The organism is Isoptericola sp. 178, assembly GCF_030586525.1.
Taxonomy (GTDB): domain Bacteria; phylum Actinomycetota; class Actinomycetes; order Actinomycetales; family Cellulomonadaceae; genus Isoptericola; species Isoptericola sediminis.
In genome coordinates this window covers 169,913-285,255 of the sequence record NZ_JAUQYN010000002.1, presented here as the reverse complement: position 1 = coordinate 285,255, position 115,343 = coordinate 169,913, and the positions used below count along the sequence as shown (strand labels likewise).

Sequence of the window (115,343 nt, the reverse complement as noted above, 5' to 3'; positions counted from 1 at the left end):
TCCACGCTCATGCACCTGCTGGCCGGCCTCGACAGCGCCACGAGCGGCCAGGCGTTCCTCGGGACGACGGACGTGACCGCCCTGGCAGACAAGGCCCTGACGAGGCTGCGACGGGACCGCGTCGGGTTCGTCTTCCAGCAGTTCAACCTGCTGCCGATGTTCACCGCCGAGCAGAACATCACCCTCCCGGTCGAGCTCGCCGGCGGCACCGTCGACCGCGCCTGGTTCGACACGCTGGTGACCACGCTCGGGCTGTCCGAGCGGCTCACCCACCGCCCGAGCGAGCTCTCCGGAGGCCAGCAGCAGCGCGTCGCCATCGCCCGGGCGCTCATCGCCCAGCCGGAGGTCGTGTTCGCCGACGAGCCCACCGGCAACCTGGACTCCCGCAGCGGCGTGGAGGTCCTGAGCTTCCTGCGCCGCAGCGTCCGCGAGCTGGGCCGCACGATCATCATGGTCACCCACGACCCGACGGCCGCGGCGTACGCGGACAGGGTGGTCCTCATCGCCGACGGCCGGATCGCCGGGGAGATCTCCGACCCCACGCCGGAGGCCGTGCTGGCCGGGTTGGACGCGTTGCGCTCCCTCGAGACCCCCGTGTCCGACGACGTCACGCCGGCAGGTGCCTGATGCTGCGGATCACCCTGGCCCAGATGCGCCGCAGCGCCGGCCGGCTCGCCGCCGCGGGCGTCGCGATCGTCATCGGGACGGCCTTCGTCGCGGCCACGCTGCTGGCCTCCGGCGTCATCACCCGCATGACGTACGACTCCGTCGCCGCGCAGTACGGCGACGCCGACCTCGTGGTCGGCGCCACGCAGGACGCCCCGCTCGACGTCGACGCGCTGGCCGCGACCGACGGCGTCGCGGCCGTCGCTCCGGTGACGGCCATCTACGCCGAGCTGACCGACGGGGCCCGCTCGGTCTACCAGAGCGTCGTCCCCACGGCGGACGACCGGCTCATGCCCCTCGAGGTGACCGCGGGCGCGATGCCGTCCGCCGCCGGCGAGATCGCGCTGCCGGCCGACGTCGCCGACCGGCTCGGCGTCACGCTCGGGGACACCGTCGACGTCGGGCGCGACGTCGTCGGCGACGACGGCTCGTGGCAACAGGTCACCGAGACGCCGGCCGTCGTCGGGCTGCTGGACGACCCGTTCGGGGCGTACGCGCAGACCGGTGGTGCCGCCGTCGTCGACGCCGCGACCTACACGACGTGGCAGACCGAGGCCCGGGGCGAGCCGGTCGCCGTCACCGAGGCCGCCGTCGTCGTGGCGGACGGCACGGACGTCACCGCGGCGCAGTCCGCGCTCGCCGGGACGGTCGGTGGAGCCACGAGCACGGACAGCGCACCGTGGGTGGTCACCACCGACGAGCGCGCGGCCGAGTCCGCCGCCGAGCTCACCGGCGGTCAGGACCTGATGTTCCTCGTGTTCGTGCTCACCTTCGCCGCGATCGCGCTGGTGGTGGCCGGGCTGGTCATCACCAACACCTTCCAGGTGCTCGTGGCCCAGCGGGCCCGCACGCTGGCGCTGCTGCGCTGCGTCGGGGCGGACAAGGCCCAGGTGGGTCGCAGCGTGCTCACCGAGGCGGCGATCCTCGGCCTGGTCGCCTCGGTGGCCGGCGTGCTGCTCGGCACGGCGCTCGGGCAGGCGGCTCTGTGGGTCGCCCACGCCATGGACGTCCCCTTGCCGCTGCCGGGCGCCGTCGCGCTCACCTGGCAGGTCATCGTGGTCCCGGTACTGGTCGGCACCGTCGTCACGGTCGGCGCCGCTCTGGTCCCCGCCCGGGTGGCGACCCGGGTGGCACCGCTGGCCGCGCTGCGTCCGGCCGACTCCCCCACGACCTCGCGTCGCGCCGGGAAGGTCCGCCTGGTGCTGTCGCTGCTGACCGCGGCGGTCGGCTTCGGGCTGCTCGCGGCGGGCGCCGCGCTGGGCACGGTCTGGCAGGAGCCGACGCTCGGCCTGCTGGCCGGGATCGCCGGCGGTGCGCTGTCGTTCGTCGGGGTGGCCGTCGGGGCCGTCTTCTGGCTGCCGAGGGTCGCCGCGGCGGCGGGACGGCTCGTCGCCGCCTCGGGCCCGACGGCGCGGCTCGCGGCCGCGAACACGCTGCGCAACCCGCGGCGCACGGCGACCACCAGCACCGCGCTGCTCATCGGCGTCACCCTGGTGGCGATGATGACCACCGGGGCCGCGAGCGCCCGGACGTCGCTGACGGCGGCGCTGGACGAGCAGTTCCCGGTGGACGTGATGGTGACCTCGACCGCCTCCGACGCCGACGGCGAGCAGGAAGCCCTGTCGGGCGAGCTGCGGGCCGACGTGGCCGCCGTGGACGGCGTGCGTGCGACCACCGACGTCTCGGAGATCCTCGTACGGGCGACGTCCGGCGCCGGGTCGGCGGCGACCTGGCTGCCACTCACCGCCATCGACCCGGCAGGCGGCGCGGAGGTGTTGAACGCCCCGGACGTCCTGGCGGACCTCGAGCCGGGCACGGTGCTCCTCGGTGAGGTCCAGGCGCAGGACCTGGCGCTGGGCACCGGGGACTCCGTCGAGCTGACGGACACCGACGGCGCGGTGACCGTCACCGTGGCGGTCGGTGCCTCCGGCTACACGAGCTACCTGACGACCGACGACCTGGCGGCACTGTCCACGGACGCGCCCGTGACGGGGATGTACCTGGCGCTGGGCGACGACGTGGACGCCGCGTCCGCCGTCGGCGCGATCCAGGACGTCGTGGCGGACTCGGGCGAGTCGGCCCAGGTCACCGGCGTCGCGTCCCAACGCGCCCTGTTCGACCGAGTGATCGACACGATGCTGGGCATCGTCGTCGGACTGCTCGCGGTCGCCGTGGTCATCGCCCTGATCGGGGTGGCGAACACGCTGTCGCTGTCGGTCATCGAACGGCGCCGCGAGTCGGCGACGCTGCGGGCGATCGGGCTGTCGAAGGCGCAGCTGCGCGGCATGCTCGCGATCGAGGGCCTGCTCATCGCGGGTGTCGGCGCGGTGCTCGGCGTCGTGCTGGGCCTGGTGTACGGCTGGGCGGGTGCCGGGGCCGCGCTCGGGATCATGGGTGACGTGACCCTGAGCGTCCCGTGGCTCGAGATCGCCCTGGTGCTGGTCGTCGCGCTCGTGGCCGGCCTGGTCGCCTCGGTGGCGCCCGCCCGCACGGCGCTGAAGGCCTCACCGGTGGAGGCGCTCGCCACGGAGTGACGTCCGCCGGAGCCGCGGTCGTCCACAGGGTGTGGACGACCGCGGCGTGGGTGGTGGCGGGGATGACACCGTCGTGCACATGCCCGTCCGCCTCACGCTGCACCCCGACGAGGACGTCGAGCTGCCCGAGGGCGCGCGGCTCGGTGACCTGCGCGCCCCGCTCGCCGACCTCGTCCGGAGACCCGAGCTGCTGCGCGCCGAGCTGATCGCCGACGACCGGCCCGTCGGTGACGACGCCCGCGTGGGCCGCCGTCCGCTGCTGCCGGGGGCGGTGCTCTCCGTGGCCGGCCCGTGCGGCGGGAGGCTGCCGGCGGCCGACGTCGCCGCGCTGCGCAGCCGGTGGTTCCTGACCGCGGCGTCGGGTCTGAGCGCCGGGGAGCCGCGGGTGCTCGCCGTCGGGGCACCGCTGACGCTCGGTCAGCGCGATGCGCGGGTCCGCGTGACCGTGGACACCCGGGACCGGGTGCGGGTGCGCCGGCTGCCGCGACGGGCCGCCCCGCACCGTGTCCCCCGCCCGGTGACCCGGGGGCCCTGGTGGCGGCAGCCCGTCGCCCTGGCCCCGCCCGCCGGGCGCACCCGGCGGCTCGGGCCCTGGCCGCGCCGCTGGCGACCGGGCACGGAGCTCCACCTGGACGGATCACGCTACGCGCTGCACGCCTCGGGTGACGTCGACGTCTGGCTCGGTCCCGCCGCGGCCGCGACCGACCGTCCGGCCGGTGCCGGGCCGGCGATGCTGATCACCGGGCTGGTGCCCGTGCTGGGCTCCGTGGTTCTCGCCGTCACCCTGCGCCAGCCGCTGTACGCCCTGTTCTCCCTGGTGGCGGTGATCGCCCTGGCACCCCAGGTCGTCGCGGCCGTGCGCCGACGGCGACGGGGCGCTGCGGACCCGGTCCCGCTCACGCCGCCCCCGGTGGGCGCGGACCCGGGCCGCACCGGCGCACGGACGGCCGCGGCCCACCAGGCGTCCGACGGTGCATGGCTGCGCGTCCGGCGTGCGCACGCCGCCGCCCGGTCGGCCGCCGGCACGGCCCCGACCGCGCCGACCCTGCAGACGCTGCTGCCCGACGGCGCCCTCAGCGTGCGCGGTCCGGCAGCGCCCGTGCGCAGCGTCAGCCGGGCGGTGGTGGTCGATCTGGCCGCCGCCGGGGCCGCCGTGCAGGTCCTCGGGGACGGACGGGACGCCTGGCGCTGGTGCCGGTGGATCTCGCCCGGCGACGACGGACCGGACTCGAGCGGGCCGTCCCGTGTCCTGGTCCTCGACTCCCCCCGGCCGGAGGACCTCGCCGCGGCGGACCGCGCGGTGCGCCGCGGTGACGTCGTCGTCCTCTGCCTGCCCGACGACGGGAGGGATCCGGCACCGCGGGAGCCCGCCTGGTGCCGCACCAGATGGGACGTCACCCCCGACGGCCGCGTGCTGCGCACCGCTCCGGACGGTACGGACACCGTCGTGGCCGCCACGGGAGTCACCGTCGCGTGGGCCGAGCGGACGGCCCGCCGCCTGGCCGGGCTGCGTGCGCTGGGTCGCGACCCGGCACGGCTCGGTGAGGACACCACCCCCGACCGGAGCGACGGCCGCTCCGATCCCACCGACCCACGCATCCCGGCGACCGTCGCGCTGCGCGACCTGCTGGACGGATCCGACCCCGCCGCGCGCTGGGCCCGCGCGCGAGGGTGGACGATCCCGCTCGGACGCGGCGCCGACGGGACCCCGGTCGTCCTGGACCTCGTGGCGGACGGTCCGCACCTGCTCGTGGCCGGCACCACCGGCGCCGGCAAGTCGGAGCTGCTGCAGTCGCTGGTGCTCGCCCTGGCCGCGACCCGCTCCCCCGCCGACCTGTCCCTCGCGCTCGTCGACTTCAAGGGCGGCGCCTCCTTCGGTCGCTGCGCCGACCTGCCGCACGTGGTCGGGCAGGTGACCGACCTCGAACCGGGGCTGGCCGGTCGGGCCCTGACGGGACTGCGCGCCGAGCTGCGTCGCCGTGAACGCCTGCTCGCCGACCACGGCGTCGCGACGTCGGATGACCTGCCCGCCGGGACCTTGCCCCGGCTGGTCGTCGTCATCGACGAGTTCCGCGCCCTGGCCGACGACCTGCCGGAGTTCCTGCCCGGCCTGCTGCGGATCGCCGCGCAGGGGCGTTCGCTCGGTGTCCACCTCGTGCTGGCCACCCAGCGCCCGGCCGGTGCCGTCAGCGCCGACCTGCGGGCCAACGTCACCACCCGGATCGCCCTGCGCGTCGTGGACGTCGCGGACTCCCGCGACGTCGTCGAGCACCCGGCGGCTGCGGCCATCCGGGTCGGCGACCCCGGCCGGGCCGTCCTGCGCATCGGCTCCGCGCCGCCGCTCGCGGTGCAGTGCGCCCACGCCGGGGCGCGGGGCAACGGCACCGCCGGGTCCGTGCGACGGGTTCCGTCCGGGTGGACGGCGGGGAGCCACGACAGCCCGTCCGTCCGGGCGGACCGGCCCGCCGACGACGGTGACCCCGTGGCGGACCTCGTGGCGGCCCTGCGCCGCGCCGCCCACGGGCTCGGGCACCGGCCGGGCCCCGCCCCGTGGCTGCCGCCGCTGCCGGACCAGGTGGGTGCCGACGACGTCGGGCCCGGTGACGAGGACCCGCCGCCCGGCCCGGACCGGCTGCCACTGGCGCTCGCCGACGACCCGGACGGGCAACGTCGTCGGCTCGCGTGCTGGCGGCCGCACGACGGCCACCTCGCCGTGCTGGGTGCGGCACGCTCGGGACGGACCACCGTCCTGGCCACCCTGGCGCGCGCGGCACTGGCAGGCGGGTGGTCCGTGCACGTCCTCGCGCCGGACGCGGCCCACCGGGCCTTCACGCCGTTCGCCGACCATCCGGGCTTCGGCACCCTGGCCGGCGCCGACGACCCGCGCCGGGCGCGCCGGCTCCTGCGGCTGCTCGCGGCCGCTCCCGACCGGGCCGACGGGTCGCGCACGCTGGTCCTCGTCGACGACGCCCCCGGGCTGCGCGCCGCGCTGGCGACCTCCGACCCCTGGGACCCGCTGGTGACGGCGCTGGCCGCGGGACGGGCGGCCTTCGCGGTGACGGCGGACTCCGCGACGGTGGGCGGCCTCGCGGCGCGTGTCGGCCCGCGGGTGGTGATGCTGGGGAACGACCCGCACACGGCGGTGATGCTCGGGGTGCCGCAGCCGTTCGCCGGTGCGGGCGGGCCGCCCGGCCGCGCCGTCCTGCTGGGGAACCACGAACCACAGCTGTGCCAGGTGCTGCTCCCGGGCCACTCCCCGGCGGCGGCACTCCCCGCACCGTCGGGAGGGGAGCGGACGCCCCGGGTGCTGCCGCTGCCCACGGAGGTCGCCGCGGCGGAGCTCGACCTGGCACGGCGGGACCGCCGAGCGACCGGTACGGCCGTCCTGGTCGGGCTGGGCGGCGACGCCGCGGAACCCGTCGCCCTGGACGTGGGCGCGGGCGCGCTGGTGGTCGGACCGCGCGGCGCCGGCCGCAGCACGGTGCTGTGCACGGTCGCCCGCGCGCTCGCCGCCTCGGGGCGGCTCGCCGGCGTCGTCTCCCGGGACCCGGCGGTGCGCGCGGCGGCGGGCGAGGCGCCCACGGCGGGCCGCACCTCGGTGGGTGTGCGAGAGCTGGTGGGGTCCCTCACCGCGCCAGGGGGAACCCTCGTCGTCGACGACCTCGACGTCGTGACCCAGTCCTGCCCGGTCGAGGTCGACCGCCTGGCCGCGCTCGTCGACGACGGACTGACGGTCGTCGCCTCGGCGACGACACAGGGCGCGGTGATGGCCCACCGCGGCGTGCTGGCCGAGCTGCGTGGCCGGCGGACCGGGGTGGTCCTGGCACCGGGCGAACGCGGTGCGGACGAGGTGCTGGGCACCGTGGTGTCGGAGGTCGCCGACCCCGGTCCGCCGCGCCCCGGACGGGGTGCCCTGGTGCAGGCCGGGCACGCGGTCTGCGTCCAGGTGGTGAGGATCGACGCGCAGCCCGACGGCTCAGCCGAGCGTGTGCTCGACGACCCCCCGCGTCATGAGACAGACCAGGACGACCGCAGCCAGCAGGAGCATCATCGCCCCGCCGAGCGTCGCGGCGACGGACCCGCTGGTGAGCAGCGCGATGCCGAGCAGGCCCTGGAAGATCTGCCAGCCGGCGACGGGCGAGCGGCCGGCACGGCGTCCCTGCCAGAGCGCACGCGAGGCCCAGGCCAGGAACCAGGCCAGCGCGAGGAAGAACGCCACCGCGAAGAGGCTGATCCCGAGGCTGACGGACCGACCTCGCACGAGGTCGACGACCATCGCGCCGGCGAAGACCACCATGGCCAGGACCTCGAGGCCGACCACGCCGACGACGGCGACCAGGGCCCGCGGAGGACGTGAGGAGGGACCGGCGTCAGCCGGGTCGGAGGGGGCGTCGGAGGCGGGCATCGTGGCGATGATAAGGCTGACCAGGCCCGTTGTGCAGTGTGATGAAACCCTCAGGGTTCACGCCGGAGAAATCTTTGCGTAACCCCTTGTGCGGCGGTTCACGAGGTGTGAGTCTTGTTGGCAGATTCCGAACCCCCCTGGACGACACCGGACCCGGACGGGCAGCCGTCGGCATGCGCCGGGACGGGCGCCCGCGGCAGGGGACGAGCACTGAGGAGATGACATGGACTGGCGCCACCAGGCGGCCTGCCTCGACGAGGACCCCGAACTCTTCTTCCCGATCGGCAACACCGGCCCCGCGCTCATGCAGATCGAGGAGGCCAAGGCGGTCTGCCGTCGTTGCGACGTCGTGGACACCTGCCTGAAGTGGGCCATGGAGTCCGGTCAGGACGCCGGTGTCTGGGGCGGCATGAGCGAGGACGAGCGCCGTGCCCTGAAGCGCCGCACGGCGCGCGCCCGCCGCGCCGGCTGAGCACGTCGCACCGCCAGGAGGGCCCCCTCACCACGGGTGAGGGGGCCTTCGTGCATGTCCGCCACCGCGGCGGCGTCCCGCCGACGGCGGACCCGATGGGTCAGCGGTGGGACTCCTCCCGCAGCACGATGTCGAGCACGACCTCGGTCCCGCCGTCGTCCCGCGGCCGCCAGTCGATCGTGCCCCGCAGCTCGTTGGTGACCAGGGTCCTGACGATCTGGGAACCCAGCCCGCTGCGCGAGGAGCGGCCGAGCTGGTCGATCCCGCCCTGCATCCCCACCCCGTCGTCGGCGACGACCACGCTCAGCGTGGCACCGTCGCGCCGGACGTCGATCCACACCGTGCCGGACTCGCGGTCGGGGAAGGCGTGCTCGACCGCGTTCGTCACGAGCTCGGTGAGCACCAGCGCCAGCGGCGTGGCGTCCTGGGCCGGGATCATGCCGAAGGACCCCTGCTGGGCGGTGTGCACGGAGGTGTGGGTCGAGGCGACGTCCGCCGCCATGCGCAGCGCGCGCTTGAGCATGTCGTCCAGACCGACCTGCTCGTCGAGGTTCTGCGACAACGACTCGTGCACCAGGGAGATCGTCGCGACACGTCGCATCGCCTCCTCCAGGGCCGCCCGCGCCTCGGGGACGTCCATCCGGCGGGCCTGCAGCCGCAGCAACGCCGCCACGGTGGCGAGGTTGTTCTTCACCCGGTGGTGGATCTCGCGGATCGTGGCGTCCTTGGTCATGAGCTCGCGCTCACGGCGCCGCAGCTCGGAGACGTCGCGGCAGAGCAGGACCGCCCCGATGCGCTGGCCGTGGTCGGTCAGCGGCAACGCCCGCAAGGACAGGGCGACGCGTCCCGCCTCGATGTCGGTCCGCCAGGGGGCGCGGCCCATCACCACCAGGGGCAGGGACTCGTCGACGGTGTTCTGCTGCTCGACGATCCCGGCGGTGACCTCGATGAGCGACTGGCCCACGAGGGGCCCGATGACGCCGAGGCGGTGGAAGCAGGAGAGCGCGTTGGGGCTGGCGTACAGCACCTCGCCCTCGGAGTTGAGCCGGATCAGGCCGTCCCCGACGCGCGGCGCACCGCGGCGCGGGCCGGTGGCGGCGTTGCGCGAGGGGTACTCGCCACGCCCGATCATGGCCAGCAGGTCGTCGGCCGACTCGACGTAGTTGAGCTCCAGCCGGCTCGGGGTGCGCCCCGAGCCGAGGTTGGTCTGGCGGGCGACGACCGCGACGGCCCGGCCGTCGTGGACGACGGGGACCGCCTCCTCCCGCACGGCGTAGGCACCGAACCAGCGCGGCTCGCGCGACCGTTGCGCCCGAGCCTCCGTCATCGCGGCGACGAGCTGCGCCGTCTGGCCGTCCGGGGCGAAGGAACCCACGACGTCGTCGTAGTGGACGGTGGCGCCGGTGCTCGGGCGGCACTGCGCCACGGCGACGAAACGCCCGTCGCGGGTGGGCAGCCACAGGACCAGGTCCGCGAAGGCCAGGTCGGAGACGATCTGCCAGTCCCCCACGAGCAGGTGGAGCCACTCGCCGTCACCCTCGTGGAGGTCGGCGTGCTCGGCGATCAGGTCACTCATGGCGGACACGCCCACCACCCTACGGGCACGCACCGGCCCGGGCGGCGCCGGTAGGGTGTGGACGTGCACCTGACGGTGGAGCTGACCTACGCGGCGGACACGCCTGCCGTGGCCGCCGCGCTGAGCGACCCGGAGTTCCTGCGCTGGCGGTCCCAGGACCGTGGCGCCGCGGCCGCGACGGTGGTCGACCTGTCCGGTTCGCACCATGCCGGGTTCACCCTCTCCCTGCGTCGCACGGTGCCCACCGACGTGATCCCCTCCCAGCTCCGTCACGTCGTCGGCGACCAGCTGGAGATCCGGCAGGCCGAGGCGTGGGAGGCCCCCGTGGACGGCCGGTACGTCGGGACGGTGGTGGTCGAGATCACGGGCGCACCGGTCCGGCTGACCGGCACGCTGCTGCTCGCCCCGACCGAGGACGGCGGGACCCGGCACGTCGTCGAAGGCGAGGTGCACGCCTCGGTCCCGCTGTTCGCCGCGGCCGTCGAGGAGGCTGCCGCGAGTGCCGTGCGGCGGGCCCTGGAGGCCGAGGCCCAGGCCGCTCGGGACTGGCTGGCCCGGGGCTGACCGCCCCCGGGGTCGCCCGACCGCCACCACTGCACCGCCCACGGCGTGGGATGACGCGTCACACTTTCATAACGGGAGCGCTCCCACACCATCTCTGACCTGCAGAGACGCGTGGACGACACGTCACCGTCCGACAACGTCCGCCCTGGCGGCTTGACGCGGAGGCGCTTGTGACGGAAGCATCACTCTTGGTCGTGGAAGCGCTACCATCCTCAGCAAGGTGGTCGCGCTCCCAAAGCGTCCGACACCGATCGAACCAGACAAGGGAGTCACCGTGCTCAGCAGCACCCGCCCCCGCCGGACTCGCCGCCTCGCTGCGGCCACCGCCGGCATCGCGTCCCTCGGCCTCCTCCTCGGCGCCTGCTCGGGCGACACCGAGGAGAGCACCTCCGAGGAGGGCAGCGGCGAGACCGACGAGGAGATCACCCTCACCGTCGCCACCTTCAACAACTTCGGGTACACCGACGAGCTGCTCGCGCAGTACACGGAGGAGCACCCGAACGTCACCGTCCAGCACACGACGGCGGCGGAGGCCGCGGACGCGCGCACCAACCTGTCGACCAAGCTCGCCGCCGGTGGCGAGGGTCTGGCCGACATCGAGGCCGTCGAGGTCGACTGGCTCTCGGAGTTCATGCAGTACCCGGACCTCTTCGCCGAGATGCCGGCCATCGACGGTCGCTGGGTGGACTGGAAGGTCGAGCAGGCCACCACGCCCGACGGCAAGCTCATCGGCTACGGCACCGACATCGGCCCGGAGGCCATCTGCTACCGCTCCGACCTGATGGAGGCCGCCGGCCTCCCCTCGGACCGCGAGGAGTTCGCCGAGTGGCTCGGCGGCGACAGCGCGACCTGGGAGAGCTACTTCGACGCCGGCAAGGAGTACCAGGAGGCCACGGGCAACGCGTGGTTCGACGGTGCCGTCGCCACCTACCAGGGCATGATCAACCAGGTCGAGGCCGCCTACGAGGACCCGGAGACCGGGGAGCCCAAGGACATCGCCTCCAACACCGAGGTGAAGGACCTGTACGACCAGGTCCTCGCGGCCTCGGTCGACGACAAGCTGTCCGCCGGTCTGGAGCAGTGGGGCGACGACTGGTCGGCCGGCTTCCAGAACGACGCCTTCGCCACCATGCTCTGCCCGTCCTGGATGACCGGTCCGATCGAGCAGAACGCCGGCAACGTCGAGGGCTGGGACATCGCTGACGTCTTCCCGGGCGGCGGCGGCAACTGGGGCGGCTCGTTCCTGACCGTGCCCGCCTCCGGCGAGAACGTCGAGGCCGCTCAGGAGCTCGCCGCGTGGCTGACCTCGCCCGAGGTCCAGACGCAGGCCTTCACCGAGGCCGGCACCTTCCCCTCGCAGGTCGAGGCGCAGGAGTCCGAGGAGGTCCAGACCTTCGTCAACGACTTCATGAGCGAGGCCCCGGCCGGCGAGATCTTCACCTCGCGGGCGCAGGCCATCGACGGTGCCGTGTACAAGGGGCCGAACTACTTCTCCATCCACCAGGAGGTCCAGAACGGTCTCAGCCGTGTCGACCTGAACGGTGAGGACCCGGAGAAGTCGTGGGAGACCACGGTCGCCTCCGTGAACGAGCTGGGTCTCTGATCCGACCCGCCGGAGGGTGACGGGCCCGCCCGTCACCCTCCCTCACCACCCTGTCGGGCCGGTCGCCGACCCCGGCGACCGGCCCGACACGTGTCCGCACCCACCGGAGAGACGTACAGGAATCACCTCATGGCCCTCATGTCCCCCACCAGGCCAGCGCACTCGCGCGGCAACCCCGACCGCCCGTCGCGGCGCATCGGGTTCTCCCAGCGGCTCGGCCGACTGGACGTCAAGGTCTCCCCCTACCTGTACATCTCGCCGTTCTTCCTGCTCTTCGCCGTCGTCGGGCTGTTCCCGCTGGGCTACACCGCCGTGGTGTCGGTCTACGAGTGGAACCTCCTCGGCGGCCAGGGCGACTTCGTCGGCATGCAGAACTACGTCGACGTGCTGCAGCAGCCGACCTTCTGGAAGTCCGTCGGGAACACCTTCTCGATCTTCCTGCTCTCCTCGGTCCCGCAGGTCATCATGGCGATCACCATCGCCGCCCTGCTCGACCAGAACCTGCGCGCGGCGACCTTCTGGCGCATGGGCGTGCTCGTGCCGTTCATCGTCGCCCCCGTCGCGATCTCGATGATCTTCGGCCGCCTCTTCGCCGACCAGTACGGCTTCATCAACGAGCTGATCGGGCTCGTCGGACTCGAGCCGATCGCCTGGCACGGTGACCGGCTGGCCAGCCACGTCGCGATCGCGACGATGGTCAACTACCGCTGGACCGGCTACAACACCCTCATCTTCCTGGCCGCGATGCAGGCCGTGCCCCGCGACCTGTACGAGGCGGCCGTCATCGACGGCGCCGGCCGCGTCCGCCAGTTCTTCTCGGTCACGGTCCCGCAGATCCGCGCCACCATCATCTTCGTGGTCATCACCTCGACCGTCGGCGGCATGCAGATCTTCGACGAGGTCCGCATGTACGACGCCGGTGGTCTCGGCGGCCCCAACCGTGACTGGATGACCACGGTCGTGTACCTCTACGACGTCGCGTGGGGCAACCAGAAGAACTTCGGCCGCGCCGCCGCGGTCGCCTGGCTGCTGTTCCTCCTCATCGTCATGATCGGCATGGTCAACTTCCTGGTGACGCAGCGGATCTCCACCGCCGGGCCGAAGCAGTCGAAGGTGAGCCGCAAGCACACCAAGCGCCTGCTCGCCGAGGCACGGGCCGCCGGTGCACCGGGCGGCGTCCGGATGCCGCCCACCCCGCCGGGGGCACCGGCCGGGTCCGGTATCCCCTCGCCACCGCCGACCCCACCCGCACGACCGTCCACCGGCTCGCCCACCACGAACTCCGGGGAGGACCTCCGATGAGCTCCGTCGCCGTCACCGCACAGACCGCCGGTCCGGGCGCCGCGCGCGCCGCCGCCAAGCGCCGCCGCCGGGTGCCGCTCGGAGGGTCCACCCGGCGCGCAGGTCGCCTGACCTACTTCCTGCTGGGCGCGGTCCTGCTGATCTCGATCTTCCCGCTGTACTACACGCTCCTGCTGGGCTCGTCCGACTCGGTCTCGATCGCGCAGAACCCGATCCCGCAGTGGCTGCCGGACTCCAGCCTCTTCGCGCAGTTCCAGACGGTCATCGCCTCCGACAGCATCAACTTCTGGAAGGCGCTGTGGAACTCCACGCTGATCGGCGTCTTCTCGTCGCTGTCGGTGGTGTTCTTCTCGACCCTCGCCGGCTACTCGTTCGCGAAGCTCAACTTCCGCGGTCGGGGTCCGCTGCTCGTCTTCGTCATCGCCACCATGGCGGTGCCGGTCCAGCTCGGCATCATCCCGCTGTACATCCTCATGAGCGAGATCGGCTGGTACGGCAAGGTGCAGGCGGTCATCGTCCCGGGTCTGGTCACGGCGTTCGGCGTCTTCTGGATGACCCAGTACCTCTCGGAGGCGCTGCCGTACGAGCTCATCGAGGCCGCCCGCGTGGACGGCGCGTCGATGTTCCGGACCTTCTGGTCGGTGGCGATGCCGGCGGCCCTGCCCGCGGCGGCGATGCTCGGGCTCTTCCAGTTCGTCCAGCAGTGGACCAACTACTTCTGGCCGTCGATCATCCTCACCTCGCAGAACCCGACGCTGCCGCTCGTGGTCCAGTCGCTGCGGGACAACTACTTCGTCGACTACTCGCTGGTGATGGGTGGCGTGTTCCTCGTGACCCTGCCGCTGCTGGTGATGTTCTTCTTCGTCGGGCGCCAGCTCGTCGCCGGGATCATGGCCGGCGCGGTGAAGGGCTGACGCGGGACCTGCCGTTCCACATCTGGGGTGCCCGGACGGACCACCGTCCGGGCACCTCACCACTCCACACGGAAGCACTGCTGACATGACTCTCACCGCACCGGGCACTGGCGCCCGGCTCGCCGCCCCCGGGACGACCGTCCCCTTCGTCCCGTCGACGCCACTGACCGGGACGACGCCCCACAGCAGCGGACGCGTGACGTTCCCCGAGGGCTTCCTGTGGGGCACGGCCACCGCCGCCTACCAGATCGAGGGCGCCGGCGCCGAGGACGGGCGCGGCGAGTCCATCTGGGACGTCTTCTGCCGCATCCCGGGCGCCGTGGTCCACGGTGACGACGGCATGGTGGCCTGCGACCACTACCACCGCTACCGCGAGGACGTCGCGCTGATGTCCCGCCTCCACCTCGGCGCCTACCGGTTCTCCACCTCGTGGGCCCGCGTGATGCCCGACGGCCGGACGGTCAACCCGAAGGGTCTGGACTTCTACTCCCGCCTCGTCGACGAGCTGCTCGAGGCCGACATCCTGCCGTGGCTGACGCTGTACCACTGGGACCTGCCGCAGGCGTTGGAGGAGGCCGGCGGCTGGCCCGCCCGTGACACCGCCTACCGGTTCGCGGACTACGCCGTCACCATGCACGAGGCCCTGGGCGACCGCGTGACCACGTGGGCGACCCTCAACGAGCCGTACTGCTCGGCGTTCCTCGGCTACACCGCCGGTGTGCACGCCCCGGGCCGGACCTCGCCGGAGCTCGGCCTCGCGGCGGCCCACCACCTCATGCTGGGTCACGGCCTGGCCGTCGACGCGCTCCGGGCGCGCGACCCCGAGGCCACGCTGGGACTGACGCTGAACTGCACGGTCTCGGACCCCGTCGACCCGACGAACCCGGCGGACGTCGACGCGGCACGGCGTGACGACGCCATGTTCAACCGGGTCTTCCTCGACCCGATCTTCCGCGGCGCCTACCCGCAGGACCTCCTGGACGACGTCGCGCACCTGAACTTCGCCGACCACGTCCGTCCCGGGGACCTCGAGGTGATCTCGACACCGATCGACGCGCTCGGGGTGAACTACTACCACGGCGGCGCGATCGCCGCGACGCCGCAGTCCGGGGAGCGCCCCGACGGGACCGCCGGCCCCGAGGGAGAGCGACCGGCCGACCCGTCGGCACCGGCCCGCGATCTCCGCTCGCCGAACCCGGTCCCGGAGGGCGTCCACGCGCACAGCCGCGGCCTGGCCCTGACCGACATGGGCTGGGAGGTGCAGCCGGAGGGCCTCACGCGCCTGCTCACCCGCCTGCAGCAGGACTACACGGGCCCGCGCGGCACGTCGCTGGTCATCACCGAGAACGGCGCGGCCTTCCCCGACGTCGTCGAGGCGGACGGCAGCATCGACGACCAGGACCGGCTGGACTACATCGACCGGCACCTGCGCGCCGTCAGGGACGCCATGGACGCCGGCGCCGACGTCCGGGGCTACTTCGCCTGGTCGCTCATGGACAACTTCGAGTGGGCGCTCGGGTACACCAAGCGGTTCGGCATCACGCGGGTGGACTACGCGACGCAGGAGCGTACCGTGAAGGCCTCGGGTCACTGGTACGCGGGGGTCGCCCGCGACAACGCCGTCCCGGCACGGGACTGAGCGGAAGGTAATCTCCGACCGTGGTCACGAAGCACATCGCACCGACGCTCGACGACGTCGCGCGCACCGCAGGGGTCTCCCGCTCGACCGCGTCGCGGGCGATCAACGGCGGCGACCGGGTGTCGCCGGAGGCGCAGCAGGCCGTGGACGCCGCGATCGTCCGGCTGGGCTACGCGCCCAACCGCGCCGCCCGGTCGCTCGTGACCCGGCGGACCGACTCGATCGCCCTGGTGGTCCCGGAGCCCGACGCCCGGATCCTCACCGACCCCTTCCTCGCGGGCGTCGTCCGCGGTGTGAGCGAGGGGCTCGGCGGGACGGACCTGCAGCTCGTGCTGCTCCTGGCCCGCCAGGGCGAACGGCCCGGCCACATCGCCCGCTACCTGACCAGCGGGCACGTGGACGGCGTCATCGTCGCCTCGCACCACAAGGACGACCGGATCGAGCAGGAGCTGCGCGGCGGCGCGCTGCCGGCCGTCTTCGTCGGCCGCCCCTTCGACTCCGCGGGCCTGCACTACGTCGACGTCGACAACCGGGCGGGAGCCCGCGTGGCGACGCAGCGGCTCGTCGACCGCGGCTGCCGCCGGATCGCGACCTTGACGGGTCCGCAGGACATGACCGCCACGCTCGACCGGTTCGACGGGTGGCGGCAGACGATGACGCGCGCCGGGCTGTCCACGGATGCCGTCGCCGAGGGCGACTTCACGGTCGAGGGCGGGACCGCCGCGATGGAGCGGGTCCTGGCCGAGCACCCGGACGTCGACGGCGTCTTCGCGGCGTCGGACCTGATGGCCACCGGTGCGCTCCACGTGCTGCACGCCCACGGCAAGCGGGTGCCCGAGGACGTGGCGGTGGTCGGTTTCGACGCGCTGGGGGCCGAGCGCACGACCCCGCGGCTGACCACGGTGCTCCAGCCGGTGGTCGAGATGGTCGCGGCGGCCACGTCGTCGCTGCTCGACATGCTGGGCGGGGAGGACGTCCACCCCGAACCGCGGATCTTCATCCCGCGGCTCATCGAGGGCGAGTCCGCGTAGCCCTCCGCCGCGGTGCACGCCCCGGCTCAGTCGGCCGGGGCGTGCGCCGCGATCCAGTCGTCCAGGACCTGCCACTGGTCGAACAGCCAGGCCTCGCGGGCGGCGACGTCCCGCGGCACGGCACCGGGCGGGTGCAGCCACGCCCGCATCGTGACCGTCTTGTCCATCGGCAGCTCGCGCCACACGTCCCGCACGTCGACCAGCCGGTCCAGACCGGTGTGCGCCACCACCAGCACGGCAGCCTCGGGTGCGCCCTCCAGCGCCGCGTCGAATCCCCCGACGTGCGGCGCCATCACCTCGTGCATCGCCTCCGCCCGGCGGGCGAGGTCCTCGTGCCCCGACCGGCGCAGCGCCTCGATCCGTGCCGCGCGGCGCCGCGGCGTGACGTTCCCGCCCTCCGGGAACAGCACGAGGGCGTCGGCGGCCGTCAGCCCGGCGGCGATGCGGTGCACGGTCTCGCGGGCGCCGGGGCGACCCGCGGGACGCCGCGAGGCGGGCGTCACGAACGCGGCGGGCAGCCGGTTCATGAGGACGTCGATCGCCGGGTCCCACTGCATCGTGTCCTTGAGCACGATGGCGGGGGCGCGTCCGGACAGCCCGAGCAGCCGGTCGACGATGATGAACGAGTCCCCCGGGCCGGCGTGCCTGCTCAGCACCACGAGAGGCGCCTCCGGCAACGACAGCGCGTCCGGCACGTCCAGCTCGATGCGCAGACGCAGGGTCCAGCGCACCTGCCAGAAGAACAGGGCCAGCATCCCGCGGGCCAGCCGGACGTGCGCACGCCGGTACCACGGCCGGTCGGCGAACAGGCCGCACCCCGCGGCGAGCCACAGCCCGAACATCGCCAGCAGGGCCGTCGCGTCCCACACGATGTAGAACGCGGTCATCCACAGCAGCCGCAGCACCCGCAGTCCGCCGGGCACGACCCAGGTGAGCACGCCGCCGACCAGCACGGCGAACATCAGGGTGGTCGGGACCATGACGACGGCGAGGGCCACGACCAGCGGCGCGAGGACGACCCGGCGGACCCACCGCGGCGGCAGCATGCTCAGACCTGTTCCGCGAGGTAGGTCCGGGTCCGCTCGTAGGAGCGCTCGATCCGGTGACGGGTCGCGTCGAGCCGCTTGTACGCCCGGACCTTCTCGTCACCGGGCAGCGAGCCGCCGGAGGGCAGGACGTGCACGGTGACGTCCGCGGGGACGTCGGCGAGCTCGCGGTGGAACCGGTGCCGGCGCGAGATCTCGAAGGCGACCTTCGCCACGTCGGACGGGCTGCGCGGGGCCGACAACGGCTCCTCGATGCGCCCGACCTGGAGCACGTACACGGTGGTGGCCCCCCGGCGCACGGCCTCGCCGAGAGGGATCGAGTTGACCAGGCCGCCGTCGACGAAGTGCTCCCCGTCGATGACGGTGGGCGGCATCGCCCCGGGCACCGAGGCCGAGGCCAGCACGGCCTCGACCAGCGGGCCGGTGTCGAACCAGTGCTCCGACGCCCGTTCGATGCTGGCCGCGGCGACGACGAGGGGCACCTCCAGGTCGGCGAACGTCCGGCGCTCCCCCACGGCCTCCTCGATGAGCGCGCGAAGCTTGGCCGGGTCGTACACGTGGACCCGGGAGCGGGCCAGGTGCCGGACCTGGCGGTACCAGGGCTCGGCGTAGACCGAGGCGGCCGTGGGCGACGCCCAGGCCTGCAGCAGGCGGTCGACGACCCCGAGGGTCGGGTCGGCGGCGACCGCGGCGCCGTTGATGGCCCCGACGGACGTCCCCACGATCAGGTCCGGGTGGACGTCCGCCTCGAAGAGCGCCTGCAGCATCCCGACCTGCACGGCACCGCGGACGCCTCCGCCGCCCAGCACGAACGCAGTCGTCACGTCCGCCATGCTGCCACGGCGGACGAGGACCGGCCGGGAGATCGGTCCGGTCACGGTCGTCCGTCCCCGACGTGGAGGGCGCGCAGCGCCCGGGAACGGGACCGTGGCCGGATCGATCTCCCGGCCGGGCGGGCCTCAGGCGCGCAGGTGCCCGTACCGGTGCTTCGTCCGGCTGACGGCCTGCTCGCGCAGGAACGGCAGGAGCTCGCGCCGCCCGGCGGCGAGCACCGGCTGGTCGAGCACGGTGACCTCGCCGACGCGCTCGACGGCGGCAGCACGCAGCCCCGGCGCCTCACCGACGACGCGGATCCGACCGGTGACCCGGCCCTCGGCGACGGCGGCGGCGAAGTCCTCGTGCGAGACCGGGGTCTCGTGCGGCACGCCCCAGCCCGCGTCGGACGCGGGGACGACGACGGCCCGCACCCCGGCCCGGCGGGCACCGGCGAGCACGCGACGCACCTCGACCGGCAGGGCGCCGTCACCGACGCGCACCGTGACCTCGGGGACCGGGCGGTAGCGGAAGCTGTTCTCCTCCACCGACAGACCGGTCGGGTCGTGCGCGACCCCGAACTCGGCGTCCCACGCGGCGGCGTCGGAGGCCTCGGCCCAGGCGAGCCAGGCCTCCGGGTCCGACGCGCGCGAGGGCACGTCGGCGCCGTCGCTCCAGCGGCCGAGCTGGGCGACGTAGTTCGGACCGCCCGCCTTGGCCCCCGGGCCCACGACGGAGCCCTTCCAGCCGCCGAACGACTGCCGCTGCACGATCGCGCCGGTGATGTGCCGGTTGACGTAGGCGTTGCCGACCTCGACGCGGTCCAGCCACGTCGCGATCTCGTCGGAGTCGAGGGAGTGGATGCCGCCGGTCAGGCCGAACGACACGGCGTTCTGCAGCTCGACGGCCTCCTCGAGCGTGGCGGCACGCATGATGCCGAGCACCGGGCCGAAGACCTCGGTGAGGTGGAAGAACGACCCGGGGGCCACGCCGTCGCGCAGCCCGGGCGACCACAGCCGGTCCGGGTCGATCCCCGCGGCGTCGGCGACGTCGTCGAGCCGCCGGGGCTCGACCAGCCAGGACTCACCGGGCTCCAGCGATGTCAGCGCCCGGTGCAGCTTGCCGGCGGCCGGCTCGGTCAGCGGGCCCATCACCGTCGACAGCGATGTGGCGGGTCCGACGGCGAGCGACCGCACGGCGTCGACGAGCTGTCGCCGGAACCTCTCCCCCGTCACGGTGGACTCGTCGCCGACGGACCCCACGAGGATCACCAGCGACGACGCCGAGCACTTCTGGCCGGCGTGGCCGAACGCGCTGCGCACGACGTCGGCCACCGCGAGGTCGAGGTCGGCGGAGGGCGTGACGATCAGCGCGTTCTTGCCCGAGGTCTCCGCGAGCACGGGACGGTCCGGGTTCCACCGGGCGAACATCTGGGCCGTCTCCAGCGCGCCCGTCAGCACCACCCGGGACACGTCGGGGTGGGTCACCAGGTGCTTGCCGGCCTCGCCGTCGGGCACCCGCAGGAACTGCACGGCGTCGCGGGCGACGTCGGCCTGCAGCCCGAGCTCGGGTGCGAGGGCCTCCAGGGCGTCCTGGACCGCCTCGACGGCGAGCTCGTAGCAGCGCGGTGTCGGGGGCGCCGGCTTGGCGAGCACGGTCGACCCCGCCGCGAGCGCCGCCAGCACGCCGCCGATGGGGATCGCCACCGGGAAGTTCCACGGCGGCGTGACGAGCGTGACGCCGTCCGGGGCGAAGTCCGCGCCGTCGACGGTGTCGAGCGCCTCGGCGGCCGCCGCGTAGTAGGCGGCGAAGTCGATGCCCTCGGTGACCTCGGGGTCGGTCTCGGCGACGGTCTTGCCGGCCTCGTGCACGGCGGCGGCCACGAGGTCTCCGCGCCGCGCCTCCAGCCGGCGGGCGGCCTCGCGCAGCACGCGGGCGCGGCCGCCGGGCGGGACGGCCGCCCACTGCTCGCGGACCTCGACGGCGCGGGCGACGGCCTCGTCGATCCGGCCGGTGTCGGTCGTCTCGGGGGTCCGCACGGGCACGAAACCGCTGTCGGGGCCGACCAGGCGGGCGGCCCACTCGCGGTGCGCCGCCACGGCAGGGTCGGTGTCGACGGCGTTGTGGAAACCGGTCGGCGATCCCGGTCGGTCGGGCGACCCGCTCCGCGGCCGGGTCCGCGGCCCGTTCTCCGACCCCGCGGTCGTACCGTCCGCGTCGCCGTCGTACCCGGCGGGTCCGTCCGCGGCACCGGAGGTACGACCGCGCGGCGGCGTGGCGGGCGTGTCGAAGCGGGAGGTGCGACGCGGGACGACGGCGTCCGGGTCCGGACGCAGCCCGTCGGTCACCGACGCGCGGAACGCGATCTCCTGCCGCTCCATCGGGGTGCCGCGCACGCCGGGCTCGTCGGACGCCGGGGCGAAGGCCGCGTGCACGAAGTTCTGCTCGGCGGCGTTCTCCTCGAGGCGGCGCACGAGGTAGGAGATGGCCACGTCGAAGTCCTCGTCGCGCACCGCGGGGGTGTACAGCACGACCTGGCCGCCGTCCCGGGCGACCTCGGCCCGCACCAGACGCGCCTCGATCGGGGCCATCCCCTGCAGCATCTCGATGTCGAGCCCGGCGCTGACGTCGCGCGCACGGCCGAGGAGGATCGCCAGGGCGACGTGGAACAGGTTGTGGGAGGCGACGCCGAGGCGGACGGCGGCGGTCCGCTCCGGGGTCAGGTGCGCGTCCAGGATGCGCACGTAGTTGGCGTCGACCTCGGCCTTGGTGTCGTACGTCGCCGGCGCCCAGTCGTGCAGCTCGGCCTCGACGTGCTCCATCGCGAGGTTCGCGCCCTTGACCAGACGCACCTTGACCGGGGCGCCGCCCGCGTCGACCCGCTGCTGGGCCCACGCGGTGAGCTCGTCCAGCGCCCCGAGGGCGTCGGGGAGGTACGCCTGCAGCACGATGCCGGCCGACAGGCCACGCAGCTCGGGGTGGTCCAGGACGTCCCGGAACACGGCCGTGGTCAGCGCGAGGTCCTTGTACTCCTCCATGTCGAGGTTGATGAAGACCCCGTGGTCGCGGGCCGCGCGGTACAGCGGCAGCAGGTGCTCGACCACGCGCTCGCGCGAGCCGTCGAGGTCCCAGGTGACGAGCTGGGCGGCCACGGAGGAGACCTTGACCGACACGTAGTCGACGTCGGGGCGCTGCACGAGCGCGACGGTGCGCTCGAGCCGGGCCGCTGCCTCCTCGTCGCCGAGCACGGCCTCGCCGAGCAGGTTGACGTTGAGGGTGTAGCCCTCGGACCGGGTCCGGGCGAGGTGCTTGCCCAGCCCGCGGCCCGCGTCGGCGACGAGGTGGCCCACGAGCTGGCGCAGCCGCACGCGGGCGGCCGGGACGACGACGGACGGCAGGACGGGGGCGACGGCGGCCCCGACCCGGAAGAGGGTGCGGTCGACGGGCGACAGGAACGACGCGGCGCCGGCGTCCCGACCGAGGCGGGAGAGCGCCTTGGCGGCGACCCGGACATCCTGGGGCCGGGCGACGTCGTCGACGAACCCGACGGCGAGGTCGAGGCCCGCGGGGTTGGCGACCAGGGCGCCGAGGCGCTCGGCGGTCGCGCGCGTGCGGCGGTCCGCGCGGGTGACGACACCGTCGGTCCGCGTGGCCGCGTCGATCCAGGTGTGGGCGAGGGCGACGGCGTCCTCGACCAGGTCGGCCGGGCTCACGGTCGCCTCGGGGCGGGCGCCGGGGTGGCCGGTTCCGCGATCGGTGGCATGGGTGCTCATGGCACCAGGGTGCGCCCGATCACAGCGTCCCGTCTTGTACAGAACGGGTCGCACGGAGCGCACTTTGCGACAACCCGACAGCACGCAGGCCGTCACCAGGACCGCCCGTGGCCTGCGGGGTACGGTACCGGGACGGCCCACGACCCGGGCCGGTGACCATCCCGGGGCACCGCCGGGAGGCCCCTCCGACGCCTCCGAGGAGGAACCGCGTGACGACGACGTCGACCCGTCCGGAATCCGTGGGCGAGGCATCGCCCCTGGCGACGGCCCGGTCCCAGCTCGCGACCGCCGTCGCGCACCTGGACTACGACGACGGGCTGCACCAGATGCTGGCCACGCCGCGCCGCGAGATCCAGGTCGCGGTCCCGCTGCACCGGGACGACGGCTCGCGGGTGCTCCTGGAGGGCTACCGGGTCCAGCACAACGTCTCGCGCGGGCCGGGCAAGGGCGGGCTGCGGTTCCACCCGAGCGTGCACATCGACGAGGTGCGCGCCCTGGCGATGTGGATGACGTGGAAGTGCGGCATCGTCGACCTGCCGTTCGGAGGTGCCAAGGGGGGCGTGGGCATGGACCCCGCCGACTTCACCCCCGGCGAGCTGGAGCGTGTCACCCGCCGGTACACCTCGGAGATCATGCCGCTGATCGGCCCCGACACGGACATCATGGCCCCCGACATGGGCACCGACGAACGCACCATGGCATGGGTCATGGACACCTACTCCGTCAACCGGGGGTACACGATCCCGGCGGTGGTCACCGGCAAGCCGCTGGCCATCGGCGGTTCGCTGGGCCGTGGCACGGCGACCAGCGCCGGCATCGTGCACGTCACGGCGGCCGCGCTCAAGGAGGCCGAGGCCCGGATGGACGACGTGCGCGTCGCGATCCAGGGCTTCGGCAAGGTGGGCGGGAACGCCGCGCAGATCTTCGCCGAGCGCGGGGCACGGGTGGTCGCCGTCAGCGACCGGTACGGCGGGGTGCGGGCCGACGACGGGCTGGACGTGGCCCGGCTGGCCGAGCACGTCACCGAGACCGGCAGCGTCGTCGGGTTCGACGACGCCGAGGCGATCTCCAACGCCGAGCTCATCGGCCTCGACGTGGACGTCCTCGTGCCCGCCGCCGTCGAGGGCGTGCTGACCGCCGAGTCGGCGCGCACGGTGCGTGCCCGCTGGGTGGTCGAGGGCGCGAACGGGCCGACCACGACGGCCGGTGACGCCGTGCTCGCCGAGCGCGGGGTGACCGTCGTCCCGGACGTGCTCGCCAACGCCGGCGGTGTCGTCGTCTCCTACTTCGAGTGGGTGCAGGCGAACCAGACGTACTGGTGGTCGGCGCACGAGATCGCCGAGAAGCTGGCGCGGCGCATGGCCTCGGCCTACGGCGACGTCTCGGCCCTGGCCCGGCGCGACGGCATCTCCCTGCGGGACGCGGCGACGGTGATCGGCGTGCGGCGCACCGCCGAGGCGCACGAGATCCGGGGGCTCTACCCCTGAGACCCGCGGGGGACCCGACGGCGGCGCTCGCCGACCGGCTGCGGGACGCCGGGTGCGTCTTCGCCGAGGACGAGGCCGCGGTGCTGCTGCGCGCCGCCCCCGCCGGGTCGGCGCGGCTGGAGCAGCTCGTGGCGCGCCGCACCGCCGGTGAGCCCCTGGAGCACGTGCTCGGCGAGGTGGAGCTCGCCGGCAGGACGTGGACGGTGGGACCAGGCGTCTTCGTGCCCCGCCGTCGCAGCGAGGCGCTGGTCGAGGCAGCGCTGGACCGCCGGCCCGGGTCGGTGGACCCGACGGTCGTCGACCTGTGCTGCGGCTGCGGCGCGCTCGGCGGCGCCGTGCTCGAGGGGTTGACCGCGGCCGGTGCGCGCCCCGCGCTGCACGCCGTCGACGTCGACCCCGTGGCGGTCGGCTACGCCCGCCGCAACCTCGAGCCGCTCGGCGCCGCCGTGGCGACCGGCGACCTGTTCGACCCGCTCCCGCGCAGCCTGCGGGGCCGCGTCGACCTGCTCCTGTGCCACGCCCCGTACGTGCCCACCGCCGCCCTCGCCACCATGCCGCCGGAGGCGCGGGACCACGAGCCACCGACGGCGCTCGACGGCGGCGCCGACGGCCTCGACGTGCTGCGGCGGGTGCTGGGGCAGGCCCCGCGGTGGCTGGCACCGCGCGGCGTGCTGCTGTTCGAGATCGCGGCGCGGCAGTGGCCGGCAGCGCGGGGGACCGTCGTCGCCGCGGGGCTGAGGGCCGAGCGGGTATGGGACGAGGACCGGGACGCTACCGTGGTGGTCGCTAGGCGCGAGCGCGGCGACGGCGGACCAGGGTGACCACGACCGGGCCGACCACGGCCACGGCGGCGGCGACGCCGGCCGCGACCGCCACCGTCTGGTCGGTCAGCGGCCCCGTCGTCCGCCCGACGGCGATCCAGGCGAGACCCCAGCCGATCGCGAGGCCGACGGGGACGACCACGGCCGGACGGACGGCGCCGTACCGGGCGACCGCGAGCGCCAGCACGGCGCCCACCGCCACGAGCGCGACACCCCACCCGGTGGCGCCCAGGCCCAGCTCGCCGACGTCCGCCGCCTTCAGGGCCGCGGCGGTGTTGGCCAGCGTCGCCACGGAGACCCAGCCGAGGTAGAGGCCGACGGTGACGTCGGTGACGACGGCGTCGAGCACGCGGGGGGCGGGGGTCCGCACGAGACGCACGAGCACCAGGGACAGCACGGCGACGAGACCGGCGATGACGGCGACGCTGGCCCACAGCCAGCCGGCCTGCACGACGCCGATCCAGGCGGCGTTGAGCAGCATGGAGACGAGGATCCACCACGCCACGGACCGCAGACGGGGGTCGGCCGCGCGACCGGGCAGCGCCTGGACGACGGCGAACAGCACCAGACCGGTGTAGATCACCGACCAGATCGAGAACGCCGGGGTGTCGGGCGCCAGGACCGTCGCGTCGGCGGACAGCGCACCGTCCGCCGCCTCCTGGATCGGCTGGCCGCCGAACGCGCCGGAGCCGACGGCGGCACCGAGGATGGCGAGGAGCGCGCCGACGGCGACCACGACCTGCCGGACGCGGTCCCGGGCGGTGGCGGGGCGCTGGGGTGTGTCCTGAAGCGTCGTCATGCCCTCAGCATGCCAAACCTCAGCATGCTGAGCATCTCGACCGGCCTGCCGGCGCTACGCCCGGGTGCGGGGCTGCCGGTCGACCCACGCGGCCAGCGGCACCCGCGGCCCGGTGTAGAACGGGACCTCCTCGCGCACGTGGAGCCGCGCCTCGGTGGCCCGCAGGTCCCGCATCAGGTCGACGATGCGGTCCAGGGCGTCCGCCTCGAACGGCAGCAGCCACTCGTAGTCGCTCAGCGCGAACGTGCTCATCGTGTTGGCCCGCACGTCCTTGTACCCCGCGGCGGCGATGCCGTGGTCGCGCAGCATCGTGCGGCGCTCGGCCTCCGGGAGCAGGTACCACTCGTAGGACCGCACGAACGGGTACACGCACAGGTAGTCGCGCGGGGCCTCACCGGCCAGGAAGGCCGGGACGTGCCCCTTGTTGAACTCCGCGGCCCGGTGCAGGGCCACCACGGACCACACCGGCGTCAGCACGGCACCCAGGCGCGAGGCGCGCAGCCGCTGGTAGGCGCCCTGGACCGACTCGACCGTGGGGCCGTGCACCCAGACCATGAGGTCCGCGTCCGCACGCAGCCCGGCGACGTCGTAGACGCCGCGCACGACGACGTCACCGTCGGCGCGGGAGGGGTCACGGTCGGCCTCGCCAGCGCCGCCCCACAGGGCGTCCTCGGCCTCGGCGGCGAGCGCGGCACGCTCGGCGTCGTCCGCCGGCACCGGCCCCGCGAGCGAGAACACCGAGATCATCGCGTAGCGGATGGACTCGTTGATCGCGGCGGTGTCGACGGCCTCGCCCGTGTCGGCGTGGATGTGCTGGTCGCTCACGGATGCTCCTCCAGGATCGCTCGGTCGCTCAGCGGTTGACGTCGCGCGAGCACAGCGCCGGGACGCCGCTGGGCTCACCGTCGCGGCGCAGGCAGCAGTCGACCTCGCAGACGGACCGGAACGGGGGCAGCGTCCCGACGGTCGCCTCGTCGACGTCCTCGCCGCGGGCCTTGGCCGCCCGCTCGAGCAGCAGGTCCACCAGCCCGGCCACGAAGGCGGGCCGCGTCCCCACGGTGCCGGCGCGCACGGCCGTCATCCCGAGCTCGGTGGCGGTCTCCATCGCCTCGGTGTCGAGGTCGTAGGCGACCTCCATGTGGTCCGAGATGAAGCCGATCGGCGCCATGACGACGTCGCGCAGGCCCTCGCCGGCACGCTCGGTCAGCAGGTCGTTGACGTCCGGCTCGAGCCACGGCTGGGTCGGCGGGCCGGACCGCGAGCAGTAGGCCAGCTCCCACGAGACCTCGTGGCCGCGCGCCTCGGCGACCCGGGCGGCGATGACGGCGGCGACGTCCAGGTGCTGGGTGGAGTAGGTGGCCTGCGAGATGCGGGACGCCGCCTCCATCGTGTCCGGGATGGAGTGCGTGACGAACACGAGCTTCGCGTCCGCGGGCGAGCCGCCCTTCTCCTCCAGCGCGGCGTAGCCGTCGAGGACGGCCTCGACGTTGGCCTGCACGAAGCCGGGGTGGTTGAAGTACGACCGGATCTTGTCGAACTGGACGCCCGTCGACCCGTTCTCGTCGAGCTGACCGCGCTGCTGCAGCGTCACGGCCAGGTCCTCGCGGTACTGCCGGCAGCCGGAGTAGCTCGAGTAGGCCGAGGTGACGAGCGCGACCGCGCGCTCGGCACCGAGCGCCTCGAGCTCGGTGACGGCGTCGTCGGTGTACGGCTCCCAGTTGCGGTTGCCCCAGACGACCGGCAGCTCGATCCCGCGCGCGGCCAGCTCGGCCTCGATCGCGGCCTTGAGCGCGAGGTTCTGGTCGTTGATCGGGCTCTTGCCGCCGAACGCGTAGTAGTGCTCGCCGACCTCCTCCAGCCGGGAGTCGGGGATCCCCTTGCCCGCGGTGACGTTGCGGAGGAACGGGACGACGTCCTCCGGCTTGTTCGGGCCGCCGAAGGAGAACAGCAGCAGCGCGTCGTACGGGGTGGGATCGGCCGTCGGCCGGGGGGTCGTCGACATGGTCCCATCATCCACCGAGCCCAGGGGTGCTCCGGACCGGCTCGCCGCCGCCCCGCCGTGACATTGAACGGACAGGACGTCATCTTCGACCCCGCGCCGACCCGGACGTGCGCGGGTACTCTCGACGGACCCGGTCCGGACCGTGAGCGAGGAGGCCCCGTGACGAGCACCCGCACCGCCTCCGCGCCGGGCCGGACGGGACCCGCGCGACCCCCCGCCACGGTGGGCCAGGTGCGCACCACCGTGCAGGCGGAGGAGCTCGCCGCCCGCCTCCAGCACCCCGACCGCACCTGGCCCGTCGTGGTCGTCTCCACCCCGCAGGACCGGGGCCGCCCCTTCGTCGACGCGGACCGCGTGCTCGACGACGTCCAGGGCCTGGCCGAGGTCGTCGTGATCCACGCGGGCGACCCGTCGTGGGCCTTCTCGCACGGCATGCCGGACGCCACCCAGGTCTACGGCGGCGCCTCCCGGGTCTACCCGGTGGGCGTCGGCTGGGTGCACGACGTCGCCCGCTCGCCGCTGTGGATCGCGTACGACGCCGCCGAGGGCACGCGGGTGCACGACCGGCTCGTGCAGGACGCCCTGACGGCGGCCACGCGCGCCGGCCTCGTCACCGTGAGCCTGCTGCCGACCGCTCCCGCCGCGACCAGCGGCACGGTGCTCGGTCTCGTCGGCACGCGCGCCCTGGTGCAGACCGCCGACGGCGCGACGGCGCAGGTGGCCCAGGAGCTGACGCTGCCCGTCGTGCCGATCGACCGCCTCCTGGCGCCGGGCATGGCGGTGCACGGCGTGCTGGACGCCGGGACGCGGCGTCTGGACGTGCGCGGCATGCTGCCCGACCCCGTCGCCCAGACCTCGCGCGTGCTGGCCGCCTACCCGGCCGGCGCCGTCGTGCCGGCGCAGGTGCACCGCGTGGAGGCCGACGAGGTCACCCTCGCCCTCGCACCGGCGGTGGCCGTGCGCGTGCACCGCGAGCACGCCAGCCGGGGCGACGACGACCTGCGCGACCTCTTCACCGTGGGCGAGGTGGTCGCGGCCCGCATGCAGCCACCCCGCCCCGTACCCGGTCCTGCCGGCGGCCACCGGCAGCCGGCGCTGCGTCTCGACGACGTCGACGACACCGCCGGCGTGCTGCCCGCGATCAGCCTGCTCGACGGCGGACCGCCCTGGCTCCCGGCGCCGACCGTGCCCCCGGACGAGGATCTCGGCCCGGAGCCGACGACGGTCCCCGAGCCGCCCCCTGCTGCCCGCCCGACGCCCGGCCCCGGCCCGCGCCGCGCCGTGCCGCCACCGGGGCGGTCCTCCGCGCCGGTGCCCGCCGCCTCGACGTCCTGCCCGGACGACAGCACCGAGGTGGACGCCTCCCCGCCCGGCGAGCGCAAGGCCCTGGTCCGGCAGCTCGAGCGGTCCGTGCACGAGTACCGTGCCCGGGCGCACCTCGCCGAGCGGGAGAACGTCGAGCTGCGCGCCGCGGTCAGGACGCTCGAGGTCGAGGTCGCGGGCCTGCGCGACCTGGCGCGCGAGCAGCGGGACCACCTCGACCGGATGCACCGCGACGCCGAGCGGTACAAGGCGCGGATCCGGTCCGCGCGCAAGCAACGTGCCGGGGAACCGGCCACCGCGGCGGTACCCGACCGGCTCTTCACGGACCCGGAGGACCAGCTCCGCCACGACGTCTACCGCGCCTGGGCCGAGCTGATCGGGCCCGACGAGAAGGTCGACCACCCGTTGCCCGACTACGACGTCGGTCCCCGGTTCTGCGACTCGCTCGCGGGACCGGGGCGTGGCTTCGAGGACCGTGTGCACCGGGCGATCGTCATGGTGCTGACCGGCCGGGCCCACGACGTCGCGGGCTACGAGCTGCACCGCCTGCGACGCGGGGACGGTGGCAGCGACCCGTACCGGGTCCGCGAGTCGGACGGCGCCCAGGCGATGCGCCTGTCGTTGCAGGTCAGCGCACCCCAGGCGCGCCGGCTGCACTACTGGCAGCTGCCCGGCGGCGGGGTCGAGCTGTCCCGGGTCGTGCTGCACGACGACGTCGCGCCCTGATCCCGGATCGTTCGCTCACGGCGAACATCCGACGCTGGCACTCTCGGGTCGAGAGTGCTAATTCTGAGGGTGTAGCCAGGTGACGCCGGACGGACCGGCGCACCCGTCGCGGATCGAGGTCGCGGGTGCGGCCTCGCCGAGGAGGTGATGCGCGATGGCTACGTACTGGGACCCGTTCCAGGAGATGGACCGGCTCTTCGGCTCCTTCCCCCTCACGGCGCGGAACGTCTCGGCCATGCCGATGGACCTGTTCCGCGAGGACGACCACTTCGTCCTGGCCGCCGACCTGCCCGGGATCGACCCCGGCAGCATCGACGTCTCGGTCGAGGACCGCACGCTGACCGTCCGGGCCGAGCGGACCGGACGCTCCGGCGAGGGCCAGTGGCTGCTCCGCGAGCGCCCGGCCGGCACCGTGGCACGTCAGATCACGCTCGGGCGCGGGCTGGCGCTCGACCACATCTCGGCCTCCTACGCCGACGGCGTGCTGACGCTGACCATCCCGGTCGCCGAGGAGGCCAAGCCGCGGCGCATCGAGGTGTCGCACCGCTCCGAACCCCACACCATCGAGGCCGGCGGCTGATCGTCGCGCCAGGCCGCGGGCGGCGGTCGCCGGGACGCGGCGTCCCGGCGACCGCCGCCGTCACGTCCGGACCGACGACCCGCCGGAGCGCCACGCGGTCACCTGCAGCAGGTTCGTGACGGAGGCCGCGACCTCGGACAGCCTCGTCGCCGTCCGCGGGATCAGGTGCTCCAGGTCGACGGGACCGGGAGCGACCGAGAAGGCCGCCGCGATCCCGGCGGCCCGGGTCTGCTCGGCCGGCAGCAGCACCTGACCCGCGACGACGACCACGGGCGGGCGGGCCGGGGACACGGCGGCCAGGCGCGCCACGCCGTCGGCCACCTTGCCGCGCACGGACTGGGAGTCGAACGAGCCCTCCCCGGTGATCACGAGCGCGGCGTCGGACAGCGCGGCCGGCAGGCCCACCGCCTCGGCGACGAGCAGCGCCCCCGGCTCCAGCGCGGCGCCCAGGACGGCGGCCAGCCCCGCCGGGACGCCCCCGGCGGCCCCGGCCCCGGGCAGCTCGTGGACGCGGACGGCGGTCTCCCGCTCGAGGAGGTTCGCCCACCGGGTCAGCGCCTCGTCGAGGAAGGCCACCTCACCCGGGCCCGCCCCCTTCTGCGGGGCGAAGACCGCCGCGGCACCGTGCTCGCCCAGCAGCGGGTTCGTGACGTCCACGGCCAGCCGCCAGCGCACCTCGCGGGCGCGCGGGTGCAGCCCGGACAGGTCGATCGCGGCCGCCCGGGCCAGGCCCTCGCCGCCGTCGGGGACCACCCGCCCCTCGCCGTCGAGCAGCCGGGCGCCCAGCCCGGTCAGGATCCCGGCGCCGCCGTCGGTCGAGGCGGAACCACCCAGGCACACGAGCACCTCGTGCACCCCGGCGTCCAGGACGGCCGCGGCGACGTCACCCGTCCCGCGCGTGCTCGCGTGCAGGGGCTGGAGCGGCTCGTCGCTCACCCGGGGCAGCCCGCTGGCCTCGGCCAGCTCGACCACCCCGATCAGCCCGTCCGGGGAGACGGTCCACCGCGCCACGGTGGGGCGACCGATCGCGTCGACGGTCTCCACCGTGCGCACGGCCGACTGCCAGGAGGCCACGAGGGCGTCCAGCGTGCCCTCCCCGCCGTCGGCCATGGCGAGCGAGGTCACCCTGGCTTCCGGAGCGGCGGCCAGCACGCCGTCTCGCAGGGCGACGGCGACCTCGGTGGCGTCCAGCGTCCCCTTGAACGCGTCGGGCGCCAGCACCACGTGCGGTCGCTCGGCGGGAGGGAGCGGGTCGGCGGGTGTCGACGGTGTCACCCGGCGAGAATATCGACCCTGGTCAACCGTGAGGGGTCCAGTCGGGGATGTCGGCCTGCGCGGTCCGCAGCTTCGTCAGCAACCGCACGAGCTCGGCCTGCTCCTCGGCGTCCAGGGCACCTCCGACGTACTGGTCCATCGCCCGCACGTGCCGCGCACCCACCCGGCGCTGCAGCCGGCGGCCCGCGTCCGTGAGCCCGACCAGCGTCCCGCGCGCGTCGTCCTCGGGCACCGACCGGCACAGCAGCCCCCGGGCCTCGAGCCGCTCGACCATCCGCGACAGGGACGACTGGGCCAGCAGCACGTTCTCGTTGAGCTGCCGCAGGCGCATCGTGCCGTCGTCCGAGCGGGACAGGGTGAACAGGACGTCGTACTCGCGCAGCGAGAGCTCGACCCAGACCTCGTCGGCCTGGAACCGCCGCATCAGGGTGACCTGGGCGCGGAACAGCGCCTCCCAGGTCTCCGCCGCCCGCCGGGCCGACCCGGGCACCGCGTGCGTCGTCATCGTGTCCGACCTCCAGTCCCGGCGCCGGGGCCGGTTCGCGTCCTCACCGCCCCAGTCTGCGCTCACGGCGGGAGAAGTCGCGCAGCGCACGCAGGAAATCCACCCGGCGGAAGTCGGGCCAGTAGGCCTCGCAGAACGACAGCTCGCTGTGCGCGCTCTGCCACATGAGGAAACCGCCGACGCGCAGCTCGCCCGAGGTGCGGATGACGAGCTCGGGGTCGGGCTGGCCCTTGGTGTACAGGTGGGCGGCGATGTCCTCGACGTCGAGCCGCTCGGCCAGCTCGGCCAGGGTCGTGCCGCGTTCCTGCTCGAGCCGCAGGTAGGACCGGACGGCGTCGGCGATCTCGTGGCGGCCCCCGTACCCGACGGCGACGTTGACGTGCAGCCCCTCGACGTCGGCGGTCGCCGCGGCGGCCGCGCGCAGGGTGCGCACGAGACGTTCGGGCAGCAGGTCGAGCCGGCCCACGATGCGCAGCCGCCACCGCCCGGTCTCGGCCAGGTCGCGCACGGCGTCGGAGATGATGTCCAGCAGGTCGGCCAGCTCGCCCTCGGACCGGGCCAGGTTGTCGGTGGACAGCATCCAGAGGGTGACGACCTCGATGCCGAGCTCCTCGGCCCAGCCCAGGAACTCGGCGATCTTGTCGGCGCCGCGCCGGTGCCCGGTGGCCGCGGTCTCCCCGAAGGACTTCGCCCACCGGCGGTTGCCGTCGAGGATGACGCCGACGTGCCGCGGCATCTGCGCGGGCGGCAGCGACGCCGAGAGCCGACGCTCGTACAGCCGGTACAGCGGATGGGGCAGACGCACGCAGATCCTCACGGGTGCTCGGGGGTGGACGAACCGGGACAACGGTACCGCCGCCGGACGTCGCCGGAAGCAACGGATCGAGGCGGGCGGGAAGCACGCGCGGAGTCGTCGCACGATCTTCACAGACTCCCGGTCGGGATCATGGCGGAGCACCCCTACGCTGGCGTAACCTACGGAACCGTAGGTTGTCGTCCCAGCAAGGAGGACTCGTGACCGGATCCGCCCCGCACGAGCGGCGCATCACCGTCCCGGACCCCGCCGACGTCGGGTCAGCGGCCAAGGGCGCCGCGCACGACGCGCGTCAGACCGTCTCCGACGTCGTGCAGACCGTCGCGACCGGTGCCACCACCCAGGCGCGCCGTCTCAAGCCGAAGCTGCGGGGCTGGATCCATGCCGTCACCGCCCCGTTCGCGCTGGCCGCCAGCATCGTGCTGGTCGTGCTGGCCGAGCCCGTGGCGGGCAAGGTCGCCGCGGCGGTCTTCGGCCTGAGCGCCCTGCTGCTGTTCGGCACCAGCGCGGTCTACCACCGGGGCAACTGGTCACCGCCGGTCGAGGCGGCGCTGCGCCGGATGGACCACGCGAACATCTTCCTCATCATCGCGGGCACCTACACCCCGCTCGCGGTCGCCCTCCTGGACCCGCGCGACGCCACCGTCCTGCTCACCATCGTGTGGAGCGGCGCCATCGCCGGCCTCCTGACCCGGGTGCTGTGGATGAACTCGCCCCGCTGGCTCTACGTGCCGGTCTACGTCGCGCTGGGCTGGGTGGCGGTCGCCTACCTCGGCCAGTTCGGCGCCGCGGGCGGGCCGGCCGTCGTCTGGCTGGTCGCCGGCGGGGGTCTGGCCTACACGCTCGGGGCGGTCGTCTACGGCACGAAGTTCCCCGACCCGTCGCCGCGCTGGTTCGGGTTCCACGAGATCTTCCACGTGCTGACGGTGGTCGGGTTCACCTGCCACACCGTGGCGATCTTCCTCGCCTCGCTCGCCGTCTGAGACGACTCACCCCTCCCGCGAGGACCCGCGGTCCTCGCGGGGGACGACGGTGTAGCGCCGGTTCGCCAGCGAGGGGTTGGCCGCACGGGCCTTCGCCAGCTCGTCGGCGTCGAGGTCCACGGTGCGCAGCTGCGGCGTCTCGTCCAGCTCGAGCCCGACGACGCCGTCCGGGCCGACGAGGACCGACCGCCCCGTGACCCCCTTGCCCGCCATGCCGACCCCGATCGCGACGACCGTGTTCTCGATCGCGCGGGCGGTGAGCAGCGTGCGCCAGTGCTCGGCCTTCAGCGGTCCGGCCACCCAGGCGGCGGGCACCACGAGCACGTCGGCACCGGCGTCGACCACCCGGCGCGCGGACTCGGGGAACCGCAGGTCGTAGCAGGTGATGGCGCCGAAGGTCAGGTCGCCGAGGCGGATCGTCAACGGCTCGGCGTCCACGGGCCCCGGCTGCAGCCGGTCCGACTCGCGGGTGCCGAACGCGTCGTACAGGTGCACCTTGCGGTACACCCCCACCAGCTCGCCGGCACCGTCGACGGCGACGAGTGCGTTGACACCCTTGCGGGGTCCGCCGTCCGGCGCGGGGTCGTCACCCGGCAGCGTCGTCCCGGCGATCACGGCCACCCCGGTCTCCGCAGCCCGCCGGCGCAGGAGCGTCACGTACGGACCGTCCAGCTCCTCGGCGTGCTCGATGCCCACCCCGGACCGGTGGTAGCCGGAGGAGTACTCGGGCAGCAGGAGCAGGTCGGCGTCGACCTTCGCGGCCTGCGCGAAGGCGTCGGCCACGAGGTAGCGGTTGGCCTCGTGGTCGTCGGCGACCGTGACCTGCGCGACCGTGACGCGGACCGTCATCGCGGCTCCCGGCCGCCGTCCGGCGACCCGCTCGTCCCCGGCTCGCCGGGGTCGTCGTCCCGCTGCCCGGGCGCGGGTCCGACGTCGGGCGAGGTGGGGGTGACCGCGGACGACCCGCCGTCGTCCACCGCGCCACGACGGATGCCGATGCTGCGTCGCTCCGGGACCTCGATGCCGTGGTCGCGCGCGTACGTGTCCGCCTTGCGCAGGTGCCGGCTCAACGAGAGGAAGAGCAGGACGGCGGCGACGGCGACCGCGAAGGTCGCCAGGAACCCCTCCAGCCCGGGGGTCACCTCCCAGTCCTCCAGCACCCGGGCCGTCGGGCTCGGGGACGGGCCCGGGGTGACGTCGGCCAGGACGATGGTCATCAGGCTCGTCGTCATGCGGACTCCTCGCGCAGGCCGGCGAACAGGTCGGTCTCCGGCAGCTCGGTGGGCACCCGGGAGTCGGCGAGCTCGAACTCCTCGGTGGGCCACACGTCCGCCTCGATGTCCCGCGGCACCGCGAAGAAGAAGCCGTCGGGGTCGATCTGCGAGGCGTGCGCGGTGAGCGCGGCGTCACGCCGGGCGAAGTACGGGGCGACCTCGATGCGCGTGGTCACCTCCCGCTCCGGGATCTCGCGGGCGGCCCGGGACTCGATCCAGTCGCCGAACGGCGACTCCAGCCCGGCGCCCTCCATCGCCTCGTGCACGGCACGCAGACGGTCCAGGGAGAACCCGTGGTTGTAGTAGAGCTTGGCGGGCGCCCAGGCCTCGGCACCGCCCTCGACCGCGTACCGGTCGGCGTCACCGGCGGCGCGGTAGGCCTCGACCGACACCTCGTGGCACTTGATGTGGTCCGGGTGCGGGTAGCCACCCGAGGGGTCGTAGGTCGTCATCACGTGCGGCCGGAACTCGCGCACGAGCTCCACCAGCGGTGCCGCCGCCTCCTCGAGCGGGACCAGGGCGAAGCAGCCCTCGGGCAGCGGGGGCCTCGGGTCGCCCTCGGGCAGGCCGGAGTCGACGAACCCCAGCCAGTGCTGCCGGACGCCGAGCGCCTCGGCGGCGGCCGCCATCTCCAGCCGGCGCACGGCGAGGCGACCCTCGACGGAATCGAACTCGTGCCCCTCGGGAGCCTCGAAGGAGGGGTTCAGCACGTCGCCGCGCTCACCGCCGGTGCAGGTGACGATCAGCACCTCGACACCCTCGGCGGCGTAGCGGGCCGTGGTCGCGGCCCCCTTGCTCGACTCGTCGTCAGGGTGCGCGTGCACCGCCATCAGGCGCAGTGGCTCGCCGGTCAAGAGTCCTCCCAGGGTGGTGCGGGGCGTCCGCGGTCGTCAGGGACAATGGTGGCATGAGCGAGCCGCAGCAACCTGCCGTCCCCACCGACCGGTACGGGTCGGCGCGCCCGGCCGGCGTCCCGGCACCCCGTGGCGGCGCCCTCGGTCGTGGCGCCCGGGTCGCGATCGCGGTGGCCCTCGCGGCGGCGGTGGCCCTGACGGCCTGGTTCGCGATGCTGCAGCAGCGCAGCGACCCGGTCGCCCACGACGTCGTCGGGTTCGACGTGCTCGGACCCGAGGAGGTCGCCGTCACCTTCCAGGTGCACATGCCCGTCGGGACCACCGCGACCTGCACCGTGGAGGCCCTGGCACCCAGCTACGCCCAGGTCGGCACGCTCGACGTCCCGGTCGGCCCGGCGGAGACCCGGACCAGCGCGTACGAGGTCACCGTGGGCACCTTCCAGGAGGCGACGTCCGCCGTGGTCGCGGGGTGCACGGCGACCGGCGGCTGAACCCTCCGGGGCCGCGTCGCGCCACCCGCCGGACGCCGACGTCCGGTATCCTGGACGTTTCACACGAAGTCCAGCACGAGCCGACGCGCGTGCCGACGTCCGTCGGCCGGACGAACGCGCGGCGCGCGCCGGGCACCGACGAGCACCAGAAAGGAGAGTCCACGTGACCGAGACCAACGTCACCTGGCTCACCCAGGAAGCTCACGACCGGTTGACGGCGGAGCTGGAACACCTCTCCGGCCCGGCGCGCACCGCCATCGCCGAGCGGATCGCCGCGGCCCGTGACGAGGGTGACCTCAAGGAGAACGGCGGCTACCACGCCGCCCGCGAGGAGCAGGCGAAGAACGAGGCGCGCATCCGCGAGCTCACCGAGAAGCTGCGCCACGTCGCCGTGAGCCGGCCCGCCGACGACGGCACCGTCGAGGCCGGCATGGTCGTGACCGCCGAGGTCGCCGGGGACGAGATGACGTTCCTGCTCGGCTCCCGCGAGATCGCGGACACCACCGACCTCGACGTGTACTCCCCCACCTCGCCGCTGGGTGCCGCCATCGACGGCAAGAAGGTCGGCGACGACGCGACGTACACCGCGCCGAACGGCCGCGACATCCCCGTGCGGATCGTCTCCGCCACGCCGTTCTCGGGCTGACGCCACCCGGCGGGACGGTGGCGACGGCGTCGATCGACGTCGTCGCCACCGTCCGGCCGACCTCTCACCGTATCCACACATGTGCGCCCGGTGCAGCCCCGACCAGCGCCGTCGCGCCCTGACCTCGGGTTCCGGACTCATCGTCCGGTGGGACGGGCGTGAGATTTTGCCGATGATCTGTCTATGGTTGAGTACGGTATGACGATCCCAGAGACAGGACCGAACGCACCCGCGACCGCCGACACGGCCTCGCGGGCTGACGAGCCCACCCTGACGATCCGACGCCCCGACGTCTCCGACGGCGGCGCCATGTGGCGCGTCGCGCGGGACTCCGGGGAGCTCGATCTCAACTCCTCCTACGCCTACCTGCTGCTGGCCGACCACTTCGGCGACACCTGTCGCATCGCCCTCATGGGTGACGACGTCGTCGGCTTCGTCAGCGGGTACCGGCTGCCGGCCGACCCGACCCGCTACTTCCTGTGGCAGGTCGCGGTCGACGAGCGGGCCCGAGGCCACCGCCTGGCCGGCCGCCTCATCGACGCCGTGATCGACGCCCACCCCGAGGTGACCTCCCTGACGACCACCGTGACCGAGGACAACCAGTCCTCCCGCCGCGTCTTCCAGCGGTGGGCCGAGCAGCGGGGCGGGACCCTGCGCGAGGTCACCGGGTTCGAGGCGCACCACTTCCCGGACGGCCACGAGGCCGAGCCCCTGCTGGTGATCGACGGCTTCCGCTGACCCACCACTTCGGACTGCGCCGGTTCGGCGCGCAGGTGACGACGCAGTCCTGTCCCTTCTTTCACCGCACCGGCGCGCATCATCGAAGGAGTGTCCTCCGTGACAACCCTGTCCGCACCGACCCCCGACGCGTCCTCCCACGACGACCCCACGGGTTTCTCGGCCCTCGAGTCCGAGGTCCGCAGCTACTCCCGTGCCTGGCCCGTGGTGTTCGACCGCGCGACCGGCGCGACGGTCTTTGCCGAAGACGGCACGGCCTACCTGGACTTCTTCGCGGGCGCCGGCTCGCTGAACTACGGGCACAACAACCCGGTGCTGAAGAAGGTCCTGATCGACTACCTCGCCGACGACCGCATGGTCCACTCGCTGGACATGTTCACCACGGCGCGTCGTGAGTTCCTGGAGACCTTCAACTCCCACGTCCTCGAGCCGCGCGGTCTGGACCACAAGGTCATCTTCCCCGGCCCGGGTGGCGCCAACGCCGTCGAGGCGGCGCTCAAGCTCGCCCGCAAGGTGACCGGCCGCGAGTCCGTCATCAACTTCACCAACGCCTTCCACGGCATGACGCTGGGCGCCCTCTCGGTGACCGGTAACTCGATGAAGCGCGGCGGCGCCGGCATCCCCCTGGTGCACGCGACCCCGATGCCGTACGACGACTACCTCAGCGGCGCCGAGGACGACTTCGCCTACCTGGAGCGCCTGCTCGGCGACTCCGGCAGCGGTCTCAACGAGCCGGCGGCGATCATCGTCGAGTCGGTGCAGGGCGAGGGCGGCATCAACGCGGCTCGCGCCGAGTGGCTGCGCGCCCTGTCCGAGCTCTGCAAGCGTCACGGCATCCTGCTCATCCTGGACGACATCCAGATGGGCTGCGGGCGCACCGGCGGCTTCTTCTCCTTCGAGGAGGCCGGCATCGTCCCCGACATCATCACGCTGTCGAAGTCGATCTCCGGCTACGGCCTGCCGCTGGCGATCACGCTCGTGCGTCCCGAGCTCGACATCTTCGAGCCGGGTGAGCACAACGGCACGTTCCGTGGTTTCGCCCCGGCGTTCGCCACGGCCTCCGAGGCCCTGCGCACCTACTGGTCGGACGACGCCCTGGAGAAGGACGTGCTGGCCAAGGGCAAGATCATCGAGGGCTTCTTCGACGAGATCGTCGCCCGCTACCCGAAGCTGGACCTGGTCAGCAAGGGTCGCGGCCTGGCCCGCGGTCTGCAGTTCCCCGACGGCGAGACGGCCGACAAGGTGACCACCGGCGCGTTCGAGCGCCACATGCTCGTCGAGACCTCCGGTCCCGACGACGAGGTGGTCAAGCTCCTGCCGCCGCTGACCATCACCGAGGACGAGCTGCGCAAGGGTCTGACGATCCTGGACGAGGCCATCACGGAGGCCCTGGGCGCCTGAGCCGCCCGGCCCCGTCGTCCGACCACCGACCACATCTTCGAGGAGGCTCCATGCTCGTTCGCACGCTCGACGAGATCACCGACACCGACGCCGACATCAAGACCGAGAACTGGCGTTCCAAGCGCATCATCCTGGCCAAGGAGGGTGTCGGGTTCTCCGTCCACGAGACCACGCTGTACGCGGGGACGGACAACTACTTCTGGTACGCCAACCACTACGAGGCGGTCTTCATCACCTCGGGTGAGGGCGAGATCGAGGACCTCGCCACCGGTGAGATCCACGAGCTCAAGCCGGGCACGCTGTACCTGCTCAACGACCACGACAAGCACAAGGTGCGGCCGAAGACCGACATCACGTGCGTGTGCGTGTTCAACCCGCCGGTCACCGGCCGCGAGGTGCACGACGCGGACGGCGTGTACCCGCTGATCACCGAGCCGGAGTCCGCCGCCGGCTGACCCCCGCTCCACGTGGACGACCCCCGTGGTCCGCGACCGACTCCGGTGAGTCGGCCCGGACCGCGGGGGTCGTTCTCGTGCGACGGCGGGCCGCCCGGTGCCCGGGCGGCCGGCGTCGTCAGGTGAGCTGGTAGCCGTCCCGGCGCAGCCGGTCGAGCACCGCGGCACAGTGCTCGGGGCCGGTGGTCTCCAGCTGCAGGGTCACGAGCACCTCGGACACCTCGAGCGTGGTGTCGGTGCGCCGGTGGTCGACCCGCACGATGTTGCCCTCGGCGGCCGCCACGGTCTCCAGCAGGGACGCCAGCGCGCCCGGCTCGTCGTCGAGCCGCACCGAGATCTGCAGGTAGCGACCGGCCGCCACGAGCCCGTGCTGGACGACGCGCTGCAGCAGCAGGGGGTCGATGTTCCCGCCGGAGAGCACCGGCACCACCGTCCCGGTGAAGGCGCCCGGCGAGGCCGCGACCGCGGCGACGGCGGCAGCGGCCGCCGGCTCGACGACGAGCTTGCCGCGCTCGGCCACCAGCAGCAGCGCGCGGGACATCTCGGCCTCGGTGACCGTGCGCACCTCGACGCCGAGCCGGTGCAGCACCTCGAACGGCACCTCGCCGGGCATCCCGACGGCGATCCCGTCCGCCATCGTCGACTCCAGGTGGCCGGCGATCGGCCGGCCGGCCGCCAGGGACGCGGGGTAGGCGGCCGCCGTGGCCGCCTGCACGCCGACGACCCGCACGTGCGGGGCCACCTCGGCCAGCACCGTGGCGATACCGGCGACGAGCCCGCCGCCCCCGAGCGGCACGACGACCGTGCCGACGTCGGGCACCTGCTCGAGGATCTCCAGGGCGACGGTGCCCTGCCCGGCGACGACGTCGGCGTGGTCGAAGGGGTGGATGAGGACCTTGCCGGTGCGGGCGGACTCCTCGCGGGCCGCCTCGAGCGCCTCGTCGACGGACTCGCCGAGCTGGCGCACCTCGGCGCCGTAGCCGCGCGTCGCCTCCAGCTTCGGGACGGACGCGCCGACGGGCATGTACACGACCGCCGGGATGCCCAGCATCTGCGCGGCGAGCGCGACGCCCTGGGCGTGGTTGCCGGCGGAGGCCGCGACGACACCGGCGCGCTGCTCCTCGGGGGTCAGCCGGCTGAGCCGGGTGTAGGCGCCGCGGATCTTGAACGATCCGGCGCGTTGCAGGTTCTCGCACTTGAGGACGACGTCGGCGCCCGCGAGCTGGGTCAGCGCCCGGAAGGGGTGTACCGGGGTTCGCGTCACCACCCCGTCGAGCAGCTCGGCGGCTGCCTTGACGTCGGCGAGGGTCACTCGGTCCAGGGGGGTCGGTGAATTCACGTGCCCCAGTATGCGACGACCACGGGGTGATCCACGACGTCGCAGGTCACGTCAGGGGCCGGCGGCACCCGGTCCGGGGCCCGCGTCGTCGCGATCCTCGGAGGTGTCCCGGTTGCCCCGGTTGGACCACAGCAGCGTGCCGGGCAGCTCGGCGAGGGCCTCCCGTCTCAGCAGGGGCACGTGGTCCTCGGTGCCGAGCTCGGGGAACTTGTCGTGGCCGTGCAGGTACTGCACGACGGTGTTGAGCACGGCGGCCAGGGGGACCGCGAAGAGCGCACCGATGAGCCCGGCGACGAGGGTCCCCGACGCCACGACGATGATCACGGCCACGGGGTGGAGCGAGACGGCGTGGCCCATGAGCAGCGGCAGCAGGATGTGGCTCTCGAGCTGCTGCACGAGCAGCACGATGCCGAGCATGATGAGGGCGGCCACCCATCCCTGCGCGACGAGCACCACGGCGGTCGCGATCGCACCCGTGACGATGGCGCCGAGGATCGGGATGAACGAGCCGACGAACACCAGGGTGCCGATCGGCAGCGCGAGCGAGGGCACGAAGAAGGCGGCGCCGATGCCGATGCCGATGCCGTCGACGAGGGCGACGAGGATCTGGGTGCGCACGTAGGACGACAGCGTCACCAGGCCGCGCCGGCCGGCCTGGTGGACGTTCTCCCGGGCGGGCAGGGGCAGCAGGTTGACGATCCAGGCCCAGATGGACCGCCCGTCCTGCAGGAAGAAGATCGTGCAGAAGATCGCGATGATGAAGCCGACCAGCACGTGGCCCACGGTGCTCGCGGCCCCCAGCGCCCCGGAGATGAGGTTGGAGCTCTGGCTCGCGAAGAGGTCCTGCACCTGGTTGGTGTAGTCGGACAGCTGCTGGGAGTCGATGCCGAGCGGCCCGGTGGACAGCCAGTCGAGGAACTCCTGGAAGCCCTGCGTCGCCTGGTCCCACAGGTCCTGGAACCCGGTGACGATCTGGGAGCCGGCGAGCACGACCAGGCCGACGACGAAGGCGATGAACGACAGGATCGACAGCGCGGTGGCCGCTCCGCGCGGGACCCCGATGTTCTCGAGCATCCGACGCATGGGCCGCAGCAGGATCGTCACGAGCAGAGCCACGGCCACGGGCACGGCGATGGTCTTGAGCTGCGCCAGCAGCCAGACGAGCCCGGCGACGGCGGCCGCGATCAGCAGCAGCCGCCAGGACCAGGCCGCCGCGACCCGCACGCTGGCGGGGACGGCGTCGCCGTCCCTGCTCTCGATTCCGCCCGGGCTCGTCACGGCCTCAACCCTAGGCCGCTCCCGGCGCGACCGCCCGGCGATCGCCCCGGCGTCCCCCTGCAGGTCGGGGTGGCCGTCGTCACTCCGCGGGGAGCGTCCCTCGCCGCTGCGGGTGGGGCGTCTCGCCCCGCTCCAGCATGGCCACGAACCGAGCGGCGTGGCGTTCCCGGGTCTCGTCCCGGACCACCGTGGCCAGCCGGTGCAGGATCGCGGAGCGGTTCTGCGCCGTGAGGAGCTCCCAGGCGGCCGTCGCCCGGGGGCTCGCCGCCAGCGCCCGGCTCCACACCGGCGGGACCTCCAGGGTGGCGGCACCACCGTACGCCGCCTCCCACCGACCGTCCTCACGCGCCCGGTCGACCTCCGCCTGACCCCGGGGACGCATCCGCCCCTGGGCGACCAGCCGGTCGACGATCTCCCGGTTGCGCGCGGACCAGCTGCTGCGCCGACGGCGGGGACAGTAGCGCTGCAGGGACGTGTCGGTGTCGCGCGAGCGGGCCTGGGCGTCGATCCAACCGCTGCACAGCGCCTCCTCGAGCGCCTCGTCACGCGTCAGCGAGGTGGGGGCCGGACGGGCCTTGCGGGCGAGCACGACCCAGACGCCCTCGGGGGTGTCGTCCTCGTGGGCGTCGAGCCAGGCCCGCCACGCGGCGGCGTCCGGCAGGAGCAGCGGGTCGCTGGGCTCGGTGGCCATGGATGCCACGGTACCGACGCGTCGGCGTTCGCGGGCGGCGGGCCCTCGCGCGCCGGAGTCCCGCGACGGGCAGACTGTCCACGTCCGTCGTCGCCGACCCGGGAGACACCAGATGTCGTCGGTCGCCCTGTGGGGAGTCATCGTGGCCGGGGTCGTCGTGCTGACCCCGCTCGCCGACCGGGTCCGCGTCCCGCTGCCCGTGCTGCTCACGCTGTTCGGCCTCGCGCTGCCCCTGTTCCCGGCCGTGCCGGCCCTGCGGCTCTCCCCCGACCTCATCCTGCCGGTGGTGCTGCCGCCGCTGCTGTTCGCTGCCACGCAGCGTTCGACGGTGCGGGAGTTCCGCAGTCAGTCCCGGCCGATCCTCCTGACCGCGGTGGGGCTGACCATCGCCTCGGCGGGCGTCGTCGCCGTGGTCGCCCACGCCGCCGGTGTCCCCTGGCCGGTCGCGTGGGTGCTGGGGGCGATCGTCGCGCCGCCTGACCCGGTGGCGGCGACCGCCGTGGCCCGGCGGCTGCGCCTGCCCGGCCGGGTCGTGACCGTGCTCGAGGGCGAGGGCATGTTCAACGACGCCACCGCCCTGGTGATGTACCACGTCGCCGTGGCCGCCGTCGTGGCCGGTTCCGTGACGGCCGGGGAGGTCGGGCTCGACCTGCTCCTCGCCGTCGTCGTGGGGGTCGCGGTGGGACTGGCCGGCGGCTGGCTGGGGCACCTGGTGCTCGGCCGCCTGCACGTGCCCGCCGCCGAGACGACCGTGACCATCGCCCTGCCGTTCGCCGCCTACCTGGTGGCCGAGGAGCTGCTGGGGTCGGGTGTGCTGGCGGTCCTCACGCTCGGGCTCGTGCTGCGGTCCGTGTCCCACGCGTCGGTGACCTCAGGGGGCTGGCTGCTCGGTCGGGCCGTGTGGGACTACGCCGACTACCTGATCACCGGGGTCGTGTTCGTGCTCATCGGCTTCGAGCTGACGTCCGTGCTGGACGGCGACCCGGTCTGGTCGACCGCGCTGCCGCTGGCGCTCGCGGTGGTGGCCGTCCTGGTCGTGGTGCGGTTCGCCTGGATGTTCCCCGCCCTGCTGTGGCTGGAGCGCGGGATGGAGGCCAGGGCCCGGGCCCAGGGGTCGCCCGCGCAGGTCGCGGGCATCGGCGCCTTCACGCGACGGGAGACGGCGGTCGTCTCCTGGGCGGGGATGCGCGGTGTCGTCACGGTGGCCACCGCCCTCGCCCTGCCGCACGTCGTGGACTCCGGAGAGGACTTCCCGATGCGGGACACGGTGGTGTTCGTCGGACTGGTCGTGGTGCTCGCGACCCTGGTGCTGCAGGGGCTGACGCTGGCGCCGGTGGTCCGGCGCCTCGGCGTGGGCCGGGCCGGCGACGGCACCGCCGAGGTCGTCCGGCTCCGGGAGCAGGCCACGGTGGCGGCGCTGGAGGCCGTGCGCGTCCGGTCCGACGTGCCCCCGCCGGTCCGCGAGGCGGTCGCGCAGCAGTACGAGGGGTACCTGACCGCGCAGCGGGCGCTGTCCCGCGCCCGGGACAAGGGCGACGGCACCGAGCGGTACGACGAGCAGGTCGACGCGCTGCTGCGCGACGCCGTGGAGGTCGAGCGCGACGTCTGCGTCCGCGCTCGCAACGAGGGGCTGGTCAGCCCCGAGGTGGCGGACGAGGTCCTGGCCGACGTCGAGGCGCGTGCGGTGCGCGACCTCGACTGAACCTCGACCGAGCGGGGCACGGCGGACGGAACACGCACCGCCGGTGCGGCGTTGTCGCCATCGGGCGGAGAGACCCGCCCGAGTCAGGAGGAACGATGATCTTCGAGTACCTGTTCGGCGCCGGCAAGACGACGATGGTCGCCCCGGAGGACGCGCTGCCGGGGCGTGAGGCGCCCGTGCTGGCCGCGCCGCGTCCGCACACCGTGCTCGGCACGTCGATCGTCGGCCCGTGGGAGCCCGGCACCCGCGTGCTGTACGTCGCGATGGGCTGCTTCTGGGGTTCCGAGGAGATCTACTGGCAGGTCCCCGGGGTGGTGAGCACCGCCGTGGGCTACATGGGCGGCACCACGCCGAACCCCGTCTACGAGGAGGTCTGCACCGCGCGGACCGGCCACACCGAGACCACGATGGTCGCCTACGACCCGTCGCAGGTCTCCGAGGAGGAGCTGCTGCGGATCTTCTGGGAGCGCCACGACCCGACCCAGGGCTACCGCCAGGGCAACGACGTGGGCACCGAGTACCGGTCGGCGATCTACTGGACGACACCGGAGCAGGCCGAGGCGGTGCGCTCCACGGCCGAGCGCTATGCCGAGGTGCTGGCCTCGCGGGGCTACGACCCGATCACGACCGAGATGCGACCGGCTGCCGAGGCGGGGCCGTTCTACTACGCCGAGGACTACCACCAGCAGTACCTGTCCCCGGCGAAGAACCCGCACGGCTACCGCTGCCACGCGACGACCGGGGTGCCGTTCCCCGACGCCGCCTGAGCGCCGCGGACCCGCGACGACGGCCCGCCCTCTCCGGTGATCCACCGGTGGAGGGCGGGCCATCGTGCTGCGGGCGTCAGGACGCGACGGTGAACCGCCGACGGCGGTGCGTCGGGTTCTCGAGCTCGTCGACCAGGGCCGTGGCGAAGTCGGCGCCGGAGATGGCGGAGCCGCCCTCGGCGTCGGCGAGCAGCACGTCGCCGCCGATGCGGTACGTGCCGGTCTTCTCCCCCGGCGCGTAGGCGCCGAAGACGGCCGGCGGGCTGAGGTAGAACCAGTCGAGCCCCTCGGGCGCGTCCTGCAGGTCGGCCAGGATCTCGGTGAACTCGAGGGCCTCGGCCTTGAAGGCGTCCGGGAAGTCCGGGGTGTCCACGACCCGCGGCCCGTCCTCGCTGACCTTCAGCGACCCCGCGCCCCCGACGACGGCGAGGCGGGCGTCGTGCGCGGCGGCCCGGTCGGCGAGCCGGGCGTAGGCGGGACGGACGTGCCCGGCCATGTCCCCGCGCGGGGAGACGGTCGCCACGACGACGTCGGCCCCCTCGACGGCGCTGTCCACGGACTCCGCGTCCAGGACGGAGCCGGTCGTGTAGGTGACGCCGTCCACGGGCTCGGCCGGCTCGGACCGGCTCATCGACGTGACGTCGTGACCGCGCCGGGCGGCCTCGCGGACGATGTGCTCCCCGGCGTAGCCGGTCCCTCCGATGACGGTGATGCGCGCCATGGCTGTCTCGCTCTCTGCTCGGCATTACTCTCCAATGGAGAGTAGGTTTCCATCGGTGACTGTAGGACGTAGGATCGAGTTCCGCAAGGAGGTGCCGCCGTGACCACGATCCCGTTCGACCCGTACCTGAAGGCCTGCCCGAGCCGCACGGTCCTCGACCGCGTCGCCGACCGCTGGACGGTTCTCGTCGTGGGTGCGCTCGCCGACGGCCCGCAGCGGTTCTCGGCGCTCGCGCAGCGCGTCGACGGCGTCTCGCAGAAGATGCTGACCCGGACGCTGCGCGGGCTGGAGCGGGACGGGCTCGTGCGACGCACGGTGCACGCGGAGGTGCCGCCCCGCGTCGAGTACGAGCTCACCCCCGCCGGACGCGACCTCCTCGGCCCGATGCAGGCGATCGAACGCTGGACGCTGGACCACTCCGCCGACGTCCTCGCCGCCCGCGAGGCCTACGACGCCGCGCACGGCTGAGCCCCGTCCCCCACCGGTCGACCGGGTTCTCGCGCGCCGGTCGGTGCCGGCTGCGACGATCGACCTGTGCTGCTCGACGAGCTCGTCCGCATCCACGCCGCGGTCGCCGCGACGCGCTCCCGTCTGCGCAAGCGCGAGCTGCTGGCCGCAGCCCTGCGCGACGCCGCTCCCCCGCCCGCGACGGCGCCGGAGGGCGACGACGCCGACGAGATCGAGATCGTCGCGTCCTACCTGTCCGGCCGCCCACGACAGCGCCGTACCGGCATCGGTTGGCGGACCCTCGCCGACCTGCCGCCTGCGACGGACGTCGCCACGCTGACGCCGGTCGAGGTCGACGCCGCCCTGTCCGCGATGCAGGCCCTCGAGGGCGCGGGCTCCCACACGGCACGCTCGCAGGCCTTCACCGAGCTGTTCTCCCGCGCCACCGCCGACGAGCAGCGGTTCCTGTCCGGCCTGCTGCGCGGCGAGCTGCGCCAGGGCGCCCTGGACTCGCTCCTCCTCGACGCCCTCGCCGCGGCGGCCGACGTACCCGTGAAGGCCGTCCGCCGCGCGGCGATGTTCTCCGCGGTGTCCGGACCGATCGCCCGCGCCGCGCTGACCGGGGGCGCGTCGGCCCTGGAGAGCTTCCGGCTGCAGGTCGGGCGGCCGGTCCGCCCGATGCTGGCGTCGTCAGCGCCCGACGTCGGCGCGGCCGCCGAGCGCTTCGCCGACACCGCCGTGGCCGCGGACGTGAAGCTCGACGGCATCCGCGTCCAGGTCCACGTCACCGGCGACGACGTCGCCGTGTTCACCCGCTCGCTCGACGACATCACCGACCGGCTGCCCGAGGTCGTCACGCTGGCCCGCTCCCTGGACGTGGAGGCCGCCGTGCTCGACGGCGAGGCCCTCGCCCTCGACGACGCCGGACGTCCCCGCCCGTTCCAGGAGACGGCGTCCCGCACGGGGACCCACGAGGCCGACCCGACGTCGAGCCTGCCGCTGACCGTCCGGTTCTTCGACCTGCTGCACCTGGACGGCACCGACCTGGTCGACGCCCCCGCCCGCGAGCGCCTGGCCGCCCTCGACCGCGCCGTCCCGGCCGACGCGGTCGTCCCCCGGCTCGTCGACACCGACACCGGCGCGCTCCAGGAGTTCTTCGACGAGGTCGTGGGCGCCGGCCACGAAGGGGTCGTCGTCAAGGACCTCGAGGCCCCGTACGCCGCCGGCAAGCGCGGGGCCGCCTGGGTCAAGGTCAAGCCCCGGCACACCCTCGACCTCGTGGTGCTCGCCGTCGAGCAGGGATCGGGGCGCCGCCAGGGCTGGCTGTCGAACATCCATCTCGGGGCGCGCGACCCGGAGAGCGGCGGGTTCGTCATGCTCGGCAAGACGTTCAAGGGGATGACCGACGAGATGCTCGCCTGGCAGACCGAACGGTTCACCGAGCTCGCCGAGGGGCCGACCGACGGGTACGTGGTGCGGGTGCGCCCCGAGCAGGTCGTGGAGATCGCGTTCGACGGGGTCCAGCGCTCCACCCGCTACCCCGGCGGCGTCGCCCTGCGCTTCGCTCGGGTGATCCGGTACCGCGACGACAAGACCGCCGCCGAGGCCGACACGATCGACGCGGTGCGCGCGCTGGGAACCGGAGCGCACTAGTCGCCGGCGCGGGGCAGGATGTGGGGGCTTGACCCTCGAGCAGGTCGAGGCCGGAGGGTGCAGGGGTGGAGAACGAACTGCTGGGTATCGGTCGGGTGGCCTCCCTGAGCGGGTTGCCGGTCAGTGCGCTGCGCTTCTACGACGGTGCCGGGGTGCTGCCGCCCGCGGCGGTCGACCCGTGGTCGGGTTACCGCTTCTACGGGGCGGACCAGGTGGCTCAGGCGCGGCTCGTGGCGCACCTCCGACGTGTCGGCCTGCCGTTGGCCGACATCAAGGCCGTGCTGGAGGACCCGGCCCGTGCGGTCCCGGTCCTCGACGCTCACCTCGCCCGGCTCGAAGCGGGCCTGGCCGACGCCCGGCGGGAGATCTCCATCGTCCATCACCTGCTCGAGAACCCGGAGATCGCCATGAACCGCTGCACGCTGCCCACCCACGACCTGGTCCGAGCACTCCACGAGGTCCGCTATGCCGTCTCCGACGACCCGGACGAGCCCCGCCTGAACGGTGTCTACCTCGACAGCGAGGACGGCCGGCTGCGGGTCGTCGCGACGGACCGGTACCGGCTCGCCACCAGCACTCTCACGACGCCGGAACCCACCGATCTCCACCTGCTCCTTCCGACAGCGGCCGTGGACCAGCTGCTCGCCGGTCCGGCCACCGGGAACCTGGAGGTGGAGGTGGCCGACGGCACCATCACTCTCTCCGGTCTCGGCGGTGCCGTCCGGGCAGACGTCCCGGACGTCGACTTCCCGTCCTACCGGACGCTGCTCGAGGGCAGGCGACGCGAGATCCCGGTCGATGCCGCGGCGTTGCGCGCCGAGCTCGACGCGGGCACGACCGAGACCCTCGTCCGGGAGGGAGACGGCGTCGCCTACGACGTCAGCCGGCTCAGCGTCACCGCGGACGGAATCCACGTGGGCCCCACCGACGAACCCGACGCGCTGGTGATCGCCGTCAACCGGGAGTTCCTGCTCCAGGCACTGCAGGCGGGAGACCAGCTCACCCTCGGCCTCGACGACCCCATCGCACCACTGGCCGTCCGCCACCCCGACCGTGACGGCACGCTGTCGATCCTGATGCCGGTCCGCCTCGACCAAGTCGCCTGAGACCGCGCGCTCGGGTCGACGGCCCTGGCTGGAACGCGGCGGAGACGCACGCCGCCGCGTTCCACGAGCATCCCGTTCCGGTCATTGGACGCTCCGGGTGGGGCATGCGACGACCTCGCCTCCGGGACGAGCGCCACGGAACCTCGCGAAGGGGGGTTCGCGGGTGGCGTCTCGGATCACCCAGCGGCACCCGTCGATCACGTCGGCGTACGGCTCGAACCACGACGCATCGCCGTCCCGTGTGAGGAGGGCGTCGAGCGTCCGTCGCGCTACCGAGGCACATCCAGAGGGTCTGGACGGCCGACACGATCGAGGGCGTCCGAACGCTCCTCCACCTCAGAAGTCGTCCAGGGTGATGCCGAGCTCGGCCCACCGGGCCTCGCCCTGGGCCCGCGGCAGCCACGTGGCCGCGTAGGTGCCGCGATGCGGACCGTCCTCCCAGGCGAACGTCCCGGCCCTGATCTCCTCGACCGCCGTCCACGGCGCGTAGTCCTCGAACGGCGGCTCCTTCACGCCGTCCGCCCACACGACGAGAAACCACACGCACTGCTGGATCGTCAGGGGGCGCGCCGGTGACCAGAACGTCCCCAGCGTCGTGGCGACGTGACCGGCGACCTCGCCGTCGCGTCGCAGCACGACCGTCCCGTGGTCGAAGGGTTCGAGCGCCGGATCGCGGCGAGGCCTGGTCACGGCCGCATCGTGCCACGACGAGCCTCACGGTGCCGCTTCACGCACTGAGGCCCGGCGGCCCCCGGGAAGGGCCGCCCCGGCACCGGGGGCCTCAGCGCCGCTTCCCGCGCCCCTTGCCACCGCCGGGGCGGCCTCGACGGCCGGGGGGCGCACCACGGCGAGCGCCCGGAGCTCCACCACGTCCGCCGGGCTGCCCGGACTTCTTGGCGGCGCCGCCCGAAGCCTTCTTGCCGCTAGCGGCCTTCGTCGACGCCCGCGCGGACTCGCCCGCCCGGCCGCGGGAGCTGTTCGCGGTGCGGCCCCGCACGATGCCCACCATCTCCTCGACGAGCTCGCCCCTCTCCTCGGACAGCCCGTCGCGGAGCCAGACCAGCCCGACGGGCGCCTCGGGCCCGTCGTCGAGCACGCGGTGCACCACGTCCTTCCGCCGGTGCAGCCGCGCCAGGGACATGGGGACGACGACGACCCCGCTGCCCGTGGCGGCCCAGGCGATCGCCTCCGCCGTGGTGGCCGGTGCCGGCGTGACCAGATTCCCGGTGCCGTCGTCGTACGCCTCCGGTGCCGTGCCGGGGCGGGGCTCGTCACCCGTGAAGAGCACGTCGTCGTCCGGCACCCAGAGCACGTCCTCGGCGAGGTCCGCGGGCGTGACGTGCTCGGACTCCTCGGTGGCGGCCAGCAGGTGGTCCCGGGCGACCACCACCATCGGCACCTCGTCGTACAGCGCGATGGCGTGGAACTCGTCCTTGTCGACAGGCAGCCGGGCGATCGCGGCCTCCACCGTCCGTTCGCGCAGCGCCGTCGTGGCGTCGGCCGACTCCACCGGGACGAGATCCAACGGCACGCGCGGCAGACGCTGCTCCCACGTGCGGGCCCACTTGCCCGGGGTCGCACCCGGGACGAACCCCAGGCGGAACCGCGGGCCCGGGTCCACGCTGGGGTCGGCGTCGTCGGGCCGTTCGGGCCGGGTGTCCTCGCTCACGTGGCCAGGTTACGGTGCGGCGGCACGCGGCCCGCCCGACTACCCTGGGCGCATGGCCGGAACACCCTTCTCCCAGCAGGTCCTCAAGCCGACGAACGCCGCGAAGCGCCTCGGCGTCTACCTGCCCGCCACGCCGGCGGAGTTCCAGGAGAAGGGCATCACCCGCGCCGAGCTGGAACAGCTCGAGCAGAACCCGCCGGAGTGGCTCGAGGAGCTGCGCCGCAACGGTCCGCACCCGCGCCCGGTCGTGGCCGGCCGCCTCGGCATCTCCATCGGCGGGCTGGCGCGCGGCGGCATCACCGAGCCGCTGACCACCGAGCAGATCGACGAGCTGCGCGAGGACCCGCCGGCGTGGCTGGTCCAGGAGCGCGAGACCGCCGCGAAGGTCCGCGCCGAGGAGGAGCGGGTCGCCGCGGAGCGCAAGCGCGAGTCCTGATCAGTCGCGGGAGGTGACCCGGTCGGTGTGCCCCAGCGCCATGTCCGGCGCGACGGCGTCCCGCACCGCCTTCTTCAGCGGCGGGATCTCCGGGAAACCGCCCTCGGCCTTGCGGTCCCACAGCAGCATCGGCTCCTCGCCCGGTGACCGGACCAGCTCCACGCGGAACACGCCGTCCGTGCCCGGCACCAGCGCGACCTCCCCGAGCCCGGTGCGGAACGTCTGCAGCAGCTCCTGGGCGACCCACGCCGCGCGCATCAACCACCGGCACTGCGTGCAGTAGGTGATGGTCACGCGGGCGTCCGACGACGTGGCTTCGGTCATGCGCCCAGACTACGGTCGGTGCCGTGACATCCCCCGCCGACCTGCCCCCGACCGTGACCGCCGTGCTCGACCGCCTCGTGCCCTGGCCCGACGACGGCACCCGCGCCGACGGCCCGGTCGCGGTGGACGCCACCGACCGGCTGCTGCTCGCCGAGGCCGCGGAGTCGATCGGCCGGGCCGGGCCGGGGGACGTGGTCGTCGTCGGGGACCGGTTCGGCGCCCTCACCCTGGGGGCCCTGGCCCTGGGAGCCCCGGACGTCCGGGTGCACACCGACGCCCTCGACGCCGAGCAGGCGGTGCGGCACCACCTCGACCTGGAGCCGGCCGAGGTCCGAGACCGGGTCACGATCCACGACACCCTGGGCACCGCGCTGCTGGCCGGCGCCCGGATCGTGCTGCTGCAGCTGCCGAAGGGCCTGGCCGAGCTCACCGAGACCGTCGAGGCCGTCGCACGCCACGGTGCCGACGACGCCACGCTGCTGGCCGGCGGGCGGCTGAAGCACATGACCCGCGCGATGAACGACGTGCTCGGCGACCGGTTCACCGAGGTCCGCGCCACCCTGGCGCGCAGCAAGTCCCGCGCCCTGGTGGCGTCCCGCCCGCGCCCGGAGGCCCGGACGGCCGACCCGCTGTACCCGGTCCACGAGAGCCTGACCGACCCCGAGCTGCTCGCGGCGGCGTCCCCGACCGACGGCGGCGCGGCCCCCGACCGGATCGAGGTCGTGGCGCACGGCGGCACCTTCGCGGGGGCGGCCCTGGACCACGGCAGCCGGTTCCTGCTGAGCACCGCCGGGTACTGGCCCGCCGCCGCGCGCGTGCACGACGCGGTCGACCTCGGGTGCGGTACCGGGCTGCTGTCGGTGGTGCTCGCCCACCGCTACCCGCAGGCGCGGGTCGTGGCGACCGACCGGTCGGCCGCCGCGGTGTCGTCGGCGCGCGAGACCCTGGCGGCCAACGGCGTGACGGGCGTGGTCACCCGGGACGACGCCGGGGCCGGCCTGCCGGACGAGAGCGCCGACGTCGTGCTGCTCAACCCGCCCTTCCACGACCGTGCCGCGATGAGCACGGAGGCGGCGTACCGCATGTTCGCCACGGCGGGCCGGATCCTGCGTCCGGGCGGGGAGCTGTGGTGCGTGTACAACACGCGGCTGCGCTACCGCGGGTCCATCGGGCGCGCGGTCGGCCCCACGGACCACGTCGCCCAGGACCCGCGCTTCACGGTCACCCGCTCCCGCAAGCCCTGAGGCGCGACCCCGCGCTCTGTCGTCGCACGGTGGTGCGGGGAGGCCCGTGCCCGGTCGTCACACCCGAAGTGGAGGTCGCGCAGCGACCGTGAACGCGACCGGGCACGGGCCTCCCCGCACCGCAGGAATCAGCTCACTTGACGTCGACGACGTCCACGACGAACACCAGGGTCGCGCCGCCGGGGATGCCGGCCTGCGGCACGCCGCGCTGGCCGTAGCCGTGCTCGGACGGGATGGACAGCAGGACGCGGTCGCCGACGTTGCGGCCGACGAGGCCCTTGTCCCAGCCGCCGATGACGGCGCCGACGCCGATCGGGAAGTCGATGGTCTGCCCGCGGTCCCAGGAGTTGTCGAACATCTCCCCGCCCCAGGTCTGGCCGTAGTAGTTGACGACGATGGTGCGGCCGCCGTCGACGACGGGGCCGGAGCCCTCCTCGAGCACCTGGACCTGCAGGCCGGCGGGGGCGTCGCCCTCGGGGAAGGTGATCTGCGGCTTGTCGCCGAAGGAACCGGTGGCGGTGGGCAGCGTGGTCATGGTGGTACCTCACGGTCGGGTGCAGGGGAGCCGACGGCGGTGCGCCGGTCGGCGAGTCACGGTTCAGCCTACGACGGCCCGTCCAACGCCGCGGCCTTGGCCTCCAGCACTCCCCGTTCGCGATCGTTGCCGCACAGCCGGGCGGCCAGCTCCAGCTCGGCCCGCGCCTCCGCCCGCCGGCCGAGGCGCGTCAGCAGCTCGCCGCGGACGCTGGGCAGCAGGTAGGTCCCGGTGAGCACCTCGCGGGCGGCGAGGTCGTCCACGATCTCCAGCGCGGCGGCCGGCCCGGACGCCATCGACACCGCCACGGCCCGGTTGAGCTCGACGACCGGGGAGGGCGCCACGCGGCCCAGGGCCTCGTAGAGGACGACGATGCGGTCCCAGTCGGTGGCGTCGACGGACGGCGCCGTGTCGTGCTGCTCCGCGATCGCGGCCTGCAGACCGTAGGGACCCAGACCCCGCCCGGCTCCGGCCGCCCGGACCAGTGCGGCCCGGCCGCGCCGGATCGCCCCGGCGTCCCAGCGACGACGGTCCTGGTCGGCCAGCAGCACCGGCTCCCCGCCCGGGCCGGTGCGGGCCGGGAACCGCGCGGCCGTCAGCTCGAGCAGGGCCAGCAGCCCGGACGCCTCGGGCTCGTCGGGGACCAGACGTTCCAGGACCCGGGCGAGCCGGATCGCCTCGCGGGCGAGGTCGGTGCGGATCCAGTCCTCCCCGGCCGACGCCGTGGAGCCTTCGGTGAAGATCAGGTACACCACGCTGAGCACGGAGCCCAGGCGCTCGGTGCGGTCCGCGGCGGGCGGCACCTCGAAGGGCACCCGGGCCGCCGCCAGCGTCTTCTTGGCCCGGGTGATGCGCGCCTGGACCGTCGCCCGGGGCAGCAGGAACGCCCGGGCGATCTCGTCGCTGGACAGTCCGCCGACGACGCGCAGGGTCAGCGCCACGCGCGCCTCCGTGGACAGCACCGGGTGGCAGGCCGTGAAGATCAGCGCGAGCCGGTCGTCCTCGATCCGGTCCGGGTCCCACAGCAGGTCCGGCTCCTCGTCGCCCGACGGCGCGGCCCCGGCGTGCGCCTCCCCCTCGCCGAGCTCGTGCCCGAGCACGGCGTACCGCTCGTCACGCCCGGCACGACGGCGGAACGCGTCGATCGCACGGCGACGAGCGGTGGTGAGCAGCCACGCCGTGGGGTCGCGGGGGCGGCCGTCGCGCGGCCAGGCGACCAGGGCCTCGGCGAGCGCCTCCTGGGCGACGTCCTCGGCGAGCGCGAAGTCACCCGTGTACCGGGCCAGGGCACCGACGATCCGTGGCGCGTCGATGCGCCACGTCGCCTCGACGGCGCGCCGCGCGGTGTCGGGACCCCCGTCGGCCCCGACACCGCGGCGCGCGTCCGGAGGACCGTCGTCGGGCACCGGAGCACCGCCCTCGTCCCCGAGCGGACGGCTCACTTCGTCCCGAGCCGGCGACGCCACTCCTTCTCCTTCTGGATCCACTCGTCGTCGGCCGGGAAGTCCTCCTCGCCGGTCACCCGACGGACCTCGAGCTTCGTGCCCGGGCCGCTCAGCGGGGCCCGCTTGGCCCACTCGACCGCCTCGGCGACGTCCGCGACGTCGAGGATCCAGAAGCCGTTGAACAGCTCCTTGGTCTCCCCGTACGGGCCGTCGGTGACGACGGGGGTCTCGGTGGAGAAGTCGACGACGGCACCCTCGGAGGCGTCGGCGAGCCCCTCGCCGGCGACGAGCACACCGGCGTCCATCATCGACTCGTTGTAGCGCCCCATGGCGGCGATGACCTCCGAGAAGTCCATCTCCTCGAAGTCCGCCCGACCTTCGTCGGTGCCGCGCATGATCAGCATGTACTTGGTCATGTCCCTCATCTCCTCCGATGTCCGGGCCTCTTGTCCGAGACCTTCTCACCCCCCAGGTCGAACGGGACACCCCAGGATCGACACGGCACGGCAGATCGGCGACGATTCTTCCGATCGCGCCGCATCGCCGCAGTTCACGGGCCTGGTTCCGCAGACTCCGGGCTCCGGGAGCCCGCCGGAAACGTCTTTCCGACACGTCACAACTGTGTGAATCTTCTCGCTCCAGCACAGGGGGAAGTGGCGCACCGCCCCCGGGGCGACGCACTCTGGGTCCATGACGCTCGATGCCCAGGCACCACCGCCGACAGACGGACGCAGCACGTTCCCCGCGATCGCGGAGTACGCCTTCCTGTCCGACTGCGAGACGAACGCCCTCGTGGCGCCGAGCGGAGCGGTCGAGTGGATGTGTGTTCCACGCCCCGACTCCCCCAGCGTCTTCACCTCCCTGCTCGACCGCGGGGCCGGCCACTTCCGGGTCGGGCCGCACGGGGTGCGCGTCCCCGTGGCGCGCCGCTACATCCCCGGCACCCTGATCCTCGAGACCACGTGGCAGACGAGCACCGGCTGGCTGGTCGTGCGCGACGCGATGGTCATGGGACCGTGGCACAACCTGCACGAGCGGTCGCAGACGCACCGGCGCACGCCGACCGACCACGACGCCGAGCACGTGCTGCTGCGCACCGTGAAGTGCGTCTCCGGCAAGGTCGACCTCGAGGTCGTGTGCTCGCCGATGTCCGACTACGCGCGCTACGAGCCGGACTGGGAGTACGTCGACGAGGGCTACTCCTCCGTCACCGCCCGGACCGGCGACGCGAACCCGGACCTGCGCCTCAGCTCCAGCCTGCGGTTCGGGCTCGAGGGCCGTCGTGCCCAGGCACGCACCCGGATGGAGGAGGGCGACACCCACTTCGTCGCCCTGGCCTGGTCACCGCTGCCGGCGCCCACGTCGTTCGACGAGGCCGCCGAGAAGATGTGGCGGACCGAGCAGTTCTGGCGCGACTGGATCACCCAGGGCTTCTTCCCCGACCATCCCTGGCGCATCTACCTGCAGCGCTCGGCACTCACTCTCAAGGGTCTGACCTACGCCCCCTCCGGCGCGCTGCTGGCCGCCGCGACGACGTCCCTGCCGGAGACCCCCGGCGGCGAGCGCAACTGGGACTACCGGTACGCCTGGATCCGCGACTCGACGTTCGCCCTGTGGGGCCTGTACACGCTCGGGCTCGACCGGGAGGCGAACGACTTCTTCGCCTTCATCCAGGACGCCTGTCAGGACAACAAGCAGCTCCAGATCATGTACGGCGTCGACGGCGAGGAGGAGCTCAAGGAGACCGAGCTCACCCACCTGACGGGATACGAGGGGGCGCAACCCGTCCGGGTGGGCAACGCCGCGTACGACCAGAGCCAGCACGACGTCTGGGGCGCCGTGCTGGACTCGGTCTACCTGCACACCCGCAACCGGGAGCAGCTGCCGGAGGCCTTGTGGCCGGTGCTCAAGCGGCAGGTCGAGGAGGCCGCCAAGCACTGGCACCTGCCCGACCGAGGGATCTGGGAGGTGCGCGGCCAGCCGCAGCACTTCACCTCCTCCAAGCTGATGTGCTGGGTGGCCCTCGACCGCGGGGCCCGCCTGGCCCGGCTGTACGACGAGCCGGACTTCGCCGAGCAGTGGCAGAAGCTGGCCGACGAGATCCACGCCGACATCTGCTCCAAGGGGGTGGACGAGCGCGGCGTGTTCACCCAGCGCTACGGCGACGACTCGCTGGACGCCTCGCTGCTGCTGGTGCCGCTGCTGCGCTTCCTGCCCCCGGACGACGAGCGTGTCCGCGCCACCGTGCGCGCGATCGCCGAGGAGCTCACCGAGGACGGACTGGTCCTGCGCTACCGCACCGACGACACCGATGACGGCATGGACGGCGACGAGGGCACCTTCACGATCTGCTCGTTCTGGCTGGTCTCGGCGCTGTGCGAGATCGGCGAGATCGACGAGGCCCGCACGCTGTGCGAACGGCTGCTGTCCTTCGGGTCGTCGCTGAACCTGTACGCGGAGGAGCTCGACCCGCGCACGGGACGGCACCTGGGTAACTTCCCGCAGGCGTTCACGCACCTGGCCCTGATCAACGCTGTCATGCACGTGATCCGCGCGGAGGACGACCCGGGCGACCACCGGGCGTTCCGCACCCCCAGCCGCGCCTGACGCGGGTCAGGACGATCCCCCGCGAGTCAGGCCGATCCCCCGCGGGTCAGGACGATCTCCCGCGGGTCAGGGCGGTCTGCGGCGAGTCAACCCGCCGAGCGACGGGTTCGCGCCCGGACCCGCGTCCTGACTCGGCCCGATCCGTACTGACTCGGCCCGATCCGTACTGACCCGGCCCGATCCGTACTGACTCGCGGAGGTGGGACGACGACGGCCGGGCACCCTGTGCAGGGTGCCCGGCCGTCGGACGTTCAGCGCGCCGGTGCGGGCCGGCGAGGGGTCGTCAGTCGCCGCTGTTGAAGATCGCCAGCAGGCGCAGCAGCTCCAGGTACAGCCAGACGAGCGTGACGATGAGGCCGAAGGCCGCCGACCAGGCGAACTTCGCCGGGACGCCCTGCTCGACACCGCGCTTGATGAAGTCGAAGTCCATGATCAGCGACATCGAGGCCAGGACCACGGCGATGATGCCGACGACGATGCCCATCGTGCCGCCCCGCATGCCCCAGCCCTCGAGGACGCCGGTCCAGACCAGGACCACGTTGACCAGGGAGAACACGAGGTAGCCCACCATGCCGATGAGCAGGAACCGCGTGAACTTCGGGGTGACGCGCACCTTGCCGGAGCTGTACAGGAACAGCGCCACGGCGAACACCGACAGCGTCGCCAGCACCGCCTGGAGGACCACGCCGTCCTGCCACGACTCGTAGAACTTCGAGATCCCGCCCAGGAACACACCCTGCGCGGCGGCGTACAGCGTGATGAGCACGGGGCTCGGGTTCTTCTTGAAGGCGTTGACCAGGCCGAGCACGAGACCGACGATCATGCCGCCGATCCACAGTTCGGGCGCGATCGACCAGGTCGCCGCCGCCACGACGACCAGCAGCGCGAGCAGCCCGCCGGTCTTCATGATGACGTCGGTGTAGGTCAGGCGCTGCGTGTCCACGGGGGTCGCGGACGGCGCCTCGTACATGTTCTGCAGGGACGCGGCGTCGGCGGCCTGTGCGCCGTAGGCGCCGTACTGCGCCGGGCGCGCGGCCGTGGCGGCTCCGCCACGCCCGGTGCGGCGCGGCTCGCCGAAGACGTCGCTGTTCGAGAAGACGGGGTTGCTCATGAACTCCTCCTGGTCGCGGCTGCCGGATGCGCACGACGGGTTGTCGCGCGCAGTGCCGGGTCGCTGGCCGTGACACTCATCCTAGGCAACGCGCGGACCCTGTCACACGTTCCCGCCCTCGGCGGCGTCCCGGCGCTAGGCTCGGGACCAGCGGCGTGCAGCGTCCGACGAAGGAGTGGCGCCCATGATCGAGGCACGAGGCCTCTCGAAGAGGTACGGCGACAAGCTCGCCGTCGACGACATCTCCTTCACCGTGCGCCCCGGCGTCGTCACCGGGTTCCTCGGCCCGAACGGTGCCGGCAAGTCGACGACGATGCGGCTGGTCATGGGCCTGGACCGACCGACCGCGGGCACGGTGACCGTCAACGGACGCCCCTACGCCGACCACGCACGCCCCCTGGCGGAGGTCGGCGCCCTGCTGGAGGCCAAGGCCGTGCACCCGGGACGCACCGCACGGCGTCACCTGCAGGCGCTGGCCGCGACGCACGCCATCCCGGACTCCCGCGTCGACGAGGTGATCGACCTCACCGGCCTGACGGACGTCGCGCGCAAGCGGGTCGGCGGGTTCTCGCTCGGGATGGGGCAGCGGCTCGGCATCGCGGCGGCGCTGCTCGGCGACCCCCGCACGCTCATCCTCGACGAGCCCGTCAACGGGCTGGACCCGGAGGGCGTGCTGTGGGTGCGCCACCTCGCGCGCCGGCTCGCCGCGGAGGGACGCACGGTCTTCCTGTCCAGCCACCTGATGAGCGAGGTCGCCCAGACGGCCGACCACGTCCTGGTCATCGGACGGGGCCGGATCCTCGCCGACACGTCCGTCGCCGAGCTGCTGGACGACGCCGCCCGTCGCCGCGTCCGGGTCCGCACCCCGGAGCCCACGGCCCTGGCGGAGGCGTTGCGCCGGGCGGGCGCCCAGGTCACGGCGTCCGAGGACGGCGGACTGGACGTCGCCGGGACGGAGGCCGCACGCATCGGCGAGCTCGCCGCCGCCGAAGGATTCGTGCTGCACGAGCTGACGCCGGTCTCCTCCACGCTGGAGGACGCCTACCTGTCGCTGACCTCGGACGCCGTCGAGTACCACGCCGAGGAGGTCTCCTGATGACCGCGACCGCCGCCTCCCCCGCCGCACCGACCTCGCAGGTGCCCGTGCGGCCCGTCTCGTTCGTCGGTGCGCTGCGCTCGGAATGGATCAAGTTCAGGTCGCTGCGCTCGACGGTCTGGACGGTGCTCATCACGGCCCTGCTCATGGTGGGGTTCGCCCTGATGATGGCATCCCTGCTGAACACCGCCTCGACCGAACCCGAGATGCAGGAGGGCATGTCCTCCGACCCGGGGCTGCAGGCCCTGGGCCTGACGGGGACGACGGCGGTCACGCTCGGCTACTCGTTCGCCCAGCTCGCCGTGGCGGTGCTGGCCGCGCTGACCGTCACGAACGAGTACTCGACCGGGATGATCCGCGCGACGTTCTCCGCCGTGCCGCACCGGTTGCCCGCGCTGTGGGCCAAGCTCGTGGTGGTCGTGGCGGCGACCGTCGTCGTGATCTCGCTCGCCCTGGGCGTGGCCGTGCTGGTCACGATGCCGATCCTGGACTCCGCGGGGCTGCCGGTCGACCTGTCCGATGCGGACCAGGTCCGTGCGCTGGTGGGCTGCGTCCTCTACCTCGCCACGGTGGCGGCGTTCTCCCTGGCCGTCGGCGCGCTGCTGCGGCACACGGCCGGAGCGATCTTCACTCTCGTGGCGCTGTTCTTCGTGCTGCCGATCATCTTCCAGATCGTGGTCTCGGCGTCGGACGCCGTCTGGGCCGAATGGGTCAACAAGCTGCTGCCCTCGGTCGCCGGGGAGCGGATCATCTCGACCGGTGTCACCCCGCCCACGCTGCTGGAGCCGTGGGTCGGGTACGGCGTCCTGGCGGGGTACACGGTCGCGCTGCTGGTCGCGGCAGGCGTCGCGTGGCGGCGCCGCGACGCCTGACCGGGGAACCCCCGGCCGACGTCGCGGCCACCGCCCGGCTCAGCCGGCCGCCCCCGCGGCGGTCGTCTCGCGGTCCGTGGGCTCGACGACCGGGCCCTCCTTCTTCTCGGCCCGCCGACGCCGGCGTGCGGCACGGCGCTCCGTGCGGCCCTCCACCAGCGTGTACAGCACCGGGACGATGAGCAGCGTCAGCAGCGTCGAGGAGATCAGACCACCGATCACGACCAGGGCCAGCGGCTGGGAGATGAACGCCCCGCCACCGGTCAGCCCGAAGGCCATGGGGGTCAGCGCGAAGATCGTCGCCAGCGCCGTCATGACGATCGGCCGCAGTCGCTTGCGGGCGCCCTCGCGCACCGCGTCCTCCAGGGTGCGGCCGCGTCGGCGGTACTGGTTGATGAGGTCGATGAGCACGATGGCGTTGGACACCACGATGCCGACCAGCATCAGCACGCCGATGAGCGCCGCGACCCCGAGCGGGGTGTCGGTGACCAGCAGCGCGACCAGCGCACCGGTGGCGGACAGCGGCACCGAGACCAGCAGGATGAGCGGCTGGATCAGCGACTTGAAGGTCGCGACCATGATCACGTAGACCAGCGCGATCGCCGCCAGCAGGGCCAGGCCGAGGTCGGCGAACGCCTCCTCCTGGTCCGCGGTCACACCCCCGACCTCGACGGTCGCCCCGGCCGGCAGGTCGAGCCCCTCGATGGCGGCGGACACCTCGGCGCTCAAGGTGCCGAGGTCCTGGGCGCCCGGGGTCACGGAGACCGTGGCGGACCGCTGCCCGTCGGCGCGGCTGATCGAGGCGGGCGTCTCCACCTCCTCCACGACGGCCACGTCGTTCAGGCGCACCGTCCCGGAGGCGGTCGGGATCTTGATCCTCTCGATCTTGCCGACCGTCTCGGGCGCCTCACCGGTCACGACCAGGGTCTCCAGGGGCCCGTCGCCCAGGTCGACCTCGCCCACGGTCTGCTCCGGGGTCATCTCGCCGGAGACGACGGCGGCGACCTGCGTCTCGCTGAGCCCGGCCTCGGCCGCGGCCTCCCGGTCGACGTCCACCTGGAGGACCGTCTGGGCGGACGCGAGGTTGTTGGTCACCTCGGCGACGCCGTCGAGGTCGGCGACGGCGTCCTGCACCGTCCGGGACGCCGTCCCGAGGTCGTCGAGGTCCGTCGCCCGGACGACCAGGTCGATCGTGTCGGCTCCCCCGAACCCGGAGTCCCCGGTGGAGACGCTGATCTCCGTCGTGGGGCCGTCGTCGGCGAGACCCTCGACCGCGGTGCGGACCTCGTCCTGCACCGCGACGCCGTCGGCGTCCTCGTCGAGGGTCACGGAGAAGCTCGCGCTGGGCGCGGCGCCCCCGCCGAAGAACGCCGCCTCGGGCGAGTCGCCGGCTCCGACGGAGGTCTGCACCGTCTCGACGCCGTCGACGCCGGCGATCGCCTGCTCCATCTCGCGCGCGGCGTCGTCCTGCGCCTCGAGGGAGGCGGTGTTCTCGAACGTCTGGGTCACCGCGAGCGTGTCCTGACCGGAGTCGCCGATGAAGTTCGTCTCCAGGCGGGGCACCAGGGCGAGCGTCCCGCCGAGGATGCCGACGGCCAGCAGCAGCGAGATCCACGGGTGGCGCAGCGAGGCGGCCAGGCTGGGCACGTACGCCCGCTGCCACAGGCCCCGGCGCTCCTTGGCCTCGGCCGCCTCGCGGATCGCCCGGCCGCCGTCGGTGGCCTCCTCGGAACCCTTCGGCGCCTTGACGAACCAGTACGCCAGGACCGGCACGATCGTCAGGGCCACGAGCAGCGAGGCGAGCATCGCGATGGCCACGGTGAACGCGAACGGGCGGAACAGCTCCCCGGTCATGCCGGAGACGAGGCCGAGGGGCAGGAAGACGGCGACGGTGCAGATGGTCGAGGCCGCGATGGCGCCGGCGACCTCACCGGTCGCGGTGAGGATGGCGCTCTTCTTGTCCTCGCCGTACGACAGGTGTCGCTTGATGTTCTCGATGACGACGATCGCGTCGTCGACCACGCGGCCGATGGAGATCGTGAGGGCGGCCAGCGTGAGGATGTTCAGGGTGTAGCCGGTGACGTCCATGACGAGGAACGCCGTGGCCAGCGACAGCGGGATGGACACCGCCGAGACGAGCGTGGCGCGCATCGACAGCAGGAAGACGAGGATGATCAGGACCGCGAAGACGAGACCGAGCCCGCCCTCGGTCGCGAGCCCCTCGATGGACTCCTCGATGAAGGGCGCCTGGTCGAACACGACGGCCGTGGTGATGCCGGCCTCGTCGAGCTCGGCGGCGTTGGCGTCGATGGCCTCCTGCACGGCGTGCGAGACGTCGACGGTGTTGCCCTGCGGCGTCTTGATGATGGCGATGCCCAGTGAGGGCTCGCCGTCGAGGCGCGAGAAGGAGGTCTGCTCGGACGGGGCGACGGAGATGTCGGCGACGTCGCCGAGCAGGACGGGCTCGGGCGGGGCGGGGGGTGCGTTGGCGTCGGGCAGCCCCTCGGGCTCCGTGCCGGCGCTGCCGTCGGCCGGTGCCCCGGCGGTGCCGTCGGTCCCGGACGGCGGCACGGCACCCTGCGCACCTGCCGCGGCGGCCGCGGGGTCGTCCGCCGCTCCCGCGGCGCCCCCGTCGGTAGGCGCGGCGGCGGACACCGTCGGCACGAGGGGGATCTCCCTCAGCTCCTCGAGGCTGCCGAGGCGGGTACCGGCCTGCAGGGAGTAGGTGTCGCCCTCCTCGGTGACCGTCCCGGCCGGGACGACGGTGCCGTAGTCGGTGAGCACCCGGGTGACCTGCGCGACGTCGAGTCCCTCGTCGGCGAGGTCGCCGGGGTCGACGTCGATGAGGATCTGGTCGTCGACCGCGCCGCTGACCGTCACGGAGCGGACGTCCTCGATGTCCTCCAGGTCCGGCACCAGCACGGCGTCGATCTGGTCGGCCAGCTCGGCGAGGTCGTCGCCCGCACCGGCCGCGGCGAGCTGGATGACGGGCAGGTCGTCGAGGGACCCGGTGATGACCTGGGGCTCGACGTCCTCCGGCAGGGCGGACTGGATCTGCGTCATGGCGGTGGTCAGCCGCTGCGTGGCGGCGTCCATGTCGGTGCCGTAGGCGAACTCGACAGTCGTGGTCGACGTCCCCGTGGAGGCGGTCGAGCTGATGGACTCGATGCCGTCGACGGCCTGCACCGCGGCCTCGACCTGCTCGGTGACGTTCTCCTCGACGACCTGCGGCGAGGCGCCGGGGTACGTCGCCAGGACGACGCCGGCGGGGAACTGGAGGGAGGGGATGAGCTCCTGCTTCAGCGAGGTCAGGCTCAGGGTGCCGAAGACGAAGATCGCGACGGTCACCAGGGCGACCACGGCGCGGTTCGCCAGGGACAGGCGGGCAAGGCGGAACACACTCACTCCAGGGCGTGGACGATCAGCGACGGTCGTACGGGAGCACAACGGATCCTCAGCATACGAAGTTCCCGGGGGTGGTCCACCGCACCGTGGCGCACGTCACGCCGACGGCCCGTCCGGGACCGGTCGCCGATCGGGCCAGCACGCTCGTGCCGTGAGCCTGGACACACCTTCCAAACATCTGTTGGCAAAGATATCTTTGCAGCGCTATGTTTGGACCATCCGCCAGACCTCACCGCAGGAGACGCCATGATGCTCACCGCCACCGCACCGCGCCCGACCGTCGTCGACCGCGTCGGCGACCACGTCGCACGGCTGCTGGTCGACGCCGGCACCCACCTGAGCGACACCCTCACCGCCCGCGCGGAGCACCGCGCCAGCCGTGCGAAGCACCGTGACGCGCACGCCCGGGACCGCCGCGCCCGGGGCCTCCACCAGCACCTCGCCGTCGAGCGGACGCGCGACAACACCGCGCAGGTCAATCCCCTGGGACTGCGTTGAGGTGCCAGCACAGTACGGTCGTGACATGACGGACCCCTCCACGCCGGCACCGGACGCCCCCCGGCCGCCCGCCCCGGTCGACGCGGCCCGGCTGCGGGGACTGTCGCACCCGCTCCGCGTCCGGATCCTCGACCTGCTCCAGGTGCACGGGTCCCTCACCGCCAGCCGCCTGGCCGAGCTCGTCGGCGAGTCCAGCGGATCCACCAGCTACCACCTGCGCCAGCTCGCCAAGCACCAGTTCGTCCGGGAGGTCGAGGGCAAGGGCACCGCCCGCGAACGCTGGTGGGAAGCGACGCCGGGGGGTCTCGTCATCGGGCCGGCGGCGGCCGACGACGCGGGCGTCCGCACCACCCGCTCGCTCGTCCGCGCCGGCTTCGAGCAGGCCCGCCAGGAGAAGATCTGGCGACTCCTCGACCTGATGAACGAAGACCCCGCGCAGATCCCGGACTCCGCCGGCTGGGAGGAGGCGATCACCCTCATGACCGCCAATGCGCACGCGACACCCGAACAGCTCCTCGGACTGGTCGAGGCCGTCCAGGCGACGATCACCGCCGAGATCAGCCGGCTCACGAGCCAGGAACCCGACCCGCGGTCCCGGCCCGTGCAGATCCACTTCAACGCCTTCCCGGTCGTCCCTGACGACGGGCCGTCACGACCCGTCGGCACCGACGCCGCGGGTCACGGCGACCCGCTCGGCTGACCCCCGGGCGCCCTCAGCGCCTGCTCACCGCCGAGGCCCACAGCCAGGCGAACCCCTCGCGGCCGACAGGGTCGACGTACCGCACGTACACGGCACGCGGGGTCCAGGCGAGCGCCTCGCCGTCCGCCTGGAAGGTCCTCCCCCGGCCGTCCGTCACCCACGCGGTCACCGGCAACGGCTCCGGAGGGCGGGTCGGCGGCTCCCGGCGCGCCTCGGGCGGGACCTCGGTGGCGACGTCACGCAGCGGCACACGCTCGATGCCGCGGTCGCCCTCCCCACGCCGTGTCGAACTCATGTTCGAATGCTAGCGCGCCAAGCGCCCCGTCGTCCTGGAGGTAGCCGAAAGGCCGCCGGAGACGCAAGGATGCGCCCATGACGCTGTTCGAGTTCCTGGCAGAGCGACTCGGCGAGGACGAGATCTCGGCCCGGGAGGTTCCGTCCGGCCGCTGGTCCGTCGTGGCCGACGACGGACTGCTGACCGACTACCTCACCCGCCTCGACCCCTCTCGTGTGCTGGCGGAGGTCGAGGCGAAACGCCGGATCGTGGAGCTGCACGAACCCTTCATCATCGGCGATCTCGGTGAGACGCTCTGCTACCGCTGCGGCCACGGGAACGAGTCCGACCCCGGTGCGCGATGGCCCTGCCTCACGGTCGCCGCCCTCGGGACCGTCTACGCGGACCACCCGGACTACGAGGAGAGCTGGCGGCCGTAGGACGCTGCGGGGCTCGCGGCACGCTGCTCCGACGTGCCCCGCGGCCCCGCACGCCTCCCCGACGCCGGTCGGCTCCCGGGTCGCGGCAGCCGACTACCCAGGAGAACGCCGAGGATCACGAGCACACCGCCGGCGAGCTCCCCCGGGGTCGCCGTCTCCCCCAGCACGAGCCACGCCGCGGTCATGCCCACGACGGGCACCAGCATCGAGAACGGCGCGACCACGCCCGCCGGGTGGCGCGACATCAGCCAGGTCCACAGACCCGACCCCGCCACGGTGCCGAGCAGCACCGTGTACGCGAGGCCGACGACGGCACCGACGGCGCCCGGGTCGTCGTAGGAGACCAGCGAGGTCCGGATGCGGTCCGGCCCCTCGACGAGGAGCGAGACCGCCAGCATCGGCAGGGGCGGCACCACCGACATCCACAGGGCCAGGTGCAGCGGGTTGCGCGGCCTGGCCTGCCGGTTGCACACGTTCCCGATGGCCCAGCCGAAGGCACCGGCCAGCGTCAGCAGGAAGGGCAGCACGGCGGCGTGCTCGGCCCGTTGCCACCCGACGACCGCGAGTCCCGCCACCGCGACGAGGATGCCCACGAGCTGGCGGCCGCTGAAGCGCTCGCGCAGGAACGTCGCACCCAGCACGACGGTGAAGGGCCCCGACGCCTGCAGGACGAGGGAGGCGAGCCCGGCCGGCATCCCCGCCGCCATCCCCCAGTACAGGAACGTGAACTGCAGCACGCCGAAGCCGAGGCCGTAGCCGATCAGCCAGCGCACCGGCACCCCGGGCCACGGCACGAGCAGGACGGTCGGCACCGCCAGGACGGCGAACCGCAGCGCCACCAGGAACAGCGGCGGGTAGTGCTGCAACGAGGCGTCGATGGCCAGGAAGTTCAGGCCCCACAGCAACGCCACGAGGGCGGCGAGGAGACGATGACGGGTCGGCACGTCCTCATGCTCGACCTGTCCGAGGATGAAGCACAAGCGACACTTTCTTCATCGACGACGTAGGCTGACTTCATGGAAGTCCGGCACCTCGAGCTGCTGCGCGAGCTGGCGGACCGGGGCAGCATCTCTGCCGTCGCCGCAGCCACGCATCGCACGCCCTCCGCCGTGTCCCAGCAGCTGCGCACGGCCCAGCGCGAGCTCGGTGCCGCGTTGGTGGAGCCGCACGGGCGCGGGGTCCGGCTGACCGACGCGGGCCGGCTGCTCGCGGACGGTGCGGTGGAGGTCGCCGTCGCGCTGTCCGCCGTCCAGGCGCGCTGGGACGCGTTCCGCGACGCGCCCGCGGGCACGGTCTCCGTGGCCGCCCTGCCGAGCGCCGCCACCTACCTCTTCCCCGCGCTGGAGCGGGACCTGGCCGCGAGCGGCGTCGAGCTGCGACTGACCGAGCTCGATCTCGCCGAGGCGGAGTACGGGGCCATGACCGCCGACCACGACGTCGTCGTCGCGCACAGCATGACCAGCGTGCGGCCGCCCGGGACCGACGGTCTCGTCGTCGTGCCCGTCGTCGACGAACCGATCGACGTCGCGATGGCCACGCACCACCGTCTCGCGGCCCACGGCACCGTGTCGCCGGCCGACGTCGTCGACGAGGTCTGGGTGGGTGTGCCCCGGGGGTTCCCGTTCGACACCGTGCTGCGCACCATCGAGCAGGCCACGGGGGCGCAGCTGGACGTGCGCCAGCGCCTGCTCGACAACCGGCTGGTGGAGGCCCTGGTCGCGACCAGCTCACGGCTGGCGGCGCTGCCCCGGTTCACCACGCCGGTCGATGACGGGCTCACGCTCCGTCCGCTGACCGGCGTACCGGCCGTGCGTCACCTCTCCGCGGTGATGCGACCCGACCGCGCCCGACGCCGGGCCGTCCGACACGTGCTGGACAGCCTCACCGCCGCCGCCGCGGACACGGCCCGGCGTCACGGCGTCGAGGGCCGCCGGCCCCGCGACGGTTCGACGTCGGCGTGACCACGCCGGGCCCGTGGCCCACGCGGGCTGACGCCGCGGTCCGTGCCCCCGCCCGGGTTCGAACCGGGACTGGACCGGGTTTAAGCCGGCTGCCTCTGCCAGTTGGGCTACGGGGGCGTGCGGGACGACGATCGGGCGGCCTCGATCGACAGCTCCGGTCGCGATCGGCAGCTCAAGATACCGAACGGGACGGGAGCGTCGACCGGGACCGCCCGATGCGTGCTCGCCGGGACGTCAGCCGCCGTGCTCCGCCTTGGCCGCGGAGGCCTCCGCCTTCTGCTCGACCTTCTCACCCTGCTGCTTCGGCGGCACCGAGGCCTTGCGGAACTCGTCGCGCGGGTCGTGCAGCGAACCGAGGGAGACGATCTCGCGGCCCATGAGGAACTGGCCGATCCAGCCGATGAGGATGCGGAACTTCCGGTTGCCCGTCGGCATCGCCATGACGTGGTAGCTGCGGTGGGCGAGCCAGGCGAGGGGGCCCTTGAGCTTGACGAAGCCGAACAGCTCCGCCACGCCCTTGTACAGGCCGAGGGAGGCGACCACGCCGATGTTCTTGTGCTTGTACTCCACCAGCGACTCGCCCTTGAGCTGGGCGATCAGGTTGTCCGCGAGCTGGGTGGCCTCGCGGATCGCGTGCTGCGCGTTCGGCGGGCAGAACGAGCCGGGGTTGAGCAGGTCCGGCACCGCGGCGCAGTCACCGGCGGCCCAGGCGTCCGGGACGACCTCGCCCTCGGTGCCGTCCTCGTTCGTCCGCGCGACCTGCAGCGTCGGCAGGACCGTGACGCGACCCATCTTGTCGCTGGGCAGGTCGGAGCTGTCCTTGATGACCGGGTTCGCCTTGACCCCGGCCGTCCACACGATCGTCTCGGTGTCGAACTCGACACCCGTGGAGGTCACGACGTGGCCGTCCTCGCAGGAGGACAGGAACGTGTTGAGGTGGAACTCGATGCCGCGCTTCTTCATCTCCTCGAGCGCCCACTCGCCCATGGGCTCGGAGACCTCCGGCAGGATGCGGCCGGCGCCCTCGATCATGACGAACCGCAGGTCCGACTCCTCGATGGTCGGGTAGTTGCGGGTCGCGTAGCGCGCCATGTCCTCGATCTCGGCGAGCGCCTCGATCCCCGCGAAGCCGCCGCCGACGAAGGTGAAGGTCAGCATCCGCTCGCGCAGGTCGGCGTCCCACGTGGACGAGGCGACGTCCATGCGGTTGAGCACGTGGTTGCGCACCGCGATGGCTTCCTCGACGTTCTTGAAGCCGATGGCGTTCTCCGCCAGGCCCGGGATGGGCAGCGTGCGCGAGACCGAGCCGAGGCCGACGACGAGGTGGTCGTAGGAGACCTCGTAGTCCATGCCCTCCTCGGGCGAGATCGTGACCTTCTTGTCGCCGTGGGCGATGTTGGTGACCTTGCCCTGCAGCACGTCGATGCCCTTGAGGGCGATCCGGTGCGGGGCGACCACGTCGCGCGCGTCGATCGAACCGGCGCCGGCCTCCGGCAGGAAGGGCGCGTACGTCATGTAGGGGCGCGGGTCCACGACGACGATCGCCGCCTCGCGCTTGCCGAGCTTCTTGCGCAGCCGGCGCGCCACGTACAGCCCGACGGAGCCACCGCCGAGCACGACGATGCGAGGCACCTTGCGGGGGCGCGGTGCGGGCGCGGGCGCGTCCTGGGCAGGGTTGTCCGTCGACAGAACGTTCTGAGGCATGACCACCAGTCTACGACTGCCTCACCTCGGATCGCACGGGAGGTGACGGCCTGTGCTCACGGTCACCGCCCCGGACCGCTGTGACCAGGCGTTTGCGCCGACATCACGGCACAGGATCGACAGAACGGACACCCCGAAGGTGTCCACGATGTGATCGATCGGTCAGACGAGGGACAGCGCGATGCCGTCGAGGATGTCGCTCTCGCTCGTGACGACCTCGGTGAGACCACCACCCGCCGCGGCGACGTCGTCGCGCACCCGGGCCACGATCTGCGACCAGATCAGCGCACCCGCACCGATCACGTCGGCCCGGCCCGGGTGCATGAACCCCAGCGCGAGCCGCTCCTCGCGAGTACGCCGCAGCAGGTCGTCGCAGGCCGTCAGCACGTCGTCGACGCCGAGCACGGTGCCGTTGATGGCGTCCCGCTGGTAGCTCGGCAGCCGCAGGGCGTGCGCCGTCACCGACGTCACGGAGCCCGCGAGCCCCACGAGGGTGGCGGTGCGCCCCAGCGGCACGACCCGGGCGGCCTCGTCGAGGGCCGCGTCGACGTCGGCCCGTGCCGCGGCGACCTCGTCGGCCGTCGGCGGGTCGGACGGCAGGTGACGCTCGGTGAGGCGCACCGAGCCGACGTCCATCGACACGGCCGCGTCCGGCGTCGTCGTACCCAGCACCAGCTCGGTGGAGCCGCCGCCGAGGTCGACCACGAGGTAGGGGCCCGGGTGGCCCGCGGCCTCGCCGCTCGTCGCACCGCGGAAGGACAGCTCGGCCTCCTCCTGGCCGGTGATCACCTCCGGGTCCACGCCGAGCGCGGCGCGCACGCCCGCGGCGAACTCGTCCCGGTTCCGGGCGTCGCGGGTGGCGGACGTCGCCACGAACCGGACCCGCGTCGCCCCCAGCTCGGCGGCGACCTTCGCGTACTCCCGCGAGGCGGCGAGCGTGCGCTCGAGCGCCTCGGGCGCCAGCTCACCGGTGCGGTCGACGCCCTGGCCGAGCCGCACGATCTGCATCCTCCGGTCCAGCTCGGTCAGGGTGCCGTCGGCGGCGACGTCGGCCACCAGGAGGCGGATGGAGTTCGTGCCGCAGTCCACGGCGGCCACACGGGTGCTGCTCATCACGGACGCACCCTCTCACCCCGGACCGACACGTGCGACGTCAGCACGAGCACCGGTCCGGGCGCCACTGGTCCCGGACCATCGCCAGCGCCTCGTCACCCAGCGGGTTGACCCCGGGGCCGGCGGCGAGGCTGTGCGCGACGAGCACGTGCAGGCACTTGACCCGGGTCGGCATCCCGCCGGCCGAGATGCCCTCGATCTCCTCCACCTGGCCGAGCTCCGCCCGACGCGCCAGGTAGTGCTCGTGGGCGGCCCGGTAGGCGGCGGCGAGCTCGTCGTCGACGGCGAGCCGGTCGGTCATCTCCTTCATCACGCCCTCGGCCTCGAGGCGGGAGGCCGCGGCGACGGCGCCGGGGTGGGTCAGGTAGTACGTCGTCGGGAAGGGCGTGCCGTCCGGCAACCGCGGCGCGGTGCGCGCCACCAGCGGGCGCCCGCACACGCACCGTGCGGCGACGCCGACGACGCCCCGGGGCGTCCGGCCGAGCTGCTCGGCCATCACCTCGAGGTCGTGGGGGGTCGCGACGGTCGGGTCGTCGCCGGGTGCCGGCGCGGTGGACGGGGACGAGGGTTCGGGACTCACCCGGTCATTGTCCCTCGCCGGGGCCGGGGGTCTCCACGTCGGCCGGGTCCACGCCCGACCCGGGGTCCACCACCGCGCGGTCCGCGGCCTGCACGGACTCCCACATCGCCTGGTACCAGGGGGCGCCCGTGGTGCCCGCCCCGACGTCCGGTGTCGGGTCGGTCCCCGTGACCGGCTCGTCGTCCTGCTCGATCTCCTCGGCGTCGACGACACGCCAGGCGGTGTCCCCGGGCAGCACGTAGTTCAGCCGGCTCCGGGCCTGCTGGATGACGTAGGTCCGGTCGTCCCAGCGCGCCAGCTCGTTCTCGAGCTGGTCCCGCTCGGCCTGGTTGGCGGTCAGCTCCGCCCGCAGGCGATCGATCTCGGCCTGCTGCTGCACCGCGCCGCGCACCGTCGGCAGGAGCAGGACGAACGCGAGGAGCACCACGACCGAGAGCACGATGAGCCGGACGGTGAGCACCTCGGGCAGGACCAGCCCGAACCGGCTGCGGCGCCGTTCGTCCCGCGACGGGCCGGCCGGGCGGCGCGAGGCGCCGGCCGTGGCGGACGCCGACGACGACGTCGTGCGGGTCCGACCGCCGGTGGAGCGCGAGGACGGCCGCGGCCCGGGGTGGCCGGTCGGGCGCGTCGGACCCCGGCGGGGTCGGGGCGTGGTCGGTCGACGGGAGGACACGTCCCGATTCTGCCGGTCCACGGGACGCGAGCGGCTCACCCCGCCCGGCGTGCCCGCGTCCGGGCCGACTGCGCGGGTCAGGACGACCGGGCGCGACTCAGGACGGCCCTGCGCGAGTCAGGTTCACAGACCGCGAGTCAGAAGGATCGAGCGCGAGTCAGAACGGCCTGGCGCGAGTCAGGAAGATCGAGCGCGATTCAGGACGATGGGGCCCGTCCCAGGAACGACGACGGCCGGTCGCCCCTCGCGGAGGGGCGACCGGCCGTCGGTCGTACGGGCTCGTCATCCTGACCCGTGCGGATCAGTCCTGACTCGCGCGAATCGGTCCTGACCCGTGGCCCGGTCGGGCGTCGACGTCAGCCCTGGTAGCGCGGGAAGGCCGACTTGCCGGCGTAGCGCCCGGCGTCGTCCAGCGCGTCCTCGATGCGCAGCAGCTGGTTGTACTTGTTGACGCGCTCGCCGCGAGCCGGCGCACCGGTCTTGATCTGACCGGCGTTCGTGGCCACGGACAGGTCCGCGATGATGGTGTCCTCGGTCTCGCCGGAACGGTGCGAGGTCATCGTGGTGAAGCCGTTGCGCTGCGCGAGCGTCACGGCGTCGAGCGTCTCGGTGAGGGTGCCGATCTGGTTGAGCTTGACCAGCAGGGAGTTCGCCGCCTTGAGCTCGATGCCCTTGGTCAGACGCTCCGGGTTGGTGACGAAGAGGTCGTCGCCCACGATCTGGACCTTGTCGCCGATGCGCGCGACCAGGGTGCTCCAGCCCTCCCAGTCGTCCTCGGCCAGCGGGTCCTCGATGGAGACCAGCGGGTAGTCCTCCACGAGCTGCTCGTAGTACTCGGTCATCTCGGCGGCCTGCAGGCTCTTGCCCTCGAAGGAGTACTTGTCGTCCGAGAAGAACTCGGTCGAGGCCACGTCCAGCGCGAGCGCGACGTCGTCGCCGGGCTTGTACCCGGCCTTCTCGATCGCGGTGATGATCAGGTCGAGCGCGGCACGGTTGCTCGACAGGTTCGGGGCGAAACCGCCCTCGTCGCCGAGACCGGTCGCCAGGCCCTCGGCCTTCAGCACGCCCTTGAGGGCGTGGTAGACCTCGGCGCCCATGCGCAGGGCTTCCTTGAAGGACTCCGCACCGACCGGCGCGATCATGAACTCCTGGATGTCGACGTTGGAGTCCGCGTGGGACCCGCCGTTGAGGATGTTCATCATCGGCACGGGCAGGACGTGCGCGTTCGGGCCGCCGACGTAGCGGAACAGGTCCAGGCCCGCGCTCTTGGCCGCGGCCTTCGCCACGGCGAGCGAGACGCCGAGGATCGCGTTCGCGCCCAGCTTGCCCTTGTTCGCGGTGCCGTCCAGCTCGATCAGCGTCTGGTCGATCAGGCGCTGCTCCTCGGCGTCGTAGCCGATGAGCTCGGGAGCGATGTCGTCGATGACGGCGTTGACCGCGCCCTCGACGCCCTTGCCCAGGTAGCGGTTCTTGTCGGCGTCCCGGCGCTCGACGGCCTCGAAGGCGCCCGTGGAGGCGCCCGACGGGACCGCGGCACGGGCGAACGTGCCGTCGTCGAGGGCGATCTCGACCTCGACGGTGGGGTTGCCACGAGAGTCCAGGATCTCGCGTGCGCCAACGGCTTCGATGCTTGCCACGGATGCTCCTTCTGCAGGGCTCGTGGGCGGTCGGGGCCAGGCCCGGACGCTCTGACGTCCCGTGGCAGCCGACGCCCACGACGTTGGAGGGTTGACGCCCCCAGGGTAGCCCTCACGTGGCGGGCCCGCCGTCCTGCCCGGCAGGCGAGCACCCGCCGTCCGGAACTCACCCGCGCACCGCGGGGCGGCCGCACTATCGTGACGAGGGTGGAGGGCTTCTGGGACTTCGTCGGCTCCTACTGGTGGCTGGTGTTCCCGCTGAGCGGCATCATCGGCGGGTGGGCCGGCGGCGTCCGCCGGTGGGACGAACGCCGACGCCGGGACAAGATCGAGCTCTACCGGCTCCAGCACGCGGACCGCGTCGCCGCCGCGGAGGCGGAGGAGTCGCTGACCGACGAGATCGAGCGCACGATCGCGACGCACGAGGAGACCGAGCGTCGCTGGCTCGAGTACGAGCTGGACGCCGTCAAGACCCTCGACTTCCCGGTCATGACCGACATGCGCGAGCAGGTCACCGTCGACTACCACCGCGCACGCCGGGAGGCCGAGGCGCTGCGGCCGGAGGACCCGGCCGACCTGCGCGACCGTCGGCGGCTGGACCGCTACGGCGCGGCGGTGCGCGAGTACCAGCTCACGTTCGACGTCGCCGAGCGCGAGGCGAAGCGGCGTCGGGCCTCCGACTTCTCGGCGGAGGAGCGGCGGGCGCTGGACCGGGCGAAGAAGCTGCTGGCCCTGGCCGACGACGACGGCGCCTCCCCGGCCGAGCGGCAGTCCGCCTACCGCCGGGCCATGAAGGAGCTCGAGGGTATCGTCGTGCTGCCCGACGCCGCCACCGCCGCCATCGAGCAGCGGATCGCGGGCGAGCTGGGCGCCACCGCCCCCGACTCGTCGGACCGCGGGGACACGACGCCCTGACGGCCCGTCCCGGGACCGGGACGGGCCGTCAGGGCGTGCTCGTCAGGGCGCTCAGCTCGTGCCGAGGGACACCTGCGCCGCCGCGAGCCGCGCGATCGGGACGCGGTACGGCGAGCACGAGACGTAGTCCAGACCGATCTCGTCGAACAGGGCGATCGACGCCGGGTCGCCGCCGTGCTCCCCGCAGACGCCCGTCTTGAGGTCCGGGACCGTGTCGCGACCCTTCCGGACGCCGGTGCGGACCAGCTCGCCCACGCCGTCGACGTCGATGCTCGCGAACGGGTTGCCCGGCAGGATGCCGGCCTCGACGTAGGCGTTGAGGAAGGAGCCCTCCGCGTCGTCGCGCGAGATACCGACCGTGGTCTGGGTCAGGTCGTTGGTGCCGAACGAGAAGAAGTCGGCGTGCGCGGCGATCGCGTCGGCCACGAGCGCGGCCCGCGGCAGCTCGATCATCGTGCCGACCGAGTGCGGCACGTCGTCCCCGGGCACCTCCTCGGCCCAGGTCTCCTCGACGACCTCGCGCATGCGGCGCAGCTCCTCGTCGAACCCGACCAGCGGCACCATGATCTCGACGTGCGGGTCCTGGCCCCGCTCGCGGACGGCGCGGGCCGCGCGGGCGATCGCCCGCACCTGCATCCGCGCGATCTCCGGGTAGAGCAGCGCGAGCCGCACGCCCCGGGTGCCGAGCATCGGGTTCATCTCGCTGAGCCGCTTGACGTGGGCCAGCAGCTCGCGGGCGTCGTCCAGCTCGGGGCCGGTGGTGCCCGCGTCCTCGAGCCGCTGGACGTGCACGGACTGCTCGACGAGGTCCGGCAGGAACTCGTGCAGCGGCGGGTCGATGAGCCGGATCGTGACCGGCAGCCCGCTCATCGCGGTGAGGATCTCCTCGAAGTCCCCCTGCTGCATCGGCAGCAGCCGCTCCAGCGCCGCGGCCCGCTCCTCGGTGGTCTCGGCGAGGATCATCGACTGCACGACGGGCAGCCGCTCGGCGTCCATGAACATGTGTTCCGTGCGGCACAGGCCGATGCCCTCGGCACCGAGCTCACGGGCCTTAGCCGCGTCCGGGCCGGTGTCCGCGTTGGCGCGCACACCCAGGCGTCGCACGTCGTCGGCCCAGGCCAGCACCGCGGTGAAGTCCTCGGTGATCCGCGGCGGCACCAGCGTCAGCGCGCCGGCGTACACGTCGCCCGTGGTGCCGTCGATGGTGATGGTGTCCCCCTCGGAGAGCACCGTGTCCCCCACGGTGACCCTGCGGGCCTCGACGTCGATCTGCAGCTCGCCCGCACCGGCGACGCACGGCTTGCCCATGCCCCGGGCGACGACGGCGGCGTGCGAGGTCATGCCGCCGTGGGTGGTGAGCACACCCTGGGCCGCGATGACGCCGTGGATGTCGTCCGGTGTCGTCTCCCACCGCACGAGCACCACGGACTCGCCGGCGTCCCCGCGCTCGGCGGCGGTGTCGGCGTCGAACACGACGGTGCCGACGCCGGCACCCGGCGAGGCGTTCAGGCCGCGGGTCAGCGGCTTCTCCCCGTGCTCGGGGTCGAGGCCCGGGTGCAGGAGCTGGTCGAGCTGGGCGGGCTCGATCCGCCGCAACGCCGTGCTGCGGTCGATGACGCCCTCGGCGACGAGGTCGCGGGCGACCTTCAGCGCCGCGGCGGCGGTGCGCTTCCCGGTGCGGGTCTGCAGCAGGTAGAGCTTGCCGTCGTCGACGGTGAACTCGATGTCCTGCATGTCGCCGTAGTGCTGCTCGAGCCGGGCCATGGTGTCCAGCAGCTCGCGGTAGGCGTCCGGCAGGACCTCCTCCATCTCGGCGAGGGCGCGCGGGGTCCGGATGCCGGCGACGACGTCCTCCCCCTGGGCGTCGACCAGGAACTCGCCGTAGAGCTCCTTGGCCCCGGTGGCGGGGTTCCGCGTGAAGCACACGCCGGTGGCGGACGTGTCGCCGCGGTTGCCGAACACCATCTGCATGACGTTGACCGCCGTGCCGAGGTCGTCGGGGATGTCGTGCGCCCGGCGGTAGACGTTCGCCCGCGGGGTGTCCCACGAGGAGAACACGGCCTGCACGGACCGGCGGAGCTGCTCGCGCGGGTCCGTGGGCAGCCCCTGGCCGGTGTGGCGCAGCGCCACGGTGCGGAAGGTGTCGACCAGCTCCTGGAGGTCCTCGACCGTCAGCTCGTTGTCGAGCTCGACGCCGCGGCGGGCCTTCAGCGCCGAGATCTCGTCCTCGAACGCGTGCCCGGGCACCCCCTCGACGACCTCGCCGTACATCTGCAGGAAGCGGCGGTAGCAGTCCCAGGCGAACCGGGGGTTGCCGGACTCCTCGGCCAGCCCGACGACGGACTCGTCCGAGATCCCGAGGTTGAGGATGGTGTCCATCATGCCGGGCATCGACATCACCGCACCGGACCGGACGGAGACCAGCAGCGGCCGCTCCGCGGCGCCCAGACGCCGGCCCGTGCGCTGCTCGAGCGCGTCCAGGTGCGCGAGGATCTCCTCCCAGAGCCCGTCCGGCCAGGTGCCGCCGGACTCCATCGTGGCGACGCAGGCCTCGGTGGTGACGGTGAACCCGTCGGGCACGGGGACGCCGATGCGGATCATCTCCGCCACCCCGGCCCCCTTGCCGCCGAGCAGCGGCTTCATCTCCGCGGTTCCCTCGCCCAGGTCGTAGACGAGCCGTCGGCTGCGGGCCTCGGCGACGCTCTGGTCGGTGCGGGCGTGCTCGGACTGGTCGGTCATGGCTCCCTTGCCTTCCTCTCAGCTCCGGGCGGAAGGATCGCTCCGCCCGTCGGCGCTTGTGGGCAGGACTGTACGGGTGCGGCGCCGCGCTGTCACAAGATCGATGATCCGCCCCGCGGCCTCCTCCAGGGCCAGCGTGGTGGTGTCCAGCACCGGGCACCCGAGCCGGCGCTGCACCTGCGCGACGTCGTCGAGCTCGTCGACGATGCGCGCCAGGTCGGCGTACCCGCCGAGGCTCCCGGAGCCCTGTCGCGCGGCCCCCATGAGGTCCACCCGGCGCCGGCGGATCGACACCAGGCGCTCCGGGTCGATGGTCAGCCCGACGAGCTTCCAGGAGTCGACCCGGAACAGCTCCGGCGGCGGCGGGACGCCGGCGACGAGGGGGATGTTCGCGGTCCGGTAGCCCAGGTAGCCGAGGTACATCGACAGCGGCGTCTTGCCGGTGCGCGAGGCGCCGACCAGGACGATCTGCGCCTCCTGGAGCCCGTCCGGCGTGACGTGACCGTCGTCGTTGGCGATCGCGAACTCCATCGCGTGGATGCGCTCGAAGTAGTCGGCCGCGAGCCCCACCGGTTGGACGAGCCGGGCGGGTTCGGCCCCCGTCCGGGCGGTGACGGCGTCCAGGGCCGGGGTGAGCAGGTCGGCGCACGGGATGTCCAGCTCAGCGCACCGGTCGATGACCTGCCCGTGCAGCACCTCGTCCACGACGGTGCAGAACACGACGGCCAGGTCCGGGTCGGCGCGCAGCTGCTCCACGACGTCGTCGAGCCCCTCCTGGCTGTGCAGGCGCGGGTGCCGCACGACGACGACCTCGAGCTCGGGGTACTGCGCCTGGACGGCACGGCCGACCCGGGCACCGGTGTCACCGGTCGAGTCCGCGACGACGTGGATGACGACCCGCTCGGAGGTGATCATGGGCCCAGGCTAGGCCCGGGGACCGTCGTCGCGCCGGGTGGGCCGGGCGCGTCGTCAGCGCGTGGCCGTCCCGGCCGCCGCGGCGGCCGACACCTCCCCCAGGACGACGGCGTCCACGAGCTGACGTGCCCAGTCCAGCAGCGCCGCACCGCGCAGCGGCTTGCCGCCGATCCGCGCCGTGGTGGGGAACGGGACGAGGAAGGCCCGGATGCCGGGCTTGAGGACCGTGCCGGGGTACAGCCGCTTGAGCCGCATCTGGGCCGACTCGGGGAGGTCCACCGGCGCGAAGCGGATGTACTTGCCCTGCGCGGTGATGTCGGTGAGCCCGGCCCGCCGCACGTGGTTGCGGAACTCCGCCACCCAGAACAGCGACTCGGTCGGCTCCGGGAGCGCCCCGTACCGGTCGGTCAGCTCGGCGCGGACCTCGGCCAGGGCCGCGGAGTCCTGCGCGGCCGCGATCTTCTTGTACGCCTCGAGGCGCAGACGCTCCGTCGCGATGTACGACTCGGGAAGGTGCGCGTCGACCGGGAGCTCGATGGTGACCTCGGGTTCCTCGGCGTCCCCCTCGCCCTTGAACGCGCGGACGGCCTCGCCGACCATCCGCACGTACAGGTCGAACCCGACACCGGCGATGTGGCCGGACTGCTCGCCGCCGAGCAGGTTGCCCGCCCCACGGATCTCGAGGTCCTTCATCGCGATCTGCATGCCCGCCCCGAGGTCGGTGTTCGCGGCCATCGTCGCCAGCCGGTCGTGGGCCGTCTCGGTGAGCGGCCGCTCCGGGGGGTACAGGAAGTAGGCGTAGGCACGTTCGCGACCACGGCCCACGCGACCGCGCAGCTGGTGGAGCTGCGACAGCCCGAAGGTGTCGGCGCGCTCGAGGATCAGGGTGTTGGCGTTGGAGATGTCCAGGCCGGTCTCGACGATCGTGGTGCACACCAGGACGTCGACCTCCCGCTCCCAGAAGGCCCGGATGACCTGGTCGAGCTGGTTCTCGCTCATCTTGCCGTGCGCGACACCCACGCGGGCCTCCGGCACGAGCTCACGGATCTTCGCCGCCGTCCGGTCGATGGACTCGACCTTGTTGTGGATGTAGAAGACCTGCCCCTCGCGCAGCAGCTCACGGCGCACCGCCGCGGCGATCTGCCTCTCCTCGTACGCACCGACGTAGGTGAGCACCGGGTGGCGCTCCTCCGGGGGCGTGGCGAGCGTCGACATCTCCCGGATGCCGGTGACCGCCATCTCCAGCGTGCGCGGGATCGGCGTCGCCGACATCGCCAGCACGTCGACGTTGGTGCGCAGCTGCTTGAGCGTCTCCTTGTGCTCGACGCCGAAGCGCTGCTCCTCGTCGACGATCACCAGGCCGAGGCTCTTGAAGTGCACCGAGCCCGTGATGAGCCGGTGGGTGCCGATGACGATGTCGACCGAGCCGTCCTTGAGGCCGGCGATCGTCTCCTCGGACTCCTTGGCGCTCTGGAACCGCGACAGGGCGCGGACGTTCACCGGGAACCCCGCGTACCGTTCGGAGAACGTGTCGAAGTGCTGCTGCACCAGCAGCGTGGTGGGCACGAGCACGGCCACCTGCTTGCCGTCCTGGACGGCCTTGAACGCCGCCCGGATCGCGATCTCGGTCTTGCCGTAGCCGACGTCACCGCAGATCAGCCGGTCCATGGGGACGGTCTTCTCCATGTCGGCCTTGACCTCGTCGATGGTGACGAGCTGGTCGGGCGTCTCGACGTAGGCGAAGGCGTCCTCGAGCTCCCGCTGCCACGGGGTGTCCGGCCCGAAGGCGTAGCCCTCGGTGGCCATGCGCGCCGAGTACAGCCGGATGAGCTCGCTCGCGATCTCCCGGACGTGCTTGCGGGCGCGCGCCTTGGTGTTCTTCCAGTCGGCGCCGCCCATCTTGTTCAGGCTGGGCGACTCCCCGCCGGTGTACTTGGTGACCTGGTCGAGCTGGTCCATCGGCACGAACAGGCGGTCCCCGGGGTGCCCGCGCTTGGAGGACGCGTACTCGATCACCAGGTACTCGCGGGTGGCCGCGCTCGCCCCCGCGCCGAGGGTGCGCTGCACCATCTCGACGAACCGTCCGACCCCGTGCTGCTCGTGCACCACGTAGTCCCCCGCCTGGAGCTGCAGCGGGTCCACGACGTTGCGGCGCCGGGAGGGCATCTTGCGCATGTCGCGGGTGGTCGAACCCTGCCGACCGGTGAGGTCGGCCTCGCTGAAGACCGCGAGCCGCAGCTCGGGGACGACGAACCCCTTGCCGACCAGCGCCGGGACGACGTGCACGACGCCGCCCTCGGGTTCGGTGGCCAGGTCCGTGGACAGCCGGGCCGCGGTGTCGGACGCGCCGAGCTGCTCGACCATGCGCTTGGCCGGTCCGGGGCCCTCCGTGGTGAGCACGAGGCGCCAGCCCGCCTTCTGCAGCCCCCGCACGTCGTCCAGCGCACGGGCGACGTCCCCGCGGTAGGACTCCACGTCGCGGGCGGCGATCGTGACGGTGGTCGCGCCGCCCTCCCCCGTCGCGACGGGCGGCGCGTCCTCGTCGGCGGTCTCGGCCCCCTCCAGGGAGAACGCCGAGAGCGTCCACCAGCCCAGGCCCCGGCGGGCGGCGACCTCGCGGGTCTCGGCGAACGTCGCGAACGACGCGGCGGACAGGTCGATCGGTGCGTCGGCACCGGCGACGGCGCCGGTCCAGGCCGCGGCGAGGAACTCCTCGGTCGTGGCCACGAGGTCGTGGGCGCGACGCCGCACCCGCTCCGGCTCGTCCAGGACCAGCAGCGCGTCGTCGCGGACCAGGTCGAGCACCGGCACCATGCGCTCCACGAGCACCGGGGCGAGGGACTCCATGCCCTCGACCGCGACGCCCGCGGCGAGCTTGTCCAGCATGTCGGTGGCGCCCGGGAGCTGCTGCACCAGGTCCGCGGCCCGGGCACGCACGGCGTCGGTGAGCAGGATCTCGCGGCACGGCGGTGCCCACAGCCCGTGGTCGGCGATCTCCAGGGACCGCTGGTCGGCCACGGCGAACCACCGGATCTCGGTGACCTCGTCGCCCCAGAACTCGATGCGCAGCGGGTGGTCCTCCGTCGGCGGGAAGACGTCGAGGATGCCGCCGCGCACGGCGAACTCCCCCCGGCGCTCGACCATGTCGACGCGGGTGTAGGCGGCGGCCACGAGGGCGTCGCCCACGGCGGTGAGGTCCGCCTCCTGCCCGGTGCGCAGCGCCACGGGCTCCAGCTCGCCGAGGCCGGCCACCACGGGCTGGAGCAGAGCCCGCACCGGCATCACCAGGACGTCGACGGGGCCGGTCGGGCCTGCCTCGTCGGGGTGGGCGAGCCGCCGGAAGACCGCGAGGCGGCGGGCCACGGTGTCGGCGCGGGGCGACAGCCGTTCGTGCGGCAGCGTCTCCCACGAGGGCAGTACGGCGATGCCGTCGGACCGGTCGTCCGGCAGGTACGCGCGCAACGCGGCGGCCAGCTCGTCGGCGTCCCGGCCGGTCGCCGTGACGACCACGAGGGGGCGCTTCTCGGCGGCGGCGGCGAGCAGCGGCGCGCGGACGCCCCGCGGACCGACGACGTCGACCTCGCCGCCCTCGGGGACCGCGTCGAGCGCAGCGGCAGCGCCGGGGTCGGCGAGCAGAGCAGGGACGATGCCGGTGAGGTTCATGAGAGTCCTTCGTGCGCACGGCGACGGGCCCACCTCGCCCCGGGGCGGGGCGTGCGGGCTGGCGTCCTCAGGATACGGCGGGTGGCGCGGGCCCGGCGGGGCCCCGCCCGGTCAGGCTCGGGCGTGGTACCGGCCCTGCGCCGCGAGCAGGCCCTCGGTGGCGACCATCTCGACGGCGTCGGCCGCGTCGACGAGCAGCATCGGCAGCTCCTTGCGCTCGGACCCGGAGAAGTCCTTGAGCACGTAGTCCGCGGTGTCCATCCGTCCCGGCGGGCGGCCGACGCCGACGCGCACCCGGGTGTAGTCGCGGGTCCCCAGCGCCTTGGAGATGTCCCGCAGGCCGTTGTGGCCGCCCTCGCCCCCGCCGGTCTTCAGCTTGAGGGAGTCGAAGGGGATGTCGACCTCGTCGTGCACGACCAGCACACGGTCGGCCCCGATGCCGTAGTAGGAGGCCAGCGCCGACGTCGGGCCGCCGGAGGTGTTCATGTAGGTCGTGGGCTTGGCCAGCACGACGCGGGGCCCGGGGGCGCCGCCGGGCAGGACCCCGAGCCGCGCCTCGGCGACGGCCGCCTGGGCGCGGGGGTGCTTGGCGAACCCGCTGCCGGTGCGCTCCGCCAGGACGTCGAGCACCATGTGGCCGACGTTGTGGCGGTTGCCGGCGTAGCGGGGCCCGGGGTTGCCGAGGCCCACGACGAGCCAGGGTCCGTCAGCCATGCTCGTCTCCCATCGGTCGGTCGGGTCGGGGCGCCTCGGTGCGGGTCAGCGCCGACTCTAGCCGGACGGCGAAGGGCCCGACGGCGGGACGTGTGGTCCGCCGTCGGGCCCTGGCGCGATGTCGCGGCGCGGTGCGGCGCCCGGCCGTGGCCGGACGGTCCGCTCAGGCCGGGATCACTCCGCGGAGGACTCGCCCTCGGTCGGCTCGGCCGACGCGGCGGACTCCTCCTCGGCCTCCTCGGCCGACTCCTCGCCGCGCGGCTCGGTGATCGTCACGACCGCGTGCTCCGGGTCGGTCAGCAGCGTGACGCCCTTCGGCATCTCGAGGTCGCCCGCGTGGATGTTGTCGCCGGACTCGCGACCCTCGATCGAGACGTGGATGTACTCCGGGATGCTCGTGGCGTCGGTCTCGACGGACACGGTCTGCGACTCGACGAAGTGGATCGTGCCGGGGGCGGACTCGCCGTCGACCTGGATCCAGACGTCCACGGCGATCTTCTCGCCCTTCTTCACCAGCAGCAGGTCGATGTGCTCGATGTTCCAGGTCACGGGGTGGCGCTGGATGTCCTTGACGACGGCGAGCTCGGTGCCGTTGTCGAAGGTGAGCTCGATGAGGGCGTTGGTGTGGCGCACGGCCAGCATCGTGGCGTGGCCCGGCAGCGTGACGTGGACCGGGTCCGTGCCGTGGCCGTACAGGACGGCGGGGATGTTGTTCGCACGGCGGATACGACGGGCAGCGCCCTTGCCGAACTCGGTGCGGACCTCGGAGGCGAGCTTGATCTCGGCCATGGGGATCACTCCTGGGAAGACTGTGCGTGCCGGCGGACGGAACAGGACCACCGGCTGCCCGCGACCGAAGCCGGTGCGGACGGGGCGGCTGCGTCGGCGTGGGGCACGTGACGGACACGACCGCGGGACGCCGCACGGGCGGGACGACGTCACCGCACCGGCAGCCGCCCAGTCGATCACGGAGGTCCGACGCAGTCCCTGCGTCGAGCAGCACGACCCGGTCGGATCCGCTGCCCGTCAGACGTCCCTCGCCGAGGCAACCGGTCTACTGTACCCGGTCCGCAGACGTCGAGGAAACCTCCGCGGGCGTGCACCGGCTCACGCCGGCGCACGCCCCGGCGGGGATCAGGGGTTGCCGTCGAAGAGCGACGTCACCGAGCCGTCGTCGAACACCTCGCGGATCGCGCGGGCGACCAGCGGCGCGATCGACAGCACGGTCAGCCCGTCGAAGCGCTTCTCGGGCGGGATCGGCAGCGTGTCGGTCACGACGACCTCGACGGCACCGGACTCGGACAGCCGCTGCGGGGCGGGGTCCGACAGCACGCCGTGGGTGGCGGCCACGATCACGGACTTCGCACCGGCCTCCATGCAGACCTTGGCCGCCTCGGAGATCGTGCCGCCGGTGTCGATGAGGTCGTCGACGAGCACGCAGTCGCGCCCCTCGACGTCACCGACGACCCGGTTCGCCACCGCCTGGTTGGGGCGGGTCACGTCACGCGTCTTGTGCACGAACGCCAGCGGGCCGCCGCCGAGCTTGGCGGCCCACTGCTCGGCCACGCGGATCCGGCCGGCGTCCGGGGACACGACCGTGACGTTCGAGGTGTCGACACGGGTGCGGACGTAGTCCGTCAGCACCGGCATCGCCCACAGGTGGTCGACCGGACCGTCGAAGAAGCCCTGGATCTGCGCGGTGTGCAGGTCCACGCTCATGATCCGGTCCGCACCGGCGGTGTGCAGCATGTCCGCGACCAGCCGCGCGGAGATCGGCTCGCGACCGCGGGACTTCTTGTCCTGCCGGGCGTAGGCGTAGAACGGGGCGACCACCGTGATCGTCCGGGCCGAGGCACGCTTGGCCGCGTCGACCATGAGCAGGTGCTCCATCAACCACTGGTTGACCGGTGCCGTGTGGCTCTGCAGCAGGAAGATGTCCGTGCCGCGGACCGACTCGCCGAACCGGACGTACGTCTCGCTGTTGGCGAAGTCGTACGCGGAGGTCGGCAGCAGGTTGATGCCCAGCTCGTCGGCGACGTCCTCGGCGAGGGCCGGATGTGCGCGACCGGCCGCGACGACGAGGGTCCGCTCTCCGGTACCCGGGATGGAGGTGTTCATCAGTAGGAGATTCCTTCGCTACGTGCGGCTCGGTCTCAGGCGGACTCGGAGGAGGCCGGGTCCCCGGCGTCGTCGGTGTGCGACACCTTCGGGATCGCTCCTGTCAGGGCATTGTGCTCGGCCAGCTCCAGCTTCGCCTGCGGGCCGAGGCCGCCACCGTCCTCGGCCGCCCCGTCCCGGGTGCGGGCGGCGGCCTCCGCGGCCGGCGTGCCGGCGCGACGGCGCTCCACCCACCCCTCGATGTTCTGCTGCTGGGCACGGCTGACGCCGAGCGCGCCCGCGGGGACGTCCCGGGTGACGACGCTGCCGGCGCCGGTGTACGCGCCGTCACCGATGGTCACGGGGGCGACGAACATGTTGTCCGCCCCGGTGCGCGCGTGCGAGCCGATGACCGTGCGGTGCTTGTGCACGCCGTCGTAGTTGACCGTCACGGAGGCCGCGCCGACGTTGCTCTCGTCGCCGATCGTGGCGTCCCCGATGTAGGACAGGTGCGGGATCTTCGAGCCGTCGCCGATCTGGCTGTTCTTCGTCTCGACGAAGGTGCCGATCTTGCCGCGCGCGCCGAGCACCGTGTTCGGCCGCAGGTAGGCGAACGGCCCGACCGAGGCGTCGGCGCCGATCACCGCGAGCGAACCGTGCGTGCGCACGACGCTGGCCCGCTCGCCGACCTCGACGTCGGTCAGCGTGGTGTCGGGGCCGACCGTGGCACCCTCGGCGACCGTGGTCGCCCCGTGCAGCTGGGTGCCCGGGAGGAGGGTGACGTCGCGGGCGAGCTCGACGTCGACGTCCACCCAGGTGCTGGCGGGGTCGACGACGGTCACGCCCTCGCGCATCCAGCGCTCCAGGGTGCGGCGGTTCAGCTCGGCACCGAGCGTGGCCAGCGCCAGCCGGTCGTTGACGCCCTCGACGAGCATCGGGTCGTCGGACAGCAGCGCGCGCACGGCGCCGCCGGCCTCGCGGGCGGAGGCGATGACGTCGGTGAGGTAGACCTCGCCCTGGGCGTTGTCGTCGCCGAGACCGCCCAGGCCGCGTCGCAGCACGGCGGCGTCGAAGACGTAGACCGAGGAGTTGATCTCCCGGATCTCGCGCTGCTCGGGCGTGGCGTCGGCGTGCTCGACGATCGCGGTGACGTCGCCGGTGCCGGCCTCGCGCACGATCCGCCCGTAGCCGGTGGCGTCCTCCAGCTCGGTCGTCAGGACCGTCACGGCGTTGCCGTCGGCGTGGTGGGCGGCGAGGAGCTCGGCGAGCGTGGCGCCGTCGAGCAGCGGGATGTCGCCGGCGAGCACGACGACGGCACCTTCGAGGCCGTCGCCGAGCGGGTGCTCGCCGTCGGCGTCGTGGACCTCGTCGGCGCTGTGCACCAGGTCGGCCGCGCGGACGGCGTGCGCCCGGGCGTCGAGGGCGTCCAGTGCGCACTGCACGGCGCGCCCGGTGCCGGGGATCTCGTCCTGGTCGACGACGAGCGCCGACGCGTCGATCTCCCGCGCCGCGGCCGCGACCTGCTCGCGCTCGTGGCGCACGACGACGGCGACGTGCTCCGGCGTCAGCTCCCGTGCCGCGGTCATCGCGTGCCCGAGCATCGTGCGGCCGCCGATGCCGTGCAGCACCTTGGGGGTCGCGGACTTCATCCGGGTGCCCTGCCCGGCTGCCAGGACCACGACGGCGGCGGGTCGTGCCGTCGTCGGGTCGGTCGGGTGCTGCTCGCCCTGGGGGACCGTGGGAACCACCACTGCTCCGTCTCTGTCGGGGGTCTGGCGCGAGCTCCGCCCCCAGGATTCGAACCTGGACCAAGGGCACCAAAAACCCTTGTGCTGCCGATTACACCAAGGCGGATCGTGCGCGACGTCGTACCGGACCACGCCCGGCTCCGCCGTCGGGCCGGCGACCTCCGGGGCCCCGGGCGCCGCACATCCAGGCCTCAGTCTGCCAGGTCGCCGCGGGTGGCTCGCACACATCCCGCCCGGGCGCACCGGCCGGCACCGTGGGGCGCGCCACACCGGGGCTCGCGCGGCGCCACGCCGACCGGGGGGCACCGCCGGGACGGACCGCGCACCCCGCCGGGCCGCGCACCAGGCAGAATGGAGGTCATGGCTGCTGCACCCCGGGAGACGAAACGCCCGCCGCGTGCGCGCATGACCGCGAGCCAGCGCCGCGAGCAGCTGGTGGCCGTGAGCCGCGGACTGTTCGCGGCGAAGGGGTTCGACGGCACGAGCGTCGAGGAGATCGCCAGCACGGCGGAGGTCTCCAAACCCGTGGTGTACGAGCACTTCGGCGGCAAGGAGGGCATCTACGCCGTCATCGTCGACCGCGAGGTGCAGGCCCTGACGGGCGCCCTGACGGGGGCGCTGGCCGAGGGCGGCCACCCCAAGGTGCTGCTCGAGCGGACGGCGCTGGCGCTGCTCGACTACATCGAGTCCTCCGAGGACGGGTTCCGCATCCTGGTGCGCGACTCCCCCGTCGCCCAGGCGACCGGGACCTTCTCGTCCCTGATCGGGGACGTGGCCACGCAGGTCGAGCACATCCTGGCCGAGGAGTTCCGCAGCAACGGGCTGGACCCCAAGGTCGCCCCGCTGTACGCACAGATGCTGGTGGGCATGGTGGCGCTGACCGGTCAGTACTGGCTCGACGCCCGGCGGCCGAAGAAGGCCGACGTCGCCGCGCACCTCGTCAACCTGGCCTGGAACGGGCTGTCCGGCATGGAGCGCAAGCCGGGGCTCATCGAGCGCTGACCCCGCCGTCGACAGGCCGATATCAAGATTCTTGATATCGAGAGACCCGCGCTAGGCTCGGAGGATGGAGAGCACGCACCCCGGCGACGAGGTCGACCGCATCGTCACCGCCTGGCAGCGCGAACGCCCCGACCTCGACGTCGAGCCGCTGACCGTCTTCTCCCGGATCAGCCGGCTCGCGCGGCACCTCGACCGTGCCCGTCGCGGAGCCTTCGCCCGGCACGACCTCGAGACGTGGGAGTTCGACGTCCTGTCCGCCCTGCGGCGCGCCGGCGAGCCGTACCGCCTCTCCCCCGGACGCCTCGTCGCCCAGACCCTGGTCACCAGCGGCACCATGACCAACCGCATCGACCGGCTCGCCGAGCGCGGCCTCGTCGAGCGCCACCGCTCCCCCGAGGACCGGCGCGGCGTGCTGGTCCGGCTCACCGGCGCCGGGCGCTCACGTGTCGACGCGGCGATGAGCGACCTGCTGGACGTCGAGGCCCAGGTCCTCGACGCCTTGCCCGCCGAGGAACGCCCCCGCCTCGCCGCGCTGCTGCGCACCCTCGGCGCCCAGTTCGACGGGTAGCCGCCCCGGCGACGGCTCACGCCGGCTGCGCGACCGCCAGGTTCGCCTCTCCGAGCAGCTCGAGCAGACGGACCGCCGTCGGCGCGGCCGAGGCCCCCGAGACGGCCGAGACCACCCACTCCGGGGCGCCGCCGGCGGGCAGCTCCAGGATCGCGAGACCGGCGGCCTGCGGCTTGGCGGCGACGTGCTGGGGCACGACGGCGACCCCGAGCCCGCGCTGGACGAAGTCCAGCAGCGTGTGGACGTCGTCGACGCTCATCCGCACCCTCCGCTCGAGGTGCCGGTCGGCGAAGGCGTCGTCGACGAGCCGTCGGATCGCCCACGGCTCGCGGAAGTCGACGAAGTCCCGGGCGGCCAGGTCCTCCCACGAGACCTGCGGCGACCGGGCGAGGTCGTCGGTCGGGTGGGCGAGCGCGACGACGGGTCGGCGGCCGAGCTCCAGACGCCGCAGGGAGCCGAGGTGCTCGGTGGTCGCCAGGAACGCGACGTCGAGGTCGCCCGCCCGCACCTGGGTGGCGAGCTCCGCGGACCCGGCCTGGGTGAACTGCACGTCCACCAGCGGGTACCGCAGCCGGAACCGTTCGAGCAGCGGCCCGACGTCGATGACGCCGAGGCACTGCTCGGACCCGAGCCGCAGCCGTCCCGAGAGCTGCTGGCTGGCGCGCGCCACGGCGTCCCGCCCGGCGGAGGCCTGGGCGAGCATGCGCCGCGCGAACGGCAGCAGGGCCCGCCCGGCGTCGGTGAGGGCGACCTGGCGGGTGGTCCGGGAGAACAGCGACGCACCCAGCTCCTTCTCGAGGTTCCGGATCGCCGCGGACAGCCCGGACTGGGTCACCCCGCACAGCGCCGCGGCACGGGTGAAGTGCCCCTCCTCGGCCACCGCGACCAGGTACTCCATCTGCCGCAGCTCCATTGATCACTCCCAGTTCTGAACGGTATGAGTTCAAGTCGTTGGACTCATCATCGCTCACTTCTTATCGTCGACAGCACAGTCGAGACAAGGAGAACCGTGGAATCACGCACCATCGGAGACCGCTCCGTCAGCGCGATCGGGCTCGGCGGCATGCCCCTGTCCATCGAGGGACGCCCCGACCGGGAGCGCTCGATCGCCACCGTCCATGCGGCGCTCGACGCCGGTGTCACGCTGATCGACACCGCTGACGCCTACCACCGCGACGCCGGGGAGGTCGGGCACAACGAGGAGCTGATCGCCGAGGCCCTGCGCTCCTGGGGCGGCGACACCTCCTCGGTGCTCGTCGCCACCAAGGGCGGGCATCTGCGCCCCGGCGACGGCTCCTGGACCCAGGACGGCCGCCCCGAGCACCTCAAGGCGGCGGCCAAGGCCTCCGCGCAGCGGCTCGGCGTCGAGGCGATCGGCCTGTACCAGTTCCACCGACCCGACCCGTCGGTGCCCTACGCCGAGTCGGTCGGCGCCCTGGTCGAGCTGCTCGACGAGGGCGTGATCCAGCAGGCCGGCATCTCCAACGCGAACGTCGCGCAGATCGACGAGGCGAACGCGGTGCTCGGCGGACGGCTCGCGTCCGTGCAGAACCAGTTCTCCCCCGCGTTCCGCTCCAGCCTGGGCGAGCTGCAGCACTGCGCCGAGCTCGGCGTGGCCTTCCTGCCCTGGTCGCCGCTCGGCGGCATCGCCCGGGCCGCGGAGGTCGGCACGGCGCACGCGGCGTTCGGCCGCGTGGCCGCGCGCCACGGCGTCAGCCCGCAGCAGGTCACGCTCGCCTGGGAGCTGTCCCTCGCCCCGGTCGTGGTGCCGATCCCCGGCGCCTCGCGACCCACCAGCATCCAGGACTCGGCCGGCGCCGTCGGCCTCGAGCTCACCACCGACGAGCTCGCCGAGCTCTCCGACCACTGAACCACCCGGAGGATCCACCCATGAAGACCGTCCCCCTCGGCACCAGCGGCCGCCAGGTCCCCAACGTCGTCCTCGGCCTCATGCGCATCCAGCAGATGGACGACGACGCCGTCCGCGAGCTCGTGCGCACCGCCCGCGACGCCGGCATCGACTTCGTCGACCACGCCGACATCTACGGCGACCCCCTGCACGGCTGCGAGCGCCGGTTCGCCGAGGCCATGCAGCTCACGCCCTCGCAGCGCGAGGAGCTGACCATCCAGTCCAAGGCGGGCATCGTCCGCGAGGGCCCGTACTTCGACTTCTCCTACGACCACCTGGTCACCTCGGTCGAGGAGTCGCTGAAGGCCCTCGACACCGACTACCTGGACGTGCTGCTGCTGCACCGTCCCGACGCGCTGGTGGAGCCGGACGAGGTCGCCCGCGCCTTCGACCACCTGGAGTCGACCGGCAAGGTCCGCTCCTTCGGCGTCTCCAACCACACGCCCGGGCAGATCGAGCTGCTGAAGAAGTCCGTCCGTCAGCCGCTGGTGGCGAACCAGGTGCAGCTCTCGATCACCCACTCGCCGGTCGTGGCCCAGGGCGTGGCCGCCAACATGGCCGGCCTGGAGCAGTCGATCAGCCTCGACAACGGGCTGCTGGACTACTGCCGCCTGCACGACATCACCGTGCAGGCCTGGTCGCCGTTCCAGGCGGGGTTCTTCAACGGCGTGTTCCTCGGGTCGGAGGACTACCCGGAGCTCAACGCCGTCATCGACCGGCTCGCCGCGAAGTACGACGTGCCGGCCATCGCGATCGCCACGGCCTGGATCACCCGCCACCCGGCCGGGATGCAGGTCGTGCTGGGCACGACGACGCCGGAGCGCGTCGCCGGTGCCGCGCAGGGCTCGGACATCCCGCTGACCCGCGCCGAGTGGTACGAGATGTTCCGCGCCGCGGGCTACCGCGTGCCGTGACCTGTCGTGAGGGGCGGTCCTCCCGGGGCCGCCCCTCGCCTACGGGTCACTCGACGAGCTCGGCGGCCTCCAGCCACTCCATCTCGAGCTCGTCCTTCTCGGCCTGCAGCGCGCGCAGCCGCGCGTCGAGCCGCGCCGTCGCCTCGAAGTCGGTCGGGTCGGCCGCCATCTGCTCGTGCAGGCGCGTCTCCTCGTCGGCGAGCCGGGCGAGCTGCTTCTCCAGGCGCTGCACCGTCTTCTTCGCCTGACGCTGCTCGGCCGCCGAGGCCCCCGGGGCCTTCCGGTCGTCCGACGACGCGGCCGGGCCCGAAGCATCGGGTGCCGTGGCGGCGGACGCGGCCCCGGTGGCCGGCGCCCGGCCGGACGTCGCCGCACGCCGCAGCTCCAGGTACTGCTCGACGCCGCCCGGCAGGTCCCGCAGGGCCCCGTCGCCGAGCAGCGCCCACTGCCGGTCGCACACGCGCTCCAGCAGATAGCGGTCGTGGGAGACCACGATCAGCGTGCCGGGCCAGCCGTCGAGCAGGTCCTCGACCGCGGCCAGGGTGTCGGTGTCGAGGTCGTTGGTGGGCTCGTCCAGCAGCAGGACGTTCGGCTCGGAGACGAGCAGGCGCAGCAGCTGCAGCCGACGCCGCTCCCCGCCGGACAGGTCGCGCACGATGGTGTGCGCCCGCTCGCGGGTGAAGCCGAGCCGCTCGGTCAGCTGGCCCGCGGTGAGCTCCTTGCCGTCCACGACGACGGTCCGCTTCTCCCGGTCCACGACCTGCACGGCGGTCAGGTGCGCGACGTCGTCCAGCTCGGTGACGTCCTGGGTGAGCTCGGCGACCTCGACGGTCTTGCCCCGTCGCACGCGCCCCTCCTCCGGGGTGCGGCGGCCGGCCAGCAGCGCGAGCAGGGTCGTCTTGCCCGCACCGTTGACGCCGACGACGCCGTACCGGTCGCCGGGCCCGAGGCGCCACGTGACGTCGTCGAGCAGGGTGCGCTCCCCGCCGTCGGGCAGGGGGACGCGCACCGTGACGTCCTCGAGGTCCAGGACATCCTTGCCGAGCCGCTTGGTCGCCATCTGCGTCAGCTCGAGCCGGTCGCGCGGCGGCGGCTCGTCGGCGATGAGCGTCTGGGCGGCCTCGACGCGGAACTTCGGCTTCGAGGTGCGCGCCGGGGCGCCCCGCTTGAGCCAGGCGAGCTCCTTGCGCAGCAGGTTGTTGCGCTTCTCGGCGGCCGCGGCGGCCTGACGGGACCGCTCGGCCCGGGCCAGGATGTAGGCGGCGTACCCGCCCTCGTAGCCGTCGACGGCGCCGGAGCCGTCGCCCCGGACCTCCCACATGCGCGAGCAGACGGCGTCGAGGAACCAGCGGTCGTGGGTGACGACCACCAGCGCACCGGTCGCACCGGGGCGGCCGTAGCGGTTCCTCAGGTGCTCGGCGAGCCAGGCCACGCCCTCGACGTCCAGGTGGTTGGTGGGCTCGTCGAGCAGCAGCACGTCCGGGTCCTCGACGAGCAGGTGGGCGAGCGCCACGCGGCGGCGCTGGCCGCCCGAGAGGGTCGTGGCCGGCTTGTCGAGGTCGAGGTCCGCCAGCAGCCCGGCGTGCACGGCTCGGACCCGCGGGTCCGAGGCCCACTCGTGGGTCTCGTCGTCGCCGTGCACGAGGTCGAGCACCGTGGCGCCCTCGGGGACGTCGTCGCGCTGGTCGAGCATCCCGAGCCGGGAGCCGCCCACGCGGGTGATGCGGCCGGCGTCGGGCACGGCGGTCCCGGCGAGCATCCGCAGCAGGGTGGACTTGCCGGCGCCGTTGGGGCCGACGACGCCGATCCGGTCGCCGTCGTCGAGCCCGAGGGAGACGTCGTCGAGCAGGGTGCGGGTGCCGATGGTCAGCGAGATGCTGTCCGCGCCGAGGAGATGTGCCACCGCAACAGGGTAGTCGCCACGGCTGCACCCCCGGTCCGGACGACGGTGCCGGGACCGCTAGCCTCGGACCGTCGCCGACACCGCGTGAGGAGAGCCCGATGGCCCAGTTCGACCTGTCCCCGGCCGAGCTCGAGGAGTACCGCCCGACGATCCCAGAGCCGGAGGACTTCGACACGTTCTGGACCGGTACCGTCGCCGAGGCCCGCGGTCACGGCGGCGACGTGCGGGTGGAGCGGGTCGACGCCGGACTGACGGAGATCACGGTGGACGACGTGACGTTCCCCGGGTTCGGCGGGCACCCGATCAAGGCGTGGCTGGTCCGGCCGGCACGGGTCGACGGGCCGCTGCCGGCGGTCGTGGAGTACATCGGGTACGGCGGCGGACGTGGTCTGCCCCACGAGCACCTCGGCTACGCGGCTGCCGGGTTCGCCCACCTCGTGGTGGACACCCGGGGTCAGGGGTCCGGCTGGGGGTCCGGCGGGGACACCCCGGACCCGGTCGGGCACGGCCCCGCCTCTCCCGGGTTCCTGACGCGCGGCATCCTCGATCCCGCGGAGCACTACTACCGCCGCGTGTACACCGACGGGGTGCGTGCCGTGGACGCCGTGCGGCAGATCGACGGGATCGACCCGGCACGGGTCGCCGTCGCCGGGACCTCCCAGGGTGGCGGCATCGCGATCGCCGTGGCCGGCATGCTGCCCGACGTCGCCGCCGCGGCACCGAACGTGCCGTTCCTGAGCCACTTCCGCCGCGCCGTGGAGATCACGGACGCCGACCCGTACGCGGAGATCACGCGGTACCTGTCGGTCCACCGCGAGCACGCGGACGCCGTGTGGCGCACGCTCTCCTATCTCGACGGCGTCGCGTTCGCCCGCCGCGCACGGGCCGCCGGGCTGTTCTCCGTCGCACTGATGGACACGATCTGCCCGCCGTCGACGGTGTACGCGGCGTTCAACGCGTGGGGCGGCACCGACCGGGAGATCGACGTGTACCCCTACAACGGGCACGAGGGCGGTCAGCACTACCGGTTCGCGCCGACGCTCGCGTTCCTGCGCAAGCATGTCTGAGTCGGGACCCTCGTCATGAGCACTCGAGGCCACGGACCTCGAGCCCTGCCCTGCCGTCCTGACCGGGCAGATTCCGCCCTGACTCGCCGGGGTCCGCCCTGACTCGCCGGGGTCGGCCCTGACCCGCGGGCGGTCGGCCCTCCGTCGCGGGGTTCGGCCCTGACCGGGCAGATCCCGCCCTGACCCGCGGGCTCCGCGGCCCGTCAGAGGACGCGGGCCCCCGCGGCGGGCGCCGTCGTGCACCACACCGAGTCCGCGGCGTCCTCGGCGGTCCACGTCGCCGCGATCGCCAGCGCGTGCTGGCGCGACCGCGCCAGCGCGGCGACCGTCGGCCCGGACCCCGACACCATCGCCCCGAGCGCCCCGCCGTTCCGGGCGATCTCGAGCGTCCGCTCCAGCTCGGGCCGCAGGTCCAGCGCGGCGGGCTCGAGGTCGTTGTGCAACGCCGCCCCGAGAGCCGACGGGTCGCCCGCGCGCAGCGCCTGCATGAGGGCGTTGTCGTCGACGACGTCCACCGGCGGGGCGGTCGGGCCGCACAGCTCGTCGAACCGTCGGTACACCGCCGGTGTCGACAGACCCTCGTCGCGGGTCGCGAACGCCCAGTGGAACTCCCCGCGGGACATCGCCGGCGTCAGCAGGTGGCCGCGGCCGGTCCCGACGGCGGTGTGGCCCAGCAGGGCGAACGGCACGTCGGACCCGAGGACCGCGGCCAGCGTGGAGAGCTCACCACGGGACAGCCCGGTGCCCCACAGCGCGTCGCAGGCGACCAGCGTGGCCGCGGCGTCGGCGGACCCGCCCGCCATCCCGCCGGCGACGGGGACACCCTTGGCCAGGTGCAGCGCGACGTCCGGGGAGATGCCGACGTGCTCGGCGAGCAGCTCGGCCGCCCGCCAGGCGAGGTTGGTGGCGTCCAGCGGGACCCGGTCGGCCTGCGGTCCCTCGACGGTCACGGAGATCCCCGCGCCGTCGGCGACCTCGGTGGCCGTCACCTCCTCGACCAGGGCCACGGCCTGGAACACGGTCACCAGCGGGTGGTAGCCGTCCTCCTCGACCGGACCGACACGCAGCGAGAGGTTGACCTTGCCCGGCGCGCGGACGCGGACGGACGGCGACGGGGCGGCAGCAAGTGTCACTCGTCCACCGTGCCAGCCGTGACGGGAAGGTGCTCGGCGATCCGCGCGAAATCCGTGATCGACAGTCGCTCGCCGCGCAGCCGCGGGTCGACGCCCGCGGCGCGCAGCGCCTCCTCGGCCGCGGCGCCGGAGCCGAACAGCCCCGACAGCGCGGCGCGCAGGGTCTTGCGCCGCTGGGCGAACGCCGCGTCCACGACGGTGAACACCTGCCGTCGCGTGGCCGTGGTCTCCGGCGGGTCGTGGCGTTCGATCGCCACCAGCGCGGAGTCGACGTTGGGCTCCGGCCAGAACACGTGCCGGGAGATGTTGAGCGACCGACGGGCGGCGCCGTACCAGGCGGCCTTCGCCGACGGCACGCCGTACGTCCGGGAGCCGGGCGGCGCGGCCAGACGGTCGGCGACCTCGGCCTGCACCATCACCAGCACCGAACGGAGCGAGTCGAAGCGTTCGAGGAACGTCAGCAGCACCGGCACGGCGACGTTGTACGGCAGGTTCGCCACGAGGGCGGTCGGCGGCTCGCCCGGCAGCGTGGTGACGTCGAGCGCGTCGGCGGTCACGACCTCGAAGTCCGCGTCGGGGGCGTGGCGCTGCACCGTGTCGGTGATCTGGCCGGCGAGCACCGGGTCGATCTCGACGGCCACGACCGAGGCGCCGGCCTCGAGGAGCCCCAGGGTCAGGGATCCGAGCCCCGGACCGACCTCGACGACGCGGTCACCGGGTCGCACGTCGGCGGCACGGACGATCTTGCGCACCGTGCCGCCGTCGTGGACGAAGTTCTGCCCCAGCGTCTTGGTCGGCCGGACGCCGAGGCGCCCTGCCAGCTCGCGGATCTCCGCAGGGCCGAGCAGGGCGCCAGGGGTGTTGGTCATGGGCGGCAGTATCGCCCGACCAGGGGTGTCGGTACCAGTCGGCTCAGTACCAGTTGTTCGCCTGCGAGTGGCTCCAGGCGCCGCACGGCGTGCCGTAGCGGCCGGCGATGTAGTCCAGGCCCCAGGCGATCTGGGTGGCCGGGTTGGTCTGCCAGTCGCCGCCGTGCGAGGACATCTTGCCGCCGGGCAGCGCCTGCGGGATGCCGTAGGCACCCGAGGACGGGTTGGACGCGGTGTGCGACCAGTTGGACTCCTTGGTCCACAGCGACTCCAGGCAGGTCCACTGCGAGCCGGTCCAGCCGCGCTCGGCGGCCATCTGCTGACCGATCGACCGGTTCGACCCGGAGTAGGACGATCCCGAGCTCGACGAACCCGAGCTCGAGGAACCCGAGCTCGACGAGCTGGAGCTCGACGACGTCGCGGGCTCCGGCGCGGGCTCGGGCTCCGGCTCCGGACGCTCCTTGGTGCCCTGGACCAGCACGCGGGTCTTCGGCTTCTTGGTGACCTCGGAGCTGATCTTCTCGCTCGAGACCTTCTCGCCGTCGATCGTGGTGACCTCGCGGACGATGGTGCGCACCCCGTCGCGGCCCTTCTTCTTGACCTTGCGGTCGAGGTCCTCGTACCGGCCGTCGTCCTGGACGACCTTGACGTCCCGCTCGATCTTCTTGGTCTTCTCGACCCGCTCGACCTCGAGGCGCTCGACGACGGCGGCCACGTCGGGCATCTCGACGCCCTCGGGCAGCTTCTTGGCATTGACGCCGGCGGTCGCGGCGTCGGTGACGGTGACGATGTCGTCGGAGTCGATCTCGACGTCGGCGGCGCCGAGCACGGCGTCCAGCTCGTCGGAACCGTCCACGACCTCGATCTCGTCGTCGGCCACGACGGCGACGTCCTCGCCGGCGTGCACGTCCAGCGGCAGCGCCGCACGGTCAGCGGAGCGCGAGGCGACGAGGCGGACCTCGCTGCCACGCTGGCTCAGCAGGTTCAGGGCCTCGTTGGCGTCGGCGGCGTTGATCCAGGTGGACGACTCCTTGCCGTCGACCTCGACGTCCACCTGCTTGCCGGTGCGCACGACGATGTCGCTCCCGTCGCGCAGCGCCGCGGCGGTGGACGGCGCCACGACGTCGCGCTCGCCGAGGTCGACACCCTGCTCGTCGAGCAGTCCGTCGACGTCGCCGGCGAAGGTGCCGACCGAACGGGTCTCCCCGTCGACGTCCAGCGTCACGGTCTTGTGGGCCTGCGAGACGCCCACGGCGGAACCGACACCGAGGGCGAGGGCGCCGACGGTGAACGAGGCGATGAGGGTGCGCCGACGACGGACGCGGTGCGTCCGGGTCACGGCTCGGGTCTCAGCCGTGGTCGGCTGCGGCTCGATGTTCTCGGGCACGGAGGTCATACAGCTCCAAGGTGAGTGCGTGGGGCCGGCCCCCTGCGGGCCGTGCATGTCGACAGCTCTGGACGGTCGGTCCTGACGGCGTGGACTCGCCCGGTCGGAACGACGCGGCGGCCACCGTAACCATTCCGTGATCCGTGGCAAGAGGACGTAGGTCACATCGGGGCAGCGGGCACACGGCTTTCACACGCCCCGCACACCCCCGTTCCCCCACCGTCAGATCCGAGGCTCCGTCATCTCCCGGGTGACCGCGGAGACGGGACCGCCCGGAGACGGGCACGAGGGTCGAACCGGCCCGGACGCCGTCGTCGTCCCCGAAGTGGAGCGCCCCCTGAGGCGCGTGAACGCGACGGCGTCCGGGCCGGTTCGACCCTCGGACGGTGGGATCAGAGCAGACCGAGCTTCGCGGCGCAGTGCGGCCACTGGCCCCACCCGGCCCGCGACTGCAGGATCTGCGCCCGCTTCGTCTGCTCGGCGGCCGACGCGTCGGACGGCAGCCCGGTACCGCCCACGGCCTGCCAGGTGGACAGCGAGAACTGGTACATCCCGTAGTACCCGTTGCCGGTGTTCGTCGTCGGGTCACCGCCGGACTCGCACTCCGCGAGCGCGGCCCACACGGAGCCGGAGGGCGCGGACCCGCCGGACGTGGAACCGGACGACGAGGAGGACGAGGTGGAACCGGACGAGGAGGACGACGAGGAGGACGAGGACGACGAGCTGCTGGACTCGGTCGGCTGCGGAGCAGGTTCGGGAGCGGGACGCTCCTTGGTGCCCTTGACGACGACGCGATCCACCGGCTTCGTGGTGACCTTGTTCGACACCTTCTCGCGCTTCGTCACCTCGCCGTCGACCCGGGTGACCCGCCAGGTGATGGTGCGCTCGCCCGGCCGGCCCTGCGTGGCCACGGTCGAGCCCTGGTCGGCGTAGCGGTCGGGGTCGGTCTTCGTGACGGTGTCGAAGTCGATCTTCTTGGTCCGCACGACCTTCTCGGTGTCGACGATCTGCACGACGACCCGCACGGACGGTTCGCCGGCGCGCGGCGGGTCGACCTGCTCGACGTGCACGCGGTCGTCGGCGTCGATCTCGACGCCCTCGGCGGCGAGCAGCTCGGCCAGGGTGACCGCACCGTCGTCGACCACCGACGACTTGCCGCCGACGACGAGCGTCACGGGCTGGTCGGCGTCGAGGCGGATCGGCAGCACGGCGCGCTCCGCGGAGCGCGACGGCAGCAGCCGGATCTGCTCGGCACGGTCGGCGAGCTCCTCCAGCGCCTCGTCGGCGTCGAGGGCGGCGACCCAGACGTCCTCCCGCTCGCCGTCGGCCTCGACCGTCAGCTCGCGGCCGTACCGGACCTCGACGACGGTGCCGTCACGCAGCTCGTCGTCGACGGCGGGGGTCACCTCGTCGTTGTCGCCGACGCGGACGCCCTCTTCCGCCAGCACGTCGTCGACGGTGTCGGCGTAGGTCGTGACGGTGGTGAGGCGGCCGTCGACGTCGATGGTGACGTCCTTGCGCAGCTGCTCGACCACGGCCGCGGAGACCCCGCCGGCCACGACCAGGCTGAGCGTCGCCACGACGGCCACGAGCGGCCACCGGCGGCGTCGACGACGGGTGGCCGCCGCATCGGCGGGCGGCTCGCCACCGCTGCCGGCGGACGAGGAGTGAACGGCAACCGGCTCGGTCGAGGGAGTCACGGAGTCGAAAGGAGAGGCCTGCATGGCGGTCCAGACGTCGTGCGGTCCGGGTTCGACGACGGTTACCCCGGCGCGAGCGGTCGGGTCCGGGTCGGTCCGGCGATCGCGACGACCGTAACCGCATCGTGATCTTCGACCAACCGTGCTCATGGTAAGAATGGCCGGTTGCGGACGCCTATGACCGAAAAATTCCGCCCCCGGGTGTTACCGATGTCACACGGTTCAGTACCAGCCGACGGTCATCGAGTGGTCCCAGGCCTCGCACGGGGTGCCGTAGCGGCCGGTGATGTAGTCCAGGCCCCAGATGATCTGCGTGGTGGGATTCGTCTGCCAGTCCGACCCCGCCGACTGCATCTTCGAACCGGGCAGCGCCTGCGGGATGCCGTACGCCCCGCTGGACGGGTTCTCGGCGTTCCAGCGCCAGCCGGACTCCTTCTCCCAGAGCTGGTCCAGGCAGATGAACTGGTCGTCGCCCCAACCGCGCTCGGCCACGAGCGACCGCGCGACGGCCTTCGCCGAGGAGGGGTCGACCTGCATGTCGGCGATGTCGAGGGTGCCCACCAGCACGACCTCCGTCACGGGCTCCACCGTGACCGTGCGCTCCACGACGGTGCGCTCCACCTCGGTCCCGTCGATCGTGCGCACCTCGTAGGTCGTCACACGCTCCCCCGGCACACCCCGGGTCTGCACGATCTCGCGCCCCCGCGGCAGCTCGTCGGACTCGACGGTCTCCGTCTCGAACGGGACCACCTCGGTGACGACGTCCGAGGCCGACTGGCCCCGGTGCACCACCACCACCATGCCGTCGACGGCCGCGGCCCCGAGGGGCACCGACGTGCCGTCCTGGGCGGCGAGCGTGATCCCCACCTCGTCGAGCACCTCGCGCACGGTGGCCTGCGTGGTGCGCAGCGGCAGCACGGCGCCGTCGACGGAGACGTGGACGGTCTTGAGCGTCGAGACCCGGACCGGCGAGCGCCCCAGCAGGTCGCTGCGCGACGCCGTCGTGACCGCCCCCTCGCCGCGGGGACCGAGGGCGGCGAGGAGCTCTCCCACGGTGTGGGCCGTCGTCGGGAACGTCACCGTCTCTCCGTCGATCTCCATCGTGACGTCCCTGCTGGTGCGCACCACGACCTCGCCGTCGTCCGGCGCCGAGCCCGACAGCGCGGGCTGGACCAGGTCGTCCGGTCCGGGCGTGATCCCGTGGAACGCCAGGACGTCGGCGACCGTGTCACCGTAGCCGTCGACCGTGCGGACCTGACCGTCGACGTCCAGGGTGATCTCCGCGTGGGCGTCCACGACGCCGGCCGTCCCGACGGCGACCGCGGCCACGACGACGCCACGCGTGACGAGGCCTGCGGCGGCGGGCAGCGGGCCACGCCGCCCCACGAAGGGTGCCCGGGTACGCCGACGACGGGGCTCTGCCCGTCGATTCGTCCTGTTCGTCGCCACTGTCACCGCACAGTAGTGGACCGCCCGCCGGGCACGGAAGCGGTCACCAGGATCCGTACACCCGCTCGGAGTTCTCGGACAGGGCGCGGCAGAGCTCCTCCAGCGGCCGGTCGAGGACCTCCGCCATCGCCCGCACCGTGTGCCCGGCGACGTAGGGCGCGTTGGGGCGGCCGCGGTACGGGTGCGGCGGCAGGTAGGGCGCGTCGGTCTCGACCAGGACGAGCTCGAGCGGCACGGTGCGCAGGGCCTCGCGCAGGTGGTCGTTCCTCGGGTAGGTCACCGGCCCGGCGAACGAGAGGTACCACCCGTGCTCGGCGGCCAGCGCCGCCATCTGCTCGTCGCCGGAGTAGCAGTGGAAGACCGTGCGGTCCGGGGCGCCGTCGGCGAGCAGGACCTCGATCACCTGCTCGTGGGCGTCCCGGTCGTGGATCTGCAGCGCGAGCCCCAGCTCCTTGGCCAGCGCGACGTGCGCGCGGAAGGACTCCCGCTGGGCGACCTCGCCCTGCGGGCCCGTGCGGAACAGGTCCATCCCGGTCTCGCCGACCGCCCGCACGCGCGGGTTGGCCCGCGCGACCTCGGCCACCCGGGCCACGGCGTCGTCGAGCGACGTCGCGTGGTGCGGCCGGGGCGACGGCTCCAGCCCGTCGGGACCGACCTCGCGGACCCCGGCGTGCAGCACGGCCTCGTTGGGGTGGATCGCCACGGCCCCCAGCAGCCGCGACCCGTGCTCCGGGTCGCGCAGCAGGGCGTCGGTCCACGCGATCGACGGCAGCTCGCAGCCGACCTGCACCAGCCGGTCGACACCGACGGCCGCGGCACGCTCGAGATGGTCGGCGACGGTGGGGACCGGGCCGCCGTCGAGGGCGCGCTCGTCGAGCACGTCCTCGATGGCGTCGAGGTGGGTGTGGTTGTCGACCACGGCGACGGGCAGGGCCTCCGGGTCCGGCGGGAAGCCCCGTTCGCGCTTGCGTCCCATCAGGCCTTCTCGCGCAGGCGTTCCAGCTCCTCCTCGACGATGGAGTCGTCGAGCTTGGTGAACACCGGGGTGGGCTTGCCGATCGGGGTGCCGGGCCGCACCGGCACGGACTCCCAGGCGGGGAACCGGTAGGCGCCGTCGTGGTTGCCGGTGATGACCGGGTAGTGGCGCGTGTCGTCGTCGAGGTCGGTGACCTCCTGGAGCGACGGCTGCGGCGCGAACTCGCCGGTCCCGCCCAGCACCTCGTGCACGGACTGGGCCGAGTGCGGCAGGAACGGTGCGAGCAGCGTGTTGCAGTCGCTGACCGCCTGGGTGGTGGTGTGCAGCACGGTGGACAGCCGGTCCGGGTCCGTCTTGAGCTTCCACGGCTGGGTCTCCGAGACGTACCGGTTGACCTCGCCCACGACCCGCATCGCCTCCGCGATCGCGGCACGCTGCCGGTTGGACTCGATGAGGGAACCGATCTTGCCGAACGCCTGACCGGTGGTGGCGAGCACCTCCCGGTCGACGTCGGCCTGCTCGCCGACGGCCGGGATCTCCCCGAAGTTCTTGTGCACCATCGACGCGGTGCGGTTGACCAGGTTCCCCCAGCCGGCGACCAGCTCGTCGTTGGTGCGGCGCAGGAACCCGTCCCAGGTGAAGTCGACGTCCTGGTTCTCCGGGCCGGCGGCGGCCACGTAGTAGCGGAACGCGTCGGGCTGGTAGCGCGCCAGCATGTCGCGCACGTAGATGACCACGCCGCGCGAGGAGGAGAACTTCTGGCCCTCGACGTTGAGGAACTCGCTGGAGACGACCTCGGTGGGCAGCTGGAGGGACCCGTACGGGCCGGGCGACCCCCCGTGCGAGCCGCCGCCGTCGTACCCGAGCAGCTCGGCCGGCCAGATCTGCGAGTGGAAGGTGATGTTGTCCTTGCCCATGAAGTAGTACGACCGGGCGTCCGGGTTGGTCCACCAGTCACGCCAGGCCTCGGGCGTGCCCCGGCGGCGGGCCCACTCGATGGAGCTGGACAGGTAGCCGATGACGGCGTCGAACCAGACGTACAGGCGCTTGTTCGGGTTGTCCTGCCACCCGTCGAGCGGCACGGGGATGCCCCAGTCGATGTCGCGCGTCATGGCGCGCGGGCGGACGTCGTCGAGCAGGTTGCGGCTGAAGTTCAGCACGTTCTGCCGCCACCCGGTGCGCGTCTCGAGCCAGGAGGCGAGCGCGTCGACGAAGGCCGGCAGGTCGAGGAAGAAGTGGTTCGACTCGACGAACTTCGGCGTCTCGCCGTTGATGCGGCTGCGGGGGTTCTTCAGGTCGATCGGGTCGAGCTGGTTGCCGCAGTTGTCGCACTGGTCGCCGCGCGCCCCGTCGTAGCCGCAGATCGGGCAGGTGCCCTCGATGAAACGGTCGGGCAGCGTGCGGCCGGTCGACGGCGAGATGGCACCCATCGTCGACTTCTCGACCATGTAGCCGTTCTGGTGGACGGTGCGGAACATCTCCTGCACGACGGCGTAGTGGTTGCGCGTCGTGGTGCGGGTGAACAGGTCGTAGCTGAGGCCGAGCGAGGTCAGGTCCTCGACGATCACGCGGTTGTACCGGTCGGCAAGCTCTTGCGGGGTCACGCCCTCCTGCTCGGCCTGGACCAGGATCGGGGTGCCGTGCTCGTCCGTGCCGGACACCATCAGCACGTCGTGACCCGCCATCCGCATGTGCCGGCTGAAGACGTCGGAGGGAACGCCGAAGCCGGCGACGTGGCCGATGTGCCGCGGACCGTTGGCATAGGGCCATGCCACGGCCGAGAGGATGTGGGTCATGGCCCGAATCCTACTGGCCGGGCCGCCCGGGGGCCGTCGCGTCTCACCGGCCGCCCGCCCGTCGGGACGGCCTCACGGGTTGCGAACGGTGGCAGAGTGGAGGCATGAGCACGCGAGCACTCCTCGTCGTCGACGTCCAGCCGACGTTCTGCGAGGGCGGCGAGCTCCCGGTCGACGGGGGCCACCGCGTCGCGCAGGACGTGGCCTCCTACGTCGCCGCCCACCGTGACCGCTACGACCTGGTCGTCACCACGCAGGACTGGCACATCGACCCCGGCGAGCACTTCAGCGACGACCCGGACTTCGTGAACTCCTGGCCGGTGCACGGTGTCGCGGAGTCGGAGAACGCCCGGCTGCACCCGGCCCTCGCCGACCTCGACGCCGACGTGACGATCACCAAGGGCCAGTACCACCACGGCTACTCCGGCTTCGACGGGACCGACGCCGACGGGCGCTCCCTGGAGCGGGTGCTGCGCGAGGCGGACGTCGACGCCGTCGACGTCGTCGGCCTGGCCGAGTCGCACTGCGTGAAGCACACCGCGCTGGACGCCGTCCGGTCGGGGTTCGCCACCACCGTGCTGACCGACCTCACCGCGCCGGTCTCGACGGAGCTGGGCGAGCAGGCGCGCCGGGAGCTGGCGGCCGCCGGGGTGGAGCTGACGCCCTCGACCCGCTGACCCCGGGACAAGGGTCACGACCCGCGGGTCAGGGCGACCCGCCGCGAGTCAGGGCGACCCGCCGCGAGTCAGGGCCCCGGGCGCGTGCCCGTCCTCCGGCGTGCCCCGGCACTCCCGTCGCGCTACGTTGCGAAGACGTCGACTCCGGAGGTCCCGATGCCGCTGCCCCCGCCCCCTGCCGGTTGGGCCCGCTACCTCCTCAAGAGCAGGTTCGGCGTGGGCCGCGACTTCGCCGTCCTCGACCCGGACACCGGCGAGCAGTCCTGGTTCGTCGACGGCAAGGTCGGCATGCGGCCGCGGGCAGACATCCAGGACGGCGACGGCCAGGTGGTGTACACCGTCACCGGCAAGATGTTCGGCATCCCCAAGCACATGACGATCTCCGGGGCCGACGGCACCGAGATCGCCTCGCTGCACGCCAAGATGTTCTCGCCCATCAAGGACCGCATGTCCATGGAGGTGCCCGGGAGCGAGCCCTGGAGCCTCGAGGGGTCGTTCATCGAGAAGAACTACTCGGTCACCGTCGGCGGTCGGCACGTCGTGCAGATCACCCAGAAGTGGGTGACCATCCGCGACGCCTACACCCTCGACGTCGTGGACGGCGTGGACGTCGGGCTGGCGCTGGCCGTCGTGTGGGCGATCGACCGCTGGGTCGAACGGGACTGACCCGCGGCGCCCCGTCCTGAGTCGCGCCGGGTCGCCCTGAGTCGCGCCGGGATGCCCTGACCCGCCGGAGGGCGTCAGCGGGCGGGCCGAGCCGCCAGCGCGGCCTCGTAGAGGTCGCGCTTGGAGACCCCGGCGGCCGCCGCGACCTCGGACACGACGCTCTTGAGCCGTTCCCCGGCGTCGACCCGCTCCTGGACGCGCGGCACGAGCACGTCGAGGCCGGGAGCCTCCGGCGCCGGCGCCCCGCCGACGACGACGCAGATCTCGCCGCGCAGCCCCTGTCCGGCCGCGGCCCGCTCCGCCGCGAGCGCCGCCAGCTCCCCGAGCGGCCCGCGCAGCACCTCCTCGTAGACCTTCGTCAGCTCGCGGCAGACGGCCCCCGGACGCTCGGCGCCGAAGGCGTCCGCCATGGCGGCCAGGGTGTCGACGATGCGGTGCGGCGACTCGAAGAACACCATCGTGCGTCGCTCGCCGGCCAGGTCGCCGAGCCAGCGCGACCGGTCACCGGTCTTGCGCGGGACGAAGCCGTCGAACGTGAAACGGTCCGTGGGCAGCCCGGACAGCGCCAGGGCGGTGAGCACGGCGGAGGCACCGGGCGCCGACGTGACGGCCAGTCCCCGCTCGACGGCCCGGGCGACCAACCGGAATCCGGGGTCGGACACCGCCGGCATCCCGGCGTCCGTGACGACCAGGACGGTGCCGCCGTCGGCGACGACGTCGAGCAGGTCGTCGGCACGCTCGCGCTCGTTGTGCTCGTGGTACGACACGACGCGCCCGCCGACCTCGACGCCGAGCCGACCGGCCAGGGCGTGCAGGCGCCGCGTGTCCTCGGCGGCGACGACGTCGGCGTCGGAGAGCAGGCGCAGCAGTCGCGGTGAGGCGTCCTCGACGTTGCCGATCGGGGTGGCGGCCAGCACGACGGACCCGGCCTCGGGGACACGACTCATGGGGACAACTGTCCCACGGGGCGTCGTCGACCCCCTAGAGTGACCGAGGTGAGCGCCCACGATCCCGACGCCCCCGCCCACACCGGAGTGCCGCCGGAGGAAGACCCGACGGGGTCGCCGAACCGCCAGTACCCGTCCCGTCGCGAGATCCACGGGCACGACCGCCGCACCAACACCCGCGGCATCCCCGCGGTGACGGGAGCACTCCGGGCGCTGACCGGGTCCACGCCCGCGGTCAACGGCGAGGGGCGGGCCACGTCCGCGCCCGACGCCGCGGCGTCCGCGCCCGCCGACCCTCCGGCCCGCCGGCCCGAGACCGGCATGACGCCGGCCGCCGAGAGCCGCGCGGCAGCCGCGGTCGCGACCGTCACCACGGTGTCGGCGACGGCCGACCCGGCCCGGGACGACCACCCGGACGACGCCGCGCAGGGCACGACGGACGGTGCCGAGAGCGGCACGGAGCGGGCTCTCCTCGTCCGGCTGCTGGGCGAACGGCGCCTGGGCCTCGGCGCGACGTGGTCGGCCCGTCTCCACGGCTGGGTGGGGGCCGTCCTGGTCACCCTCGTGGCCGCGGTCGCCCGGCTGTGGGAGCTCGGACGGCCCGGCGCGCTGGTCTTCGACGAGACGTACTACGTCAAGGACGCCTACACCCTGGGCAGCTCGGGCACCGAGCGGCAGTGGCCGGACGACCCGAACGCCGCCTTCGAGGCCGGCGACGTCGACACCTACCTGGACCAGGCCGCCTACGTCGTCCACCCGCCGGTGGGCAAGTGGATGATGTGGCTGGGCATGGAGGCCGGCGGCGGGGCGGCGAACCCCTTCGCGTGGCGTCTGGCCTCGGCCGTCGTCGGCATCCTGGCGGTGCTGCTGCTCGTCCGGATCGCACGGCGGCTGTTCGCCTCGACGACGATGGGCCTGGTCGCCGGGTTCCTGCTGGCGATCGACGGGCAGGCGATCGTGCACTCGCGCACCGCCCTGCTCGACCAGTTCCTCATGTTCTGGGTTCTCGTCGCCTTCGGCTGCCTGCTGCTGGACCGGGAGTGGGCCCGCCGCCGCCTGGCGACACGGGTGGCGGCCGTCCTGGACGCCGGCGGCACGGTGGACAAGTACGGGCCGCGGCTCGGGATGCGCTGGTGGCGGCTGGCGGCCGGCGTCTCGCTGGGCCTGGCGTGCGGCGTGAAGTGGTCAGGGCTGTGGTTCGTCGCGGCGTTCGGGCTGCTCACCGTCCTGTGGGACGTCACGGCCCGACGTCGGGCCGGGATCGGTCGATGGCTCGAGGACTCGGCGCTCGCCGACGCCGTCCCGGCGTTCCTGCAGATCGTCCCGGTCGCGGCGCTGACCTACGTGGCCTCGTGGTGGCGGTGGATCGCCGGCTCGGAGGGCTACTACCGCGACTGGGCCGCGGAGAACCCCGAACAGGCCGTCTCCTGGCTGCCCGACTGGATGGCGAGCCTGTGGCACTACCACCAGCAGGTGTTCCAGTTCCACACCACGCTGGACGCGGAGCACGCCTACGCGGCGGGCCCGCTGGGCTGGATCGTGCAGTGGCGTCCGACGTCCTTCTACTGGGACCGGCTCGGTGCGGGCGACGGCGCCTGCCCGGCGGGCACGGACGGCGGCTGCGCGGTCGCGGTCACGGCGCTGGGCAACCCGCTGCTCTGGTACCTGGCCGCGATCGCGCTGGTGGTCACGGTCGCCCTGGGGATCTGGCTGCGCGACTGGCGTGCGCTGGCGGTGATCTCCGGGACGATCGCCGGCTGGCTGCCGTGGTTCCTGTACGCGGACCGCACGATCTTCACCTTCTACACGATCGTCTTCACGCCGTTCGTCGTCATGACGCTGGTCTACCCGATGGTCGTCGCGCTCGAACGCACCCGATGGCGTCAGGGCAAGGGCGGCACCGCCGCGTTGATCGCGGTCGTGGTGCTGCTCATCACCCTGGTGTCGGTCGCCTTCTACCCGTTCTGGTCGGCGATGGCGGTGCCGTACGACTACTGGCGCGAGATCATCCGCTTCCAGAACTGGATCTGACCCGAGGTCGCTCCGGGTCCTACCAGGCGACCTGCGGGGTGGGGTGGAACGCCCAGCCCGCAGCCGTCCAGGACGGCGCCGACGCGGCCGTGCGGGCCGTGAACCCGTCGAAGTCCTTCCGCTCCGGGGCAGTCCAGGCGACCTCGGCGACGGCGCCCAGCCGCGGCAGCAGCATGGAGAACAGCTCGTCCCGGGTGGTGAGGGTCTCGGTCCAGATCGCGGCCGACACACCCTCGACGGCGGACGCCGGCAGCCCGTCGATCACCGCGGTGGGCTCCCACTCGTAGGCGTCGCGCAGCTCCACGTGGCCGGCCCACTCCAGCCCGAGGGGGTGCTCGGCGGTGTACTTCATGTCCAGGTAGGCGTGGTCGCCCGGTGACATGACGAAGCGGGCCCCCGCCTCGGCCGCCGCGACGAACCGGTCGAGGTCCTCGCCCCGGGGCTCCCAGTACTGCAGCAGCGTGCCGGGCTCGACCGGGCCGCGCGCCCCCTCCTGCCAGAAGATCGGCGTCTTGCCGTGCTCGCGCACGATCCGTGCGGCGAGCTCGACGAACCGCGCGAACTCCGCGACCTCCATGGTCAGCACCTCGTCACCGCCGACGTGCACCCACGGCCCGCGGGTCATGCGCGCCAGGTCACCGATGACGTCGCGCAGGAACGGTTCGGTGGCGGGGTTGTCGAACCACAGTCGCGAGAACCCGACCTCGATGCCGTCGTAGGCGTCGGTCGGCACCCCGTCGGACGTCAGCGCGCCGTAGACGTGGGTGGCGGCGTTGACGTGCCCGGGCATGTCGAACTCGGGCACGATCGTCACGTGGCGCGCCGCGGCGTACTCCTGCAGCGCCTGGTAGTCGTCCACGGTCAGGCGGCCGGCCGGGCCGCCGCCGACCTGGTGGTCGGCGGCCCTCTCCAGCTCCGGACGGGAGGGGATCTCGATGCGCCAGCCCTGGTCGTCGGTCAGGTGCAGGTGCAGCACGCGCAGCTTGAACGAGGCGACGAGGTCGACGACGGCGCGGAGGTCGTCGGGGCCGAACCAGTGGCGCACGACGTCCAGGCTCAGGCCGCGCCAGGCGTAGCGCGGTGCGTCGTGCACGACGACGGGGGCCACGACGGGTGCGCCGCCCGCGGCGGGGTGCGTCACGAGCTGGCGCAGCGTGCGGGCGGCGTGCAGGAGGCCGACGGGCGCGGCGGCGGTGGCACGGATCTCGCCCTCGCCGACCCGCAGCGTGTACCGCTCCTCGGCGTCCGAGCCGTCCGGACCGGCGGCCGGGTCGACCTGCAGCGTGAAGGGCACGGCACGCCCCTCCGCCGGGTCGTCGGACACCGGGACGCCGGCGGCCTCGACCTGCTCGGCGACCAGCGCGGCCACGGCGGGGTCGGGGGTGTCGACGCGGATCGCGGGGACGGCGACGGGGTCGTCACCGGTCCCGGCGACGTCGGTGGGCCACGGGATGAGGGGCAGCAGCATGGGTCTCCAGTCGGGCCCGGCCGGTCAGGAACCGGTCACGAGCAACGGGGCGGGGTCCGTCGGCACGAGCTCGACGGAGCGGTAGTACTCGGGCTCCGGGCCCGCCCAGCCGGCGTGCACCCCGTCGGGCAGGCCGTCGGTCACGCGCCCCCACACCCACTCGGTCGTGGTGAGACCACCGGTCCGGTCGGCGGCGACGACGAGCTCGACCGCCTCGGTGCCGGCGGCCGTCCGGCCGAGCTGGTCACGGTCGACGACGGACTCCGGTCGCGTCTGGTGCAGGACCACCATCGTCGGGGGCAGACCGTGATTAGTTATCACCCCTTCAATATAGCGGACCACGTCCTCCACCTCGGCCGCCGACACCTGTCCGGGAGGCTGCTCGCCGTCGGAACGCCGGTCCTCCGGGTGCAGCATCACCCCCACCCCCGGCCTCGCGAGCAGGTCCTCCAGCGGCTCGACCTCCTCACGCAGGGTGGACATGCCGGCCCCCACGTCGAGCAGGACGAACTGGCCGGCGTCCCGGGCCGCGTCCACCAGGGGTTCCAGCTCGGCCGGCGGCTCCTCGGCCACCCAGTCGCCGTCCTCCCCCTCGTGGCCGGCCGCCGCGCTGGCCTGCACGACGACCGTCGGGACGACCGGCCCGCCCTCCAGGCCGGCGTAGGTGTCGGCCGCGGCCGCCGCCGCGTCGACCACCGCCGCCGGGTCGTCGCGCCGACCGCCCTCGACGCTCACGTACCGTGCCGGCAGCAGCTGCTGCGTCCCGGTCGGCAGCAGCTCGCCGCGTTCGGCCGCGGCCACCCGCCACGCGAACTCCTCCGCGCTGCCGAAGGTCGGCCCCACCCCGACGACGGCCAGCGCCTGGACGGAGTCCACGTGCTCGATGACCTCCGGGGCACCGGCGATGTCCCCGCCCGGCACCTCGTGGTCCACGGCGCCCGCGGCGCGCAGGGTGGCGATCGCGGCCTCCTGGCCGGGACGCGGGTCGGTCAGGGCGAGCACCTCGGTCAGGCGCGCGGCGGGTGAGGACGCGGGGGACGGCCGACCGTCCGCCAGCGCCGCGTCGACACGGTCACGCAGCTCCTGCTCCTCGTCCTCGGACAGCGGCTCGACGCCGGGGTCGCTCCCCGGCAGCAGCGCGGGGGTCTCCAGGGTGACCACCTCGACACCGGCCGCTCGGGCCGCCTCCGCCGCCAGCGGCTCGGGCGAGGCGCTGTCCGCCTCCCCCGGGTCGGCGCCCGGACGGACCACGACGGCGACCCGGGCGCCCAGGCGGTCCAGCTCGTCGGACACCCCGCGGTCGGACACCGCTCCCCCGACGAGCAGCGCCGGGGCACCGAGACTCTCGGCGGCCGCGGCGTGCAGGGCCCGGACGGCCCCGTCCGGCAGGTCCGCCCCGGACCCGGCCACGACGGCGACCGGCGACCGCTCGAAGATCTGCTGGCTCGCCGTCAGCGCGAGCTCCGCCGGGTCGGGCGAGTCGAGCAGCACCGTCGAGGCCGGCTCGCGGACCACGGTCTGCACCGCCGGGCCGTCGGACGGCTGCGGGCTCACCTCGTCCCCGCACGCACCGGCGAGCAGCACGACGGTCAGGGTCGACAGGACGAATCGGGCGTTCCGTGCAGGCACCAGAACATCTTCGCGTATCCGGCGCCCCCGGGTCGACAGCACCCGGTGGATCGGCTCAGACCAGCGGCGGCGCGGACGTGCTCGCGGCGCCGGCCCGCCGCTCGCGACGCGGGAGGAGCGAAGGCGCCGCCGAGGGGGTCGGCGGCGTCACCGCGGGCTCACCCGACGTGGTCGGGGCGGGTGACGGCGACCCCGGGCCGTCCGGCACGGCGGGGACGCCGTCGCGGGACCCCAGGTCCCGCGCGAGCCGCGACTCCGCCTCGACGACGAGCTCGTCCGGCGACCCGGCGCCCGCGACGGACCAGACCACCGCCGACCGCAGGTCCGGCCGGACCGGCAGGTCGTCGCCGGGCTCGGTCAGCCGTGCCAGCACGAGCCGACGCAGCTGGTCCGCCGAGGCCGCGGCGTGCACGTCGTCCATCGCCGGCAGGGTGGCGAGCACGGCGAAGCGGTCGCCGTCGACGCGGCCGGGCTCGCACCCGCGGGGCAGCCCGGTGCGCAGCCGCTGCGCGAGCGCCGTCAGCACGTCGTCGCCGACCTGCAGCCCGTGCAGGGCGTTGAGGCCCCCCATGCCGCGCACGTCGACGAGCACGAGCGCCACGCGCAGGGCCGACCCCCGGACCAGCTCGCAGCGCCGTGACAACGAGTGGTAGGTCGCACCGCGGGTGGGCAGCCGGGTGTGGGGGTCCTGCGTGGACCGGTCGGCCAGCGCCGCGACGAGGGCCCGCATGAGGTCCGCCGTCGCGGCGGTGGCCCAGTGCGACCCGGCCACCAGGACGTCGTCGTACCGGTGCGCCTCGTCGCGTTCCATCGCGCGGGTGGCGACCGTCGAGACGGAGTCCTCGGGCGAGACCGTCATCGGGGACCAGTCGGTCACGGACGCGACGGGGCGTCGCTCCAGCACGGCCCGGCCGTAGCCCAGCCGGCCCGTCAGCGCCGCCGTCAGACCGGCTCGCACCACGAGCCCCGTGCGGGACCCGCCGTCGTCGTCCTGCACGGCGACGCACGTCACCTCGGGACTGCGGAACATGACCTCGAGCTGCCCCACGGGCATCGAGGAGCCGACCACGGTGACGGGCCGGGCGAGGTCGGCGACGATGCCGGCCAGCCGGGCACCGCCCCGGACCTGTCGGTGGCGGGCGACCTCTGTGATCTCGTCGTGCACGATCGTGAGCATCGCAGCCGCGGAGGCGCGGCGGGGGTGAGGTCGCCGAGTCTTCCGGCAGTGTTCACCGTCGTTCATCCACCGGTCAGGTGGCGGCTCGTCGTCCGCCGGCCCCGACGCGGCGTCCGCCGGCGGTCAGGCCAGGGTGAGGAACAGCTTCTCGAGCTCCTCGGCGGTGAGCCCGTCCTCGGCCTCGGCCGTGCCGTCCGGGTCGTTGACGCACTCGCGCATCGCCGTGGAGACGATGACGAAGCCCGCCCGGTCGAGCGCGGTCGAGACGGCGGCGAGCTGGGTGACCACGTCGCGGCAGCTGCCGCCGTCCTCGACGGCGGAGATGACGCCGTCGAGCTGGCCCCGGGCACGCTTGAGGCGGTTGAGGATGCGGCGCTGGGTCTGCGGGTCGGCAGTGATCATCGGACGGTTCGCTCCTGGTCGACGGGTGCCGCCGGACACGAGGACGCCCCGGGGCGGACGTCAGGATACGTCCACCCCGGGGCGTTCCGGGAGGCCCCGTCCCGGACGGGCCGGGACGGGGCGGGTGGCGGCCGGGTGGCGTCAGTGCGCCGCGACCCGGCTGCGCACGGGGCACCGGGTGCCCGCCAGGCGGCACGCCACCGCGGCGACCGCGACCACGCCGGCGACGACGGCGACCACGAGGCCCCCGACGCCCGGCAGCTCCTGCACCAGGACGAACACACCCATCACGAGGACGAAGTATCCGAACCCGCGGCGCAGCGCCGCCTCGGGCACCCGGCTGCTCAGCCGGGCTCCGACGAGGGAGCCGACCACGGCCGCGACCGTGACGGCCGCGACGAGACCCCAGTCCAGGGACACCGAGGTGAGGTAGCCCGCCAGGCCGGCGAACGACTTCATCCCGATGACCAGCAGGGAGGTCCCGACCGCCACCGACATCGGCAGCCCGCCGAGGAGGACGAGCGCGGGGACGACCAGGAATCCGCCCCCGGCCCCGACCAGACCCGTGACGAGCCCGACGACGAGCCCGTCGACGATGGTCCGGCCGACCTTCAGCGTGCCGTCGTGCTCGGGCGCCCGGCCGTTGCGGCGACCGCGGATCATGGCGGCCGCCGTCGCGATCATCATGGCCGCGAAGGCGATCATGAGGATCGTGCCGGGGACGTGCCCGCCGACGAGACCGCCGGCGAAGGCACCCGCCATCCCGGCTGCACCGAACAGCAGGCCGGTGCGCCACTGGACGTTGCCGCGGCGAGCGTGGGCCAGCATGCTGGTCACCGACGTCACACCGACCACCAGCAACGAGGCGGCGATGGCCTCCTTGGGCGGGAAGCCGGCGACGTAGGTCAGCAGCGGGACGGTGAGGATGGACCCTCCCCCGCCCAGCAGGCCGAGGGAGATGCCCACCACGACCGCCAGCAGGAGCACGGCCACTGTCGTGATGTCCACGATCGTCCCCCGCCGCTCAGGCGGCCCGGGCCGAGACGGCCTGCGGCGCCACCGGGATGGACCGGATGGTGTTCTCGACCGTCGGGCTGACCTCGGTGCGGTTCCACGGCGCCTTGGACAGCGCCGCGGCCATCGCGCAGGAGTCGGACAGGGCCGAGTACGTCAGCCCGGCACCGATCGCGCCGGCGAGGAAGCCGACGCGCGGGTGGATCAACTTGCTGCCGACGAACCCGGCGAGCACGAGCGAGCCCGCGACCATCCGGACCTGGCGGTCCATGGCCCAGCGCTGGGTGCCGCGCACCACGGCGCCGCCGGCGGACTCGAACGCGGAGATCCCGCCGGCCAGCACCTCGGCGCTGGCCAGGCCGACCGCGGAGAGCCGGTCCTGCGCCTGCCCGGCACGGACGCCGGACTGGCACACCAGCACCACGCGGCCGCCGAGGCGGTCGGCGAGGTCGTGGGTGTGCTCGGACAGCAGCGGCAGCGGCACGTTGTACGAGCCGCGGATGTGCACGGTCTCGAACTCGGCCGGGGTGCGGACGTCGATGATGGTCAGCTCGTCGTCGGCCAGGCGCTGCTTCAGCTCGCCGGGCTCGATCGTGGTGACGGTGGCGGTGGAAGCCATCGGTGAGGTGGTGCCTTTCGTCAGGGGGTGGGGGACGTGCGTCGAGGACGGGGCGTGGGTCGCCGGGGCGGTCACGCGGGCTGCGCGACGCGCTGGGAGCCGCGCCAGGCGGTCCAGCCCGCGTAGCTGCCCTCGAGCTCGACCACGTCGTAGCCGGCACGGCGCAGCGCGCTCGCGGTCACGGCGTTGCGCACGCCGGACTGGCAGTACGTGACGATCGTGCCCTCGTCGGGCAGCTGGTCGAGGTTCCACAGCACACGGCCGCCGCTGAGCTGCTTCGAGCCCGGGATGTGGCCGTCGGCGTGCTCGGTCTTGTTGCGGACGTCGAGCACCAGCGTGGCGTCGAAGGACTCCAGCTCGGCCGGGGAGATCGTCCGCGGCGTGGTCATCGGCAGGCCGTCGAGCTCGGGGGTGAACCCGGCCACGGTGTCGATGCCGACGCGGACCAGGTGGTCACGCATCTCCTCGGCGTACGCCTGGTCCTCGGCCAGCAGGATCAGCGGCCGGTTCTCCTTCTCCGGGTCGTAGACCCAGGCGCCGTAGCTGGCCGCCTTGGCGATCCCGGGGACGTTGAGGCTGCGGGCGACGGTCCCGGCGTGCACGGCGTGCTGGTCGCGGGTGTCGACGAAGATCACCTCGTCCGCCTCGAGACGGCGGGCGAGGTCGTCGTTGGCCATCCGGCCGAGCGGAGCGAGGGGGCCGAGCAGCGCCGGACCGTCCTTGTTCTCGCGCTTCATCCGCCCGAAGTAGGCGTGGGCGTCGGGCTGCCCGTCCAGCAGCTCGTCGATGAAGCCCTGCTCGTCGTTGTCGCGCAGGTAGGGGGCCCACCAGGCGTTCAGGCGCTCGTAGCCGACCGTGGTGGAGGGCAGCGCGCCGAGAGCCTTGCCGCAGGCGCTGCCGGCGCCGTGGGCGGGGAACACCTGGACGTGGTCGCCCAGGGTCAGGAACTCGTCGCGCAGCGAGGCGAAGAGCTGGCGAGCACCCTCGAACCGGGTGTCGACGCCGCCCGCGGCCTCGTCGAGCAGGTCGGGACGGCCGAGGTCGCCGGCGAAGACGAAGTCGCCGGTGAGCGCGTAGCCGGGGGCGTCGCTGAAGGCACCGTCGGTCACGAGCATCGCGAGGTGCTCGGGGGTGTGGCCCGGCGTGTGGCGCGCCTCGATGGTGATGTTGCCGATCCTGATGGTGTCGCCGTGGTACAGGCGGTTGGCCTCGAAGCCGTACTGCCAGTCCTGGCCGCCCTCGCCGGAGACGTAGATGTCGGCACCGGTGGTGGCCGCCAGCTCCCGCGTGCCGGAGAGGTAGTCGGCGTGGATGTGCGTCTCGGTCACGGCCACGATCTGCATGCCGTGCCGCTGGGCGAGGTCGAGGTACTCGGCGACGTCGCGACGGGCGTCGACGACGACCGCCTCGCCCTTGGCCTGGCACCCGATGAAGTAGCTCGCCTGGGCGAGGTCCTCGTCGTAGATCCGTTCGAGCAGCATGGGAAGTGTCTCCTTGAGGTCGGTTCCGCAATGCGTTGACCCCAGTCTGACGCATACCCCCTAGGGTATTCAAGTCACACCCCCCGGGGTATGCGTCACTCTCGACCCTACTGCCCCTGAGCAGCCCCGACGACCTGGTGCGCAGCACCCGGCCGGAACCACCCCGGGAACCTCGGCGACACCGCACCCGGACACATGTCGGGGCCCCTCCGAGCGCTCGGAGGGGCC

At 73.4% G+C, this 115,343-nt stretch carries 100 protein-coding genes and 2 tRNA genes (1 of these 102 cut by a window edge); 43 read left to right on the top strand and 59 right to left on the bottom strand.

All coding sequences use genetic code 11. The annotated features are described in order from the left end of the window. From Q6349_RS05895 to Q6349_RS05880, 4 genes are all read left to right on the top strand, one after another. Window positions 1-627, top strand: the 3' portion of a protein-coding gene (locus Q6349_RS05895) for an ABC transporter ATP-binding protein (protein ID WP_369810865.1). It extends 204 nt beyond the left edge of the window; 627 of the gene's 831 nt are visible here — the last part of the coding sequence; the start codon falls outside the window, past its left edge; its stop codon occupies window positions 625-627. Continuing rightward, complete coding sequence (locus Q6349_RS05890; RefSeq protein WP_304603288.1) at window positions 627-3,200, top strand: ABC transporter permease; 2,574 nt, start codon at window positions 627-629, stop codon at window positions 3,198-3,200. Before Q6349_RS05895 ends, Q6349_RS05890 begins: the two co-directional genes overlap by 1 nt. Before the next feature lie 79 nt (window positions 3,201-3,279). Then, entirely contained in the window at window positions 3,280-7,557 is a 4,278-nt protein-coding gene (locus Q6349_RS05885; protein ID WP_304603287.1) for an FtsK/SpoIIIE domain-containing protein, read from the top strand. Window positions 7,558-7,828: 271 nt separating this feature from the next. After that, window positions 7,829-8,077, top strand: a complete 249-nt coding sequence (locus Q6349_RS05880) for a WhiB family transcriptional regulator (RefSeq protein ID WP_171247655.1) — start codon at window positions 7,829-7,831, stop codon at window positions 8,075-8,077. Between the two features lie 100 nt (window positions 8,078-8,177). Here Q6349_RS05880 and Q6349_RS05875 read toward each other — a convergent pair whose 3' ends face one another. Beyond that, on the bottom strand, window positions 8,178-9,653 hold the full coding sequence (locus tag Q6349_RS05875) for a sensor histidine kinase (RefSeq protein ID WP_304603784.1): 1,476 nt from the start codon (window positions 9,651-9,653) through the stop codon (window positions 8,178-8,180). Between the two features lie 63 nt (window positions 9,654-9,716). Here Q6349_RS05875 and Q6349_RS05870 point away from each other — a divergent pair, with 63 nt between their 5' ends. From Q6349_RS05870 to Q6349_RS05845, 6 genes are all read left to right on the top strand, one after another. Then, the gene (locus Q6349_RS05870; RefSeq protein ID WP_304603286.1) at window positions 9,717-10,217 is read left to right on the top strand and encodes a DUF2505 domain-containing protein; all 501 of its coding nucleotides are present in this window, start codon (window positions 9,717-9,719) and stop codon (window positions 10,215-10,217) included. A gap of 274 nt (window positions 10,218-10,491) precedes the next feature. Further along, window positions 10,492-11,820, top strand: a complete 1,329-nt coding sequence (locus tag Q6349_RS05865; RefSeq protein WP_304603285.1) for an ABC transporter substrate-binding protein — start codon at window positions 10,492-10,494, stop codon at window positions 11,818-11,820. Between the two features lie 129 nt (window positions 11,821-11,949). Beyond that, window positions 11,950-13,122 (top strand): carbohydrate ABC transporter permease, encoded by a 1,173-nt coding sequence (locus Q6349_RS05860; RefSeq protein ID WP_171247652.1) that lies wholly within the window; start codon window positions 11,950-11,952, stop codon window positions 13,120-13,122. Beyond that, entirely contained in the window at window positions 13,119-14,036 is a 918-nt protein-coding gene (locus Q6349_RS05855; protein WP_171247651.1) for a carbohydrate ABC transporter permease, read from the top strand. Before Q6349_RS05860 ends, Q6349_RS05855 begins: the two co-directional genes overlap by 4 nt. An 85-nt stretch (window positions 14,037-14,121) precedes the next feature. Beyond that, window positions 14,122-15,675 carry a glycoside hydrolase family 1 protein gene (locus tag Q6349_RS05850; RefSeq protein ID WP_304603284.1) on the top strand — a complete coding sequence of 518 codons (1,554 nt, stop codon included), beginning with the start codon at window positions 14,122-14,124 and terminating at the stop codon, window positions 15,673-15,675. 20 nt (window positions 15,676-15,695) lie between these two features. Continuing rightward, the gene (locus Q6349_RS05845; RefSeq protein ID WP_304603283.1) at window positions 15,696-16,706 is read left to right on the top strand and encodes a LacI family DNA-binding transcriptional regulator; all 1,011 of its coding nucleotides are present in this window, start codon (window positions 15,696-15,698) and stop codon (window positions 16,704-16,706) included. Window positions 16,707-16,732: 26 nt separating this feature from the next. Here Q6349_RS05845 and Q6349_RS05840 read toward each other — a convergent pair whose 3' ends face one another. The 3 genes from Q6349_RS05840 to Q6349_RS05830 all read right to left on the bottom strand — a co-directional run bounded on the left by Q6349_RS05840 (window position 16,733) and on the right by Q6349_RS05830 (window position 22,338). Then, the gene (locus Q6349_RS05840) at window positions 16,733-17,752 is read right to left on the bottom strand and encodes a 1-acyl-sn-glycerol-3-phosphate acyltransferase (protein ID WP_304603282.1); all 1,020 of its coding nucleotides are present in this window, start codon (window positions 17,750-17,752) and stop codon (window positions 16,733-16,735) included. Window positions 17,753-17,754: 2 nt separating this feature from the next. Continuing rightward, complete coding sequence (locus tag Q6349_RS05835; RefSeq protein WP_369810864.1) at window positions 17,755-18,576, bottom strand: patatin-like phospholipase family protein; 822 nt, start codon at window positions 18,574-18,576, stop codon at window positions 17,755-17,757. Window positions 18,577-18,711: 135 nt separating this feature from the next. After that, entirely contained in the window at window positions 18,712-22,338 is a 3,627-nt protein-coding gene (locus Q6349_RS05830) for a proline dehydrogenase family protein (RefSeq protein WP_304603281.1), read from the bottom strand. A gap of 209 nt (window positions 22,339-22,547) precedes the next feature. Here Q6349_RS05830 and Q6349_RS05825 point away from each other — a divergent pair, with 209 nt between their 5' ends. Then, a complete protein-coding gene (locus Q6349_RS05825; protein ID WP_304603280.1) occupies window positions 22,548-23,825 on the top strand; it encodes a Glu/Leu/Phe/Val dehydrogenase in 1,278 nt (425 codons plus the stop codon). Continuing rightward, window positions 23,822-24,646, top strand: a complete 825-nt coding sequence (locus tag Q6349_RS05820; RefSeq protein WP_304603782.1) for a putative protein N(5)-glutamine methyltransferase — start codon at window positions 23,822-23,824, stop codon at window positions 24,644-24,646. Before Q6349_RS05825 ends, Q6349_RS05820 begins: the two co-directional genes overlap by 4 nt. Here the strand turns inward: Q6349_RS05820 and Q6349_RS05815 are convergent. Genes Q6349_RS05815 through Q6349_RS05805 form a run of 3 tightly spaced genes read right to left on the bottom strand, consistent with a single transcriptional unit; the run spans window position 24,612 to window position 27,447 of the window. After that, a complete protein-coding gene (locus Q6349_RS05815; protein WP_304603279.1) occupies window positions 24,612-25,445 on the bottom strand; it encodes a tryptophan-rich sensory protein in 834 nt (277 codons plus the stop codon). The genes Q6349_RS05820 and Q6349_RS05815 overlap by 35 nt on opposite strands. Window positions 25,446-25,499: 54 nt before the next feature. Then, complete coding sequence (gene hemQ / locus Q6349_RS05810) at window positions 25,500-26,270, bottom strand: hydrogen peroxide-dependent heme synthase (RefSeq protein WP_304603278.1); 771 nt, start codon at window positions 26,268-26,270, stop codon at window positions 25,500-25,502. A gap of 28 nt (window positions 26,271-26,298) precedes the next feature. Continuing rightward, on the bottom strand, window positions 26,299-27,447 hold the full coding sequence (locus Q6349_RS05805) for a ferrochelatase (protein ID WP_304603277.1): 1,149 nt from the start codon (window positions 27,445-27,447) through the stop codon (window positions 26,299-26,301). Window positions 27,448-27,606: 159 nt separating this feature from the next. Here Q6349_RS05805 and Q6349_RS05800 point away from each other — a divergent pair, with 159 nt between their 5' ends. Beyond that, window positions 27,607-29,496, top strand: coding sequence for a hypothetical protein (locus Q6349_RS05800; protein ID WP_304603276.1), 1,890 nt, complete (start codon window positions 27,607-27,609; stop codon window positions 29,494-29,496). Window positions 29,497-29,650: 154 nt separating this feature from the next. Next, window positions 29,651-30,076 carry an Hsp20/alpha crystallin family protein gene (locus Q6349_RS05795; protein ID WP_171247642.1) on the top strand — a complete coding sequence of 142 codons (426 nt, stop codon included), beginning with the start codon at window positions 29,651-29,653 and terminating at the stop codon, window positions 30,074-30,076. 60 nt (window positions 30,077-30,136) lie between these two features. On the opposite strand, the gene Q6349_RS05790 is transcribed toward Q6349_RS05795, so the two are convergent. From Q6349_RS05790 to Q6349_RS15305, 4 genes are all read right to left on the bottom strand, one after another. Next, window positions 30,137-31,351 carry a glycerate kinase gene (locus tag Q6349_RS05790; protein WP_304603275.1) on the bottom strand — a complete coding sequence of 405 codons (1,215 nt, stop codon included), beginning with the start codon at window positions 31,349-31,351 and terminating at the stop codon, window positions 30,137-30,139. A gap of 22 nt (window positions 31,352-31,373) precedes the next feature. Next, window positions 31,374-31,856, bottom strand: coding sequence for a MarR family winged helix-turn-helix transcriptional regulator (locus Q6349_RS05785; protein WP_304603274.1), 483 nt, complete (start codon window positions 31,854-31,856; stop codon window positions 31,374-31,376). A 43-nt stretch (window positions 31,857-31,899) separates the two neighbouring features. Next, the gene (locus Q6349_RS05780) at window positions 31,900-32,661 is read right to left on the bottom strand and encodes an isoprenyl transferase (RefSeq protein WP_171246963.1); all 762 of its coding nucleotides are present in this window, start codon (window positions 32,659-32,661) and stop codon (window positions 31,900-31,902) included. Between the two features lie 301 nt (window positions 32,662-32,962). Next, window positions 32,963-33,172 carry a hypothetical protein gene (locus Q6349_RS15305; RefSeq protein ID WP_369810860.1) on the bottom strand — a complete coding sequence of 70 codons (210 nt, stop codon included), beginning with the start codon at window positions 33,170-33,172 and terminating at the stop codon, window positions 32,963-32,965. Here Q6349_RS15305 and Q6349_RS05775 point away from each other — a divergent pair. Beyond that, window positions 33,075-33,653, top strand: a complete 579-nt coding sequence (locus Q6349_RS05775) for a hemolysin III family protein (RefSeq protein WP_369810859.1) — start codon at window positions 33,075-33,077, stop codon at window positions 33,651-33,653. The genes Q6349_RS15305 and Q6349_RS05775 overlap by 98 nt on opposite strands. A 6-nt stretch (window positions 33,654-33,659) precedes the next feature. Here Q6349_RS05775 and Q6349_RS05770 read toward each other — a convergent pair whose 3' ends face one another. Genes Q6349_RS05770 through mca form a run of 3 tightly spaced genes read right to left on the bottom strand, consistent with a single transcriptional unit; the run spans window position 33,660 to window position 35,781 of the window. After that, window positions 33,660-34,502 (bottom strand): carbon-nitrogen hydrolase family protein, encoded by an 843-nt coding sequence (locus Q6349_RS05770; RefSeq protein WP_304603273.1) that lies wholly within the window; start codon window positions 34,500-34,502, stop codon window positions 33,660-33,662. Continuing rightward, window positions 34,499-34,885: a hypothetical protein gene (locus Q6349_RS05765; protein WP_304603272.1), complete on the bottom strand. Its 387-nt coding sequence runs from the start codon at window positions 34,883-34,885 to the stop codon at window positions 34,499-34,501. Before Q6349_RS05765 ends, Q6349_RS05770 begins: the two co-directional genes overlap by 4 nt. Next, window positions 34,882-35,781, bottom strand: a complete 900-nt coding sequence (gene mca / locus Q6349_RS05760) for a mycothiol conjugate amidase Mca (protein WP_304603271.1) — start codon at window positions 35,779-35,781, stop codon at window positions 34,882-34,884. Before mca ends, Q6349_RS05765 begins: the two co-directional genes overlap by 4 nt. A 53-nt stretch (window positions 35,782-35,834) precedes the next feature. Here mca and Q6349_RS05755 point away from each other — a divergent pair, with 53 nt between their 5' ends. From Q6349_RS05755 to Q6349_RS05735, 5 genes are all read left to right on the top strand, one after another. Then, the gene (locus tag Q6349_RS05755) at window positions 35,835-36,272 is read left to right on the top strand and encodes a DUF4307 domain-containing protein (RefSeq protein ID WP_304603270.1); all 438 of its coding nucleotides are present in this window, start codon (window positions 35,835-35,837) and stop codon (window positions 36,270-36,272) included. 163 nt (window positions 36,273-36,435) lie between these two features. Further along, entirely contained in the window at window positions 36,436-36,918 is a 483-nt protein-coding gene (gene greA / locus Q6349_RS05750) for a transcription elongation factor GreA (protein ID WP_171246967.1), read from the top strand. A 183-nt stretch (window positions 36,919-37,101) separates the two neighbouring features. After that, complete coding sequence (gene ectA / locus Q6349_RS05745; RefSeq protein ID WP_304603269.1) at window positions 37,102-37,656, top strand: diaminobutyrate acetyltransferase; 555 nt, start codon at window positions 37,102-37,104, stop codon at window positions 37,654-37,656. A 99-nt stretch (window positions 37,657-37,755) separates the two neighbouring features. Beyond that, window positions 37,756-39,057 carry a diaminobutyrate--2-oxoglutarate transaminase gene (gene ectB / locus Q6349_RS05740; RefSeq protein WP_369810857.1) on the top strand — a complete coding sequence of 434 codons (1,302 nt, stop codon included), beginning with the start codon at window positions 37,756-37,758 and terminating at the stop codon, window positions 39,055-39,057. A gap of 50 nt (window positions 39,058-39,107) precedes the next feature. Continuing rightward, window positions 39,108-39,512 carry an ectoine synthase gene (locus Q6349_RS05735; protein ID WP_171246969.1) on the top strand — a complete coding sequence of 135 codons (405 nt, stop codon included), beginning with the start codon at window positions 39,108-39,110 and terminating at the stop codon, window positions 39,510-39,512. A 118-nt stretch (window positions 39,513-39,630) separates the two neighbouring features. On the opposite strand, the gene ilvA is transcribed toward Q6349_RS05735, so the two are convergent. From ilvA to Q6349_RS05720, 3 genes are all read right to left on the bottom strand, one after another. Then, a complete protein-coding gene (gene ilvA, locus Q6349_RS05730) occupies window positions 39,631-40,851 on the bottom strand; it encodes a threonine ammonia-lyase (protein WP_171246970.1) in 1,221 nt (406 codons plus the stop codon). Window positions 40,852-40,902: 51 nt separating this feature from the next. Beyond that, window positions 40,903-42,129 (bottom strand): AI-2E family transporter, encoded by a 1,227-nt coding sequence (locus tag Q6349_RS05725; protein WP_304603268.1) that lies wholly within the window; start codon window positions 42,127-42,129, stop codon window positions 40,903-40,905. A gap of 79 nt (window positions 42,130-42,208) precedes the next feature. Continuing rightward, entirely contained in the window at window positions 42,209-42,820 is a 612-nt protein-coding gene (locus Q6349_RS05720) for a YdeI family protein (RefSeq protein ID WP_304603267.1), read from the bottom strand. Window positions 42,821-42,932: 112 nt separating this feature from the next. On the opposite strand from Q6349_RS05720, the gene Q6349_RS05715 reads away from it, so the two are divergent. Continuing rightward, window positions 42,933-44,522 carry a Na+/H+ antiporter gene (locus Q6349_RS05715; protein ID WP_304603266.1) on the top strand — a complete coding sequence of 530 codons (1,590 nt, stop codon included), beginning with the start codon at window positions 42,933-42,935 and terminating at the stop codon, window positions 44,520-44,522. Window positions 44,523-44,617: 95 nt separating this feature from the next. Continuing rightward, window positions 44,618-45,289, top strand: a complete 672-nt coding sequence (msrA, locus tag Q6349_RS05710; protein ID WP_304603265.1) for a peptide-methionine (S)-S-oxide reductase MsrA — start codon at window positions 44,618-44,620, stop codon at window positions 45,287-45,289. Window positions 45,290-45,365: 76 nt separating this feature from the next. On the opposite strand, the gene Q6349_RS05705 is transcribed toward msrA, so the two are convergent. Continuing rightward, complete coding sequence (locus Q6349_RS05705) at window positions 45,366-46,010, bottom strand: NAD(P)-dependent oxidoreductase (RefSeq protein ID WP_304603264.1); 645 nt, start codon at window positions 46,008-46,010, stop codon at window positions 45,366-45,368. A gap of 99 nt (window positions 46,011-46,109) precedes the next feature. Between Q6349_RS05705 and Q6349_RS05700 the strand changes: the two genes are divergently transcribed. The 3 genes from Q6349_RS05700 (at window position 46,110) to Q6349_RS05690 (ending at window position 49,216) form a co-directional block, all read left to right on the top strand. After that, window positions 46,110-46,478, top strand: coding sequence for a helix-turn-helix domain-containing protein (locus Q6349_RS05700; RefSeq protein WP_304603263.1), 369 nt, complete (start codon window positions 46,110-46,112; stop codon window positions 46,476-46,478). A 66-nt stretch (window positions 46,479-46,544) separates the two neighbouring features. Continuing rightward, window positions 46,545-48,110 carry an ATP-dependent DNA ligase gene (locus tag Q6349_RS05695; RefSeq protein WP_304603262.1) on the top strand — a complete coding sequence of 522 codons (1,566 nt, stop codon included), beginning with the start codon at window positions 46,545-46,547 and terminating at the stop codon, window positions 48,108-48,110. A gap of 65 nt (window positions 48,111-48,175) precedes the next feature. After that, entirely contained in the window at window positions 48,176-49,216 is a 1,041-nt protein-coding gene (locus tag Q6349_RS05690; protein WP_304603261.1) for a MerR family transcriptional regulator, read from the top strand. A gap of 336 nt (window positions 49,217-49,552) precedes the next feature. On the opposite strand, the gene Q6349_RS05685 is transcribed toward Q6349_RS05690, so the two are convergent. Together Q6349_RS05685 and Q6349_RS05680 are read right to left on the bottom strand one after the other, a co-directional pair. Next, a complete protein-coding gene (locus tag Q6349_RS05685) occupies window positions 49,553-49,906 on the bottom strand; it encodes a hypothetical protein (RefSeq protein WP_304603260.1) in 354 nt (117 codons plus the stop codon). Window positions 49,907-49,997: 91 nt separating this feature from the next. Next, entirely contained in the window at window positions 49,998-50,885 is an 888-nt protein-coding gene (locus Q6349_RS05680) for a LysR substrate-binding domain-containing protein (protein WP_304603259.1), read from the bottom strand. 52 nt (window positions 50,886-50,937) lie between these two features. Here Q6349_RS05680 and Q6349_RS05675 point away from each other — a divergent pair, with 52 nt between their 5' ends. Further along, a complete protein-coding gene (locus Q6349_RS05675; RefSeq protein ID WP_171246976.1) occupies window positions 50,938-51,321 on the top strand; it encodes a DUF5997 family protein in 384 nt (127 codons plus the stop codon). On the opposite strand, the gene Q6349_RS05670 is transcribed toward Q6349_RS05675, so the two are convergent. Further along, the gene (locus Q6349_RS05670; protein ID WP_304603258.1) at window positions 51,322-51,645 is read right to left on the bottom strand and encodes a SelT/SelW/SelH family protein; all 324 of its coding nucleotides are present in this window, start codon (window positions 51,643-51,645) and stop codon (window positions 51,322-51,324) included. A gap of 23 nt (window positions 51,646-51,668) precedes the next feature. Here Q6349_RS05670 and Q6349_RS05665 point away from each other — a divergent pair, with 23 nt between their 5' ends. Continuing rightward, window positions 51,669-52,889, top strand: coding sequence for a methyltransferase (locus Q6349_RS05665; protein ID WP_304603257.1), 1,221 nt, complete (start codon window positions 51,669-51,671; stop codon window positions 52,887-52,889). Between the two features lie 133 nt (window positions 52,890-53,022). Here the strand turns inward: Q6349_RS05665 and Q6349_RS05660 are convergent, their stop codons facing one another. The 3 genes from Q6349_RS05660 to Q6349_RS05650 form a co-directional block, all read right to left on the bottom strand. Continuing rightward, window positions 53,023-53,424, bottom strand: a complete 402-nt coding sequence (locus Q6349_RS05660; RefSeq protein WP_304603256.1) for an FKBP-type peptidyl-prolyl cis-trans isomerase — start codon at window positions 53,422-53,424, stop codon at window positions 53,023-53,025. A gap of 68 nt (window positions 53,425-53,492) precedes the next feature. Next, the gene (locus tag Q6349_RS05655) at window positions 53,493-54,737 is read right to left on the bottom strand and encodes an RNA polymerase sigma factor (RefSeq protein WP_304603779.1); all 1,245 of its coding nucleotides are present in this window, start codon (window positions 54,735-54,737) and stop codon (window positions 53,493-53,495) included. Between the two features lie 125 nt (window positions 54,738-54,862). Further along, window positions 54,863-55,285: a YciI family protein gene (locus tag Q6349_RS05650; RefSeq protein WP_304603255.1), complete on the bottom strand. Its 423-nt coding sequence runs from the start codon at window positions 55,283-55,285 to the stop codon at window positions 54,863-54,865. Window positions 55,286-55,559: 274 nt separating this feature from the next. Between Q6349_RS05650 and Q6349_RS05645 the strand changes: the two genes are divergently transcribed. Then, window positions 55,560-57,476 carry a glycoside hydrolase family 15 protein gene (locus Q6349_RS05645; protein WP_304603254.1) on the top strand — a complete coding sequence of 639 codons (1,917 nt, stop codon included), beginning with the start codon at window positions 55,560-55,562 and terminating at the stop codon, window positions 57,474-57,476. A gap of 283 nt (window positions 57,477-57,759) precedes the next feature. Here Q6349_RS05645 and Q6349_RS05640 read toward each other — a convergent pair whose 3' ends face one another. After that, a complete protein-coding gene (locus Q6349_RS05640) occupies window positions 57,760-58,587 on the bottom strand; it encodes a Bax inhibitor-1/YccA family protein (RefSeq protein ID WP_304603253.1) in 828 nt (275 codons plus the stop codon). A 184-nt stretch (window positions 58,588-58,771) separates the two neighbouring features. Here Q6349_RS05640 and Q6349_RS05635 point away from each other — a divergent pair, with 184 nt between their 5' ends. Together Q6349_RS05635 and Q6349_RS05630 are read left to right on the top strand one after the other, a co-directional pair. Next, window positions 58,772-59,683: an ABC transporter ATP-binding protein gene (locus Q6349_RS05635; RefSeq protein ID WP_304603252.1), complete on the top strand. Its 912-nt coding sequence runs from the start codon at window positions 58,772-58,774 to the stop codon at window positions 59,681-59,683. Beyond that, window positions 59,683-60,555: an ABC transporter permease subunit gene (locus Q6349_RS05630; RefSeq protein WP_304603251.1), complete on the top strand. Its 873-nt coding sequence runs from the start codon at window positions 59,683-59,685 to the stop codon at window positions 60,553-60,555. The genes Q6349_RS05635 and Q6349_RS05630 overlap by 1 nt, the downstream gene beginning before the upstream one ends. Window positions 60,556-60,594: 39 nt before the next feature. On the opposite strand, the gene Q6349_RS05625 is transcribed toward Q6349_RS05630, so the two are convergent. Further along, window positions 60,595-63,960, bottom strand: coding sequence for an efflux RND transporter permease subunit (locus Q6349_RS05625; RefSeq protein WP_304603250.1), 3,366 nt, complete (start codon window positions 63,958-63,960; stop codon window positions 60,595-60,597). Between the two features lie 246 nt (window positions 63,961-64,206). Here Q6349_RS05625 and Q6349_RS05620 point away from each other — a divergent pair, with 246 nt between their 5' ends. Together Q6349_RS05620 and Q6349_RS05615 are read left to right on the top strand one after the other, a co-directional pair. After that, window positions 64,207-64,458, top strand: coding sequence for a hypothetical protein (locus tag Q6349_RS05620; protein ID WP_304603249.1), 252 nt, complete (start codon window positions 64,207-64,209; stop codon window positions 64,456-64,458). Window positions 64,459-64,483: 25 nt separating this feature from the next. Further along, window positions 64,484-65,158, top strand: coding sequence for a winged helix-turn-helix domain-containing protein (locus Q6349_RS05615; RefSeq protein WP_304603248.1), 675 nt, complete (start codon window positions 64,484-64,486; stop codon window positions 65,156-65,158). 13 nt (window positions 65,159-65,171) lie between these two features. On the opposite strand, the gene Q6349_RS05610 is transcribed toward Q6349_RS05615, so the two are convergent. Further along, entirely contained in the window at window positions 65,172-65,453 is a 282-nt protein-coding gene (locus tag Q6349_RS05610; RefSeq protein WP_304603247.1) for a hypothetical protein, read from the bottom strand. A 77-nt stretch (window positions 65,454-65,530) separates the two neighbouring features. Between Q6349_RS05610 and Q6349_RS05605 the strand changes: the two genes are divergently transcribed. After that, a complete protein-coding gene (locus Q6349_RS05605; RefSeq protein WP_304603246.1) occupies window positions 65,531-65,872 on the top strand; it encodes a DUF6221 family protein in 342 nt (113 codons plus the stop codon). Here Q6349_RS05605 and Q6349_RS05600 read toward each other — a convergent pair. Then, complete coding sequence (locus Q6349_RS05600; RefSeq protein WP_304603245.1) at window positions 65,848-66,816, bottom strand: EamA family transporter; 969 nt, start codon at window positions 66,814-66,816, stop codon at window positions 65,848-65,850. The two genes, Q6349_RS05605 and Q6349_RS05600, sit on opposite strands and share 25 nt — an antisense overlap. A gap of 72 nt (window positions 66,817-66,888) precedes the next feature. Here Q6349_RS05600 and Q6349_RS05595 point away from each other — a divergent pair, with 72 nt between their 5' ends. After that, complete coding sequence (locus tag Q6349_RS05595) at window positions 66,889-67,833, top strand: LysR family transcriptional regulator (RefSeq protein WP_304603244.1); 945 nt, start codon at window positions 66,889-66,891, stop codon at window positions 67,831-67,833. A gap of 43 nt (window positions 67,834-67,876) precedes the next feature. Here the strand turns inward: Q6349_RS05595 and Q6349_RS05590 are convergent. From Q6349_RS05590 to eno, 6 genes are all read right to left on the bottom strand, one after another. Continuing rightward, window positions 67,877-67,950, bottom strand: a tRNA-Leu gene (locus tag Q6349_RS05590). A gap of 117 nt (window positions 67,951-68,067) precedes the next feature. Next, the gene (locus Q6349_RS05585; protein WP_171246989.1) at window positions 68,068-69,537 is read right to left on the bottom strand and encodes an NAD(P)/FAD-dependent oxidoreductase; all 1,470 of its coding nucleotides are present in this window, start codon (window positions 69,535-69,537) and stop codon (window positions 68,068-68,070) included. 162 nt (window positions 69,538-69,699) lie between these two features. Continuing rightward, complete coding sequence (locus Q6349_RS05580) at window positions 69,700-70,650, bottom strand: Ppx/GppA phosphatase family protein (RefSeq protein ID WP_304603243.1); 951 nt, start codon at window positions 70,648-70,650, stop codon at window positions 69,700-69,702. Window positions 70,651-70,690: 40 nt separating this feature from the next. Further along, window positions 70,691-71,146 (bottom strand): DUF501 domain-containing protein, encoded by a 456-nt coding sequence (locus Q6349_RS05575; protein WP_304603778.1) that lies wholly within the window; start codon window positions 71,144-71,146, stop codon window positions 70,691-70,693. A gap of 88 nt (window positions 71,147-71,234) precedes the next feature. After that, the gene (locus Q6349_RS05570; RefSeq protein ID WP_304603242.1) at window positions 71,235-71,903 is read right to left on the bottom strand and encodes a septum formation initiator family protein; all 669 of its coding nucleotides are present in this window, start codon (window positions 71,901-71,903) and stop codon (window positions 71,235-71,237) included. A 356-nt stretch (window positions 71,904-72,259) separates the two neighbouring features. Continuing rightward, the gene (eno, locus tag Q6349_RS05565; protein ID WP_304603241.1) at window positions 72,260-73,540 is read right to left on the bottom strand and encodes a phosphopyruvate hydratase; all 1,281 of its coding nucleotides are present in this window, start codon (window positions 73,538-73,540) and stop codon (window positions 72,260-72,262) included. A 207-nt stretch (window positions 73,541-73,747) separates the two neighbouring features. Between eno and Q6349_RS05560 the strand changes: the two genes are divergently transcribed. Further along, entirely contained in the window at window positions 73,748-74,455 is a 708-nt protein-coding gene (locus Q6349_RS05560) for a hypothetical protein (RefSeq protein ID WP_304603239.1), read from the top strand. Window positions 74,456-74,506: 51 nt separating this feature from the next. Here the strand turns inward: Q6349_RS05560 and ppdK are convergent, their stop codons facing one another. The 8 genes from ppdK to Q6349_RS05520 all read right to left on the bottom strand — a co-directional run bounded on the left by ppdK (window position 74,507) and on the right by Q6349_RS05520 (window position 86,437). Continuing rightward, entirely contained in the window at window positions 74,507-77,194 is a 2,688-nt protein-coding gene (ppdK, locus tag Q6349_RS05555) for a pyruvate, phosphate dikinase (protein ID WP_304603238.1), read from the bottom strand. Window positions 77,195-77,212: 18 nt separating this feature from the next. Beyond that, window positions 77,213-78,109 carry a pyruvate, water dikinase regulatory protein gene (locus tag Q6349_RS05550; protein ID WP_304603237.1) on the bottom strand — a complete coding sequence of 299 codons (897 nt, stop codon included), beginning with the start codon at window positions 78,107-78,109 and terminating at the stop codon, window positions 77,213-77,215. A gap of 54 nt (window positions 78,110-78,163) precedes the next feature. Next, window positions 78,164-81,772, bottom strand: coding sequence for a transcription-repair coupling factor (gene mfd / locus Q6349_RS05545; RefSeq protein WP_304603236.1), 3,609 nt, complete (start codon window positions 81,770-81,772; stop codon window positions 78,164-78,166). A gap of 111 nt (window positions 81,773-81,883) precedes the next feature. After that, entirely contained in the window at window positions 81,884-82,486 is a 603-nt protein-coding gene (pth, locus tag Q6349_RS05540) for an aminoacyl-tRNA hydrolase (protein WP_304603235.1), read from the bottom strand. 174 nt (window positions 82,487-82,660) lie between these two features. Beyond that, window positions 82,661-83,275, bottom strand: a complete 615-nt coding sequence (locus Q6349_RS05535) for a 50S ribosomal protein L25/general stress protein Ctc (RefSeq protein ID WP_304603234.1) — start codon at window positions 83,273-83,275, stop codon at window positions 82,661-82,663. A gap of 345 nt (window positions 83,276-83,620) precedes the next feature. Then, window positions 83,621-84,604, bottom strand: a complete 984-nt coding sequence (locus Q6349_RS05530) for a ribose-phosphate diphosphokinase (RefSeq protein ID WP_171246998.1) — start codon at window positions 84,602-84,604, stop codon at window positions 83,621-83,623. 35 nt (window positions 84,605-84,639) lie between these two features. After that, window positions 84,640-86,232 carry a bifunctional UDP-N-acetylglucosamine diphosphorylase/glucosamine-1-phosphate N-acetyltransferase GlmU gene (gene glmU / locus Q6349_RS05525; RefSeq protein WP_370375608.1) on the bottom strand — a complete coding sequence of 531 codons (1,593 nt, stop codon included), beginning with the start codon at window positions 86,230-86,232 and terminating at the stop codon, window positions 84,640-84,642. Window positions 86,233-86,365: 133 nt separating this feature from the next. Continuing rightward, window positions 86,366-86,437: transfer RNA gene (locus tag Q6349_RS05520), tRNA-Gln, on the bottom strand. A gap of 299 nt (window positions 86,438-86,736) precedes the next feature. On the opposite strand from Q6349_RS05520, the gene Q6349_RS05515 reads away from it, so the two are divergent. Continuing rightward, entirely contained in the window at window positions 86,737-87,333 is a 597-nt protein-coding gene (locus tag Q6349_RS05515) for a TetR/AcrR family transcriptional regulator (RefSeq protein ID WP_304603777.1), read from the top strand. A gap of 64 nt (window positions 87,334-87,397) precedes the next feature. Further along, window positions 87,398-87,901, top strand: a complete 504-nt coding sequence (locus Q6349_RS05510) for a MarR family winged helix-turn-helix transcriptional regulator (RefSeq protein WP_171246999.1) — start codon at window positions 87,398-87,400, stop codon at window positions 87,899-87,901. Between the two features lie 16 nt (window positions 87,902-87,917). On the opposite strand, the gene Q6349_RS05505 is transcribed toward Q6349_RS05510, so the two are convergent. Continuing rightward, window positions 87,918-88,814 carry a LysR family transcriptional regulator gene (locus tag Q6349_RS05505; RefSeq protein WP_304603232.1) on the bottom strand — a complete coding sequence of 299 codons (897 nt, stop codon included), beginning with the start codon at window positions 88,812-88,814 and terminating at the stop codon, window positions 87,918-87,920. Between the two features lie 96 nt (window positions 88,815-88,910). Here Q6349_RS05505 and Q6349_RS05500 point away from each other — a divergent pair, with 96 nt between their 5' ends. Continuing rightward, entirely contained in the window at window positions 88,911-89,771 is an 861-nt protein-coding gene (locus Q6349_RS05500; RefSeq protein ID WP_304603231.1) for an aldo/keto reductase, read from the top strand. Window positions 89,772-89,791: 20 nt separating this feature from the next. Beyond that, window positions 89,792-90,724 (top strand): aldo/keto reductase family oxidoreductase, encoded by a 933-nt coding sequence (locus tag Q6349_RS05495; RefSeq protein ID WP_171247002.1) that lies wholly within the window; start codon window positions 89,792-89,794, stop codon window positions 90,722-90,724. A 46-nt stretch (window positions 90,725-90,770) separates the two neighbouring features. On the opposite strand, the gene Q6349_RS05490 is transcribed toward Q6349_RS05495, so the two are convergent. Further along, entirely contained in the window at window positions 90,771-92,627 is a 1,857-nt protein-coding gene (locus Q6349_RS05490) for an ABC-F family ATP-binding cassette domain-containing protein (protein WP_304603230.1), read from the bottom strand. Window positions 92,628-92,725: 98 nt separating this feature from the next. On the opposite strand from Q6349_RS05490, the gene Q6349_RS05485 reads away from it, so the two are divergent. After that, window positions 92,726-93,694 (top strand): acetylxylan esterase, encoded by a 969-nt coding sequence (locus tag Q6349_RS05485; protein WP_304603229.1) that lies wholly within the window; start codon window positions 92,726-92,728, stop codon window positions 93,692-93,694. A 203-nt stretch (window positions 93,695-93,897) separates the two neighbouring features. Here the strand turns inward: Q6349_RS05485 and Q6349_RS05480 are convergent, their stop codons facing one another. The 7 genes from Q6349_RS05480 to metG form a co-directional block, all read right to left on the bottom strand. Further along, complete coding sequence (locus tag Q6349_RS05480; RefSeq protein ID WP_304603228.1) at window positions 93,898-94,827, bottom strand: 4-(cytidine 5'-diphospho)-2-C-methyl-D-erythritol kinase; 930 nt, start codon at window positions 94,825-94,827, stop codon at window positions 93,898-93,900. Continuing rightward, window positions 94,824-95,696: a 16S rRNA (adenine(1518)-N(6)/adenine(1519)-N(6))-dimethyltransferase RsmA gene (gene rsmA / locus Q6349_RS05475; RefSeq protein WP_304603227.1), complete on the bottom strand. Its 873-nt coding sequence runs from the start codon at window positions 95,694-95,696 to the stop codon at window positions 94,824-94,826. The genes Q6349_RS05480 and rsmA overlap by 4 nt, the downstream gene beginning before the upstream one ends. Window positions 95,697-95,739: 43 nt before the next feature. Next, entirely contained in the window at window positions 95,740-97,092 is a 1,353-nt protein-coding gene (locus tag Q6349_RS05470; RefSeq protein WP_304603226.1) for a ubiquitin-like domain-containing protein, read from the bottom strand. Between the two features lie 383 nt (window positions 97,093-97,475). Then, a complete protein-coding gene (locus Q6349_RS05465; protein WP_304603225.1) occupies window positions 97,476-98,783 on the bottom strand; it encodes a resuscitation-promoting factor in 1,308 nt (435 codons plus the stop codon). Between the two features lie 222 nt (window positions 98,784-99,005). After that, window positions 99,006-100,169 carry a ubiquitin-like domain-containing protein gene (locus tag Q6349_RS05460; protein WP_304603224.1) on the bottom strand — a complete coding sequence of 388 codons (1,164 nt, stop codon included), beginning with the start codon at window positions 100,167-100,169 and terminating at the stop codon, window positions 99,006-99,008. Between the two features lie 106 nt (window positions 100,170-100,275). Next, the gene (locus Q6349_RS05455; protein WP_304603223.1) at window positions 100,276-101,208 is read right to left on the bottom strand and encodes a TatD family hydrolase; all 933 of its coding nucleotides are present in this window, start codon (window positions 101,206-101,208) and stop codon (window positions 100,276-100,278) included. Further along, complete coding sequence (gene metG, locus Q6349_RS05450; protein ID WP_304603222.1) at window positions 101,208-103,004, bottom strand: methionine--tRNA ligase; 1,797 nt, start codon at window positions 103,002-103,004, stop codon at window positions 101,208-101,210. Before metG ends, Q6349_RS05455 begins: the two co-directional genes overlap by 1 nt. Window positions 103,005-103,108: 104 nt before the next feature. Between metG and Q6349_RS05445 the strand changes: the two genes are divergently transcribed. Both Q6349_RS05445 and Q6349_RS05440 read left to right on the top strand, forming a co-directional pair. Then, entirely contained in the window at window positions 103,109-103,681 is a 573-nt protein-coding gene (locus tag Q6349_RS05445) for an isochorismatase family protein (protein WP_304603221.1), read from the top strand. 156 nt (window positions 103,682-103,837) lie between these two features. After that, window positions 103,838-104,347, top strand: a complete 510-nt coding sequence (locus Q6349_RS05440) for an LURP-one-related/scramblase family protein (protein ID WP_304603220.1) — start codon at window positions 103,838-103,840, stop codon at window positions 104,345-104,347. 74 nt (window positions 104,348-104,421) lie between these two features. On the opposite strand, the gene rsmI is transcribed toward Q6349_RS05440, so the two are convergent. Continuing rightward, window positions 104,422-105,294 carry a 16S rRNA (cytidine(1402)-2'-O)-methyltransferase gene (gene rsmI / locus Q6349_RS05435; protein WP_304603219.1) on the bottom strand — a complete coding sequence of 291 codons (873 nt, stop codon included), beginning with the start codon at window positions 105,292-105,294 and terminating at the stop codon, window positions 104,422-104,424. A 48-nt stretch (window positions 105,295-105,342) separates the two neighbouring features. Here rsmI and Q6349_RS05430 point away from each other — a divergent pair, with 48 nt between their 5' ends. Further along, window positions 105,343-107,325 (top strand): dolichyl-phosphate-mannose--protein mannosyltransferase, encoded by a 1,983-nt coding sequence (locus Q6349_RS05430; RefSeq protein ID WP_304603218.1) that lies wholly within the window; start codon window positions 105,343-105,345, stop codon window positions 107,323-107,325. A 19-nt stretch (window positions 107,326-107,344) separates the two neighbouring features. On the opposite strand, the gene Q6349_RS05425 is transcribed toward Q6349_RS05430, so the two are convergent. The 7 genes from Q6349_RS05425 to Q6349_RS05395 all read right to left on the bottom strand — a co-directional run bounded on the left by Q6349_RS05425 (window position 107,345) and on the right by Q6349_RS05395 (window position 115,115). After that, window positions 107,345-108,793 (bottom strand): family 20 glycosylhydrolase, encoded by a 1,449-nt coding sequence (locus tag Q6349_RS05425; RefSeq protein ID WP_304603217.1) that lies wholly within the window; start codon window positions 108,791-108,793, stop codon window positions 107,345-107,347. A 24-nt stretch (window positions 108,794-108,817) separates the two neighbouring features. Beyond that, a complete protein-coding gene (locus tag Q6349_RS05420) occupies window positions 108,818-110,422 on the bottom strand; it encodes a hypothetical protein (RefSeq protein ID WP_304603216.1) in 1,605 nt (534 codons plus the stop codon). Between the two features lie 55 nt (window positions 110,423-110,477). Then, window positions 110,478-111,587, bottom strand: coding sequence for a GGDEF domain-containing protein (locus Q6349_RS05415; protein ID WP_304603215.1), 1,110 nt, complete (start codon window positions 111,585-111,587; stop codon window positions 110,478-110,480). Between the two features lie 135 nt (window positions 111,588-111,722). Next, window positions 111,723-112,001 carry a metal-sensitive transcriptional regulator gene (locus Q6349_RS05410; RefSeq protein WP_171247119.1) on the bottom strand — a complete coding sequence of 93 codons (279 nt, stop codon included), beginning with the start codon at window positions 111,999-112,001 and terminating at the stop codon, window positions 111,723-111,725. Between the two features lie 141 nt (window positions 112,002-112,142). Then, window positions 112,143-113,009, bottom strand: coding sequence for a sulfite exporter TauE/SafE family protein (locus Q6349_RS05405; RefSeq protein WP_304603214.1), 867 nt, complete (start codon window positions 113,007-113,009; stop codon window positions 112,143-112,145). 16 nt (window positions 113,010-113,025) lie between these two features. Beyond that, window positions 113,026-113,634: a rhodanese-like domain-containing protein gene (locus tag Q6349_RS05400; RefSeq protein WP_304603213.1), complete on the bottom strand. Its 609-nt coding sequence runs from the start codon at window positions 113,632-113,634 to the stop codon at window positions 113,026-113,028. A gap of 71 nt (window positions 113,635-113,705) precedes the next feature. Then, the gene (locus Q6349_RS05395; protein ID WP_304603212.1) at window positions 113,706-115,115 is read right to left on the bottom strand and encodes a rhodanese-like domain-containing protein; all 1,410 of its coding nucleotides are present in this window, start codon (window positions 115,113-115,115) and stop codon (window positions 113,706-113,708) included. Between the last annotated feature and the right edge of the window lie 228 nt (window positions 115,116-115,343).

Coding starts and splice junctions, on each gene's coding strand:
- Q6349_RS05620 (WP_304603249.1), top strand. CDS start 64,207: ATGATGCTCACCGCCACCGCACCGCGCCCGACCGTCGTCGACCGCGTC.
- Q6349_RS05860 (WP_171247652.1), top strand. CDS start 11,950: ATGGCCCTCATGTCCCCCACCAGGCCAGCGCACTCGCGCGGCAACCCC.
- rsmA (WP_304603227.1), bottom strand. CDS start 95,696: ATGACCAACACCCCTGGCGCCCTGCTCGGCCCTGCGGAGATCCGCGAG.
- Q6349_RS05630 (WP_304603251.1), top strand. CDS start 59,683: ATGACCGCGACCGCCGCCTCCCCCGCCGCACCGACCTCGCAGGTGCCC.
- Q6349_RS05595 (WP_304603244.1), top strand. CDS start 66,889: ATGGAAGTCCGGCACCTCGAGCTGCTGCGCGAGCTGGCGGACCGGGGC.
- Q6349_RS05610 (WP_304603247.1), bottom strand. CDS start 65,453: ATGAGTTCGACACGGCGTGGGGAGGGCGACCGCGGCATCGAGCGTGTG.
- Q6349_RS05410 (WP_171247119.1), bottom strand. CDS start 112,001: ATGATCACTGCCGACCCGCAGACCCAGCGCCGCATCCTCAACCGCCTC.
- Q6349_RS05765 (WP_304603272.1), bottom strand. CDS start 34,885: ATGACGACGAGCCTGATGACCATCGTCCTGGCCGACGTCACCCCGGGC.
- Q6349_RS05645 (WP_304603254.1), top strand. CDS start 55,560: ATGACGCTCGATGCCCAGGCACCACCGCCGACAGACGGACGCAGCACG.
- Q6349_RS05785 (WP_304603274.1), bottom strand. CDS start 31,856: ATGACGACGCACGCGGTGCCCGGGTCGGCCCGGCGGGCGGCGGAGACC.
- ppdK (WP_304603238.1), bottom strand. CDS start 77,194: ATGACCGACCAGTCCGAGCACGCCCGCACCGACCAGAGCGTCGCCGAG.
- Q6349_RS05585 (WP_171246989.1), bottom strand. CDS start 69,537: ATGCCTCAGAACGTTCTGTCGACGGACAACCCTGCCCAGGACGCGCCC.
- Q6349_RS05675 (WP_171246976.1), top strand. CDS start 50,938: ATGGCCGGAACACCCTTCTCCCAGCAGGTCCTCAAGCCGACGAACGCC.
- Q6349_RS05885 (WP_304603287.1), top strand. CDS start 3,280: ATGCCCGTCCGCCTCACGCTGCACCCCGACGAGGACGTCGAGCTGCCC.
- Q6349_RS05550 (WP_304603237.1), bottom strand. CDS start 78,109: ATGATCACCTCCGAGCGGGTCGTCATCCACGTCGTCGCGGACTCGACC.
- glmU (WP_370375608.1), bottom strand. CDS start 86,232: ATGAAGTCCGCGACCCCCAAGGTGCTGCACGGCATCGGCGGCCGCACG.
- Q6349_RS05615 (WP_304603248.1), top strand. CDS start 64,484: ATGACGGACCCCTCCACGCCGGCACCGGACGCCCCCCGGCCGCCCGCC.
- Q6349_RS05605 (WP_304603246.1), top strand. CDS start 65,531: ATGACGCTGTTCGAGTTCCTGGCAGAGCGACTCGGCGAGGACGAGATC.
- Q6349_RS05855 (WP_171247651.1), top strand. CDS start 13,119: ATGAGCTCCGTCGCCGTCACCGCACAGACCGCCGGTCCGGGCGCCGCG.
- Q6349_RS05840 (WP_304603282.1), bottom strand. CDS start 17,752: ATGCTGCCGCCGCGGTGGGTCCGCCGGGTCGTCCTCGCGCCGCTGGTC.
- msrA (WP_304603265.1), top strand. CDS start 44,618: ATGATCTTCGAGTACCTGTTCGGCGCCGGCAAGACGACGATGGTCGCC.
- Q6349_RS05425 (WP_304603217.1), bottom strand. CDS start 108,793: ATGCTGCTGCCCCTCATCCCGTGGCCCACCGACGTCGCCGGGACCGGT.
- Q6349_RS05455 (WP_304603223.1), bottom strand. CDS start 101,208: ATGGGACGCAAGCGCGAACGGGGCTTCCCGCCGGACCCGGAGGCCCTG.
- Q6349_RS05670 (WP_304603258.1), bottom strand. CDS start 51,645: ATGACCGAAGCCACGTCGTCGGACGCCCGCGTGACCATCACCTACTGC.
- Q6349_RS05510 (WP_171246999.1), top strand. CDS start 87,398: ATGGAGAGCACGCACCCCGGCGACGAGGTCGACCGCATCGTCACCGCC.
- Q6349_RS05635 (WP_304603252.1), top strand. CDS start 58,772: ATGATCGAGGCACGAGGCCTCTCGAAGAGGTACGGCGACAAGCTCGCC.
- Q6349_RS05795 (WP_171247642.1), top strand. CDS start 29,651: ATGGCTACGTACTGGGACCCGTTCCAGGAGATGGACCGGCTCTTCGGC.
- Q6349_RS05535 (WP_304603234.1), bottom strand. CDS start 83,275: ATGGCCGAGATCAAGCTCGCCTCCGAGGTCCGCACCGAGTTCGGCAAG.
- Q6349_RS05445 (WP_304603221.1), top strand. CDS start 103,109: ATGAGCACGCGAGCACTCCTCGTCGTCGACGTCCAGCCGACGTTCTGC.
- Q6349_RS05485 (WP_304603229.1), top strand. CDS start 92,726: ATGGCCCAGTTCGACCTGTCCCCGGCCGAGCTCGAGGAGTACCGCCCG.
- Q6349_RS05640 (WP_304603253.1), bottom strand. CDS start 58,587: ATGAGCAACCCCGTCTTCTCGAACAGCGACGTCTTCGGCGAGCCGCGC.
- Q6349_RS05715 (WP_304603266.1), top strand. CDS start 42,933: ATGTCGTCGGTCGCCCTGTGGGGAGTCATCGTGGCCGGGGTCGTCGTG.
- Q6349_RS05650 (WP_304603255.1), bottom strand. CDS start 55,285: ATGACCAAGTACATGCTGATCATGCGCGGCACCGACGAAGGTCGGGCG.
- mfd (WP_304603236.1), bottom strand. CDS start 81,772: ATGAACCTCACCGGCATCGTCCCTGCTCTGCTCGCCGACCCCGGCGCT.
- Q6349_RS05515 (WP_304603777.1), top strand. CDS start 86,737: ATGACCGCGAGCCAGCGCCGCGAGCAGCTGGTGGCCGTGAGCCGCGGA.
- ectA (WP_304603269.1), top strand. CDS start 37,102: ATGGTTGAGTACGGTATGACGATCCCAGAGACAGGACCGAACGCACCC.
- Q6349_RS05495 (WP_171247002.1), top strand. CDS start 89,792: ATGAAGACCGTCCCCCTCGGCACCAGCGGCCGCCAGGTCCCCAACGTC.
- Q6349_RS05880 (WP_171247655.1), top strand. CDS start 7,829: ATGGACTGGCGCCACCAGGCGGCCTGCCTCGACGAGGACCCCGAACTC.
- Q6349_RS05530 (WP_171246998.1), bottom strand. CDS start 84,604: ATGAACACCTCCATCCCGGGTACCGGAGAGCGGACCCTCGTCGTCGCG.
- Q6349_RS05720 (WP_304603267.1), bottom strand. CDS start 42,820: ATGGCCACCGAGCCCAGCGACCCGCTGCTCCTGCCGGACGCCGCCGCG.
- Q6349_RS05470 (WP_304603226.1), bottom strand. CDS start 97,092: ATGACCTCCGTGCCCGAGAACATCGAGCCGCAGCCGACCACGGCTGAG.
- Q6349_RS05575 (WP_304603778.1), bottom strand. CDS start 71,146: ATGGCCGAGCAGCTCGGCCGGACGCCCCGGGGCGTCGTCGGCGTCGCC.
- Q6349_RS05735 (WP_171246969.1), top strand. CDS start 39,108: ATGCTCGTTCGCACGCTCGACGAGATCACCGACACCGACGCCGACATC.
- Q6349_RS05830 (WP_304603281.1), bottom strand. CDS start 22,338: ATGAGCACCCATGCCACCGATCGCGGAACCGGCCACCCCGGCGCCCGC.
- Q6349_RS05580 (WP_304603243.1), bottom strand. CDS start 70,650: ATGAGCAGCACCCGTGTGGCCGCCGTGGACTGCGGCACGAACTCCATC.
- Q6349_RS05400 (WP_304603213.1), bottom strand. CDS start 113,634: ATGGCTTCCACCGCCACCGTCACCACGATCGAGCCCGGCGAGCTGAAG.
- Q6349_RS05850 (WP_304603284.1), top strand. CDS start 14,122: ATGACTCTCACCGCACCGGGCACTGGCGCCCGGCTCGCCGCCCCCGGG.
- Q6349_RS05660 (WP_304603256.1), bottom strand. CDS start 53,424: ATGACCACGCTGCCCACCGCCACCGGTTCCTTCGGCGACAAGCCGCAG.
- metG (WP_304603222.1), bottom strand. CDS start 103,004: ATGACCCACATCCTCTCGGCCGTGGCATGGCCCTATGCCAACGGTCCG.
- Q6349_RS05505 (WP_304603232.1), bottom strand. CDS start 88,814: ATGGAGCTGCGGCAGATGGAGTACCTGGTCGCGGTGGCCGAGGAGGGG.
- Q6349_RS05440 (WP_304603220.1), top strand. CDS start 103,838: ATGCCGCTGCCCCCGCCCCCTGCCGGTTGGGCCCGCTACCTCCTCAAG.
- Q6349_RS05815 (WP_304603279.1), bottom strand. CDS start 25,445: ATGACGACGCTTCAGGACACACCCCAGCGCCCCGCCACCGCCCGGGAC.
- rsmI (WP_304603219.1), bottom strand. CDS start 105,294: ATGAGTCGTGTCCCCGAGGCCGGGTCCGTCGTGCTGGCCGCCACCCCG.
- Q6349_RS05890 (WP_304603288.1), top strand. CDS start 627: ATGCTGCGGATCACCCTGGCCCAGATGCGCCGCAGCGCCGGCCGGCTC.
- Q6349_RS05755 (WP_304603270.1), top strand. CDS start 35,835: ATGAGCGAGCCGCAGCAACCTGCCGTCCCCACCGACCGGTACGGGTCG.
- Q6349_RS05770 (WP_304603273.1), bottom strand. CDS start 34,502: ATGACGGTCCGCGTCACGGTCGCGCAGGTCACGGTCGCCGACGACCAC.
- pth (WP_304603235.1), bottom strand. CDS start 82,486: ATGGCTGACGGACCCTGGCTCGTCGTGGGCCTCGGCAACCCCGGGCCC.
- Q6349_RS05875 (WP_304603784.1), bottom strand. CDS start 9,653: ATGAGTGACCTGATCGCCGAGCACGCCGACCTCCACGAGGGTGACGGC.
- Q6349_RS05805 (WP_304603277.1), bottom strand. CDS start 27,447: ATGTCGACGACCCCCCGGCCGACGGCCGATCCCACCCCGTACGACGCG.
- Q6349_RS05705 (WP_304603264.1), bottom strand. CDS start 46,010: ATGGCGCGCATCACCGTCATCGGAGGGACCGGCTACGCCGGGGAGCAC.
- Q6349_RS05395 (WP_304603212.1), bottom strand. CDS start 115,115: ATGCTGCTCGAACGGATCTACGACGAGGACCTCGCCCAGGCGAGCTAC.